The following is a 115343-nucleotide window of genomic DNA, read 5'->3' as shown; positions in this document are numbered from 1 at the left end:
GCTGGCAACAAATTATTTCAGAGATTAATGGAAGTGAATCTATGAATGCACAAAATCACTCTATATCGAACCATTTGATGATTATCCTTGGCCATGCATCCTGAGTCCAAATTTGCAAATATGAAAGGGCAGCTGATGGCTCTGTCAGAACCCAAAATAATGGGGATCATTAACCTGACGGCAGATTCATTTTATGATGGCGGCAAGATAAAATCGGACCGTGATCTGATGACCAAAGTGGAGAAAATGATTGCTGAGGGAGTCGACATCCTGGATGTAGGCGCCTACTCCAGTCGGCCGGGCGCCGAAGACATCCCGATGCGTGATGAGTGGGATGCCGCCATGTCGGGAATAGATACGATTCTGGGACACTTTCCGGACACGGTGATCTCTATCGATACCTTTCGAGCTACCGTGGCAGAGGGTGCATTGGAGCATGGTGCCGCACTGATCAACGACATCTCAGGTGGCGATCTGGATTCCAGGATGTTTGATGTGGTGGCGAAGGCTAGCGTACCATATATCATGATGCATATGAGAGGCAATCCGCGGACGATGTCGAATCTTACCGACTACGACGAGTTGGTTTCGGATATTATTGATTATTTTAATGCGAAGGTCGCAGTCTTGAAGAGTATGGGAGTCAATGACATCATTATCGATCCCGGATTTGGATTTTCAAAGACTAAAGCGCAGAATTATCAGTTATTAAATAAGTTGGAATTATTGCATATGACAGGTCTGCCGATGCTATGTGGAGTGTCTAGAAAATCCATGATTTTCAAGGAGCTGGGCATCACTCCGGATGATGCACTCAATGGATCTACGGTACTGAACATGGCATGCCTGATGAAGGGAGCATCCATCCTAAGAGTGCACGATGTGAAGGAAGCCAGGGAGACTATACAACTGTACTGCGCTATGAAAAATTATTAAAAAATGATATTAGGATTTCAAATAGGATTTTTAGAAATAGGCTGGGTCGATGTATTCGATATTTTGTTTGTAAGCTTTTTCCTCTATCACGTGTACAAACTGATGCGGGGAAGTGTAGCCATAAAGATTTTTCTTGGATTCTTATTTCTCTATATGATCTATCTAGTGGTAAAAGCCGCGGATATGGAGCTCCTCAGTATTATTCTCGGGCAGTTCATGGGAGTAGGGGTCATCGCGGTGATTGTATTGTTTCAGCAAGAGATCAGAAAGTTTCTCTTGTTGCTGGGTAAAACTACCGTATTCGAAGAAGGAAACATCCTAAAAAATGTGCAGCAATTTTGGCATGAAAAGTACGATAAAAACCATCTGGATGTATCTCCCATACTTGATGCTATTAAGAATATGGGCGGATCTAATACTGGTGCATTGATTGTGTTTTCCAGAGGTTCTGAGCTGAAGTTTTTTGCTGATTCTGGTGATCGTCTGGAGGCCAAAATTTCTAAAAGACTCATACTAGCCATATTCAATAAGCTGTCTCCCCTACATGATGGAGCCATTATCATCAACAACAATAGGATCGTCGCAGCACGATGTATTTTGCCAGTATCTGAGCGAGATGATATACCTGCTCAGTTTGGATTGAGGCATAGAGCGGCACTTGGAATGTCTGAAAATACTGACTCACTGGTACTTATTGTATCAGAAGAAACCGGCCAGCTTACCATCGCCAGAAGCGGGCAATTCGAACACAATCTATCCACTCAGGAAGTGCGGGCAAAGATCAATGAGTATCTAAGCAATCTTGATGAGTCAAAAAATGAAAGCCTGATGGCCAAGGCTATCAAACCAGATCAAAAAGAATCGCTTAGCGGTAATGAACAAGAGGTTGAAAAGAAAGAAATTTCTTTGGAGTAGTATTTAAAATCTAAAATTGGAACTGCGGATATTGAAGCGCAATTAGCTACTTTTGTGCAAATTTTAGTCCTATGATACAAAGAGTTCAATCCATATTTTTAGTACTGGTGGCGGCATGCATGATCGGTTTGATGTTTTTTCCAATTTGGAACAAAGTTGATCGTGAGAAAAACGAAAAGGTAGAATTGACCGCTTTCAGTTTTGAGCATACCAAATTGGATATCGAAACAAAAGAGATAAATGTACTATCGGAAGGGCAGACTTTCTATATAGCCATATTAGCTCTTATGGCTGCCGGACTGGCTCTATACTCTATCTCCAGATATGAAAATCGATTGCTTCAAATGAAGTTAGGAGCACTAAACTCTCTTTTTATGGGAGCAGTGATGGGATTAAGCGTGTATCATGTTTATCAAGCCGAGCGCATGATTGCCCCTCTCGAACAGGGCAACTATTTGATCTCATTTTATCTCGGTGTCTCTGCGCTTTTATTCAATCTGTTGTCCAACCGGTTTATCCGCAGAGATGAGAAACTGGTCAGATCCGCAGATAGAATTAGATAATAGCGCCGAGCGGCTAATCCCTGCCAACTATCACAGCCATTTTTAGGATTTCAATTTTAAGTAGATCAGAATATTGCACGTCACTTTCGGATGAAGTTCAGCAATAAGAGGAGCGATTTCCTGTCAAAAAATCCTTTTTCGCTGACATCATGTCATTAATTCCAGCTATTTCCCCGTTGGAATGGCATTTGATATGAGCCCTGTGCCGGGAAAACCGCGATCAAACTTTAATTCATTAAATAAAAAATAGATCATGCAAGAGAAAGGTAATATTTCGATTCACACCGAGAATATTTTTCCAATCATCAAGAAATTTCTTTATTCCGATCATGAGATCTTCTTGAGAGAATTAGTGTCCAACGCAGTAGATGCCACGCAAAAGCTCAAGCAGCTTACAGGTATCGGTGAGTACAAAGGAGAGTTAGGCGAACTAAGAGTTGAGGTGAGCTTCGACGAAAAGGCCAAAACCATTACTATATCTGATAAAGGTATCGGTATGACTGCCGAAGAAATTAAAAAATACATCAATCAGATTGCATTTTCAGGAGCCACAGAGTTTGTTGAGAAGTACAAGGACAAAGGCGATGAGCAGCAAATCATCGGACACTTTGGACTCGGGTTTTATTCTGCCTTTATGGTTGCCGATAAGGTTGAAATCAATTCTCTATCACACGCAGATGGATCGGAGCCTGCTAGTTGGATTTGTGACGGTAGCACAGAATTTGAAATTACAAAGGGTACCAGAACGGAGCGTGGTACTGATATCATACTGCATATCAACGAAGAGTCTGAAGAATTTTTGAATCAGGCTAGGCTACAGGGGATACTTACTAAGTACTGTAAGTTTTTGCCTATCGAAATCAAGTTTGGTCAGAAGGATGAAAGTGTACCAGATGGTGAGGACAAGGACGGTAAGCCTCAGTACAAAACGGTCAAAAAGGACAATATAATCAACAATCCTGCTCCGCTTTGGACCAAATCTCCATCTGAGCTCAAGGATGAAGATTATCTTGCTTTTTATAGAGAGCTCTATCCTTTCTCGGAAGAGCCCCTATTTTGGATTCACCTGAATGTGGATTATCCATTTAATTTGACTGGGATTCTATACTTCCCGAAAGTGAAGAACGAACTTGAACTTCAGAAGAACAAAATCCAACTGTATTCACGCCAGGTGTTTATCACTGATGATGTGAAGGACGTAGTTCCAGAATTTTTGATGCTGCTCCATGGTGTAATTGATTCACCAGATATTCCGCTCAACGTATCTCGTAGTTTTCTACAAGCTGACGGCGCAGTGAAAAAAATCAATAGCTATATCACTAAAAAGGTAGCAGACAAACTCGCTGAGCTGTACAAGAAAGACAGAAAAGTATTCGAGGAAAAATGGGAAAACATAGGCTTGTTTGTGAAGTACGGCATGCTGAGTGACGAAAAATTTTACGACAAAGCGAAGGATTTTGCCTTGCTACAAAACGTAGATGACGAATTTTTCACCTTCGATGAATACAAAGAAAAAACGTCAGCCCTACAAAAAGACAAGAGCGACAATCTCGTCTACTTATATTCTACCAATCCTGCTCAGCAGCATGCTTTTGTAGAATCAGTGAAGAATAAGTCGTACGATGTGCTCAAGTTTGATGGACCACTCGATAGTCATTTCATCGGAACGCTCGAGCACAAGTTGGAGAAAACACAGCTCAAACGTGTGGATGCTGATACAGTAGACAAGCTGATCGACAAAGACGAAAAAGTAGAATCTGTATTGTCAGATAAAGAAAAAGAGTCGGCCAAGGAGCTTTTCGAAAAGGCAATCAATGACAAAAACTCTACTGTAAATGTAGAATCGTTGGCAGCTGATGAGATGCCAGTGATTGTGACTATGCCAGAATTCATGAGGAGAATGAAAGACATGCAGAAACAAGGCGGAGGCGGTATGATGATGATGGGAGATATGCCTGACCAATATACGGTAGCTATCAACGCCAATCACCCTTTGATATCTAAAGTGCTGAAAGCAAAAAAAGCAGAGAACAAAGAGAAGCTGGCTCGTCAAGCGTATGACCTGGCACTTTTGTCGCAGGGATTGCTTCAGGGCGAAGCGTTGACCACATTTATCAAAAGATCCGTCGCGATTAGTGCTGAGTAAATTGAACTAAGATCTGGTCCTGGAATTCACTCCGGGACTAATAATATATAGTAAGACCTCTTTGCGATAGCGAAGAGGTTTTTTATTTCCACGCATCTTTATAGCTTTGATTTGACAATGACCTAGCTCACAAGACGTTTGACTTGTAAATGAAGATAATTATTAAAATTTCGCTGGCTTTACTTTTAGCCTTGATCGTGTCCAAATCCTATGCTCAGGACTACTCAAGCGACTCGGACTTTGAGACTCAGTATGAAAAACCTCTGACTGTTGATCTTGACGCTGTTGATGAGGAGGACATTGTCGAAATCAAAAAAAAGAAACCGAAGCGTAATGTCTTTTTCGGAAAGAAAACGCGTAAAGCGTTTACCCGTCAGGGCTTTGGAGGCAATACCGTGACTGAGCTGTTCACGGTACTCAAGGTGTATGAAGACCCCTTACCTTATGTCAGAGATATCTACTGGTATGATTTTAGGAAACGAAAAATCATAAAATCGCGAAAAATCGACAAGGGCAACGCTGGTATCCTCCACGGCCCTTACAAGAAAATGGTGGGAGATCAAGTGATCGAAGTAGGTATTTTCTATATGGGAACCAAGCATGGCCGATGGTCCACCTGGAATAAGCACAATATTCTCCAAACAAAAGAAAAGTACTACAAAGGGTGGCCCAAAGAGTCACTTGTAGCTTACCACAACAAGGAGAAAAAGCAGTTAGAAGAGATCATCCCCGTGCATTTCGGTGAAAAAGAAGGCAACTACTACGCATTTCACAAAAGTGGCAATCTGGCTGCCAGAGGTGAGTATCATTTCGACTATAAAATTGGTCTTTGGAGAGAATACTACGACATAAAAAACCGCCGCAAGCGAGAGATCATGTATCCGAAAGACCCATTTGACAAAGAATATAAACCCTACATAGTACGCGAATGGAATAAGCAAGGCAAGCTTATTTATGAAAAGAAGTGATTAGATTTATCTGACATATCAAAAATATAGCAAGATGAAAAAGCTTGTTACATGTTTTTTGCTTGGCAGCTTTATGTTTTACTCATGTGCAGAGGAGGATCAGCCGCCAGTCGATAATTTTGTTCCACTACCGTGGGACCACCCCCTGATTTTTGATTACGGATATACAGTGGACAGTTACCTTTTGCTGACCACTCATATGTATGTGTCCAATCCGTTCAAAGAGGTAAAAGACAGAACCCTCATTGTAGCTTTTGCCTCTACAGCAGGCACCTCCGACGATTTGGTCTATCAGCTTTCGCCTCTGGCCGACGAGTACGACGCTATTGTAGTATCGCCCCAAATTGATGTTTTTTTTGACAAGGGCTGGACCCCTTATGATCAATTGATCGACTCTTTGATTGCCAGTGAGGCTGTCAACGCTGATCAGGTGTATCTCTCAGGATACTCTTCCGGGGCTGGTTCTGCTTTTAGAAAAGGGATCGAATATGGTAAAGAAAAAATATTTGGACTGCTTCTACTAGCCACTGGCCGTGCCGTTGGTACCTTTGATGAGAAGCGTACCTGGAGCGAGCTGCCGAAACTCTGCCAGTGCACAGGCACGATTGATTTTACGTATGAGGCCAATAAGCTTTTGCATGAAAATCTATTGCAATATGGTGTGGATGCCGAGTTGATCGAGGTACCTAACTACGGGCATGGGGATATGCTCTCCAAAGATTATCTTGAACAACAGATCGAGTGCTTCGAATTTCTCAATAGTAACTAATGATTGAATGAGCATAAGCCTCAGGGAGTAGGAATGAACTCATCTAGTTATCTTACGTATTTCAAGATTGTTTCATTTGCTATTTAATTCAATCGACCATGTCTGAGTATATTATTCGACCAGCCAATCCACAGGATTTACCTACACTTTATTCCTTCGAGCAGGGAATAATATCAGCCGAACGTCCTTTTGATCCAACCTTGAGACCAGAACCCATCAACTACTATGATTTGAAAGCCCTGGTGGCATCGGATCAGTGTGAAGTGTTGGTCGCCGAGATTGATGGAGTAATCGTGGCTTCCGGATATGCCGACCTGCGCAAAGCGCAAGCTTTTCACAAACATGATCGATTTGCCTATTTAGGATTTATGTATGTAAGTCCGGATCATAGAGGTCAGGGGCTAATAGGGGAGGTGTTACAAAAACTCAAAGACTGGTGTATTTCAAGAGCTGTAACGGAAATCAGATTGGACGTCTATGCCGAGAACCAACCTGCCTTATCAGCTTATGAAAAAGCGGGTTTCAAAAAGCATATGGTAGAGATGCGTATGGAAATCAAGAAAGATTGATTTGGCAGACGATCTAGCTATGCTATATACCCTGAAAAAGCTGAAAACTTTCCAGATAGTCGGGGATGATTACATTTTTCCATCCTTTTTGCTTTTGGAGCTCTGAGGCCAGAGCCTGGGCACTTTCTAACTCACCATGAATTACAAAAGTCATTTTTGGAGCGCTCTTGAAGTGGTTTACCCATTGGAGCAATTCCTCCTGATCAGCATGTGCAGATAGGCCATGTATAGTGTCAATGGAGGCTTTTACGGGCACCTCCAGCCCAAAGATTCTTGAAGTAGGCTCACCCTCTACCAGCCTCCTGCCTCTAGAGCCGATGGCCTGAAATCCAACAAAAAGTACCGTATCCTTTTCTCTGGGCAAGCGATGATATAAATGATGTAAAATACGACCGCCAGTACACATGCCACTGGCAGAGATGATAATGGCGCCATGGTCTACCGCATTGAGATTGACGGATGATTCTTGTGACTTGTAGTAGTGAAAATGAGGATCGTCGAACACGGATTCATGTTCATTCTTGCCTATACTTAGCTTATGATCATGGCGGTGCTTTTTATGGATGGAGGTAGCGTTGATTGCCATTGGGCTGTCCACAAAAACTTTGCAGTCCGGTATCAAACTTCGCTTGATCAACTCATGGAAATAGTAGAGTAATAGCTGTGTCCTTCCGACAGCAAAAGAAGGAATGAGTAGGCAGCCACCTTTATCGAAGGCAGTATTGACCGCTTCAGCCATTTCGCTAAGAGTATCATTAGTCTTGTTGATACGGTTGCCATAAGTCGACTCTATGAATAACACATCCGCTTCTTCTATAGGCTTCGGATCATAAAGCAGCGGCTGGTCATATCTCCCAAGGTCTCCTGAGAACACAATTTTTTTCGTCTGGTTAGTTCCAGCCAACTCCAGGGCTATGATCGCAGACCCAAGAATGTGGCCGGCATCATGAAATGTAAAATTCAAATGATCATTGACTCCTACCACGGTTTGATAAGGATACGGCTTGAGTAAGCTCAGCGCCATTTCGGCATCTTTGATCCCAAAGAGAGGCTGTGGTGGACTGTGCTTTGAATAACCTTTTTTTCTAGCATATTCCGCTTCCTCCTCCTGCAGCTTGGCGGCATCCATGAGCATGATATTGAGCAAAGAAGCAGTAGCACTGGTGCAATAGACAGGCCCGGAAAACCCTTCGTTTACCAGCCGAGGTAGATATCCAGAGTGGTCTATGTGCGCATGGGTAAGAATTATCGCGTCGATTGTACTGGCATCCAAAGGAAAAGGATCCCAGTTTCGGAGCCTGAGCTCCTTTAGGCCTTGAAAAAGGCCACAATCAATCATGACCTTGTACGAATCGAATTCAAGTAAATATTTAGAACCAGTGACGGATTTTGCACCACCCAGAAATTTTATGCGGACGTTCATGTATCAAAGATGGTTTTTTGAATAATGACATGAGGTGATCTAGATCATTTATGAATTTGATGTCTATCATCAAGCACTGTTTAGCACGAAATCTACTAGATATTTGGAAGTTAGACTTAATTTTTTATCTTTACTTTGTAATTCAAAGTACTTTTATGAAAGAAGAACAATACCTAGAAGACCTAAAGGAAATCAAAGACATAATGAATCGATCTTCAAGATTCATTTCGCTGAGTGGCTGGTCAGGAGTTTTTGCCGGCCTTTTCGCTTTAGGCGGAGCCTATGCTGCCTATCATACGGTGTATACCAACCAGGATTACCTGGGTTTGAGATCTGCTGTCATTACTAAGGAAAGCCTTTTGACACTTCTTGCTATAGCACTTCTAACGCTGCTACTATCGATAGGTGCCGGAGTCTTTTTCACCACCAGAGAGGCTAAAAAGAAGCAGCAAAATATTTGGGACCATCAGACCAAAAGGCTTCTTTCTGCCCTTGCCATTCCATTGGTCACTGGCGGTATCTTATGTTTTATTTTACTGTCCAAAGGATATGTCGGCATTGTAGCTCCCCTCACTTTGGTATTTTATGGCCTGGCACTGGTGAATGCCAGCAAGTTTACCTTGTCGGAAATCAAAAGTCTGGGATTGATCGAGATAGCTATAGGGCTGTTAGCTCTGAATTATATTGGCTACGGTCTATTGTTTTGGTCAATCGGTTTCGGCATTTTGCATATCATTTATGGCGTTATGATGCAGATGAAATACAGATCGTGAAGAATATACTCAAAGATTTAAATAAGGCTTTTGAAAATAAGGTGAGACTCGGGATTATGTCCGCCTTGGTGGTGAATGACTATCTCGATTTCAATAGCCTCAAAGATTTACTGGAGGTCACAGATGGAAATTTGGCCAGCCATCTGAAATCGCTTGAAAAAAGTGAATACGTCTCATTCCAAAAGGAATTTTTAGGGCGTAAGCCAAATACCAAATATGCGGCAACCGATGAGGGGCGAAAAGCCTTCGTGAAGCATATCAAGGCTATCGAACAACTATTGAAATAATATTTTTTTAACCTATTACTTTGAAATAAAAAGTACTTTTAAAATAATTAAAATGAATACGGAAAACCCATTACCAAATAAGGCGCGAAGCTGGGCGAAAAACTCAGTAATGCTCAAGCTAGCCACAATCACTGTGCTGATGCTTCTATTGCTCATACCATCTTCGATGATAGATTCTATCATCAGAGAGCGAGAGTCTCTCAGCAATCAAACGATCCATGAAGTAAGCTCCAAATGGGCAGATAGCCAGCTACTAAATGGCCCTATACTTACTATACCACTGCGATATGAAGTCGAATATGAGGTGGAACGTGGAAAGGACAAGAAAAAGGAGATAGCAAAAAAGACGGTAACGAAGTATTGGTATATTCTGCCTGAGCATCTAAAAATAGATGGAAAAATAGTTCCCGAGACACTAAGGAGAGGAATTTATGAAGTGGTGGTATACAAGTCTGATCTGACCATCTCTGGTGACTTTATACTCAACCATCATTTGGATAAGACCAACCTGAAGGAGATACGTTATGATCAGGCCTTTTTGACGATGGGTGTCTCTGACCTTAGGGGAATAAAGAATCAAATAGATTTTAAGTGGGATAGCCAAAATTTGGAAGTCGAACCAGGCTCCAGAATTTCCAACATGATCTATTCTGGAATTACGGTAGAGTTGCCACCGATAGAGGCCCAAAATCAACCGCTCGCTTTTGAATTTACGCTGAAACTTCAAGGCAGTCGAAATCTATCCTTTGTCCCGCTTGGGAGTACCACGGACATACAGCTGATATCAGGGTGGAATGCCCCAAGTTTCAATGGAAATTTTCTCCCTGATTATCGTAAGGTAACGGCAGATGGGTTTGAAGCCAGGTGGAACATATTAAAGCTAAACAGAAACTTACCTGAGTCATGGATCAGCAAGAATCAAATTGAAAAGATGGAAGCGTCCAAATTCGGGGTTGATCTGATTTTACCACTTGATGACTATCAAAAATCTATGCGCTCCTCCAAGTATGGTGTCATGACCATTGCGCTCACCTTCTTGATCTTCTTTCTGGTAGAAATTCTCCACAAGCGCAAAATTCACCCCTTTCAATATATACTGGTTGGGCTCGCGTTATGTCTGTTCTATATATTATTGGTGTCGATCACCGAGCATTCCAATTTCAATGTGGCTTATGGAATCTCCACCTTCGGAATAGTAACCATGATCACACTATATGCACTTAGCATTTTCCAGGCGCATAAGCTCGTCATGGTTTTGGTATCTACACTGATCGGAATCTATGGATTTCTATTTGTGACTCTTCAGCTGGTCGACTATGCCTTGCTCATGGGCAGCCTTGGTCTGACACTTATCTTGGGAGCTACTATGTATTTCACTCGAAATATCAATTGGTACAACCTAAATAGTGACGAAGAATCTTGATGTAATGGCTGGTCATTTATGGATACATGAATGGCCGGTTTTTTAAAACCACTTAATTAGTATACTGACCACCCATTTTTTGAACCCGTTGAAAGGAGGGTAGAAGAGGAGCGCATTGGTAAGCCCAATTCTCTGATGCAACATTGACTTTTGATTCGAGAACTCCAGAAAACCAAATTGGCCATGAGATTTACCGATACCACTGTGATTTACACCACCGAAGGGTAGATTTGGATGGGCGTATTGAACTACCACATCATTGATAGCCATCGAACCAGAGGACGTAGATCTGGTGATTAGCTTTTTCATTTTTCTGCTCCTGGAAAACAGATACAGTGAAAGCGGTTTGTCATTATTGTTGATATGCTCGATTACTTCTTGGATATCACTATATACTTTCATTGGCATCACTGGTCCAAAAATCTCTTCCTTCCAAATTCTATTGGATTCATTTATGTTAGAAAGGAGTGTAGGCTCGATAAATTTCTCTTCCGCATTATAGTCACCACCGAATTCCACTTTCGCACCAGAAGACTTTGCTTCCTCCAGTATTTCTACCAGTCGTTTGGTGTGGTTCGTGTTGATGAGCCTGGAATAGTCGTCTGAATCCGCCATGCCCTGATTCTTGCTATCGAAAAGTTGTTTTACGTATTTTTTTGCAGACGCTACAAATTTTTCTTTTGCCTGTTCGCTGATGAAAATATAATCGGGAGCAATACAGGTCTGACCATTGTTGGTAAATCTGCCCCAGACGATCTTTTTAGCCGCATCGTCGACGTTAGCCGTATGATCAATAATCACAGGAGACTTACCGCCGAGTTCCAGCGTGACAGAGCTCAGGTTTTTGGCTGCAGCTCCCATCACTATTTTGCCCACATTGGTGCTGCCGGTAAAGAAGATATGATCAAAAGGTAATTCCAGTAGCGCCGTAGTTTCGGGTACGCTCCCCTCTACCACCGTGACCTCGTTTGGTTCGAACGTCTCTTCGACCATTTCCCTGATCAATTTCGATGTAGCCGGAGTGTGTTCCGAAGGTTTTAGAATGGCAGTATTGCCTGCCGCGAGGCAGGAGGCCAGCGGGCTACCAATCAAATTGAACGGAAAATTCCATGGAGCTATGATCAGACAGACCCCCTTGGGTTCGGGTTGGATCTTGGCAGTGGTTCCCAGATAAGTCATGCCTGGAGATACACGCCGCGGCCGAGCCCACTGATGCATATGTGCTAGTGCATCGTTGATTTCAGTGGTGACCGTAAATATCTCTGATATATCGGTATCGGTTGCTGATTTTTTCAAATCTGAAAGCAAAGCCTGTTGTATCCTATTTTTATTGTTGAGAATCCAGGATCTTAATGATTTGAGTCTGTCTCGTCTTCGGTCTATAGATTCGGTTCGAAGAATCAAGCTGTTTTTCTTTTGATTGTCAAATATGGACTGAAACTGATTGGACATAGTGTTGATTGTTTAATTGCAATTGAGAAAGATAATCAAGTGCAGTTAATAATAGTCTTATCTGTTTCTAAGTTAGGTACTTTTCATAGCCAATGATTTGTTTTTTTACCAAATAGCTCCTAAAAAACCTCTGGAAGTGGTTTTTAGCTAGTTTTTTTGTTAACAATTATGTAACATTGGAGTAACATTAAGAAAATCGAAAGATAACGTTGAACAAAATTCTTCTCATATTGATGGCAATTCTCCTGCAGGCAGCACCATTGTTGGCTACAGGTGATAGGTATTTGTCAGGGGAGACCAAACTCGGTTTGTTTATCCGATCTGAGTTTGATGATCTGAGTCCCGATGAAGTGAAAGCCTATGAGGAGAGCTATGAGGTATTGATTGGAAAGCTATCTGAAAAACGAAATTCTATTAAATCTGATGTTCTTTTCCTAAAGCATGTTTTTTATACGGTACATAGAAAAATGCTCGGGCAGTATGAGCAATATGTGACGTTTAGTGAAATTTTTAAAAAAGGGAAAAAATATGACTGCGTTACCGGTACTGCTCTTTATGCCTTGATACTTGACGACTTAGGTATTGAGTATGAAGTACGTGAGACAGATTATCATGTCTATTTGATTGCATCACTTGGTGGTAATAATTATCTATTTGAGTCTACTGATGCTTTGTATGGTTTTGCCTGGGACTCCAAAGAAATAGAGGAGCGGGTTGAATTTGTAAATCAAGAGTCAGTTAGAATTAACATGGAGCTTTCGATGTCTGGTCTGGCCAGTGATAATCCTACTATTCAAGCGAGTCAATACATTGACAATGTTGTGGATCTTCGTCAGTTAGCTGGCTTGCATTTTTACAATCAGGCCCTAAAACAATTTAATGAAACTTCTTATCGTGATGCTTATCGCATGATAATAATCGCTCAAGGGATCTACCCATCGCAAAGAATCAAAAATGCTAGTGCGTTGATGTTTTCGACGGCATTTGAAGATTAGTCCAATAGTCCAGCGATATCATCCTTAGACAGTGTCTTCACAAAACTCTCTTCCGTAGTAATCAAATCATCGGCTAGTTTCTGCTTGTTCTGCTGCAATTGCAAAATCTTCTCTTCCACCGTGTTTTTAGTGATAAATCTATAAGTAAAGACTTTGTTGGTTTGGCCTATTCTGTGTGCTCGATCTATTGCCTGAGCCTCGATGGCAGGATTCCACCAGGGATCAAGTAAGAATACATATTCCGCTTTGGTTAGGTTGAGCCCCAAGCCCCCTGCCTTCAACGAAATCAAAAAGACCTTTATGCTCTCATCCGACTGAAAATTTTCTACCTCTTTCTGTCTGTCCTTAGTGCTACCATCCAGATAGGAATATTTGATTTTATTCTCGTTGAGATATTCGGATACTATTTTCAAATGCTTTACGAATTGAGAAAATACGAGAATCTTGTGATTCTTGTTGATGGCGTTCTCCAGCATGTAGCTGATATCTTCTAGCTTTCCCGAATCCTGATTATAGGTATCGTCCGCCAAAAACGGATGGTTGGCTATCTGTCTCAATTTTGTTAGTCCTTGAAGAATCATAAACTGAGATTTTCCAATGCCGCCCATTTCTATTTCCTGCATAATCTTGTCACGATAGGCAGATTTCACTTTTTCGTAGGCCTCTTCCTGTGCTGGTGACATCGTACAGTATCTCACCGTTTCGATCTTTTCCGGTAAGTCCGTAGCCACCTGAGATTTGTGTCTTCTCAGGAGAAATGGTTTTATGATGGTATATAGTTTTCTGGTTTTCTCCTCATCGTTTTTTTTCTCAATCGGCAGCTGAAATTGATTTCTAAAGAAGGATTTACCTCCGAGAAGACCAGGATTCAAGAAGGTCATTTGAGACCAAAGATCCATAGTGGTATTCTCAATCGGAGTACCAGTCAGGATCAGTTTATAGGATGAATTCAGATCTCGAACGCACTTTGAAATATTCGATTCCGGATTTTTAATCACCTGAGATTCGTCCAGTATGATGTAATTGAAGTGATATTCGGCTAGCAGGTCAATATCCTGTCGAATCAGTCCATATGAGGTAATTACCAAATCATAATCAACAAACCGAGTGGGGTCTTTTACCCTTTTTACTCCAGTATAGTTTAAGATTTTCAGATCCGGGGTAAATTTTTCAGACTCTTTCTCCCAGTTGTATATAAGGGAGGTAGGCATGACTAAAAGGCTCGTACCACTATCTTTTTCCTGATGCACCGATTGTAGTAGCGCTAGTGTCTGAACCGTCTTACCCAGACCCATGTCATCTGCAAGGCACCCACCTAGTCTATATTCATTGAGAAATCTCATCCAGTTGAAACCTGCCCGCTGATAGGGCCTTAGTTCACCTTTAAAACCTGCGGGGATTTCGTAATCGTTTATCTCATCAAAACCTCTTAATCGTTCCAGCTTACGAGAAAGCTGCAGATTTGCCAGATTAGAATCGCTTAGATCTTTGACTAAAGAGATATGGTGTTTTTGAAGTTTGAGCAGTTCTTCCTCTCCCTGATCCGCAAAGGCCAACAGCTCGGAATACTGTGTAAACCACTCCTCAGGGATCACGGCGATTTCACCGTTTGGCAATTCTATTTCGTGTTTTTTCTTTAGAATATAATCACGAATGATCCTAAAGGGAATTTCGAATTCTCCAAATTTGATAATAGCATGAATATCAAACCAGTCAATATTTTCTTTAATCTCGATGGTCATTTCAGACTTGCCGAGAAAATACCTTTTCTCTCCTTTGCCATTCTGCATCAGGCTAATGCCGGAATCCTCAAGCAGTTTTTTAGTGCTTTGAATCCAGGAAAAGGCTTTGGACGTGTCCATAGTGTACCGCGCATGTTTCAAAGCAAGCCCTGTTTCACCGAGAAATGAAACAAACTTTTTTTCTTTTTCTAGGTTTCTTTTGATCCTTCTAAAGGTATACTCATCATCCTTTTTCTCCACGTGGACACTTACCTGCTTCATGTGCTCCGCACTGTAGTGGTGTTTACCATAATTGAATTTCAATTCGAAGAGAATTTTTGACTCATCACTGGCCGTAGCATTTCCATTGGCGTCGAAGAGATCCATAGAATTACCATTGGAGGCCAACTCCGAGAAATACAAGACGGGCTTTACTTCTTCATGCTCAGTTTTGATTTCGAATCCTTTGGCATAGACATCAAAGGAGGCGATGAGCGGAGCCACAAACTTGTGATAATAATTATCCTCTATTTTTCTCGGGACAGCTATAAATTTCTTATTAAGAAATGGCTTGATTTTATTGGCATCAACATTCTTTTCAAAACTGTACAACTTATTTTCCACCACGATGTAAGCCGGGTCGTTGCACAAAATATAGGCACCCTTATATTGAAAATCTATCTTTTCCTCTTCATGCTTTATGGTTGGGAAATAATGAGTGTTTTCTTCGTTTCTTCTGAAGTGGAACAGCACAGTAGCCTTCTTATCGAGCACTTCTATTTCTTTCCATGCAGGCTCTCCATCGTTACCCATTTCAAACAACCTCTTGCCATGCATTAGAGGCATTATTTTGGCCCTTCGGCGCTCCACGTAGTTTTTAATTTCCTGTTGCGCATGTTCGTCACCAGCTTGTTCATCAAAACACTTTAAGAAAAACGCATCTGGTTTACCTTTTTTTCGGTCATATTTTTTGGCCACCACATCAGGCTGCATCGAATCCATCAATTTGATCAGCTCGTAGTCATTTTCGTCTAGGCCATTATCAAATTCCTTTGCGTTCTTAGCGGAAATGTTTTGATGCGAAAAGGTAAGTCTGCCTTCCGCATCAAGTTGAATCACAAAAGATTCGAACAAATAGCCTAAGTACTGATGCTCAAACAGTGTATAAATGATTTTAAAAGGTTGACTTGGAGATACTTTCATTTCGTCTACTGCAAAAGGGCAGTTTATGGAGAATTCTAAATGGACTAAACTTCGCAAGTTAAGCGAATTGCCATAACTCAAAAGAGAAAAGGATGAAAAAAATCGATACCATATTTCTAAGATATTGTATGTAATTTAGGTAGCGGATTTCAATAGGATCATCCATGATAAATTAGACCCAAAAATACTGTACTTATGAAGTTTAGCGGATTGTCAAAATGTTGCTCTGGAACTCTGCTGCAAGCACCACTTGATATCGAAGTCCAGGGTTTGGCTTATGATTCACGCCAATTATCCATTCAATCTGGAGTTGTTTTTTTTGCAATTTCAGGACAAAACCATAATGGCCATCAGTTTATTAATGATGCCTACGACAAAGGCGTTCGCCTTTTTGTGGTTGAGAAAGAGGTCAAAATGAAACCTGACGCTTCGTATTTCATGGTTGAAGATTCTATTGCAGCCATGCAAGCACTGGCGCAGCTACATCGAAGTCAGTTCAACTATCCTGTCATTGGCATCACTGGTAGCAATGGGAAGACCATCGTGAAAGAGTGGCTGGCACAACTGTTGGATGATCAATTTGATATAGTAAAGAGCCCTAAAAGCTACAACTCACAACTCGGAGTGCCGCTTTCAGTATGGACTATGGAGGCGCATCACAACTTAGGCATCTTCGAAGCCGGTATTTCAGAAGCCAAAGAGATGGAAAAACTTGAAAAAGTGATTCAACCGACTTTTGGAATTTTCACTAACATAGGCGAAGCCCATAATGCAGGGTTTGAAAATCTTGCACACAAAGCGGAGGAAAAAGCCAAACTATTTGTACACGCTCAAAAAGTAGTATGCAGTCAACATCAAGAAATGGTATTGGCAACACTAAAAAGAGTCCTGCCTGCCACTACCGAGCTGATCGCATGGAAGATCACAGAACAAAAAGGTAAAAAGTATCAATTGGAAGTGCTTGGGAAATCTTTGGTGCTATATCTCAAAAACGATGATCCGGCATCAGTAGAAAACACCATGCATTGTGTGGCCGCCATGGTCGCATTTGGATATGAACAGGCATTTATTCAGCTAAGGCTCAATCGCCTCTCTTCGATCAAAATGAGGCTCGAGATGAAGCAAGCCATTAATCGGTCGTACCTAATCGATGATACATACAACAATGACTTGTATGGCCTCGAAGTAGCTCTGGATTTTTTGAGCCGCCAAAAGCAAAAGACAAAGAAAACAGTAATCCTTTCGGATTTGTATCAGACAGGATTGTCCAACGAGGTGCTCTATCAGCAAGTCAACGAGCTGTTGAAAAAAAACAACATACAAAAGTTTATAGGGATTGGCAGAGAAATCAAACAGTCCAGTGCACAAATTCACATCCCTGCAAAATTTCATGACTCCACAGAAGAATTTTTGGAAGCTGGATATATTCCCAACGATGAGATTGTACTGGTCAAAGGGGCTCGGGACTTTGGTTTTGAATCGATCGTCAACAGCCTGGAGCAAAAAGCACATGGCACTATTCTGGAGGTGAACCTAGAGCACTTGATTGACAATTTGAATTACTATCGAGCTAAGCTAAAACCAGAAACGAAAATAATGGTCATGGTCAAAGCTCTGGCCTACGGGGGTGGAAACTTTGAGATTGCCAATTTGCTACAATTTCATAAGGTTGACTACTTAGGTGTAGCCTATGCAGATGAGGCTGTCGAATTGAGAAAGAACGGGATCCACATACCTATTATGATCATGAATGTATCTCCGTCATCTTTTCGATTGCTAAAGGAATACAATCTTGAGCCCGAGATTTATAGCCTTGATCAATTAATAGACTTTCTGGACTACTATGAAAATATGCAAGATTTACCGGCGGTGCATATCAAATTGGAAACAGGAATGAATCGCCTGGGTTTTACTGAAGCCAATCTCAAGCGTCTGGTTGAACAACTGAAGCTACACAAGCACCTGAAGGTGAAGAGTATCTTTAGCCATCTGGCAGGAAGTGAGGATCCAAGACATGCAGATTTTACTCACCAGCAAGCCGAAAGATTTGACAGAATGAGTGCAGTGATTATGGATAGCCTTTGGTACAAACCCATGAGACACCTGGTAAACACTGGTGGTATAGCCAACTATCCTCACCTACACCATGACATGGTACGCCTGGGAATTGGGCTCCATGGATTCGACCCGACCTTAACTGAGCAAGGCCAATTGAAAACGGTAAGTGTCTTGAAATGTAATGTGTCGCAGGTCAAAAAGATCCCGGCCGGAGAGTCTATTGGCTATGGAAGGAGCGGTTTTGCAAAAAAAGACACCACCATTGGAATTGTACCTATTGGCTATGCGGATGGCTACGTTAGGGCATTCGGCAATGGTACTGGTAAAATGCTTATAAACAATCACTTGGTTCCAACCATTGGCAACATATGTATGGACATGACAATGGTAGATATAACTGACGTGCCCGTAAAGTCTGGTGATGAGGTAGTTATATTTGGAGAGAATCCCACCATCAGCGATCTGGCTGACTGGACCAAGACTATTCCCTATGAAATATTGACCAATATAAGTCAAAGAGTCAAGCGCGTATTTCTAAGCGAATAGCGCAAATTATTTTTAGGTGAATTTACTAATTGACCCAAAATAATCTATCCTCTAACTTGCTGGCATAAATTATTTAATCAAACCACAATTCTTTTTTATGTCAGCTATTGAAAGAATAAGAACTCAGATTATTAGAACTTATGTTCTTGTTTGGGCTGTTGGATTAGTCGCTTTTTTGATAGCGACTGTATAATTATCCACAGCCTAAAAATTTTTTGAAATCAACGTCCGGAATACCTTCCGGCGTTTGAGTTTTCTCATCCTTTGGCGGTTCTTGCTCAGTGGTTTCTTTTTTCGTTTTCTTCTTCGATTTATTCTTACTATTCTCCATCTTCGTCATTGAATCCAACAATGAATTTAATGAAATCCGAAGACAAAAAATACTTTCAAAATCATATGCCTGAGAATGTCTGCTTTGGCTGCGGCATACTTAACGATCAGGGACTACGCATCAAAAGCTTCTGGGAAGGTGATGAGTCTGTTTGTAGGTGGCAGTCAGAAGAGCATTATCACGGCTGGTCCGATCTCATGAACGGCGGTATAATGGCCACACTAATAGATTGTCATTGCATGGGTACAGCCATGGCACACGCTTACAAACAAGAGGACCGGGAGTTGGATACCATGCCCGAATATCGATATGCCACGGGTACGCTCAATGTCAAGTATTTGAAACCTACTTCCAACAAGCATGAGGTGGAACTTCGGGCCAAGGTGCTGGAGGTGAAAGGTCGGAAGACCGTTATGCATTGTGATTTCTATTGCCAGGGAGAAAAAACTGCTGAAGCAGAGGTGATTGGCATTCGAGTGTTTGACAGCAGTCAAAACGAAGGAGGTAATGTCTTTAAATCATAAAATCCCCCTTATATAAGGGGGATCATATTGTTGTTGTTTGAGTGCAAGAGAGTTTATTTTTTCTCTTGTTTGGCTGCTTCTTTTCTTTCTATGAAATAAGAAGCGAAGAGGCCGGCTCCTCCACATATCATTAAGAATGAGAAAACTGCTGCTTCCTCGTCTATGATTCTGGATTCAGCTACAATATTTCCAACTAAAATTCCGATACCGGCTCCAATCAAAAGTAAGCCATATCTTAAAGCGGGGAATGAATTGCCCCTTTTTGTGCTATTGAAAATATTGGCGTCCCCTCCTTTTTCTATAAGAGCGAGTCTTTCATCATTTTGAAATTTTCTAATAATGATTACTACAATGGCTATTGAAATAAAAAATACTATTGGGATTAAAAATTCTGGTCCTTGCATAATTTTAAATTTTTGATATGCCCATAGGACATCAGGTCTTCTGGACTGGTTACAAAAAAACTAAAAAAATTCTTTGTAACTTGAATTAAACTCACGGCGTCCAACCGACAGTGAAAGAGACCATTTCAGATATTATTTTATTGGAAAGAATCAAAGCTGGGGATATGTCCTGTTTTGAAGCCCTTGTAGATAGGCACAAAAACTTCGCATTTACTATAGCAGATCGTATTCTGCACAACGAAGAGGACGCAGAAGAAGTAGCCCATGATGCATTTGTCAAACTGCTAACCAGTATTGATAAATTCAAGGGTGATTCTAAGTTCACCACCTGGTTTTATAGAATAGTGATGAACATGGCTATCAGCCGAACACGCAAAAAGAGAGTGCAAACCGAAGATATTGACAACCGGCCCGCCGGAATTCCCGGTTACACAAGTTTCGAAGAATTTGGTGGGCTCAATCTTCAGGACCGAAGCTACTATCTAAACAAGGCCGTCGGTCAGTTGAAGGATGAGGAGCGAATGCTGATCACTTTGTATTATTTTGATGAACTCGATATGGACGAGATTGAAGATATAACGAAGATTGATAAGAGTAATCTGAAAGTTAAAATATTCAGAGCTAGAAAGAAGTTGGCGGAGAGCCTCAGGCGGCTGCTCCCTTCAGAACTGGAGAGTATCTTATAATCCAGTCGAATAGAACTATTAAATTTGAGACCATGGACCATAAGGAAAAGGACATAGAGAACTTTGATGCCCTCGAGGGTAGAGGGGATCTTTCAGGTGACCTGAAGGACATTGAAGATTTGGATCAGTGGATGAAATCTTTGCCGCTAAAAGAAGTAGGGACAAATTTTACTTCTACTGTAATAGCTTCGGCCCTGTTAGCCCAAAAACGACATGCTAATTTCAAAATATTGATTTGGATGATGGGTATTTTTGGATTACTCATACTGTCGTCTTACTTTCTGATGGGGAGTGGAGGCGAAGCCATGGAGTTTACCTATTTGGACCAGGTTCGTATAGAATCTCTTCAATTTCTAGAAATGTTAGCTGACCCAAAGCTTCGTCAATTGTTCCTTATTATAGAGGGAATCATCTGTTTGGTGGTGATAGAGAAGCTTGTAAGCAGCTTCAGAATTCTCAGACATTCAGTCTGAGAAAATAATGTTAAAATTTTTCGCGAAAGAGTTGATAAATTAAAGTCGCTATTTATCTTTGCAGTCCCTTAACCAGAGGGGATAGTGAAAAGCGAAAGTAGCTCAGCTGGTAGAGCGCCACCTTGCCAAGGTGGAGGTCGCGAGTTCGAACCTCGTCTTTCGCTCCAATTGAGTGTGAGAGTGTATGTGAGTGAGAAGGTGCATAAGCATCGCGCATACACTTTTTTTGTATCCAAATCACGCTAAAATGTCTACTGCCGGAATGGTGGAATTGGTAGACACGCAAGACTTAAAATCTTGTGACTTTCGAGTCGTGTGGGTTCAAGTCCCACTTCTGGCACATAAACCCTTGATAATTGATTGTCAGGGGTTTTTTTGTTTAAAAGGTGTCGATTTTAGTGTCGGATTTTTTTGAGTAAACGACTATTATCCCATTCCCCAACTTTCCAGACTGATCCCAAGAAATGAGAATTGCCTACTGATAGGTAGCCGTCGAGCACGAAAACAAAGAGATCCAACTGAGCCGTGAGGTGGGCTGGTCTTTCAAGGCACATCGATTTGAAAATAGCGATACTGAAAAGCAATTACTGGCAAGGAGCAGGTACCTGTTTTTTTAAGAGTGAACGCAACTGAACTGTATCTCAGGCACATCGTACTGAAATACTTTTTAACAATACCCGGCTTTAGAACAGGCCTATAAACTATCAAACCAGCAAGATCAAAGGGGAGGCATTTACACGGTTAGCCCTGTGGTATGACCAAGTAGAGAAAGCTGGATTTAAATCATTTCACACAGTGGCCTGAACAATTCAAAACCACTACATCTCGATCCGCAACTACTTCAACAACAGAAGCACCAATGCTTCAGCAGAATTTATCAATGCTAAAATCAAGGTTTTTAGATCTCAATTCAGAGGTGTTACGGTGTGGAGTTCTTCTTGTTTAGACTAGAAAAAATTTATGTATGAATTTTCAAATCCCCAAAAAATGCCGATTGATCTAGGGGTAGGGCTTTCATAAAAAAAGGCTGCCACTAGAGCAACCCTTTTAATCCACCTGTATTATCCCATTATCTTTAAGTCATTAAGCTGACTGTTTTTCTTCTCCAAGTACTTTTATCTCAGGTATTTCATGGAAGTTGAATTCCATATCGAAGAAACTGCACAAATCCTCTCCTGCTTCCATCATGTCTTCATCTCCTTCTTCAAAGTACCAATTGACTACAACTTTCTTTCCCATCTCATCGATCTTGGACAACTTCTTCATGAAAATGTAGAGACATTTTGATGAACTCGTATTGAAGTATTCGAATGCCAGATTAGCAACTAAGGCTGCTTCTCCGTTCTCGGCATATTTGTCCAAGCTTTCCAGGACATAATTAAAGAATGCCAGTGGGTTCTCCGGACTTGATTTCCCTCTCATATCAAAAATCCCTTTTGAGGGGTTGAAGTATATTGAAGGAGTCACACGTGACGATCTTATAAAATATCCTTTCATAGCTTTTTCGTTTAGAATAACTGTGTCAAATAAACGGTGACTGACTTGTATTACAATCAATCACAATTCAAAAGTAGCTGAGGTTTTGCTACTAAAAAATAGAGGTTTTGCTTAATTAAATTTTTAGGAGAATCAGGAGTTAAAATGTGCCTTAATAGCGATTTTAGTACCGTTCAATTGTACTATACCTATAATCAGTTGCATGAATACACGCCTAAAATATTCGACTGGTGCCCCGACTGACTAAGTGATAACATTAGTTGGTCTAGGGGTTAATTCTCAGTATTAGGGGATTCTCTTATAGTCCTAAGAAGTTCTCTTAACTTAATCTAATTCTATGATCTTTTCGCGTATAGCGTACTTCACCAGCTCGGCTGTACTCTTGAGTCCAAGCTTCTGCATGATGTGATTTCTATGTGCATCCACAGTTCGTATACTGATGAATAGCTTGTCGGCGATCTCTCTATTGGATAGGCCTGAGGCTATTTGTCTGAGCACTTCTACTTCTCGCTTGCTAAGATCCTTGTTTTCGTTGGCGACTCGTTCACCCTTGCTTTGATTGTAGAACCCTTTGAAAATTACCTGTGAAATTTTCTGTCCAAAATACTGCTCGCCTTGCATCACCTTTCTAATGGCTTCTGCGAGAATGTCTTTTTTGGTGTCCTTGGCTAGATATCCGGCGACTCCAGCTTTGATGGCTTCAGAGATATGATCCTGTGTGACCTCCATAGAAAGGATAATAATTTTTACCTCCTTATGGTCTTCGCCAATTTTTTTGGCGGTCTCTATGCCATTCATTCCGGGCATATTGATGTCCAGCAAGACGACATCTGGTGCCTGAGTGGCAATTTTTTGTAGCGCCTCTTCCCCGCTTTCGGCTTCTCCGATAATTTCAAAATCATCATAAATAGAGAGCATGGTGATTACACCTTCTCTTACCAAGGAGTGATCATCTACGACTAGTATACTTATATTCGACATGGCGATTTAATTGTTAATTGGAAACCAGGATTTTACTACCGTTCCTTTTTTCGGTATTGAAGTTATCTCAAAATGTCCGTTTTGCAAAGATGTTCTTTCTTTCATATTTTTTATACCATTCCATTTAATTTCTGTATCAAATCCTATCCCATCATCTTTAATCTCCAGAACGATGTTCTGATCAATGGGCTCGATACGCACAGATACGTTTTTGGCCTTGGCATATTTAATGATATTATTTATCGCCTCCTGGGCAATTCTATATATCGTATTGGATAGTTCAAGGTCATAGTCATCCGGAATGTCAATGACATGGTTTACATTAAACTCTCCCATGTTTTCTATCTCTTCGACCAGATAATGCATGGTCTTGCTAAGTCCAAACTCTTCCAGGTGTCGGTTGGAAAGGTTTCTTGACACGCGGCGCACCTCATCAATGGTGGTGGCTAAAAGATCTTCTACTTCATCTTTTTTGCGAGTCAACTCTTCTTCAGAATTTGCCTCTAACGAAGATAGCTTAAATTTTGCAGCCACAAGCATTTGACCTATTCCGTCATGTATATCACGTGCCATTCTACTCCGCTCAAACTGCTGTGCATTGAAAATAGACTTGCTGATTTCTCGTTGCTCGGTGATATCTTGTACCACTCCAAGTACAGAAAATATTTTGCCATCACTACGCGAAGTGATATTGCCGGTGTTTCTTACGATTTTGGTGGTGTCATCGGCTAACACGATTCGATGCTCTATGTCAAAGAAATTTTTGCTGCCCGCCAGCATCTCTCTAAAGTAGGGTTTGTCTTGCTCATGCATGGTCTCACGAATGAGTCGAAAAACTGACACTTCCTGATGCTCATCCAACTCAAATATTCTTCGAAATTCTGCAGAAATCACAAAGGTGTTGCCTTTGGCGTTCCACTCATAGCTCCCTACGTGCGCCACTGACTCTGCATTTTCCAATATAGACTGATTCTTTTTGAGCTGTTCCTCGTAGACTTTTTTCTCGGTGATATCCAGTAGCGTACCTGAGGCTCGTAGTGGCTCTCCTTTTAGCGACCGTCGAATGATTTTTCCCTTTGCAAGCACCCATTTGATCGCGCCAGTTTTGTTTCTCACTGCAAATTCCTGATCAAAGAACGCGACTTGGCCCTCTATATGCTCATTCATTGCGTCTACGACATACTGCTGAATCTCGGTGTCATATTTTTGGAAGTATTTAAAATCCTGAATAGCGTCTTCTGAATCGAAGCCAAGGATCTCTAAGCTCTTGTTGTTGTAGACAATGGCATTGGACATGAAATCTAGATCCCAGATGCCCAAATCTGTACCTTCCAGTGCCAGCTCGAGTCGTTCCTTGCTCAGAATCAATTCATGCTCAGCTGATTTCTTTTCTCGATTGACCTTCTGCTCATTGAGCGCTCTTTCTACTACAATAGGCAATCTGGATAAGCTGTCTTTGGAGACTAAATCTGTCACGCCCAGCTTCAACGCTTCTACTGCATTCTCCTCTCCGATGATGCCTGACACAATGATAAAGGGTAGATTGATCTCTTTGACCAGGTTGAAGGCATCGATGGCGTTGCATGCCGGAAGATTGTAGTCTGATAATACAACGTGAGGCAGAAAATCAAAAAGCTTGAACCTGAAATCCTTCAAATTGTCGACCCTGTGAAATTCGTAGGAAAAGCCTGCTCTTTTCAATTCATGGAGGGCTAATTCTGCGTCTTCAGCTACATCTTCAAGGATGAGTATATTTAGTTTAGTATCTCTCAAGTTTATATTTAAATAGAAGGTGTGGTATTTGTCACCAACCAATAAAAGCCTACTTCGGCTATGGCTTTGGCAAAATTTTCGAATTCTACAGGTTTTACGATATAACTGTTCACACCGAGATTGTAGGTCTTGACTACATCCTGTTCCTCTTTTGAGGAGGTCAATACCACCACAGGTATTTTGTTAATAGTATCACTGGCTCTGATCTCTTTCAGCACTTCCGTTCCATCTATTTTTGGTAGTTTTAGATCCAGAAAAATCACTTTGGGCATGTCTTTGATATTGCGGTCGGCATATTGGCCTTTGGCCAGAAGATAATCCAGGGCCTCTACGCCATCTTTTAACCACACTAGTTTGTTGGCTAAATGGTGCTTATTCAAAGAGCGTATGGTAATCTCTGCGTCATTGGGATTGTCCTCAACTAAAACAATGTCAGCACTCAAATCATCGGGCATGGGCGTAGTCATATGAAAGAACATTGAAGATAATCAACTAGGCATAAAACTACAATGTTTGACGTTTATTTGGGTATTGTGAAATAGAACGTGGTGCCTATTCCTTCGTGACTTTCTGCCCAGATCTTGCCATTGTGCTTGAGAATCACCTTCTGAACTATGGCGAGTCCTACCCCGGTACCGCTAAACTCTGACTCTGTATGCAGTCGCTGAAACACTCCAAAAATCTTATCATAATAGGCCATATTGAACCCCACGCCATTGTCGGCGACGAAGAACTCATAGTGCTCCTCTTTATCTGCATATCCGATTTGAACTTTGGGCTGCTCTTTCTTGCTACTAAACTTAATGGCATTGCCGATGAGATTGGCTAAGGCTTGCTTCATTAGGATCTTTTCTCCTTTGGCTTCAGGGAGCTGGTCTATTTCGAATATTTTCTCATCCAGCGCCTGCTCCTCTATGATATTTGAAATCAATAGATTGAAGTCTATGGGCTTAAACTCTGCCACCTTGCGTGTGATCCTGGAGAAGGTGAGCAGATCATCGATCAACGCAGCCATCTTGCCACTATTACTGATGATGACGTTGAGCAGCCTTTTACTCTCATCTGTAAATTCATCCTTGTGATCTTCAAGAATGATTTTTGAGAACCCATCTATTGCTCTCAAAGGTGCTCTCAGATCATGGGATACAGAGTAACTGAAAGATTCCAGCTCCTTGTTAGCTACTTCCATTTTGTCAACCTGGATTTCCAACTCTTGATTTAGACCATTGATTTTTTCCTCATTGGCCTTACGAGCCGTTATGTCATCCGCAATCATGACGGTAAATTTTACTTCATTATTTTCATCGCGAATGGTAGATACCGTCTTACTTATATAGATAGGGTTCCCTTCTTTGGTAGTTTTTCTTTTCTCTAAAATGTAATGGTCTATCTCTCCGAGAATGATTTGCTCGTACAGTTTGAGATCCTCGCTTAGCTGATCCAAATCCCCTGAGTCCGAGAGTGAATAGAAGGTGTGCATGCGCAATTCGTCCTCTGTAAATCCGAGCAACTTTTGTAGGGCTCGATTAGCCATCACAATCTTACCTTCCATATCACAGACGCAGATGCCCACATTGGCGTAGTCGTAGATGCTCTTGAATCTGCGATCACTCAGGAGCAATGCCTGATCGGTTTTGGCCTGAGCTTCTTCCCATTCTTGCATGCTAAAATGCTGGCTAATATTTAGCGCCATTAGCTCCATGAGTTCTACATCATAATCTTCGAATCTTTTGCGTAGTGAGTCGTGCGCACAAAAGAATAATACCCCATAGCTCTTATTGTTAGCGACCAGTGGTGTGCCAATGAAGTATCTGTGATTTTGTCCTTTCGCCACCCGTTTATCCAGATTGCTGGAGGCGCTGGCTCGATAAAAGGTACAAACTTGCTGCTCTATTTCCTGAATGATATTAAGGTTGGCCTGTAGAATATCGTTAGAGGTAGCTTCGGGCATATTGGATTTTCTCACCACCTGCACATTGTCTTTGGTTTCGAAGATTAACCCTACGTCCATATTGAACAGATTGACACCTGATTGTAAATAATCGGCTAGCACGTCTTCCTTATCTGCGCTGTGGCTCAGGTTTAGTCTATGCAGCTCCCGTAGTCCCAGGCTGAACTCCGCCATCTTTTCTTCTTTCTTGTCATAGTTCGATTTCAGCATCCATACGATCGACATATTGATAAATACGGCCATGAGATAAATCGTACGGGCGTTGGGATTGTCTCCCCAGATGGGCAAATCCTGCAGGTAAAAATCGGCAAGCACAAGCAGGGCCTGACAGGCAAACAGGAGAGCCACCATTATACGACTATGCTTTCGTGGCGTCACTATAATGGAGATCAGGATGAACGTGAAAAACACCAGTCCTCCACCATGTACTCCGCCTACTTTAAACCAGAAAAAGACACCAAATAATATCGAAAAGAAGATTGAGGGCAGAACGACTCGATTGAGATTTTTCCCTTTTTTGCTATACCTATAGATCCAGAGGCATATCGCGATTCCGATCAGGTAAAGACCGACGATAAGGTACTCCCCAGTATAGAGACGATAGACTGAGAAGACAGATAGCACGACTAAAAAGTAAAGTATGGCAGCGTTGAAAATCCGATATGAGAGAGAATCTTGATTCAATGATTGGGCAGTTGAAATGTGTGTATCTACCAAATTAATTATTTTATGTTAATAAATATGATGCTTCATGGATGAGACATTAGATTCTACTTGAAAATGATGTGGTATTGCTGTAGCTTCGCGCCGAAGGAATCCCTAAGGAGGGACACAAAAAACAAGGATATGAACATTCACGAATATCAAGCAAAGGAAATACTCAAAGGTTATGGAGTGACAATACAGGAAGGTATTGTTGCAGAAACTCCTGAAGAAGCGCAAGCAGCCGCTAAAAAACTAAATGCCGACACTGGTACAGAATGGTATGTGATCAAAGCACAGATCCACGCTGGTGGAAGAGGCAAGGGAAAGGTAAACGAAACCGGATCCAATGGTGTAGTATTGGCCAAAAACCTGGATGAGGTTCCTCAAAAAGCAGGTGATATTTTGAAAGGCACTTTGGTGACTCATCAGACCGGACCAGAGGGCAAGGTGGTCAACAAAGTATTGGTCGCTCAGGATGTATACTACCCAGGCGAATCTGAGCCTAGTGAATACTATCTCGGAATATTGCTCGACAGAGCCAAAGGATGTAACGTGATCATGGCTTCTACCGAAGGCGGTATGGACATCGAAACGGTAGCGGATGAGACTCCCGAAAAAATAATCAAGGAATGGATCGATCCTTCTGTAGGATTGCAAGCATTCCAAGCTAGAAAAGTAGCATTTGCTTTAGGCCTGGAAGGCGAAGCCTTCAAGGGTATGGTGAAGTTTATCTTCTCTTTGTACAAAGCATATGTGGCTACAGATTCTGCTATGTTTGAAATCAACCCTGTGTTGAAGACGTCAGACAACAAGATATTGGCAGTAGATGCAAAAGTAGACATCGACGACAACGCTTTGTACAGACACAAGGACATAGCCGAGCTGAGAGACTATTCAGAAGAAGATCCAGCAGAAGTAGAGGCGGCTAAATCAGGCTTGAACTATGTGAAGCTTGAAGGTAACGTAGGCTGTATGGTGAATGGTGCCGGACTCGCTATGGCGACGATGGACATCATCAAGTTGTCTGGTGGTGAGCCTGCTAACTTCCTCGATGTAGGAGGATCTGCCAACGCTCAAACTGTAGAGGCTGGTTTCAGAATCATCATGCAAGACCCTAACGTAAAAGCAATCCTGATCAACATCTTCGGTGGTATTGTAAGATGTGACAGAGTAGCTAGCGGAGTGGTAGAGGCTTACAAAAATATTGGTGAGATCAATATCCCAATTATTGTGAGACTACAGGGTACCAACGCTGAAGAAGGCGCTAAAATCATCGAAGAATCAGGCTTGAAGGTTTATTCAGCGATTGTATTGAAAGATGCCGCTAATAAAGTGAAAGAATTGATTTAAATATTTTTGATTTGGGATTTCAAATTGGCTATCCGATTTGAAATCTTGAATTACTGCACACGTAGTTCAACTGTTAATTCGCAGTCCAATGGTATGTCGCTCGAAAGATTATCGATTTTGGCACCTAGGTTTAAGAATTTACGTTAAAAGACAATTCGTGCAGAAGAAAGATTAAAATAACGCACACGTAGTTCAACTGGATACCTGCCTGTCGGCAGACAGGGAATATCGGATTTCGGCTTTGAATATTCAAATGGTATATTAATTTGTATTACGTTTATGTTTTAAGATGTAGCTTTAAAAGTTGGTTCTATGTTGGTCAAACCATGAATCTAAAGGGGCGGATCAAAGAGCATAATAATGGTAAAAGTCGATCCACTAAGGGTTATATTCCATTGGATTTGATTTATTTTGAAACTTTAGATTCTCGAAAGGAAGCTGTCCTCCGAGAAAAATATTTGAAATCTGGCGCTGGACGAGAATTTCTCTTTGAAGTCAAGGATTTAAAAAATGCACACGTAGTTCAACTGGATAGAATATCGGATTTCGGCTCCGAGGGTTGAGGGTTCGAATCCTTCCGTGTGCACAAAAAGACTGCTAGAAATGGTGGTCTTTTTTGTTATCAAGCATCTGTAAGTGTTGAGGGTTCATCGAGATGTCAGGCCGACTCTTCCGTGTGCACTTATCCAACCATTTAATTTGCTGTAAATCTGTTAGTTAGGTGTTTGTATTTTTTTATTTGTTCAGACTTCCTACCTAACCACTAGATTATCTGTTGTTTTAGTTATAAAAAAAATTACTTAAACGTCCAGCTAAAACTGGTGCGAGACGCAGTGTTATACTGGATTAAGATGTTTATTCTCGGTCAATATATTCTGCTCACTTATCATTTTAGCACTTTTTGGAAATGGCTATTTTATTTTCCCTCAGGTCGATTCATTCTCAGTTCGTATTTATGATGTTCAGATTTATATTGACATACTACAAGAGACAATTCGTCACCAACGTCATAGCTGGCATCTTCTTCGTTCATTTCACTCACATGTAATAATCCAACTTGTGAAGTTCCGTCAAGTTCACAGATTAGTCCGTAATCAAACACATTTACAATTTTAGCAGTGACTACTGTTTCTGGTTCAAATTCTCTGTGGTCAGATATGCCTAATGAACTTTTAAAATTAGAAATGACTCTTTTCATTTTGTCAAATTCAAGTGGGGGCGAATAATATCCTGAGGACAGAATGTCTTTCTGAGCTGAATAAAAATTATTGCAATAATCTTCCAAGTAGTTTATTAGGTCTTCACTATTGCTCATTGAAGTTTGCAATGAAAAGTGTGAAAAGTTTGCTTTGCCAGAGATCCTTTGTGTTATTGTTTCAGCAAGGTTTGCATCCCGATACCATACATCTTCGGCACAAGATGATAAATAATCAATATTGGTTAATAAGTCTAAATGAACAAGCCCAGGAGCATTTATTGAGATCAATTCGTCATTATCTAATTTTGTACTATCCTGAGACTCTGAAATAACTAAAGCGCTTTTTATTAAATTTAATAGTTCATTTTGAAGTCTCTCAATTGAATGCCCTAAGATATTTAATTCTTTGATTACTTGAGAAGCCTGATGAAACCCGATAATACCACTTGGTCCTCTCTTACGGTTATTTTCTTTTAACCACTTAAGTATTGCAGTCCTTGCAAAAGGATCAGGGAGTTGGTCACTTGGTTCTGAGTAGAAGAGGTTTCGCACTTTGGTTTCAGAATCTGAATAGTACAACCTATTACCACGAATAAAAACCCTACTAATTATGTGATTTGGAAGCGCAAATTTTCCGGCTGATTGCTTCATTTGAAAAATTTCCCTTTCACTTATATGACCACTTTTGCAAAAATCTAAAAAAACTTCAATTCCTTTTCGAATATCTCTTCCTGCGATGCCTGTTAATAGCTTTTTAAAGAAAGTGTTTTGAAATAGTGATTTTAAAATACTCTTCAAGTAGGATAATTCATCTTTCGATGGATAACTTACCTTAATGCCATTGGGAAGGAAGTAAAAATTATTTTTAGATTTTTCTGAAAGTCGTTTTGCATATTTTACCCTGTTATAAATAACTTTTTCCAATGAAGGAGGGTTAATTCGAAAAATCAAATCTTTAACAACAGTGTCTAGTGGCTTTTGATGACGATGATGATCAAATGTAGTCTCTCTTAGAGGCAAGAATACAATTGATTTTGTGTTTTCTTTCAGCCAATTGGCCACTTCAAACATTAAAAGTTGCTCCTCTAAATTTCGTTTATCGCAGTTATCTAAAACTATTATTAATTCTTTATTTTGATAATGCACAAAATGCCTGATATAAGCCTCTAATGTAACATCTTGGTCGGCTTTGAGTTCCTCAATTTTAGAAAATAACTTTTCCTTGTAAGAATCTGATTCTTCAGAAAAAAGTGCCAATGCAACCTTATTGAACTCATCAATTTCTTTTGAATATATTGATTTAATCGATTCTAAGGAGCGTGAGTCTGAATTTGAATCATTAGTTTCAAGACCTTCACAAATCTGTTTTTTGAGCCATCTATAGATTTCAGCGGAATTAACTGGTGCATCATTCAAATCCAATCTTACCCAGTTTAATTGAGAACTAATATCCTTATCTAAGGCAACTTCTTTTAAATATGTTGTGAAGGTAGATTTACCAGACCCAACACTCCCAACCAGAAGTAATACTTGATTATTATAATTCCTAGCCTCCCTCAGTTTGTTTACAATTTCTTCTGGCTCAATATTGTTCGAAATTTCAGTTGTGCCTTGAACTGATGGTCTTATTTTTTTTCGAATTAATCTATCAATAGGGCTTACATGTGACTGATGCTTTTGAACTTGAACATACGCATTAACCACAACATCCGTACGCTCAGCTTCAACAGTCGGATTGAAAAGATGTCTATATTGGATTGAAATAGTTTCACCGAAAGAGTTCTTGATATGCTGATTTTGAATATGTTTACCGCCAAGAAGAAGAACTGGTTTTTTATAGGAAACATCCGTTCTCAATTCTTTCCTTAGAAGGGAAGAATCCTTTTTTATTTTTCGCAAACCAAATGTTTCTGAAAATGCAGAGAAGTCTGAATTTGTTGACAACCAATCAGATACTTCAATATTAAATATCGGTTCAGTATTATCCCAAGTTCCAGCATAAATTTTTAGTCCATCCGTTGCTAATATCAATTTGCAGGGGTTAATGTCACTTTTATAGAGAGCGTTTGCCTCTAGTGCATATAACCTAGCTTCTCTAAATGCCTCGGCTAAGTCTTCACCCGGTTTCTTAGCTTCTATCACTATAAATGGCAAACCTTCCATTAGAATTAAGAAGTCTGGATAATACAGTTTTGAATTCGCTCTCTTTTTTATCGCGAGCTTATTAAGACTTAATTTGTTCTGAATGTGAGTACTATCATAACCAAGACCTTCAGGTGCTGAATTCATTAGTAAGGGCATTATTACTTTTTGCTCTACATCTCCCTCAGTTATCAAGTATTTCCTATCTAGTACGTATTCGCTCATCCTTATTTACCTCCATCAATTGCATAAACTCAATAGCGTTTATGCACATTTTATATTTCTATTTTAACTTTTCTCAATCTACCGACGGGACTATCGAGTACTTGTTCCAATAGCTATCCGAATATAGAAAGAGTTCTGCACATGGGCAACAAGAAGGCGCAGGAGAGCTAGCCATTTTCACCAAAAAAGGAGGTACCGTTTCTCATTGGCGTAAACATTGTATGACTGTGATAGATATTAAACAACTAGACTATAAGGTCATCAAACGCATTTTTATCCTTTGAATGACGGATTCACAAAATCGTAATCAAAAGATCTGTACTGTAAGCCTTCATCTAAAAAGTAATACATACATCTGTGAGTGTGGAGGGTCCGCTTAGTTTATTATTCTAAGACTTAATTAATAGACTGCATTCTAACCTTCTTTCGAATTGTCAGGGATTACACCTTCAAAAACCAATATTCTCGACATGGTCATAAACTTTCCCTTTGTTGCTACAACCCTTTGTGTTGCATCTAAATTTCTGGATTTGACCTGCTCCTATGGGAATGTCATCAAGGCCAAGGAGCGGACTTGAACCTGGCAATCTTGCAATTATATTGGTTGAGTTGAACAAACTCAATTCGTTTCGACATTTAGGGCATTTTCGATTTTCCGGCAATATTGGCATTTCCTGAGATGTTAGTTTTGTTAGGGCATTTACAATAATTTATTAAATAATCTAAGAAAATAATTTCCCACAGAGTAATACAACCAAATTACAATTGCCCAACCCAGCGAAATAAAAGGAGCAAGCAATATTACCAGCACGAAACCAACTGGCCCATAATATAGTTCATCATTGAAGTTCATAGGAACCACTCCGGCTAATACGAACAAACTGACAAACAGTACTATTGGGGCTAAGCAGAAGAGCATATTCCAGAATAATTTTCCAAATAAATTTTCTGGCTTTCTTTCAAATTGTTCCAAATACTTCATCCAACATTCGTTTTGTGAGAATCAATTAAACCGTTTCTTAAATCTCTCTTTTAAATACTTATATAATTTGCTTCTCCCATAAAAAATAAAAACCAATAAGAATACTACTCCAACGACTTCAAAGGCGTTTAATCCAGTATCAGTACTCGCAGGATAATTGTCTGACTTTACAAGGTCTTGTGATTCATTCATTTCATTCTTCCAATTTTTGTGACTATTTACGCTTGGCAAGCACGATCAATTGGTAATTCGTCTTTGACTTATGCCCTGATTCTTTGTCTTCAAACTCGTAAACAAATTGATTCTCAAAAATAGACCTGGCATGCGTTTCTTCAATAATTTGTAGCAAGGTTTTGACTTTTTTCCCACTATCCTGAATACAGACGACCAACTGAGCATTAGCCTTCATCCCGCCGATTATATTTTTAATCAGCTTGGTTTCTTTCGCTACATCCTTCTTGGCAAAATGGAACATACTGTCTAGGAGTACAAAATCGAAAGTCGTAAAATCGTTGAACCCGAATATATCTGCTACCTGGCCTTTCAAACTCAGGTTTTCTTTACTAGCAATCCTCATCATCTGATTTATTCCAATCTTGGAGTGGTCGACTCCTACTACATCAAACCCTAACCGAGCCAATGCGATCGCATCTCTTCCCTGTCCACAACCTAAGTCCAGCACCGTGCCTTTCACTTGATTGGCCATATAGCTTATCAACTCCGGATAGGGGCTACCAAAGAGGCTTTCAACTTCATAATATTTGTCGTATGCTATCATGCGTTTTGCGAGATGCTCTAGTCAATTAAACCAAACGGCGTAACGCTGCCTTCTCAGTTCTAAGGATAATTTTTCTTCCATCTTCAATGCCTCTGCTCTAGTACTCATAGGCTCTATGTGATTATATAGATTGGGGCGCAGGTAAGTCCCGTATTTCTGAACTATGCTAGATGATAACTTATGGCCTTTCTTACTTCGGGCACCTTTCTTATGCTGCTCAAATCTTTCTTTTGGAGTCTTACTGGTCATGCCGACATACAAGCATTCTAGCACGCCATTGAATTGTGGATTGGCTGCACGGAATTTTGAGTTTTCAGTAAACACCCGTTTGGATAATTCTATCACATATACTCGGTACATCAATCTAGACATAAAAGAAAAACATGATTACTTATTCGCTATGTGAATCTAAACGAATTCGTATTTTTCAATTCTGCTAATTTCTTTTTCAGCGTGGGCGTTTCTAAGATCATATTCTCTTTGAAGATTCATCCAAAATTCTTCATTTGTTCCAAAAAAATTAGAAAAACGAATCGCAGTATCAGCAGTAATCGATCTTTTTTCTTTAATTATCTGGCTAATTCGTGTTTGCTGAACACCGATTTCCTTTGCTAATTTATAAGCGGAAAGATTCATTGGTTTTAAGAATTCATCTTCTGGTATTTCCTCTGGATGTATGCTTGTTTTCAACATTAGTGATAATCTATTATTAGCCATAGTATTTATTATTCTACAAGATAATAAAATATTAAGCAGGTAATACAGAACTTCAAAGGATCATTTGATCCAACCGTCTTTTAACAAACCACCTTCATCAAACCCAATATCCAGCCGAATCGTCATTCATCTAGCTGCACAGAAAATGCACAAGAAACGATAGCTCTTACCCACTGTCAACGCTTTGCCTGAGTGTTTTTGTTTACAGACAAGGCATTGTGAAAAATGGCCACTGAGATGATTGTCATGGAGACAAACAGATAATAATTAATAGTGTCATTTGACGATTTCGCTAGTACAAATAACCCTACAGTTGCGATTAAAAAGAATATTGCTTTATACATGATATTAAACTTTTCTAGTGTTGTTTCTAATAAATTGATCAAAAAACTGATTTGCAGAAATCAGCGGTAGCGCATAAATGGGCACCTCCAATTGGAGTCTTTTTTCCACAAATTCGGTCAATACGCTAAACAGCAAAGCCTTGGTTTGCAAGGTGATGACGACGTGCTCTATCTTCCGAACCTTCTCATCGATGAGCTCAAAGTAGTTGTTGTCGACATTCACTGAGGCACTGGCCCCGAGTTTTTCATTGACTAGCTCTCTGGCGAGTTCTTCCGCCTGCTCCTTGTCATTCATATAGATTAATACATTGATCATAGGTCTCGGGGTTTCGATGATCGCCAAGTCCCCTTGGCGGATTGATTTAGGTAATAGGTGCTGTTTTAGATTTCATTCTTGTCGGTATTATACCAGAATTAATTCTTCTTCAGGTTCCACCTCAGCTAGACTCAATGTCTCCCAATTGAGGTTTCGAGAATATCGTTTGCCAATTTTACCGTCCTCTGTCAAGTGCAGCAGGTTGATCCATGAATTATCACATAGATCCTTTATCCCCGGATTTTTAGCCAATATGCTATTGATCGCTTCTATCGGTGCTTCGATGATCACATTAAGGCGCTGCGGCAGATGCTGATAGTTTTTACCATCATGCAGTGACTGTAGCGGCAAGCCGATTCTTAGGTCACCTCCGGAGCCTTCCAGTACACCGATACCCCCCGTTACATTGTGCAGGGTTTTGTTGCCCGCCCCAAAGTGAACGTTGTCGGTAGTGCTGGCGTAATATTGCAGATTGATCCAGCTGGTGACTACCATGGGAGCAGACATGATGCTCTCCAAAATTTTGAAGCCCTCGTCGGACTGCCAGCGGTAGGAGTGCAAAAATGCTTTGCCTCCGAGATCCATCCCCACGGTGCGCTTTCTCGGTGCTATCACAAAAGAACTACATCCGGCTAGTCCCCACTCAGGACGCACCTGCGACCAGTCTCTACTTCTTTTGAGAATCGAAGCCTTGATGTCGGTGTCATTGATATTGAGCCTACGCGCTCGTTCTTGTCGCGCCAGTTCGCTAGCCTGACTCAGTGATTCTTCAATACCGCTAAGCGCCTCCTTATGTGCTGCTGGCACGTTTGAAGCGCCAATGATGTGCAGCTGATCTGTGGTGGTGTCGTGTAAGCAGGCGATGAAATGGGTGTCGTCCGGGATTTCTATCCCTTGCTCCAGTAGTCCCTGGCGCACTTGGGGATCGTTGAGAATACGCTCGGCAGTCATCGCATTGATTTCACCCGAATGTCCTCCACAGGCACCGCAGTCTAGCCCGGTGGCATGTGGATTGTTGACAGACGTAGACCCGTGACCGGTTATGAGGATCAATGGCGCCATATGATCTTTGAGTCCCATGGCTGTAAGCGCGGAGGCGGCCATCGAGATTTTATCCTCCAAGCCAATATGAGAGAGGTCCAGCTCTCTTCCTTTCTTTAGCCATTTGCCCAGTCCGTCTTCCTTGGGATCAGAGGTCGGTCGTGTCCACCCGAAAGAGTCGCTGATCAGTTTTGGGAAATAAGTCAGTCCGACAGGACTCACATACCCGAAGGAGGAAATTGCTCCGGACTTAAATTTTTTCCATGTTTTCTCTACCTGATGCTTTACTACCCGGCTTTTTCTAGCAGCTTCTACCTGACTGCTTTCCCCTAAGGTCTCTTTGACTAAAGGTCCCGAAGGGATCAGCACAGGGCACTGATTTTTTCCATGGCTATGAGCTAAGGGCACATAGTTTACAGGAAACCCAAAGAAGCCGGCGAATCCCAGTGTCTCTATCTCTGTGTCGACCGTCTCGAGGCTTCTTCTGTACACTTCTGACCGAACGTCGATACAGAATACCGCCTGAGCTTTAGGTCTTTTGTCCTTCTCCTGTGGTACAAAATGATGATCAAACTGGGCTTTTAGCTGACGTTGGCTGGCAAAGTCAAACGCATCCTGAAGAATCAATTTGGTCTCGAGGTACTCGTTAGTATAGCCCATGGACTCGTGTGACTGTATTTTTCTTTTGTGCTTGTCCCAAATCGGTTGAATGTTTTCGGATTGGTATTGCTCGTATAAGCAATACTCCCAGGTCAGAAGGATACTCAGGAAAGACTGTAAGTTGTTGGCCTCACCGCCGTAGAGTGTATTGTTCCAATCTTTGCCAGAGATATAGGACGACCACCCGTTCAGTTTTAGCAGTAGGCTGTGCAGGTAGACTTCATGAAGATCGGCAGGGACTTCAAGTTTTTGAAGAATCAGGGCGGTGGCTTCGGCTGCATCCTCTGGCATTTGAGCTACTGTAGATCGGAAATTTTTCAACCCCATCAGTCCTGGCGAAAGGTCTACGGCTGCATCAGCCTTCCATGATTGATATAGATTTTCCTTTGTTTCTGTCGTGTTCCATGCGGCTTGATATTCATCGAAATACGAAGAGGCCCAGGACGATATTTTATCTACCATAAAATCACTCCATTGCTTGTATGAGATCTCCTCCGCTATATCCAATAGGGTAAGTACTCTAAAACCTTCGCCGTCGCTATTGCTATCAGCAAGAAATCTGGTCTCCTTTACAAATTCTTCAGGGCTCAGGTAATAGTTGTGATTTTTGTTTAGCGCAGCGCTTATGTCTGCGTGTATGATCTGTCCTCTATCCAGCTGATCGAGATAAAATGGGATAGGCATAGTCATGCTAATACTCGATCTTTCGGAAAGTATCTTAGCCGCTCTACCAAATGGCATATTGGTAAGTCCGAGGTAAGGATTCACAGCTACAAAATTTTTCAACGGCCAGGCAGGAGCTATTTTCTTGCAGGCTTCGGTAATCGTTTGTGTTAGATTTTGATTCTTCATTTTGATCTGATTATTCCGTATTGATTTTATACTAATTAGATTTTATAATTCTTACTCAGGAGTGATTTTATCGTCCGATCTATGATCAGATGAGCATAAAACCCATTCCGTGCGTGTACACCAAAATTCTTGAAGGCATTTCCTTTTTGTAGCACCGGTGAGAGCGTCTGAATCAGCACGGTGAAGAAAAACAGCAAGAGCGTGGCTCCGGAGAGATACATCATGAATGGCGTCGGTACGGACAACTCCGGTATTTGATTGCCGAGGTAGCTGTGCATGAATTGTTCCAGGCAGAAAAATGACATCAGCACGCCGACAGTGCTGACCAGGATGATCAGCGTAGAAAATTTGTAATTCGACGAATCGATGGCATTGATCAACAAGCTTATGATCCCGGTAAAAATGATTCCACCTATGATGAGCACCTGATACTCAGTGTTGGCGTTGATCTTCCAAAATTGAGCGATAGTGATGTACAAAGATATGGCAATCCCAAATCCTAGTATGATTCTCCAGATGCTTCCTTTTCTTTTGAAGTTGGATGCCTGCTTGGTTTGCACCTGATCTACTATACTACCCGAGGATAGAAATGCATGTGCTTTATAAAATGAATGAGCGACGAGATGCAGTAGGGAGGCACTGTATACACCGAGACCACAGACCATGAGGGTAAATCCCATATGTGCAACACTTGAGTAAGCCAGCGCCGTCTTGATCGTGGGCTGAGTAGTGAATACCAAGGCACCATAAAAGGCAGTCGCTGCTCCTATGGCGAATAGCATGATGGGCGCTATACTCACCACATCCAGCAGGTAGGCAAACCGGATCATTAGAAACGGGCCTGCATTGATGAGGCCAGCGTGCAATAACGCAGATACAGGTGTAGGTGCCTCCATGACATCGAGTAGCCAACTATGAAATGGAATCTGTGCTGATTTTAATCCGGCCGTTATGACCAATAAGAAGGCCGCCAGCTCCAGTTGGACAGGAATATCCTGAGTGTTCAGATTTTTGAGCTCGACAAAAATGGACTCCAGATGCCCGGTGTGGAAAACACTATAGACCAGACATATGGCAATGAGAAACGCTGTATCTCCTATTCGGGCTACGATAAATTTTTTGATAGCGGCTAGCTTAGCCTTCTTGCGCTCAGGATAGAAGGTGAGTAGTCGATGGAGCGCCATACTGGTGGCCACCCACGATACCCAGAGCAGAAAAACATTGCCTGAGAGCACAAGCAACTGTACCAACGCTACGGTAAGCGACAATCTCCCCAAGAATTTTATGTGTTGAGCGTCTCCATCAAGATAGTTGTGACTAAACCGCAAGATGACCAGTGCGATGATGGAAACCATACCGTACATGATCAGACTAAGTTGATCAAATCTCAAAGAGAGCCCCAATCCATACTGACTGATACCACTGCTCTCTACCATACCTTGGTCGAATACCCAAAAGGCACCTATGACCGCACTGAATAATCCAATCGACGGAGCAATTTTGGTCAGTCGCATGATTAATGATAAACGTGATTTGAAACTAGCCAATATCCCGATGAAAAATAAGGTGATGATCGGGAGTAGAAATGCACTTGTGAAAACTGATTGAACCATGTCTTTTCTGATTTTTATTTCAACAAAGTAAAGCTCAATTATTCATAAATAAATATTTAATATAATAATATAATACATAAATATAGTTTATGTATTATATTACAATTATGCTACCTATGATTCGTATGTCACTGGTAATCAACGCTATGTGTGGATGCTCCAAGAAATTGGAAAAGGTGCAACAGGCCTCCATTTTGAAGCTAAAAGAATTCACAAACAGTGAATATTTCTCTTGACTAAAGCCCAAAACTCAGGGATAGCCGCACGGATATTAGCTTATGACTGAAAATAGGGGTAAAAAAAGGCTGAGCGAATTGCGTCATGATATTCGCTTCTAATGAATAATGAACTGTAGGAAGCATTGGATATAAATGGCAGGATTTTAAATAAAAATGGCAAACGTTGAAAACTCAAAGGGGATAATCTTGCTTATAAACTAATCAATTCAGCTATGATTGCTTCTATTATTATTCTTACCTTTTTGATGAGCCTTTACATCGGCGCGATGAAATACAACCATGATCAGGAGACCAAAAGCGATTTGCCAGGCAATACTCCCTATCGATCGTATTGATATCCACAGGCTGTTCTTACCAGCAGACAAGTTGCATGACTAATGCCATTTTTTCTGCGTCTTCCTTCATGACATCATAGCTAGATGGCTTAGTGTTGCCCTTAGTCGATTCTACCTGTGTACTGATGTTGGCTTGAGGTTTTTGATTCTTCTTCATTTCGATATTGGTTTGCCTTCTCAAGAGAATAAATAATCTGGTATCGACAAACCAGAAGTAAATGAAGCCGTCAATTTCAGGAGTGAACCGGCAAATGACCGGATAAAAATTATTTGTTAAGCCAATTTTTGAAGTCCGATGAGCGGTCTGTGCTCACGATGGTTTCTTTTCTAGGAGTAGGATCGAGCTCTATTTTCAATCTGCCTTTGCTATAAGCGATCATTTCTTTGATGGCGCATATCTGAATGATAAACTGTCGGTTGATTCTAAAAAACTGTTCTGGCTCTAGCTTAGATTGAAGTTTGTCGAGAGTATAGTCTATCAGATATTCTACTCCATCCATATTCACCAGATATACATATTTGCCTTCAGCAAAAAAATAGGCGACTTCTGCCGTGTTTATGGTTTTTACCTTGTCTCCTTTATATACCATAAATCGCTTCTGGCTGGTGGGTTCCATGGTAGATTGAAGACTTTCGACAAGTAGTCGGTAATCGACCGAGCTCACTTGTCTGTTTTCTTGAAACTTGTCAAGCGCTTCTTTCAACTCTGATTTATTGATGGGTTTTAGTAAATAATCGACGCTATTCAGTTTGAAGGCCTGAATGGCATATTGATCATAGGCCGTGGTAAAAATGATTGGGGTTTTGACTTTTGTCTCTTTGAAGATATTGAAGCTAAGATCATCTCCCAGATGGATATCCAAAAATATCAGATCTACTTCATTAGTATTGAGAAAATCCACTGCACCGGAGACAGTATCCAACACCGACACGATTTCCATTGCCGGGTCCACCTCGCCTAGCTGGCGAATCAACTTTTGTGCGGCCAGATTCTCGTCCTCGACAATTACCACTCTAGTCATCGATCATTTCTTTGATTAGTGGCAATTTGGCCACGTACTCCTTATCTGTTTTTATAAATACGGGTGCCAGGTTAGCCAACATTTCATATCGTGCATTGAGATTGTTGATCCCGATACCGGTGGAGTCCAGGCTTTTGGCTCGTAATCTTAAAGTATTTTTCACCACCAAAAAATCATCTTCTATGTCGATAGCCACCTCCAAAGGATGCTCTTTTGTGATTTGATTATGCTTGATGGCATTTTCTACGAGCAGTTGGAGTGACAACATAGGAATCATAAACGGCAGCTTGTCAGCCTCGACATCTATGCTCGAGCTTAGACTGTCACCAAACCGTATCTGCTGCAGAGATAAATAGGACTTTACAAACTTCAACTCGTCTTCGAGCGAATGCAGGTTCTTATCCTGATTCTCAAGCAGGAAACGATAAATTTTTGAGAATTCGTCGATGAATTCTTCGGCTTTATGTGGGTCTTCATGGATCAGGGAAGACACCGTGTTCAAGCTATTGAAAAGAAAATGAGGGTTGATCTGATTTTTGAGAGCTTCGTAGCGCGATGTAATGTTTTCTTTTTCGAGCTGCTCATTTTTGATCAGAGAAGCCTTCCATAGATTGAAAAAATAATACCCCTCGTACGCACCGACGAGAATAAGATCCATAATTAGCGCCGTCAGCACCTGATTGATCATGTGCTCTCTCAAATAGTTGTTTTTAAAATCCAGTCCGCTCACAAAAGTCAAATAGGCCAGTGGGGTGATGGCTATCATCGCTACGAGCGGAGTGATGAAGAAATCAAGTGCAAATCTTATGATGGCATTGCGGTGCCATGGGAAATGCTGGTCTATTTTAATCAAAGTATACATGACGGGTATGGCTACCAATACTGTCATCAAATAACTCAATCCTGCATTGAAGAAGAAATTGCCGCAGATATACAGGAAGCTGCCCTCAAATTCATGGTTGATCAGCTTCAGGATAGTGAAGAAGACCGTAGGCAGAATCCCGGAAATTCCTATGTACAGAATGATTTTTAGACTGAACTTCATCGTTGTAAAGAAAGAAAATTTTGGCATAGAAAGCTCACAGAATAGTATGAACTGGAATAAATGGGGAATGAATCTGCCCTTTTGCAGTTTTGAGTATTACTTTATCCCATGCTTTGAAATTGTGCCAAAAAACGCATTACAATTCAACAGAGGCGCATTACAATTCACCCGATTATTAGTAAAGCTCACCGGTTTTTGCTTTCCACACCTGCAAAACCCCGTTAATCTTGTCCTGTAATTAATTGTTCACAATAAACGATACTTCTATGAAAGCTAGTTTAAATTTATTCTTGGTCGTGGCATTCACGACAATTGCAAATGTAGCTTTGGCCAATGTGGACAGAGCAAATGACGTAAAGTCAACCGAAATCGTGGCGCAGATCTATCCTATGAAAGGTGATATGATCTATGTACAGCTGGAAAAAGCTGGTAAGGGCAAGGTATATATTCAGATCTCAGATTTGAATGGCCATGTACTACATTCAGAGTCGATGAAAGATGACATCAGGATACTGAAAAGATTCGACATCTCTAATCTACCTTCCGGTTCGTATATCTATGAAGTTTCAACCGATAGATACAGTCTGAAGAAAAGAATCGAGAAGGAGTAAATACCTGGAAAACAGGTTCCGATCAAAATATTTAAATCAACAGAGGTTCCAGCGTATCCGTTGGAGTCTCTTTTTTGTTTAGAAGTAGCGTATTTCTACTCTTCTATTTTTGGCATCAGCCTCTGCAGAATCGGTAGTGTCGATCAGCTTGGTCTCCCCATATCCTACGACCGTGGCTCTTTCTTTTCCCAGTCCATGGGTAAAAAGATAGTCTGCGACTACATTAGACCGTCGTAAAGAAAGTCGCTGATTGTAGCTTTGACTTCCTTTTGGGTCTGTATGACCACTGATCTCGACCTGATATTCACCGTCTTTTAGTAAATCTTTATACAGTTCGTCCAATACATTTTTTACTGATGCACTTAGCTCAGCACTGTTAAACTCCAGATATACGGTCACCATACCAGGTCCGGGAGGTGCGTTGGCAATCCGCACCTGCTCATAATAATTTTTAAGACTGTCAGACCAGCTTGAGATCTCATCTTTTGCAATTGACTTAATATAAGGTTTGTCCTCAAAGTCGTTTTTCATTTCTACATGAATCAGCTGGGATCCTGTAGCCGTGACAGGAACGGTACTGCCACCAGGAACTGCACCTGCATTTGGAATTTCGAAATCAAATGTAAGATCGTCCGATTCTCTAAAAAATACGTCCAGAAAGTACTCTCCCTGAGAGATTTGTTTTGTACCGTCCAGGACAGTTATTTTCATATCCTTATTCACTGGGACAAACATTTCATAGTTTCCCTCCTTGTCGGTATAGGTCCTGAAGTATAGAGAATCGTAAGCTATTTCGATTTGAGCATTTGGTACTGGATCTTTGGTCTGCTCCTCTATCACAGTCCCACGGATCATAATCTCATTGAATAGTAGAATCCTATATAAATCCAATGACCCATATCCTCCTGTTCTGGTCGAACTGATAAACCCTACTTTACCGTAAGTGGAGAAATAAATATCCTCAGAAACCGTATTTATTGGGTAATCAAGATTGACAGGCTTCCCCCATCTCTTTTTCTTTTTATCATAGGTTGATTTAAAAACATCATAGCCACCAAGCGAATTATGCCCTCTCGAACTGAAATATAATGTACTGTCTCCAGCTAGAAACGGCGAATCCTCATCAAAATCCGTGTTTAGTTCTGTAAGCGGCTGGGGCTCGCCCCATGTATTATCCTCCTTTTTGTATGATACAAAAAGATCAAGATCATGTCCAAATGACTTGAAATCAGAAGCGAAGATGATGCTAGACTCATCATCTGCAATATGGCAGTGTGTATCTGTCGCCTCCACCTCGTGCAGTTTGAGCGGCCCATCTTCTTCCCAGGCGTTGTCCACCAGATGAGACTTGAACAGGCGGCCATTGTGAAAGGTGATCAGTTTGGTGTGATTTCTATAAACTTGAACCGTAGCGTCATGTCTCTTTTCATGTGTAGTATGAAATTCAAAGGGATCAGCCACATGCCATTGGTTCAGACTATCAATAGAAGTATCGTGTATCGCTTCGAATGCCAGTCCATCGTGAGCGGTAAACTCACTAGAATCATTTCGTGTGGTAAATAGCAATTCTTTGAATCCGTCATACATGACCGGTGCATATTCACGGTAGCTTGTGTTTACCTCTGGCCCAAAATTCTGTATTACATATCCCTGTGCATCATGGTAGTGTTCTACGGCATATTTGATCCGTTTGTACATGTCATCCACATGAAAGGAGGCGGTATCGGTAACAAGCGCGAGCTCTTCTTTGGCCTTGTCAAAGTCTTCTAAATAGTAATATGAAATGGCAAGCAGGTAATCCAGGTCTTGATCTCTTTTTTCAGACAATAGAATTACATCCTTGGCCGCATGAGGCTCATGGAGCTCCAAATGGACCTGTGCCTGATAGGTGATCAGCTCATTGTCTCGATAGCCCGAATCCAGCAATTGCTGAAACTGCTCTTCTGCATTTACAAAGTTGCCATTCTTAAATAGTCTGGCTCCTTTTTTAAAGGCTTTGTGATCGGTGGCAAGATCTTGATCCTCTTGGGACTGCGCATGGCAGATTCCAGAAATGAGCAAGAAGAGTAAAAAGGAATAATGGGAAACGAACCTTTTCATTTTCAAGTGGGATGGATTGACAGTAATTCAGTCTGCGAAGATAAATTCAATAAATGAATCTCGAAACATTTGATTGGAAAATAAGAAGAAACAATTGATTTATTTTTAGAATCATGCCTTTGATTGGCTAATTCTCAGATTTTTCCGCCTGATAACTTCACATTATTCGAGTGAGGTGATTGCGACAAGTCCTGCCGCTACAGAATTATTCGCCAGGGTCAACTCAGCATTTTTCAAAACTAGTGATTCTCAATTACAGTGCTGATTTTCTGCCATTTCGCAGATTCCGTTATCGGCTTTCACAGGAAGGGGAATTTAGGTTTAAAAACAGCTTTTAGTTGAGCAAATAGAAACTAAATTTCACCCATGTTTTAGTGAAACTCACCGATTTGAGCTTTCCCAAATCAGTACCACAGGCTAATCTTGCTACATAAATAATTAGTCACAAAAACCATATAAGGATGAACTCTTTAAAAGTATTAGTAATCGCTATCATTGCCTTGAGCACATCAGCATTCACTTTTGTAGACGATGCAAAACCAGCAGAAAGTGAAATCAAAGCAGAAATTTTTTCCCATACGAATGATATGGTTTTTATCCAACTCCAAAAGCCTACGGAGGGCAGGTTGAAAATTTCTATTGTTGATGAAAAAGGAGAGTTGTTGTATACCGAGACCGTGAAAAAAGGTTTAACCACCCTCAAGAGATTTGATATTTCTAAGTTGCCATCAGGCAATTATTTATACAAAGTCTCAAGCCAGTCCTACTCGGTGGCCAAAAAAATTGAGAAAATTTAATAACACCCATCAGCACGGTGTGTTGGTAAAGAAAATCGTTAAGTAGTTTTGTTTTTGTATCATGCTAAGGATTCTGGACTGGCCTCCAGAATCCTTTTTATATTTTAATATGATTCGAATTTCCCGGATGTCCAAAAGCAATGTAAATATCCCGAGGTTCTATCTCAAGTCTCCTATCAACTGGTGGCGATGGTCTAGTATAGTAATCATGGGTTTGGGTACGCAGCTGTTCATAGATTTTATTTATGGCCTATTCTACCAGGCAAGCAAGCCTCGGTTTCAACCACTGGATTACCTCATTGCTCTGATCATATCTTTTATTATTTTAGAAGGCGTACGATGGATCAATCGACAGCTGGAAAGAAAGCTACCATGGGTAGAAAACATTTCGAGACGGTTTTTGGCGCAGCTCATCTCAAATACGCTCTTCGTTGTACTCACCGTTGCAGGGTTAAAATTCATCTTTGATAATATACTCGGAAAAGCTAACGTCCGACCGATGTTCGATGATGCTGTGGTCATCACGACCACCTTCTCGATTACAGTCTTAGTGGTATCTATCGAGATGGGTATCTATTTTCTACATCGTTGGAGAAAATCGATGATCGAACTTGAACGTTTCAAAAAATCCAGCCTGGAGTTTAGACACGAAATGCTCAAGACGCAGGTCAATCCGCACTTCCTATTCAATAGCCTCAATACCCTTTCATCGCTGGTGCACTCGGATCCTGAAACCGCCTATCAGTTTATCCGGCAGCTGGCCAGCGTCTATCGCAATGTGCTGGAGCATCGCAACAAGGGATTGGTCACGTTGGCCGAAGAACTGAAAGCCACGACTTCATATGTCGATCTGATGCGATTGCGCTTTGGTGACAAACTGCACTTGCATTTCTATATTTCGGCGGAAAAGAATCTTCATCAAGTACCGCCGTTAATGTTGCAACTGCTGATCGAAAACGCTATCAAACACAACGTCGTATCAGAGAAATACCCACTCTCTATGTGGATCGGGCTTGAGCAGGACAATATTGTAATTAAGAATAGCCTAAGATTAAAAACCTCCAAGGGGTATTCTTCAAAAATAGGACTGGACAACATATGTAGTCATTACGACATAGTCACCGACAAGAAGGTGGTCATAGAACAAACAGAAAAATATTTTACGGTTAAAATTCCACTACTGGAACCAGATTATGAAGGTATTGATTATTGAAGATGAAAGATACGCTCAGGAGGAACTCAGGCGATTTTTGAAGCGTGTAGAAGATGCAGCAATCGATGTGGTGGCTTGTCTTGAGTCCGTAGAAGATTCGATAGAATGGCTGAATCAAAACCAAGAGCCTGATTTAATATTTATGGACATTCAGCTGTCGGATGGGTTGAGCTTTGAAATATTCAATTCTACAAACCTTACCTGCCCCATCATTTTTACAACAGCCTTTGAGAATTATGCCATACGGGCCTTCAAGGTCAATAGCATTGATTATTTGCTCAAGCCGATCGAGTTTTCTCAACTAAAATCGGCTTTGGATAAGTATGATCGACTTCAACATCAAATTACAAAAAACGACCAGTCTACACTAAGTAGCCATCAGGTGGAAAAGTTGCTCAATCTTAGCCTGGAAGCTGTCGAATACAAAAAAAGGTTTATTATCAAAACCGGTGATAAACTACGCCATGTATCTGTAGAGGACATAGCCTATTTCTATTCTGAAAACGACTACACCTATCTGGTGGCAAAAGAAAATGCTAAGTTTATTATTGATTACAAGCTTGATGAGCTGAGTAAGCTGCTAGATCCTACTACTTTTTTTAGGCTCTCGAGAAAGTATATTACCAACATCCACTCTATAAAAGTGGTCAACAAGTATTTCAATAGTCGACTGGAAGTCAAACTGGAACCAGAGCCCAAAGACCAAATCCTAATCAGCCGCGTACGAGTCCCCGATTTTCTAGGCTGGTTAGAAAGATAACATACCAATAACAAGATGAGGCGGTATTTCGAACGTTTCGTGTTAATTTTGCGTCACCAAAAAGTGAACGACATGAAACGAGCAAAAATTATCTCCCTCCTCCTATTCGCAGTTTTCTTGACACCTGGCATAGGTCAAGCACAGACAGATGATACTATTTATTCGTTGGCAGATCAGCAGCCAAGCTACCCAGGAGGCATGTCTGCGTTTTTCAAATATGTCCAGACCAGCATGCAATATCCTGATAATGCAAAAGCACAGAATATAGAAGGTCGCGTATTTGTAGAGTACGTAGTCGAAAAAGATGGCTCCATTTCAAATGCAAGAGTGCTAAAAAGCCTTCACGCTGATTGTGACAAAGAAGCAGTAAGGTTGGTCATGAACTCTGCTGCATGGACTCCCGGCCAAATCGACGGGAAAGTGGTCAGAGTGAAAATGGCCCTTCCACTGAATTTCAAACTGCCCAAGTAAGGCTAGCTTTTTCCTTTCAAAATATTCTTAATCTCATTCAGTTTGAGGAGTGCCTCGACAGGAGAGATGGTATTGACGTCCAGCTTGTTGAGTAACCCAAGCACCTCTTCAAAGTGTGGATCACTTTCAAACATGCTCAATTGAAAATTGTTTTTGGGGAGAGACTCTATTTTCTCACTGTGCTGCTCTTTGATTTTGTCCTTTTCGAGATGTGATAGAATTTCGTTGGCACGAATCACTACCTCATTAGGCATCCCGGCCATTTGGGCCACATGGATACCAAAGCTGTGCTCACTGCCGCCTTCCTTAAGCTTCCGCATGAAAATCACCCGGTTGTCAAGTTCCTTCACAGAGACGTTGAAATTTTTCACCCGAGGAAAGTCAGTCGCGATCTGATTCAACTCATGATAGTGGGTGGCAAACATGGTCTTCGCATGATACTTTGGATGATTATGCAGATGTTCTACTATAGACCATGCGATAGATACGCCATCGTAGGTGCTGGTACCACGACCTATCTCATCCATCAACACCAGACTATTTTCACTTAGATTGTTTAGAATGCTCGCAGTCTCCGTCATCTCCACCATAAAAGTAGATTCGCCTTTGGACAAATTGTCTGAAGCACCTACTCTGGTAAATACCTTATCTATAATTCCAATTTTGGCATAAGCCGCCGGTACATAGGCTCCCATTTGTGCCATCAGCACAATCAAGGCCGTCTGACGCAACAAGGCCGACTTACCCGCCATATTGGGGCCTGTGATAATCATTATCTGCTGTGATAGATCATCCAAAAAAACGGAGTTAGAGATATAATCCTCCCCAGCTGGCAACTGAGTCTCAATCACAGGATGGCGTCCCTCTTTGATGTCAATCGCCCTTTCGTTATTCACAGACGGACGACAATAGTTATGTTTGACCGCCACCTGAGCAAAAGACAGCAAGCAATCTATCTGAGCAATGCTGCGAGCGTTGTTTTGAATTTCAGAAACATAATCAGCGGTAAAGGCCACCAGTGCATTAAATAGCCGTAGCTCTATACTGCTCAATTTGTCTTCGGCAGTCAGAATCTTCTCCTCGTAGGTCTTGAGCTCTTCGGTAATGTATCTCTCTGCATTGACAAGCGTCTGCTTTCTAATCCATTCTTCGGGCACCTTATCCTTGTGTGCATTAGAAACCTCCAGATAGTACCCAAAGACCTTATTATAGGCGATCTTCAAAGACGAGATCCCTGTTCTTTCTTTTTCACGCTCCTGAATTTGTAGTAGATAGTCCTTGCCGGAAAACGCGATTTTCCTTAGCTCATCAAGTTCGCTATCGATGCCATCCTGGATGATATTTCCCTGAGTAGCATTGAGCGGTAATTCTTCTTTCAGATTTAGATCAATTTTTTCAATCAATTGAGCACAAGGGTTCAGCTTATCGCCAAATTTTTTGAGGCTTTCATCTTTGGTACCGGCAAGAATGCTTTTGATCGGAGCAATATTTTTTAGTGCTTTCTTTAGATGTAGCAGCTCTCTGGGATTGATTCGCAGTGCTGCCACCTTAGACACCAGTCGCTCTACATCTCCTATTTGTTGTAAATGAGATAAAACTTCCTGAGTAGTGGTGGTATCATTGATCAAAGCCTCCACCACGTTGAGTCGTCCTTCGATTTCCTCCTTTTCTTTCAGTGGCAATACCATCCATTTTTTTAGGAGCCTGGCACCCATGGGCGTTTGCGTATCATCCAACACAGCAAGTAATGGCACGCCATCAGACTGCTGCGCATACACCAACTCAAGGTTTCGAATGGTAAACTTATCCAGCCATACATATCGTTCTGTATCGATTCTGGATACCGAGGATACATGGCTGATCTCTTTGTGCTCCGTCTCTTCAAGATAAAACAAGATGGCTCCAGCAGCACATATCCCTTCTTTTGAATCCTCTATGCCAAACCCTTTGAGATTCTTAGTGTTGAAATGAGTGTTGAGCTTTTCGTAGCCATATTCATATCCAAAAATCCACTCTTCCAAACAGAAGGTATTGAAGTCTTCACCAAATTGGCCTTCATACTGATCGCGATTTTTTTTGCAGTAGATCACCTCAGATGGATTGAAGCCTTGTACCATCTTATCTATATAGGAGAGATCTCCAGACGAAATCATAAACTCACCCGTACTTAGGTCTAAGAATGCAATGCCGTGCGTGTCTTTCCCAAAACTAATAGACGCCAGATAATTGTTCTTCTTTTGATCCAGGACGCTGTCATTCAGCGTCAGGCCTGGTGTGACCAGCTCTGTCACGCCACGCTTCACAATGCCTTTGACCGACTTAGGATCTTCTAGCTGATCGCAAATAGCCACCCTGTTTCCGGCGCGCACCAGCTTAGGCAAATAGGTGTCTAATGAGTGATGAGGAAATCCTGCAAGCTCGATGTGTGAAGCAGATCCATTGGCTCTTTTGGTAAGTACAATATCCAGGATTTTACTGGCCTTCACCGCATCAGACCCAAAAGTCTCGTAGAAATCTCCAACCCTAAACAACAACAACGCATCAGGGTGCTTAGCCTTGATCGCATTGTATTGCTTCATTAGTGGAGTCTCTTTCTTTTCTTTAGCCATTATTTGTTCCTGAATCAAAACACGAATTTAATAACTCGTAGAAAGTATTAGGACATCACCAGCCAGAAATTCTTCGAATCATTTTTATTTGCAGCCAGGCTTACCAAAAGAGAGAGTATCCATGCGAAAATTAAAGAACGAAGAGTTGAATCGACACAGCGCCGAAGACTACAAAAAAGTCAAGAAAAATGACGTCATCTTAATACTTGACAATATTCGCAGCCTAAACAATGTCGGGTCGGCCTTTCGGACCTCTGACGCGTTCAATATCAAAAAAATCTATTTGTGCGGAATTACTGGTAAGCCTCCTCACAGAGACATAAACAAAACTGCTCTAGGAGCCACGGATACTGTAGAATGGGAACATGTGACCAGCACGATAGAAGTCATCAAGGATTTGAAAAAAGATCAATGGCAGGTTTTCGCTGTAGAACAAGCTGAAGGAAGCCTCATGCTCAACGCGTTTGAGCCTTCGGCTGAAGGAAAGTACGCATTTATCTTCGGCAACGAAGTATTCGGTGTGGAGCAGGAGGTGGTCTCCGCCGCTGACCATTGCCTGGAAATACCACAATTCGGCACCAAACATTCGCTTAATATATCAGTAACCATCGGTGTGGTCTTGTGGCACTACATTTCTAAAATTACAACCTAGTCATCTTTAAAAAAGACAAAGATTACTCATTATCTTTGTACCAGTATTGCAAACAATATATCATGGATTATAGAATCGAAAAAGACACTATGGGGGAGGTAAAAGTCCCTGCAGAAAAATACTGGGGCGCACAAACCCAACGCTCTAAGATGAATTTCAAAATTGGCGGAGAGCATATGAAGATGCCGATGGAGATCATAAGAGCCTTTGCTATCCTAAAAAAATCTGCAGCAGAAACAAATGCGGCACTCGGTGTGATGGACAAAAGCAAGTCAGATCTCATCGGTCAGGTCTGTGATGAAATACTGGAAGGCAAATTAGATGATCAGTTTCCGTTGGTCGTCTGGCAAACCGGGTCTGGTACGCAGTCCAACATGAACTCCAACGAAGTCATAGCTAATAGAGCCCATGTAATCAATGGCGGCTCCCTCTCCGATGAGTCGAAAACTATTCATCCAAATGATGACGTAAACAAGTCTCAATCATCCAACGATACCTTTCCTACAGCCATGCATATAGCTGGCTATAAGATGCTAGTGGAAAATACCATTCCAAAAGTTGAAAAACTGCGGGACACGTTGGCAAAGAAAGTTGAAGCATTCAAGGATGTGGTCAAAATTGGAAGAACCCACTTTATGGATGCTACTCCCCTGACCCTGGGACACGAATTCTCAGGATACGTAGCACAGCTCAATTTCGGTCTAAAAGCATTACAAAATACTTTGCCACACCTATCAGAGTTAGCACTGGGAGGTACTGCCGTTGGCACGGGGCTAAACACCCCGGAAGGATATGCCGAATTGGTAGCTGAGAAAATTGCAGGACACGCTGGATTACCCCTGGTCACTGCCGAGAATAAATTTGAAGCGCTAGCAGCTCATGACGCGATTGTAGAATCCAGTGGGGCTTTGAAGCAGCTCGCAGTAAGCTTGATGAAAATAGGAAATGACATTCGAATGTTGTCCTCAGGACCTAGAAGCGGCATTGGAGAGATTACTATTCCTGAAAACGAACCTGGCTCATCAATCATGCCCGGTAAAGTCAACCCTACCCAATGTGAGGCACTCACTATGGTCTGCGCTCAGGTGATAGGTAACGACGTGGCCATTTCCACAGGTGGAATGACCGGACACTTCGAATTGAATGTCTTTAAACCTATGATGATCTATAATTTGCTTAATTCTGCAAGGTTGATTGGTGATGCCTGTGAGTCATTCAATGACAATTGTGCCGTCGGAATAGAGCCAAATCATCCGGTAATCGAAGATAAATTGGAGAAATCTTTGATGCTTGTCACGGCCTTGAATACTCATATTGGATATGAAAATGCCGCTAAAATCGCTAAAAAGGCACACAAAGAGGGCAAGACCTTGCGTGAGGCCGCACTAGAATTGGAACTATTGACCAATGAACAATTTGATGAATGGGTCGTGCCTGCCAATATGGTAGGTTCAATGAAAAAATAATCAAACATTTCAAAAACTTGAAAAAGTACAATTATTGACTAAATTGATCTATATTTAGGCGAATTTTTTTGTACATTAGACACTATAAGTAGGATTAAATCATAAAATCATGAAGAATATACTAGCAATTTTTTCACTTCTGACTTTCGTTGCCTTTACTCAATCGGCGAACGCACAGATGTCGAAGCAGGAAACAAAAGAATGGAAAAAAAGAATCAAAGCGCTTAGTCCAGAGCAATACAAAGCACTTTTGGAGGAAAACAAATCTCTTAAAGGTCAACTAAGTAGCTTGAAGAAAGAAGTAGCTGGCGTAGATGATCGCATCAAAGAAAAGGACGATCAGATCGCAGACTATCAAGATCAGGTATCCAGCCTAAGAAGAGAGCTTGCGGATGCTAAGAAGAAGGCGGTTGAAAACCTTGGAAGTGGTGCGACTGCCGGTAATACACGTTCTTTAGGAGCTGGCGGAGGAGCCAATGAAAAAGGTGTTCTTTTTAAAGTTCAAATTGGAGCCTTCAAAAAGAAAGACCTTTCTGATTTCTCTAAGAACAACCCTTCATTTCAGTTTGATGAGAAAGATGGTGTAATGAAATATACCATTGGTCAGTTTAAAGATTACTGGGAAGCAGATACTTTCAAAAAGTATCTTAGAGAAATGGGCGTAAAAGACGCTTGGATCGTGGCTTTCAAGGATGGCAAGAGAGTGCCAATCAAGCAAGTGCTTGAAGGTGTGATCTAAACATCCTAAACCTAAGATTTTAAAAACCCGTCCCGATTGCTATCGGGACGGGTTTTTTTGTGTAAATCATATACTTTTGCACTCCAATTATGAGAACAGAATGATTAAATACAAGACCAGAGAAGAAATAGAGCTCATCCGTGAAAGTGCAATTATTGTATCTAAGACACTTGGGCTCATGGCCTCTAAAATAAAGCCTGGAATTACCCCGCTTCAACTTGATGCCTGGGCCGAAGAATTTATCCGTGATCAAGGAGCTGTACCCGGATTTCTTGGACTCTATGACTACCCCAACGCGATTATCACCTCCGTAAACGAGCAGGTCGTACACGGCATTCCAACAGACCGTCCACTAGAAGAAGGTGATATAGTCGGAGTGGATATAGGCGCCCTCAAAAATGGATATTATGGCGACCACGCCTATACTTTTGAAGTCGGTGAAGTCGAGCCTAAAACAAAGAAATTACTTGAGGTCACCAAGGAATGCCTTGATTTGGGAATAGCGCAGGTCAAAAAAGGAAATCGAATGGGAGACTTGAGCTATGCCATTCAAAACCATGCAGAAAGCAACGGATACGGCGTAGTAAGAGAATTGGTAGGACATGGTCTGGGCAAAGACATGCACGAATCTCCAGAGGTTCCCAATTTTGGGAAGCGTGGTCGCGGCCCAATGTTTAGAGAGGGTTTGGTCATAGCTATAGAACCCATGATCAACATGGGTACGAGAAATGTAAAGCAGCTCGCAGATGGGTGGACTATCGTGACAGCCGACAAAAAACCTTCTGCACATTTCGAGCACAATGTGGCCGTAATAGACGGAAAAGCAGAAGTCTTGTCCACATTTGATTATGTAGACCAAGAACTGTCGAAAGCTAAGGCTTGAGGCACAGGGAGTTGATCATCATATTTTTAAATAGTTGAGTTCAAGTCCTATTTTTTTTCTTATCTTTAAAATGTGAATAATTATAGTTTTAAAATAATATTATGAATCAACCCGATGCGTCTTTAGTTGAGATGTTGCACTACGCTCAATATCTCGCTGAGTTTATAGCACTGATACTCGTTAGCGGATCACTTATAGGATACTTGTTTTACTTCGGTGTAATGCAGGTGATATCTGGAAGATCTACTAAATATAGATTTAGAGCAAAAAACGAGATCAATGTCCTCTGGACTGCTTCTCTTGGCTTGGTGGCTGCTGGAGCTATTTTCATTTCAGCTATTCTAATTAAGGATAGAGACTTGGCTAATACTTTGGCTCTTGTTATGAAGCTAGTTTTACCTCTTGGATTTGCATTCCTTGTGGGATCCGCAATCAACACCTATTTGCGAGTCTACTACCCGTCTATTTTGGAAGATAAATTAGCCAAAATTCGATTTAAAGAAAGAAAGTCTCCACATGATGGTACTCCAATGCGATTGCTCAACGAAGAAGAGGAGGATGCTTACCTGACTAAGGAAATGATTCATGAAGAAGAACTGAATCATTTTGATTACGATGTGTGGTTAGACGAGGCTACTAAAGTGACTGTAATCGAAAAGTATGTAGGTAATCCTAACAAGCTTTGCCCTAGTTGTAAGTTTAGAACTCTGAGACTGGAAAGTGAAGAGGACGAAGGAAGCTACACTACTCAAAAGTATAAGTGTACGTACTGTGGTAACAAAGAGACTGAGACCGTAGAAAACGATTAAAAAGTCAAGTGAAGGACATAAAAAAAGGGTTCGGAATCAAATTCCAAACCCTTTTTTTATGTTCAATTGGCAACTAGACATTCAAGCTTTTGAGGCAAGCTATTGCTTCTGAACTTGGGATTCTTATATTTGCTGAACAACGTATAACTCATGCTGCAGGCCAAGAATATCGTTAAGTCTTATGGAGAATTACAAGTACTCAAAGGCATAGACCTAAGAGTAGAAACTGGCGAGGTTATATCTGTAGTCGGTGCATCCGGTGCAGGCAAAAGTACGCTGCTCCAAATCCTAGGCACCCTGGATCAACCAGACGGAGGTACGGTAGAGATCAATGGCCAGAATGTCTTCGGCCTCAATTCTAAGTCGTTGGCCGCATTTCGCAACCAGGAAATAGGTTTTGTATTTCAATTTCACAACCTATTGCCTGAGTTCACACTTATGGAGAATATTTGCATTCCTGCATATATCAACGGTAAAAATGGCAAAGCCCTATCCGAATATGCTAATCAGCTGATGAAGCTACTTCATATTGAGCATCGTCGAGATCACAAGCCTTCAGAGCTATCAGGCGGAGAGTTGCAAAGAGGGGCAGTGGCTAGAGCGCTTATTAATAAGCCTTCACTGATATTTGCCGATGAGCCTAGTGGCAATCTGGATTCAGTAAACGCTGATGAATTGCACCACTTGTTTTTCCAATTACAAAAAGAGCTCAATCAGACTTTTATCATCGTCACTCACAATCAGGACTTGGCCGAAATGACGGATCGCAAGATTGTGATTCAGGACGGCAAGATCATCAGCTAAACTATCCGAAGCATGAAGTTTTCTAAGGGAGCTCAGTTCATGATCATCTCCACCTTCACTTTTGCATTGATGAAAGTATGTGTGAAAAAGATTTCACATATTCCAGCTATTGAAATAATACTCTTTCGGTCGATTATCTCAATTGTGATTTGCGTCTTCTTTTTTCTTAAGGACAATATCTCTCCTTGGGGAAACAACAAAAAAATATTGATTCTACGGGGTGTTGTTGGTTCTATAGCACTAGCCTCCTATTTTTATATACTGCAGCGAATACCCTTGGCAGCAGCTGCCAGCATGCAATATTTGGCCCCCATTTTTACTACCATTTTAGGTGTGTTTATTGTAAAAGAGAAAGTAGGATTCAAGCAGTACCTATTCTTTCTGGTCTCTTTTCTTGGGATAGTGATCATCCAGGGATTCGACACTCGGATTTCACTTATTCATTTCATTATAGGAGTGGGTGGAGCACTATTTACCGGATTGGCTTACAACTGCATTCGCATCTTAAAGACCTCAGAACATCCGCTGGTAATCATATTCTATTTTCCATTGGTGTCTCTACCACTCGCAGGTATCATTTCTATTTTCAATTGGGTCACCCCATTAGGGTGGGATTGGATGTATCTTTTATTGGTTGGACTATTTACTCAAATTGCCCAATATTTCATGACTCGATCCTACCAGTCTGAGGAGCTATCCAAGGTTTCAATTATCAACTATATGGGAATCATTTATTCTCTTGCCTTTGGATTCGTCATTTTCGGTGAGACTTATGCTTGGATGAGTTATGCAGGTATGATGTTAGTCATTCTTGGAATTATCCTCAATCTGAAATACAAGAAGACTTGATCCTTCAACTTGAATTTGTAATTTTGAATCGTGAACTCTGAACCTTGAATTTCTAATAATTATGTCAGGACATAGTAAGTGGTCGACCATCAAACGAAAGAAAGGCGCAGCTGATGCCAAACGAGGTAAGATATTTTCTCGATTGAGTAAAGAAATAACGGTCGCTGTAAAAGAAGGTGGCGGAGGTGATCCAGAGGGTAATCCTCGACTTCGCATGGCCATTCAAAATGCCAAAGGCGTGAATATGCCTAAGGACAACATAGAACGAGCGATTAAGAAAGGTATTGGCGGCGAGGCTAGCTCCTACATCGAGCAGACCTTCGAAGGGTATGGCCCATCTGGTATTGCTGTATTTGTAGAATGTCTTACGGACAACCAAAACCGTACTGTACAGGAAGTTAGAGCGGCCTATAGCAAGTATGAAGGCAACATGGGTACTAATGGCTCACTAGAGTTTATCTTCGATCGAAAAGGAGTATTTACACTGCCAATCACTGAGGATATGGATATAGAATCTCTTGAACTTGAACTGATTGACGGTGGAGCTGATGACTTCACCGTCGAAGAGGGATATTTGACGGTCATGTGTGCTTTGGAAGACTTTGGGAATCTCAATAAAAAATTCGAAGAGCTAGAAATTGAACCAGAAAATGCAGAATTGCAGCGAATCCCAAACAACACAAAAGTAATGGATGATGAAGAGTTTAAGAAAGTAATGAAACTTATCGACGTCCTGGAGGACAATGACGATGTGCAGCAAGTCTGGCACAATCTTGAGGTGGGCGAAGGACAGGAAGAGTTACTCAACTAGTCAACCTGAAATATCTAATCTATGGAAATCCAGATGGGAGAAGTATTGAAAATTTTGATTTTTATCCTCTTGGCTATTTTGCTAATTATCAATTCAATATTGAGTGCAAAGAAGACACAAGCCGCATGCAAATTGGACTATTTGAATAATGTCCTCAATGATAAAAATCTTTCAACTTATGTTTTGGTAAAGAAGTTTTTGTTCGCCACGAAGCCTAAACCTTTCCCAGTATTTAAAGAAGAAAACGTGAGTAATTTCTCCTATCGCATGGCGTTGAAGGAAGTGGATGAAGCGGATAAAAATATGAATAGAGCTAATTTCACGCTTGGAATAATAATTTTTACTCTTGCCTGTATTTTAGGCATAGCCTATCCAGAGACGGTTCAGGAGATATTTAGAAGCACTTCTAGCTGATAATTTGGCCACTCTATCGGATCTCGATAGGGCATAGACACAAAAAAACCTCGACCAGAGGCCGAGGTTTCAATTTCATTAAACGCGAATTTGAAATTATCCAATTTTAGCGATCAAGTCGGCCGCTCTATTTGAGTAACCCGCTTCGTTGTCGTACCAAGAAGCCACTTTTACCATTTTGCCATTGGCAGATGTGATGCCGGCATCGAAAATAGAAGAGTGCGGGTCACCAACTATGTCAGAAGATACAATCGGATCTTCAGTGTATTTCAAAATACCTTTCATTGGCCCTTCAGCGGCAGCTTTCATTGCAGCGTTTACTTCCTCTACAGTTACCTCTCTTGATAGCGTAGCAACCAAATCAGTAATAGATCCAGTAGGAGTAGGTACTCTCATAGAGTTGCCATCCAGTTTACCGTTCAATTCAGGTAATACCAACCCAACAGCCTTGGCAGCTCCTGTTGAAGTAGGTACCATATTGATAGCAGCAGCTCGTGATCTTCTCAAGTCAGCATGAGGGCCGTCCTGTAGATTTTGATCCGCAGTGTATGCATGAATAGTAGTGATAAATCCTTGCTCTAGTCCGAAGCTATCGTGCAAAACCTTAGCGATAGGAGCCAGGCAGTTGGTAGTACAGGAAGCGTTAGACATAATAGTCTCATCGCCCGTTAGAATATCTTCATTTACACCCAACACTACAGTTGGGATGTTACCTTTTGCAGGAGCAGATATAACTACTTTTCTAGCACCAGCGGTCAAGTGTTGGCTAGCCCCAGCTTCGTCTACGAATCTACCTGTAGATTCCAATACCACGTCGATACCTAAAGCCTTCCATGGCAAGTCAGCAGGAACTCTTTCAGCTGTGATGCTGATCTTCTTTCCATTTACAATGATTCCATCTGCAGCCGCCTCAACGGTTCCGTCAAATTTACCCTGAGTAGAATCATACTTTAGCAAGTGTGCCAACGTCTTAGTATCAGTCAGATCGTTGATTGCAACGACTTCTACATTTTCCTTTTTCAATAATGCTTTGAACGCAAGTCTCCCGATTCGTCCAAATCCGTTGATAGCAACTTTAATCATTGATTAATAATTTAGTGTGTGTTAAAAATTTTCGCAAAACTAATAGGTTGAACGACTAATTCAAATTATTGGTTCGTAAAGAAATGAAGAGTTAATTGGATGTTTGTTAATTTATCAACAGATAATATTAAGATATCATAATTATTATAGACTTTCGTTGAATTGATCGCAAAAAAAGCCATAGAAATAGGAGTAAACTGGTTCCATTCGAAAAATTGGAAGGTTTATAAATTCCAAAAAGAAATGTGGCAGTCTTTTTTTAATCTGCCCAACGGACTACTCAATGCGCCTACTGGCAGTGGTAAAACCTTTGCACTTTGGATTCCTGCTGCAGTCAATGCCTATCATCATAAATCCGAAAGAAAGAAAATTAAAGTGATTTGGCTCACGCCATTAAAGGCACTGGCCAATGATATCAAGCTCGCTCTAGAAGAATTCAATGATGATAATGATCTAAAGCTAAAAGTGGCCATTAGGACTGGAGATACCAGTACCACTGAGAGAAAGAAAATTACAGACTCGGCACCCGATGCCCTTATCATCACTCCAGAGAGCCTGCATCTGATGCTTACTCAAAAAAACGCCCCTAACTATTTTAGTGATTTACAATGCGTAATTGTCGATGAATGGCACGAACTCCTGGGTAGCAAACGTGGAGTTCAAGTCGAACTGGCACTCTCCAAACTTAGAGCCTGGTCAGATGTCGGACTGAAGACCTGGGGCATATCTGCGACTGTTGGCAATATGGACGAGGCCTTGTCTGCACTTATAGGCCCTCATGGCCAAGGTGAAATCATTCGATCCAACATAAAGAAGAAGATCTTGATCAAATCCGTGATCCCGAAAAAAGTAGAGAACTATCCTTGGGCAGGACATTTGGGTATTCGCCTCATGAAGGAGGTCATGGACATTGTGAAACAGAATAATACTACACTGCTATTCACTAACACCCGGTCCCAAACAGAGTTGTGGTATCAGGGGATCGTGGATAAATATCCCGAGATGATTGGCCTCATGGCGATGCACCATGGATCAATCGACAACGACATCCGACGATGGGTCGAAGATGCATTGAATATGGGTAAGCTTAAGCTCGTTATCTGTACCTCTAGTCTCGATCTTGGTGTGGATTTCAGGCCAGTGGATATGGTGATTCAAGTCGGTAGTCCCAAAGGAGTTTCCAGATTTTTTCAGCGAGCAGGGCGAAGCGGTCATGGGCCAGGCGAGACCAGTAGAATGCACTTTGTACCCACACATGCCCTCGAACTCATGGAAGCTGCCGCGCTAAGAGCCGCCATAGATGATGATCTATTTGAGCCAAGAAAACCACTGACCAAATGCATAGACGTACTGGTACAATATCTTGTCACTCTGGCTGTAGGAGATGGATTCTATCCAGATCAGGTATTCGAAGAGATCAGATCAACTAATTGTTTCAAGGCATTGTCACCTGAAGAATGGCAGTGGTGCCTTACGTTTATCACTACAGGAGGAGAGAGTTTATCACAATATGATGAATTCTCTAAAGTCGAAATCCTAAATGGTGTCTACAAAGTCAATCGTCAGAAGGTGGCCATGAGACATCGCCTGGGCATGGGTACCATTGTGGGTGACCCTGCCCTCAAAGTAAGATTTCTCACAGGCGGGTATATAGGTACCGTAGAAGAGAGTTTTGTCTCACGTCTCAATGCCGGTGATGTGTTTTGGTTTGCCGGACAAACCCTGGAATTCGTAAGAATCAAAGACCTGACTGTTATTGTCAAAAAAGGCAGAAAGAAGAAAGGGATTGTACCCCGTTGGGGTGGGGGCCGGATACCATTGTCCTCCCAGCTATCCCAGCTGCTCAGGCAGAAATTTGAGTCAGCGGCCAAAGGGATCTATGACTCGATAGAAATGAAAAGGCTTAAGCCCCTGTTAGATCTTCAAGCCAAACTTTCTATTATTCCCGACAGCCAAACTCTGCTTATAGAAAAAACTCAAACCAAAGAAGGATATCACGTTTTTGTATTTCCGTTTGAAGGGAGAGCCGTGCACGAAGTGCTGGCCGGAGTCGTCGCCTTTCGAATTGCTCAATCGGTGCCTATTACATTTTCTATCTCAATGAACGATTATGGATTTGAGTTGCTTTCCGATCAAGAAATACCAATCGAAGATGCACTTGAGCAAGACTTATTTACTACAAAGGATATTTTCTTCGATATTTCCTCCTCCATCAATCGGTCCGAAATGGCCAGAAGAAGATTTAGAGACATTGCCTCTATCGCAGGGCTTGTCTTTCAAGGATACCCAGGGCAGCCCATAAGAGGAAAGCATTTACAAATGAATTCGGGCATTATTTACAGAGCACTAGCCGATTATGATCAGGACAACCTGTTGCTAAAACAAGCCGAAGAAGAAGTGCTTTCTCTCCAGCTAGAGCAAGAGCGGTTTCTGGAGTCTATGGAGCGCATCAACAAGCAAGAAATAAAAATGGTGAAGACAACACAACCAACTCCATTTTCATTTCCTATTTTAGTAGATGGTATGCGAGAGCGGATCAGCTCAGAGACACTTTCAGATCGCATAGCCAGAATGCAATTGAATATGGAATAGTCATTAAACATTAAAACGGATGAAAATTTTAAGTTTCCTCTTGGCCTTTGCCTTTTCACTGAACCTTGCTGCCCAGAATGACATAGTCGGAAAATGGAAGACCATTGATGACGAATCTGGAAAGCCAAGATCTGTGGTCGAAATTTATAAAAAAGATAATCTCTACTATGGGAAAATTACCGACATGTTTCTCGAGCCTCACGAGGACCCTGACCCGGTTTGTGATGAGTGTGACGAAGAAGATGAGCGCTACATGAAAAAAGTGCGAGGCATGGAAATCCTAAAGGCCTTGCGTCGGGATGGTGATGAATACGTAGACGGCAAAATTCTGGATCCTGAAAATGGTAAAGTATATACTTGCAAACTGTGGCTTGAGAATGGAAATCTCAAACTTAGAGGGTACGTTGCGATCTTCTATCGAACGCAGACCTGGCTGAAGTATGAATGAATCGTCTGATACCATCTACAATGATTTGTGGAAAGCGGCACAGCACCAATTTAGTCAAGGGACTCACTCTATTGATCCCTATCTGGATACAAAAGAAGATCTGAGGAGAGGAGTTACCCTCCTGGCACGCCCTGACGACAACATTATTACCAGAATTCAAGACTTTCAAGATCGACTACGCGAGTTGGAACCAAATCAATATTACTACCCTGCTCCCGACGTGCATCTCACAGTTTTATCGATTATTTCATGCCACAAGGGCTTCTTGCCAAATAAATTTGACGCGTCAGGACACATTGAGCTGATCCAATCATGCTTGTCCGACCCCATCGAAGTTATGCTGCGCGGCGTTACCGCAAGCCCGTCTGGAGTATTGGTTCAAGGGTTTTCGGATAAAAATGAATTGAATAGTCTCAGGGATAGACTTAGAACTGCCTTTAGAAGTAGTCATCTTGAAAACACCATTGATAAGCGCTACAAAATCAATACCGCTCATCTTACGGTCATGCGTTTCAGAAAGCCAATGACCAATCCTCAAAAGGTTCTCAATTTGCTGAATATCATGAGAGGCGATTCGTTTGGGAAAATGAAAATTCATGATCTCCATCTGGTTTCCAATGACTGGTACCAAAGCGCAAAAAAAGTGAACGAACTGAATACCTTTAAGCTTGGTTAGAAAAAGGAGTATGGGAAACTACAAGTTTACTATTGAAGGACAGTCACTTTACCTTTTGCCAGATAAAGTAATTTTCTGGAGTCAACAAAAAGCATTGATTTTGTCAGACCTACACATTGGTAAGGCCAGTCATTTTAGAAAGGCAGGAGTGCCTATCTCCTCCCGAGTCCATATCAATGAGTTTTTTATTCTGGATGCCCTCATAGCGGAATTCAATCCTGCGAAAATCTTGTTTGTTGGAGATCTTTTTCATAGTGATTTCAATCAGGAATGGGATTTATTTTATACCTGGTCTCACAACTATGCGAATATTGAAATGATTCTAATCAGAGGAAATCACGATATACTTCCCGACTCTGTATACCAAAACTCCAGACTTAGAGTCCTAGAACAGTTAGTCATTGATAACCTGGAATTTACTCATGAAAGAAATGAAAACTCTGACTGGTACAACATCTCAGGACACCTACATCCCGCAGTCTCTCTGGTTGGACATGGAAAGCAATCATTGAAATTGCCATGCTTCATGTTCAGGCCGGATCATGCATTTCTTCCTGCCTTTGGACACTTTACAGGCTTGGCTAAAATCAAGCCCAACAAAAAAGATAATATCTTTGTAGTAGCAGAAAACGAAATTATTCACGTTAGCTAGTGTGAGTATTTGTCGTAAATCAGCTAAATTGGAAGACTGATGACATTATTCTAGCCCTAAGGGTTACAATTAGTTAGATTGTAGTATTTAAACTAGAGCGAGAGCTTTTAAGTCATGAAAGATCATGAAGTCTTAGAAAGAGTAAGTAGAGGGGATGAGGTAGCATTGGACTACTTGTACAAGAAGCATTACAAAATGATGACTCGGATTGTACTTAATAATAATGGGTCCGAAGATGAGGCTAAAGATATTTTTCAAGACGCGCTCTTGGTATTTTGGCAGAAGGCCGTATCTGGTAAGCTGGTATTGACTTCGAAGATTAGCACATACATATATAGCATATGTCTTAATCTATGGAGAAAAGAACTTGATCGAAAAGGGCGTTTGTCCTCAGAAGAAGTAGATCAATCCATCTATCAGGAACATGAGAAAAACGAGAAAATAAAAATAATAACTGAGTGTATTAATCAACTCGGTGATACATGTAGAAGAATATTAACGTATCATTATTTTGATGGATTGTCTATGACTGACATTGCTGAAAAGCTCAATTTTGCAAACACAGACACAGCCAAAACAAAAAAATACAAATGCAAGAAAAAGCTGGATATGATGGTTAAAAGAAACTATTCTTCTCAAGATGTACTAGACTAAGAAAAATGGGTATTAATAAATACAGCAGAGATTTTGAAGCATATTTTAGTGGGTCCATGTCTGAGACCGACCGTATACTGTTTGAAGGTAGAGTCGAGAGTGATCCATTGCTAAAGTCTGAGTTTGAAAGACAAAATGATATTGTCGAAGGGTTGAAAGCACACCGGACCGCAGAGCTTAAAACAAGACTAAATAATATTTCAGTTGAGCCTACATTGATAGGTACCCTGATGCAGGGTTCAATGATGAAGACGCTGACTTATGGCGTGACATCATTAATGATCGCTTCTGGAGCCTATTTCTTTTACAACAAAGAAGCAGCTATCAAATACCATATCGATGCACTCGACTCCAAGAATGATTACACCTTAGGCAGTCAAATGTCACCCGCTGTTTATGGCAAACTAGATTATCGATATGAAGGCAATATGCAAATGCTCGATTATGTAGAGGCATCACCAGTATTAAAGAAGAGAGACTTTAAAGAAGCGCGATTAGATAATACCCAAAATATCACATTTAGTGTTCCAGAAGTCAATCCTAGCCACGAAGAAACCTTTGATGGTATGGGAGTGGACATTAACGCACTGGATAGAATAGAGCAAGTAACAGGCATATCGGAATTCGACAAAGTCAATATCCAGACCATCAATTCCAGAAAATACAACTTTCACTACCGCCTGGAAGAAAACCGATTATTCCTTTATGGCAAGTTCAGCGAATCTCCATATGAGATTATCGAAATCAGCACACCGGGCAACAAGAAGCTGTTTTTCTACTATCAAGGTGATTTTTATCAGTTGAGAAAAAATGCGTCTTCCATTACTCCGTTGTCCAAAATAGAAAACCGTGAGCTCATAGATGAGTTGGGTGCTCTAAAGGTCAAAGGATAATCACATTAGACTAATTTATTTTTATCTCTCAACTATTTCCCTAATTGGATTATTTTTGACCTTAGCATTATGGCAAAGGACAAAAAATTCAGAAAAAAGAAACGCCTGGGAAGTTATCCCTTCCTTAGTGTAGTATTCAGCATCACTCTTGCACTATTTGTCATGGGGCTATTTGGATTGCTCCTCTTGATGACAAAAAACCTAAGCACTATCATTCAGGAAAATGTGGAGATGCAAGTTTTCCTAAATAAAAACCTCAGTCAGAACGAAATCACAAAAATCACAAAAACCCTTTCTGCTAAAGATTATGTAATCAAAAAGGAAGGTGTGGCTCAAATTCAATATCTCACTAAGGAAGAAGCTGCCAAAGATTTCTATGAAGAAGCTGGTCAGGATTTTGTAGAATTTCTTGGAGACAATCCGCTGAGAGATGTGGTAGTCATAAAGATCAACCCAGATTTTCATGCGTCTCAGAATCTATCAGAAATAAAAAAAGAAATTGGATTTATTAGAGGAGTGTATGAGGTTACTTATATGGAAACAGTGGTCAACAGCATTCGCCAAAATGTGCAAAAGGTCAGCTTCGTCCTTATTGGGTTTACTATCATTTTACTGATAGTAGTAGTGATATTGATCAACAATACAATCAAACTGGCTTTATTTTCTCAACGCTTTCTGATTCGTAGTATGCAGCTGGTAGGCGCTACAACCAGATTTATTAGAAAACCGTTTTTGATCCGAGCCTCTTTCTTCGGATTTGTGTCTGGTGTGCTCGCAATAGGAATGCTCGCTTCACTGATGAGGTATATGGATACCGAAGTCGACGGTCTCATAGATTTGCTTCGAATAGATCAGGTAGTTATGTTGAGTTCAGGAATTGTGCTTGTGGGAATTTTTGTAGGTTTTATGAGTACATTTGTGGCTATCAGAAAGTATATGAGAATGTCATTAGACGAACTTTATTAGATTATGAGCGATAAGAATAAACTGGCTTTTCAAAAAATAAATTACATGATCATGCTTGCCGGCATCGTTGTGTTAATTCTCGGCTTTTTTATCATGACATTGGATACAGAACCTTATGGATTTGGATTCCTCGGTTTGACATTAGGCCCTATCGTGGTCCTCCTTGGCTTTGCCATAGAATTTGTAGCCATACTTTACAAGCCAAAGGACAATAAATGAGTTTTATCGAAGCCTTGATCCTTGGAGTTATTCAGGGATTGACTGAATTTCTCCCGGTGAGTAGTAGCGGTCATTTGGAGCTCGGTACCTATTTTCTTGGTGTCCAGTCTGAAGACAATCTGCTTTTTTCCATCATCCTACATGGCGCTACTGCCTGTAGTACTATAGTGATCTTCAGAAACGAGATACTTGAGATAATAAAAGGAATATTCAAATTTGAATGGAATCAGTCCACTCAATTTGCAGCTATGATTGTACTTTCTATGATTCCCGTCGGTATCGTAGGTGTATTCTTTGAAGACCAAATCGAATCGCTGTTTGGAGGCAACATTTTACTCGTGGGTACGATGCTACTTGTAACCGCCGCCCTCCTTTCCATCACCTATTTCAGCAAAAAGAATGAGGGAGAAGTGACATTCAAAAGCTCATTTATAATTGGATTAGCCCAAGCCATAGCTATCATGCCAGGCATATCCAGATCTGGTGCTACCATTTCCATGGCTTTGATGCTTGGGGTCGACAAACAAAAGGCCGCCAAATTTTCGTTTCTTATGGTTCTGCCCCCAATTTTGGGAGCTATGCTTTTGAAAACAAAAGACTTTTTGGAGCAACCAGAATTCGTTTCTAATATTTCAGGAATGAATCTGACAGTTGGATTTCTAGCCGCCTTTTTCTCTGGATTGCTCGCCTGTCAATGGATGATTTCAATCGTGCAAAAAGGTAAACTTATCTATTTCGCCGCCTATTGTGCAGTGGTTGGGCTACTGGCTGTGGCTGGAGGCCTATTATGGTAGCTCCCATTCACATATCGGATATGGATTTCGAAGAAGGTGAAGTGTTTCTCATTGACAAACCTTTGGAGTGGACATCCTTTGATGTAGTGAAAAAAATTCGCGGTCGCCTTAAAATCAAAAAAGTAGGGCATGCTGGTACACTTGATCCACTAGCTACAGGTCTATTGATAGTTTGCGCTGGCAAGGCCACCAAAAAAATTAATGAATATCAGGATTTAGGCAAAACCTATACTGGGACATTGGTGCTAGGAAAGACCACTCCTTCAGTGGACCTGGAAACAGAATTCGACAGCGAAGCGCCCTACGATCACATTACCGCAGAGGCGATTAAGAAGGCAGCGGCTCAATGGACAGGAGATATCATGCAAGTACCACCCATATATAGTGCGATCAAGATCGATGGAGAGCGTGCCTACAAAATGGCTAGAAGAAAAGAAGAAATAAAGCTTAAGCCAAGACCTGTTCAAATTGAATTGTTTGAAGTGAATGCTGAGCAGTTGCCCGAAGTAAAATTCAAAATCAAGTGCTCGAAAGGTACCTACATTAGGAGCCTTGTGAGGGATGTAGGAGAAGTTCTGGGTTGTGGAGCTTATATGTCAGAATTGCGCCGTACCGCCATAGGTGACTTTGAAGTTGACGACGCTTTCGTATTAGAAGACTTTATTTCCCGACTGCAAAGAGATTAGTTTTGTTAGTAATATTTTCACACAGATGGTCATAATCGACGCAAATCAAGCAATTCCTAATATTCCTAACGCGGTGGTGACCAGCGGTACCTTTGATGGTGTTCATTTCGGACATAAGAAGATCCTAAAAAAGATTGTAAAGACCGCGAAGAAAATTCAAGGCAAAAGTGTGGTGCTTACCTTTTGGCCGCATCCAAGATTTGTACTCTTTCCAGAAGAAAAAACGCTAAAGCTCCTTACCACCTTTGAAGAAAAAGCAGAACTTCTCGAAGAGGTAGGAATTGACTATCTGATCAAAGTCAATTTCACAAAGGAATTTTCGCAGCTGTCATCTGAGAACTTCATTCAAAAAATGCTTGTGGATGCACTAAAGACAAATAAACTCATCATTGGGTATGATCACCGCTTCGGAAAGAATCGTACTGGCAGCTTTGAATATCTCAAAGAAAATAGCATGAGATTCGGGTTTGAGGTAGAAGAAATCCCTCGTCAGGACATAGATGATGTGGGAGTCAGCTCAACCAAAATTCGTCAAGCGCTTTTTCATGGAGAAGTGGATCATGCTGCAGAATTATTAGGACGCAGGTATAGTCTGACAGGCACAGTTGTGCAAGGTAAAAGGGTTGGGACTGAGCTTGGATTTCCTACCGCCAATATCGCGGTAAAGGAAGATTTTAAGCTAATACCAAAGGATGGATCCTATGCAGCCAAAATTCAGATCGGCCAGGTGTGGCACAAGGCCATGGTAAATATTGGTGTTCGACCAACCGTCGACGGATTAAATAAAGTAATTGAAGCCCATATATTCGATTTCAACGAAGATATTTATTCTCAAACCGTCAAGATTGAATTTGTACAATTTCTTCGGGAGGAGAAAAAATTTGATTCTTTAGAGGACCTAAAGAGCCAGCTTGAAAAGGATAAAACGTCGTCCCTGCTTCTGCTAAAAGAATAATCTCTCAGATGCATCGAATTTCATAAGACTGAAAGCGTCAAAAACGTTAAGTTTGTGTTGAAGCAAAGTACACTAAACAACATTACCCCACATGAACAAACTTGTAGCTGATGCCCAAGAAGCCATTAGAGATATTCAAGATGGCATGACCCTGATGCTTGGAGGATTTGGCCTCTGTGGCATTCCCGAAAATTGTATCTCCGCCCTCAACGATAAAGGAATTTCAAATCTTACTTGTATCTCCAATAATGCTGGAGTAGATGACTTTGGACTAGGATTACTACTTCAAAAAAAGCAAATCAAGAAAATGATATCTTCGTACGTAGGAGAGAATGACGAATTTGAAAGGCAGATGCTAAGTGGTGAGCTAGAAGTTGATTTGATTCCACAAGGCTCCCTTGCAGAAAGGTGCAGAGCGGGAGGGGCAGGGATTCCGGCCTTTTTTACTCCAGCTGGATTTGGTACCGAAGTGGCAGAAGGAAAAGAAGTCAGAGAATTTAATGGTAAACCGCATATTCTCGAATCAGCGCTTACGGCTGATTTTGCAATAGTCAAAGCGTGGAAAGGGGATAAATTCGGAAATTTGATATACAAAGGTACGGCACGTAATTTTAACCCACCTATGGCTATGGCTGGCAGAATTACTATTGCTGAAGTAGATGAACTTGTAGAGCCGGGAGAATTAGATCCTAATTTTATTCACACACCAGGGATTTTTGTTCAGCGTATTTTTCAGGGAAAAGACTACGAGAAGCGTATAGAACAAAGAACTGTACGTTCAAGAAATTAATATATCAACACAAATTCAAGACTTATGTTAGACAAAACCGGAATAGCTAAGCGTATCGCACAAGAATTGCAGAATGGTTGGTATGTAAATTTGGGTATAGGTATTCCTACCTTGGTAGCCAACTATATACCTGAAGGGATCGAGGTTGAATTCCAGTCTGAAAATGGAATATTGGGGATGGGCCCATTTCCTTATGAAGGAGAGGAAGACGCAGATATGATCAATGCAGGGAAGCAAACCGTAACACTATTGAAAGGAGCTTCCATCTTTGATTCGGCGACCAGTTTTGCCATGATCAGGGGACAGCATGTACAATTGACCGTGCTTGGTGCTATGGAAGTATCTGAGACCGGCGATATTGCAAATTGGAAAATTCCTGGTCGGATGGTCAAGGGTATGGGAGGAGCAATGGACCTTGTGGCTTCGGCCGAAAATATCATTGTAGCCATGATGCATACAAATAAGGCAGGAGAATCTAAAATATTGAAAAAATGCACGCTTCCGCTGACCGGAGTAGGCTGTGTTAAAAAAATAGTCACCAATCTGGCAGTTCTGGATGTGACCACCCAAGGATTCAAACTGATAGAAAGAGCACCTGGGGTATCAGTTGAGCAAATCAAAGAAGCCACCGAAGGCACTTTGATCGTAGAAGGAGATATACCAGAGATGAAACTCTGATTAATTGGCTAAAGAAAACTACCTAAAGCAGGAAGACTTTTATGTCCTCCTGCTTTTTTGTTTCTTTGCGCCTCACTTATCAAGGCAGGTATCAAACACAAGCAAATGAAAAAATCTAAAATCAATATCGAGGTTACACTAGACGAACAAAATGTACCCGAAAATATCCTATGGTCAGCCGAAGATGCTGGCGCCGAAAAGCAGAACACTAAGTCTATTTCAATAGGAATATGGGATGAAAAAAAACGCGATACACTGATGCTCGATCTATGGACCAAAGAAATGAATGTTGATGAAATGAAACAGTTTCATGTCAATCTTTTAGGAAGCTCAGCAAGTACAATTTTATCCGCAACTGGTGATGAATTTATGTCATCCGAAATCTCCAACTTGTGTGAGAAATTGGTCCAATATTTAAGTGAAAAATAGTATGCACGCATAATTTTTCTCAAAAATCACTATTAGGCAATCAATAAAGGCTGTTTTTATTAATTTTTCTTTAATATTAGAGAGTCGAAATCTTTTTTTCGAGACGTAATGATCAGCAAAACACTTAATAATGATGAATATGAGTAAACTTTTTACTAAACGATTTTATCTGAGTTTTGTACTCGTAGCACTGACCATTTTTGGTGCACAGGCACAAACCAGTATATCAGGAAGTGTTGTAGACAGCAACACGAAGGATCCCTTACTAGGCGTAAGCATTTTGGTTAAGGGTAAGGTAGTCGGTACGATATCCGATACCGACGGAAATTTCTCACTAAACGTATCGTCAGCACCTCCACTGACTTTAATCTTTTCAATGGTCGGTTTTAATGCCACCGAGATTGAAATTAGTGATTCAAATGTTCAAGGATTAGAGGTTAGCCTTGAGGAGTCAACTATTATGGGCCAGGAAGTAGTTGTATCCGCCTCTCGTGTGGAGGAATCAGTGATGCAATCACCAGTTTCTATTGAGAAAATGGATGTACTCGCCATAAAGAATACAGCTTCGGTCAGTTTTTATGATGCCCTGGCAGGATTCAAAGGTGTGGACATGAGTGCTCAGAGTTTGACTTTTAAATCAGTGAATGCTCGAGGGTTTGGTGCAAACGGTAACACGCGTTTCGTTCAGTTGATTGACGGGATAGATAACCAAGCACCTGGTTTGAACTTTGCCGTAGGGAATATCGTCGGAATCAATGACCTGGATTTGGAAAGTGCTGAAATGATTCCTGGAGCTGCATCTGCTCTCTATGGACCAAATGCACTGAATGGTATTTTGCTATTGAATAGTAAAAGCCCATTCGAATACCAAGGACTAAGTGCATATGCAAAAGTTGGTGTAAACCATGTAGACGGAGAGGATCACGACCCAGCTATGTACAACGATTACGGTATTAGATACGCAAAGGCTTTCAATAATAAATTTGCATTCAAAGTAACTGCCTCCTATGTAGGAGCGCAAGATTTTATTGGAGTGGACAACAGAGACCAAAGCACTGATACCAATGGAGTAGAGCACGGTGGATCTGTAGAAACTACGGGCAGAACAAGAGCCAATAACCGAACTTATGACGGTACAAATACCTATGGAGACTTTGGCTTTAGCCTCGGTCTAATTCCTTTGTTGGATCCTGCGTTTTCCGCAGTTTCAGGACAGCTTCCTAGCGGGGCAGACGGAGCATTTACTCCTACTGGATTCTCTGAAAGCTCATATGTTGATAATACAACAGAAAGTATCAAATTCGGTGGCGCTCTACACTATAGAGTGACTGATAATATTGAAACCTTCGTTCAGTTCAACTGGGGCTCTGGTAGCACAGTGTATACTGCCAACGACAGATTCGTACTAGACAATTTCTCTATCTGGACAGGAAAACTTGAAGTTAGAGGTTCAAATTTCTACTTGAGAGGGTATACTACCCGTGAGGATTCAGGAGATACTTATGCTGCCAACACGTTGGCCTCGCTCATGAACCAACAAAGTTATATTCCTGATTACGCACTAGGATTTTTAGGAGCGAGAGGTCAGGGAGCAAACATCACACAAGCTCATGCAGCAGCTAGAGCTTATGCCGATGGATTGCAACAGGCCTATGCACCGGGTACTACAGAATGGGATACTCGAACTGCAGCGCTACGTGAAACATCAATATTTGAAGGTGGAGCGAAATTCAAAGATGCATCTAGCATGAACCACGTGGAGGGAAGTTACAATTTCTCAGAGATGGTTGATTTTGCAGATATCGTCGTAGGTGGTAACTGGAGACAATACAATCTTGATTCCGAAGGGACACTTTTTGCTTTGAATGATGATGGAAGTGAACAGTCGTTTAGCGAATATGGAGCTTATGCTCAAGTTTCAAAGGCGTTGCTCGAAGACAAATTGAAAGTTCAAGTGTCTGGTAGATATGACAAAAACGAAAACTTTGACGGTCAGTTCTCACCAAGAGTTTCTGTTGTAGGTACTATCGCAGGAAGTCACAACTTGAGAGGTTCGTTCCAAAAAGGCTTTAGAATCCCTACCACCCAGGATCAATTCATTGATCTGGATGTTCAGACTCGCCGACTCATTGGTAGCAACAAATTCCTGGTTGATAGATACAACTTTAGAACCAATACTGTGTATACAGAAGCTAGTATTGCTGCAGCCAGAACCGCTGCTGCTTCAGGAAATGCCAATGCAAGAGACCTTCTGGTAACTCCAGATAAAGTCAATGATGATTTCAAGACAGAGAAAATCAAGACTTTTGAAATTGGTTACCGTGGACTGTTCTTAGAAGATCGATTGATGATAGATGCTTACTACTATCACAGTACCTATCAGGACTTCATCGCTGAAATCACTTTTGGTCAGGCAGTGGATGCTACAGACAACACCAACGTGGATGGGTTTGACCCAGTGACTGGATTTGATCCAAATTCGGACGCTGGTAAAGATGCTATCATTGGGAATGCAGTTCCTGGTGGACGTATCCAGAATTATGGATTTGACACCAACGCCGATGGAGATATCAAATCTCATGGTTGGGGCTTACAAGCAGATTACTCACTGGGCGGAGGATATACTGCTAGTGGTAACGTAGCTTTCAATGAGCTGTTGGATGATGATGAGCTAGTGGCTCAAGGGTTTAGATCTGCTTACAATACACCAAAGTACAGAGCAAATCTATCGTTGTCAAATAGAAATGTTGTTGAGAATGTTGGATTTAACGTGGCCTGGAGATGGCAGCAAGCTTTCTTCTGGGAGTCTTCATTTGGTGCAGGTGTAATTCCTGCTTTTGGCACATTGGATGCGCAGGTGAGCTACAAAGTACCAAGCATCAAATCTGTGGTGAAACTTGGAGGTAGCAATGTACTGAATAGAAGATATACTACTTCTTTTGGAAACCCACGAATGGGAGCTATCTACTACGTGTCTATCACGTTTGACCAATTCTTAAACTAATAAAGAGACTAAGATGAAAAATTTAAAAATATATACATTATTACTTGTCTCTGCTGTCATTGCATTCTCTTGCGATGAGGAGGATAAGTTGATTACAGACATTCTTGTTGAGAATCCATTACCAGCTGATGAAGTGGTGACTGGATCCTCTGGGGATGATTTGGATCTTTCGGTGTACGTAGCCTTAGGAAATTCGTTGACCGCCGGATTTCAAGATGGAGCGCTATACACAGATGGGCAAATAAACAGTTTTACAGGCCTTCTCGCGCAGCAGTTTCAAGTGGAAGGCGTTGGAGGTGGATCTTATGTTTTCCCAAATATTAATTCTGCCAATGGATATTATTTAGAAGCCGGAGGAGCCGTATTGGGTAAATTGTTTTTGGATCTGGATGCCAATAATGATGGTGTTTTAGGTGATGCTGAAATCGTACCATCTGCAGGGGACAACAATATCGGAACCAGAGCTACAGATGATGAGATCACAAACTTGACGAATTTTGGAGTACCAGGAATCAATATCACTGATTTGGATGATCCAAATCTTGGAAATCCTACTAGTGATGATTTCAACCCTTATTACTTCCGATTTTCAAGCGACCCAGTGACGTTTACTTCAACTGTGCTTGATGATGCTATAGCAAGAAACCCTACCTTCATTTCACTTTGGATTGGAGCTAATGACTATCTTGGCTATGCTAGAGCTGGAGCTGCCTCCGGTTCTGTAACAAGCGCAGCGGATTTTCAGACGCAATTGACGGCACACCTCACCAAACTGGTAAGTAGTCCGAGCTCAGCTGGAGCCAAGGGAGTTATTCTAAACTTGCCTCCAGTGACAATATTACCTTACTTCCGAGCTGTACCATATAATGCAGTACCGCTGACTTCACAAGATGATGTAGATGATCTAAATGCAGCAACCGCTTTTGGCGGTTACAACGCGGCGCTAGATGGTCTGGCTGCAGCAGATCCTTCGTTTTCTCAGGATGACGCTGATGCCAGAAAGGTTACCTACGCATTGGGAGCTAATCCGGTGTTGATCAAGGATACAGACCTTACTGATTTGACAGCCGCACTTTCTGGAATCAATCCAGCATTAGCGCTTTACGGACAAGTAAGACAAGCAAACTCGACAGATCTGATGTTGTTGCCTGCAGCTACAGTGATTGGTACTGATGCAGAGGGATTGCCTGATGTGCCAATAGGAATAGCCAATCCACTAGGCGACGAGTATGTATTGACGCTTTCAGAACAAGGAGAAGTAGGTCTTGCGAGAGGCACCTATAATGCTATAATTGATGGCGTATTAGCCAATCCAGCATTTGCCAATTATACTGTAGTTGATCTTCACCCTTTTTTTGCAGATGCCTTTGGGTTGAGTAGTGGTCAAGCAGAGGCACTAGGTCTGACAGCTGCCGGAATTGATGCCGCAGATGGCGAAATAGGAATTGTATATCAGGGCTACGATTACCAGCCTGATTTCTCTCCTAATGGATTGTTTTCTAACGACGCTATCCATCCAAACCCAAGAGGACATGCGATTGTGACTAACGTAATTATTGAGACGCTAAACGACACCTATGGATCTTCCATTCCAATGGTTCAGATCAATCAATTGAGATCTTCCCCTTTCCAGCAATAGGGAAAGATTTTCATGTAAATGAATTTAAAACCTCTGCCAGTGGCGGAGGTTTTTTTATGCAATTTCTTATTTTGGTCTGGTCAAATAATACTTAGCTTATTATACCTATACAAAGAATCGGTTTATAAGATCGAAGCGTCATTGATTTGGCATCAAACACAACGAAATATTATGCATGCATACTAAATTTATTAAAATCTTCACTATTTTAGTGATATGGAATTCAGTTCGAATCTGGTATTAAAAAGTAAAGAGCACATCTCGAGTGGAGTATTAGGAGGGCATAAAAAAAGGGTCTCTGAATCAGAAACCCTTTCGCTGTTATGTGGTGATGAGTGGGCTCGAACCACCGACTCACGGATTTTCAGTCCGATGCTCTACCAACTGAGCTACATCACCGCGTTAACGAGGCACAAAAGTAAAAATAATTGTTAATGCTACAAACATTTTAATAGATATTTGAAATAAAAAACAAAGGACAATATGACTTGGATTTTACAGGCAGTTTTTGTGGTAGTAGTGGCTGTCCCCATCTTCTTTTTGGTGCGGAGAATAAAGCAGATCAAGCGTAATATTCAACTTGGTAAAACGGAGGACCGAAGTGACAGAGCTGGGGACCGATGGAAAGCTATGATCCTGATCGCTTTCGGCCAAAAGAAAATGTTTAAGAAGCCGATTCCGGCCTTTCTTCATATGTTGATTTATGTTGGGTTCCTTGTAATCAATCTTGAAGTGCTTGAGTTCCTCATAGACGGATTGCTAGGCACGCACAGAATTTTTGCACCATATCTTGGGTCATTTTACAATATAGCCATGAACTTCTTTGAATTCTTAGCGCTTGGCGTTTTGATTTCCTGCATCGCTTTCCTCATTAGAAGAAATATAATCCGCGTTCCAAGGTTCAACAAGCCTGAAATGAAAGGTTGGCCTGCACTTGATGGCAATCTAATTCTGATAATCGAGTGCATTCTCATGCTTGCCATATTAAAAATGAACGCTGCGGACCAGATACTACAGAGCAGAGGTGTAGCTGGATATGTAGATACTGGATCGCTGATGATCTCTAGCATGCTTATTCCTATTATGAAAGGATTTTCTGATAGTATGTTGATAATCGTAGAGCGTGGCGCCTGGTGGTTTCATATCATCGGTATTTTTTCTTTCGCTGTCTATGTAACTTATTCTAAGCACCTTCATATCTTTTTGGCTTTCCCAAACACTTACTACTCCAATTTAGAGCCTAAGGGTAAAATTCATAATATGAATGCCGTAACTACTGAAGTGAAGTCCATGCTAGGTATGCCAGTTGAAAACGCAGGAGATCCACCCCAGGAGGTTGGAACCTTCGGAGCCAAGGATGCTACTGATCTAAGTTGGAAGAGCTTGATGGAGGCCTATTCATGTACCGAGTGCGGTAGATGTACCTCCGAATGCCCAGCCAATCAGACAGGAAAGAAGCTATCCCCAAGAAAAATAATGATGGATACTCGGGATAGAATAGAAGAGATTGGTGCTGGAAAAGGCGAAGGCAAATCTTTGCTCAATGATTTTATTACTAAGGAAGAAATCAATGCTTGTACCAGCTGTAACGCTTGTACAGAGGCCTGTCCTATCAATATTGATCCCTTGTCTATTATTCTGGAAATGAAAAGATATGTAGCAATGGAAGAATCAGGTTCTCCTGCCTCATGGAACTCTATGTTCTCAAATATTGAGACAAATTTTGCTCCATGGAAATTTTCACCAACGGACAGATTTAATTGGGCACAAGATTTAAATGACAAAAACTAAGCAGATGAGCGAGACTATAAAAGCACCAACGGTAGCTGAACTACAGGCTAAAGGAGAAACTCCAGAGATTTTATTTTGGGTGGGATGTGCAGGTTCTTTTGATGATAGATACAAAAGAGTGACAATTGCTTTTACGAAGATTCTTAACAAGTTGAACGTAAACTTTGCAGTACTTGGACCGGAAGAATCATGTACGGGCGATCCGGCGAGGCGTGCTGGCAACGAGTTTCTCTTTCAGATGCAGGCAATGGCGAATATTCAGCTATTGGATATGTATCAGGTGAAGAAAATTGTGACGGCCTGCCCGCACTGCTTCAATACTCTCAAAAACGAATATCCTGATTTAGGTGGGCATTATGATGTAGTCCATCATACTACTTTTTTGCAGGGGCTGCTCGACGAGGGTAAGCTGACGGTAAGTGGTGGGGCGTTTAAAGGTCAAAAAATTACTTATCATGACTCTTGTTATCTGGGAAGAGCCAACGATATCTATGAAGCGCCAAGAGAAGTATTGAAAGCCCTGGATGCTGATTTGGTTGAGATGAAGCGCTGCAAAACTAAAGGCTTGTGCTGTGGAGCAGGCGGTGGCCAAATGTTTAAAGATGCAGAAGCCGGTGACAAAGAAATCAATATAGAACGAACGGAAGAAGCAATTGACACGGGTGCTAAGGTCATCGCAGCCGGATGCCCATTTTGCATGACAATGCTCTCCGATGGAGTAAAGAACAAAGAGAAAGAATCAGAGGTCCAGGTCAAGGATATAGCAGAACTGATCGACGAAGCGATGGATCAGGACTTACAGAGCTGATCCAGAAGGGCTTGAGCCAGTGTGAGTCCAGTGTCTAATGCGGCTTGCCAGTCTTTGCACGCAGCGTCTGAGTTACCCAAGTCGTATTGTACCGAACCACGATTGAGATAGGCTTCTCCATAATCAGGACTTAATTTGAGGGCTTGGTTAAAATCTACCAATGCGGCCTCGCTATTGCCAATGGAGAAATAGGCAAACCCTCGCTGATAATAAGTATTCGAATTGTCTTTTTCAAGTTCGATCGAGCGGTTCAGGTCTAGAATGGCCTTGTTATTGTCGCCCAGCTCAGATTGACATGACCCTCTCAAGAAGTAGAATTCGGCATTTGATTTGTTCTTAATCTCCAATTCATCGAACATACTCAACGCTTCTTCTAAGTTTCCATCGAGGAGTAACTCATGAGCTTTGTCAATAGATGTGGGCTGTGCGATGGTACTAGAACAAAGGCATATTGCAAGCAGGAAAGGGATCATTTTTTTCATCAATTGTCTTTTTCTCAGAGTTAAGTGAGTGTAATTTCTGTGAAAAAATGTTTATTACCAATTAACTTGCTTTCATATAAGGCCAAAGTCGAAATGAGGAAAATGATACGAAGTATTTTAATTGTTTGTGCCCTACTGACTGGATCATATGCTGCGCAGGCGCAAAACCTGGATAAAATTTTAAAAGCACATTTTGAGGCGATAGGGCAGGAACAGATTATCTCATTGAGGTCAATTTTTCTGGAGGTACGGGAAGTGGACGGTTTTGGTGGTGGAAGGAAGTATCAAATCACTAAAAAGTCACCCAACAAAATCCGTATTGAAGGTGAATGGCAAGGACAAAAGTATATTCATGCATTCGATGGAAAGCAAGCCTGGACGATTGCGCCCTGGACGGGTGTGCATAGTGCTCAACTGATGACTCAGCGTGAGAAAGACTTGATATTGATGCAGGCGGGGATTGGGTCTCCTCTATATGACTACCCAGGGCTAAACAACCAACTGGAACTGATTGGTACAGAAGTGATCCAGGGAGATCATCATTATATCATTCGATCCATCATGCCTTCTGGTTTTTTTGTTGATTACCTCGTTGATAAGAAGGATTACAAAATTCATTTGGCTAGGATTTACAAGGAGGAAAACACCTCAGAGGTGGAGAAAGAAGTGATTTTCAAGAACTACAAAAACCTTGGAGCCTTTTCTGTTCCGTTTGGCTATGAAAATCGTGAAGGACGGTCAGGCTCGGATGTCATCATTGATGACATTGTTTTTGGGCAAGGCGCACCTGCAAGTTTGTTTGAAAAGCCGGGTTCCTAATTTTGTCTAACTCAGCATCTTTTCATGCAATTCTAATACTTGCGGAATCAGTAGTGATTGGCCGTCGTTGTTGACGACTAAGTCGGATAATTCCATTCTTTTTTCTTCACTGACCTGCTTGTCTATTATGGCTTTTATTTCGCTCATTGAGCGTTGCGGGTCTCTTTTCTGAATGCGTTGAATTCGGATTGCCATAGAGGCCGTGACCGTTATAAGCTTGTCCAGCTGCTTGTATGATCCCGATTCTATCATCAATGCCGCTTCCTTGATCACATATGGTGCTCTTTGTACGCTTACCCAAGATTGAAAATCTTTACTCACAGCAGGGTGTACCAATGCATTGATTTTAGCTGTTTGATTTGGATCGGAGAAAACCATTTTCGCCAGGTAGGGCCGATTGAGCTGTGATTCAATGTAAGATTCTGCTCCAAACGCTGCAGTTATTTGTGAGACTAAGTTTGGATCGTTTTGCATTAGAAACTTTGCTCGGTCATCGGCTTGGTAGACCGGTATACCCAAAATTTTGAAGATTTCGCAGACAGTAGTTTTACCTGAACCTATACCGCCGGTTATTCCTACCGTTTTCATGGTGTGTCTGCATAATTCAACTTGATTTTATCTGACGCCAATACGATGTCCAATGCTTTTTCATGTGCGTACATAAGAATTGGGCTGACAGTAGAATCCTTCATGTTGCGCATTGAATAATCGACGGTCACGCTAAAATCTGTTGAGGATACCTCGTCTTCATGCTCCTCTTTTATAGTATAGTACAGCGTGATTTCGTTGTTGGCCAGGTAAGCAGACGAATCCTCAGGAAAATCAAGCAACTCTATCGGTACACTCATTTCTCTGGCCAGATACTTAGCCACCTGAAAAGATACAGTGGCTTCTGGCGGTGTGACTACTACATGCTCACCTACAAAAAATCCCAGCTCATCTTCAAAGTTGCCGTCAATACTCATATTGCTGAAGTCCACCTGTACGTACGAGGTCATTTGATCCATGGTTGATTTTGGGCCAGAAACAATCGCACTGTCGAGGTTGCAAGTGATTGGACTTACCATGCGATAGGATTGTGACAGAGGGATAGATATGCTGTCAATATAAACAGGTAGTTTTTTGGTTATTTTTTTTTCTATGTTAAAAAAAATAGTGTCGGTTACGACATAAATGAGTTTGAGTCCATCCAGCTGATCTGAGATCATAGGTATCAGGCTGGATCTGGTTAAAAATTTTATTTCAGTAGGGTTGTCTAGTGGAATATTTATTGGAGTGGCATTGATTCGTAGCGTCTTTCTAATGAGATTCCAACCTCCACTAGTGACATCAATTTTAATTTGCTTGGCGAGTGGTTTGGTAACCACCACGCTATCTTCTTCGAAAGAATAGGACAAAGGGTAGTCCACTCTTGTATCATACGACTTATTCATCGCATTAAAAAACCAAAAGGTAGCTGCCCCTAATATTGAGAGCACAACTACCTTCCAGTTATCTTTTAATCCAGGTAATAAAAACCTAAATATTCCCATTCAGTTTATTAATTCATCTAAACAATCAGCTCTCCAGACGTTTGGAAGCTTCCATAGAGATAGAAGATTTTTCAACCTTCATCTTAGCACCTTTATCGATTTCTAAAGTTACAGTAGTGTCGTCTACAGACAAAACTTTGCCATGGATTCCTCCGATCGTCACAACAGTTTCTCCCTTGGATACACCCTCTGAAAAGCTCTTTTGGTCTTTCTGCTTTTTTTGTTGAGGTCTAATGAAGAAAAAATAGAAAATGACGACCATGACACCGATCATGACCAGGTTTGAATAGCCACCACCGCCAGCTAATTGTAATAGAATGAAGTTTAACATGCTTCGTTAATTGTTATAAATGGATGTATATATTAAGACGGTGAATCAGCATCTTTTGGTGCTGGGGTCACGTTTGCCTTGATTTTGATTCTTTTCTGCTTTGGAAATGTATTTGAAGTGATTGTTACTGTTTTGTTCTGAACACCAGGTTTTTTTCTACTGTTGAACTTCACTTTGATCTCTCCTTTTTCACCTACTCCGATTGGTTCTTTTGGCCATTCTGGGACTGTACACCCACATGATCCTGCCGCACTTGAAATGATCAGTGGTGCGTCTCCGGTATTAGTAAATTCAAATACATGTTCTACCACATCTCCTTCATTGATGGTGCCAAAGTCATGAGACTCTTCGCTAAAGGCAAATACCGGTAGAGGACCTTCGGGCTTAGTTTCTGGGGTGTTAGCCACGGCGGGCTTTGCGGTGCTGGAAGATCTCGCAGATGCTGTGCCGGAGCCTTCCAATTCAGCTACTCTTCCTTCGAGCCTTGCTATTCTGCTTTCCGTGTCAGCGTTAGAGCAGCCGGTTAAGATCATTGCCATGACGGCTACAATTGCTGGAATAATTTTTATACTTTTCATAACTAGTATGTTTGATTTGAAAATGGTTCTAAAAAAATAAATAGAAGTAAATTTAGCTAAGGAGGGTCGTTTGATCCACGGTATTGCTTTCCTTAACAACAATTTAACAATTGGGGCTTAGCGCTAGGAGTCTTCCCCTTTGATTTTGGTAATCAATCCATTGACATCGTCTAGTAGACGCTCGGCCTTTTCCTTTGCATCACTTACGATTTTCTCTCCCTCTGATTTGGCCTCATTGCTGGCCATTTCTTTTCCATCAATAAACTCCTTTACCAATTCATCCAGCTTTTTGCTGTATTTGTCTAATTGATAGGAAAGTTTGTCTCTTGTATTTTCTCCTTTGTCCGGCGCATAGAGTATGCCAAGTATGGCGCCTGTAGCTGCACCGGTCAAGAATGCTAAAAAAGAATTCGAATTTTTACTCATATTATTTGTTGTCTAGCAGTCCTCGTCCACTTTTTTTGATTTGCCCTTCTTTCTGTAGGTCTTCAGACAGCACATCCAGAAGGCCGTTTACAAACTGTTTACTCTTTGGAGTACTATAAAGTTTGGATAACTCAATATATTCATTAATTGTCACTTTGACAGGTATAGACGTGAAATGAGTCATCTCAGCAATGGCCATTTCAAGTATTACCTTGTCGGTAAGTGCTACTCTATCGATTTCCCAATTATTGGATTTTTGATCGATCATTGCTTCGTATTCTGCTTCGCGATCAATAGCTAAATCGTATAGCTCCTTCAAAAATAGTAAATCCTCGTCCCAGTTTTTAGAAAGTTCCATCAATAATGGCTCACTAGCTTCAGTTTCAATGGATTTAATAGTCTTCAAAACCATACTCTTCAATATGGGTTTATTTTCACTCCAACCGATGTCTAGAGTTTCGAAGTAGTCATTGACGTTGTCATGCTTGAAAATGATTGATTTGTAAATGGTTTGCACCAATTCTTGATCATCCTCCAAGGTGGCTTTCGCCAAGTTGTCGTATTCTACAAAAAACTCCTGCGGCTTGATATACTCTTTGTACCAAGCTTTGATCAGATCAGTATCCCAAGCCACTTTTTTCCTGATGCGCTCTTCTTCCAGCGCCTCATTGTTTTTGAGCTTGTTGATCACCACATTCTTCACGAAGTTATTGTGGGTGTTATTCTTTTTCCGCTTTTCTACCTCAATCAGCTGTTCGATTTCAACGATTATGTAGAGGAATTTGATATAGTCGTCATAGATAGAAGTAATCCCCGAAAGCATTCTTTTTTTGAGGTAATCTCTGTTAGAAGCGAGTCTATTGAGATAGCTCTGCTGTGCTTCCTTGATCACTTTCATGATGTCGCTTGAAATATCCTCCGGTAGCTGATCCGTACCTTTATGAATCAATATTTCGAACCCTTTTGCTGTTAATTCTCGTTTTTTTGCCAGCTCGTCCTTATCCTGGACCTCCATAGAGTTGAGATCGGGTATAAACTGTTCCTGAGCCTCCTGTTTACAAATATTGTATTCGGCTTCTCGGGCGGTGTGGTAGGCAAAAATGGCCTGCATACCTTTAATACGTAAAGAACGTCTGTTTAGCATTAAATATCAGTTGCGAGTAATTAAATCACTCAGGTAATTTATAGCGGCAATTTGTTATTTCCAATTGCTGCAATTCTATTTTCGGCGATTTGTATTGCCGCTGACTGCGGTGTTGAGCCTGATTGAGTACAAAGATCAAAAACCTCAAGCGTAGTGTCATATATACGTTCTGTTTGACTCATCACTCGGTCCCTGTTGTAATTGCCTTCATATTCATAATAAACATTGGTGATTCCTCCACCATTGATTAGGAAATCCGGAGCATATAAGATGCCCTTATTTACCAGCGCCTTTCCGTGTGTCTCTTCTTCAAGTAGTTGATTGTTAGCCCCTCCTGCTACAATGTCGCAATTTAGTTTGTCTATGGTCTCATCGTTGAGCGTACCTCCGAGCGCACATGGAGCATAGATGTCGTAGTTGGTATCGAATACTGCATCCGCTGCTACTACTTCTACGGAAAACCTATCCGTCACCTTTTTAACTTTATCCTCAAATATGTCAGAGATCATAATCTGAGCTTTTTCTTTGATAAGATTTTCAATCAAATAGGTGCCAACATTTCCAGTGCCTTGTACAAGTACTTTTTTACCTTCTAGTTTTTCGGATCCATAAGCTTTTTTGGCCGCTGCCTTCATGCCCATGTATACCCCATATGCGGTAACCGGAGATGGGTCTCCAGATCCTCCCATGAAATCAGGCAGTCCGGTCACATATGGTGTTTCCATCCTAACATATTCCATGTCCTTCGTGGTCATATTGACATCTTCGGCAGTCCAGTATTTTCCGCCAAGGCTATTAACGAACTTTCCAAATCGTCTCATCAAAGCCTCATTTTTAAATTTCCTGGCATCTCCGATAATGACAGCTTTACCGCCACCAATATTAAGACCTGCAATAGAATTTTTTAGCGTCATGCCGCGAGACAGCCTAAGTGCATCTGTCAGTGCCTCTTGATCTGTTGCATATTGCCACATTCTGGTGCCTCCCATAGCCGGGCCAAGTACTGTATTGTGAATGGCGATAATGGCTTTTAGACCTGTTGCCTTATCATGACAAAGCACCACTTGCTCATGATTCATTTCTTCAATGCCTGAGAATATGGACACTTCTTCTTTATTCACTGGTTCGTTCACCTCTATCATAGTTTTGGGTTTATGACCGATCGAATCGGGTATTGAAAATAAGCGCAAAGTTAGGATAAATTTCAACAGATAAAGAGATTCACTCTTGAATAATTCTTAATTCTGAAGCTTCGGTTTGAAGCCATTTATTGGAACATATTGCCAACTTTCAAAATACAATGCCGTTTGAAGTTTGTATTATTGCATTTTTTGATAATCATACCGTTTGCCACTCTGAATGAAGGACCTTGCACATCTGAATAAGTACTTATTCAAATATAAGTATCACGTAATCTTAGGGACGGTTTTCATCATTATTTCAAATCTATTCGGGATCATTCCAGCCGTGGTCGTTCGTCATTCATTCGATCTGATACAGGAGAGTTTTCGAGTCTATAATGGATTCAATGGTTTTGAACTCCAGAGTGGTACTTATGATTTATTTGCTTCTAGTATACTGATATTTGGACTTGTTATACTTGTTTCTGCTATTCTCAAAGGCATTTTTATGTTTTTTATGCGGCAGACAATTATTGTCATGTCCAGGTTGATAGAATTTGATTTGAAGAATGAAATTTATGAACATTACCAAACACTCTCGCTGAGTTTTTATAGGCAAAACAATACGGGAGATTTGATGAACCGGATTTCTGAAGATGTGAGCCGTGTGAGAATGTATGTAGGCCCGGCGATCATGTATGGTATCAATTTGTTCACCATGTTTTTGATCGTCATCCCCTTCATGTTGTCAATCAATGTCGAGCTTACACTATACTCTTTGCTGCCTTTACCCTTCCTTTCGTTCAGTATCTACTATGTTAATAATATAATCAATAAGCGATCTGAAGAGATTCAGGAAAGCCTCTCGGATCTCTCCACCTTTGTGCAGGAGGCTTTTTCTGGTATCCGAGTTATCAAAGCATTTGTTCGAGAGCAAGATTACAATCAAAAATTTGAGGTTGCTAGTAATGATTACAAGCAAAAGTCTCTTCGTTTGGCTTTTGTTCAATCCCTCTTCTTTCCGTTGATCATGAGTTTGATAGGTCTTAGTGTAATTCTTACTGTCTATGTAGGATCGGTGGGGATATTACAGGGAGAATTGAGCACTGGTAACATTGCCGAATTTATCATTTATGTAAATATGCTCACCTGGCCTGTAACGGCACTTGGGTGGATTACAAGTATAATTCAGCGTGCGGCGGCTTCACAAAAAAGGGTAAATGAATTTCTGCATACCAAAAATGATATTGTTTCAGAAAAGAATATTACGCGTGAAATATCAGGTCAGCTGACACTTGATAAGGTAAACTTTGTCTACCCTGATTCAGGAATTGTAGCTCTAAAAGACGTGTCTTTTAATGTTGAACCAGGCGAGTCCCTTGCTATCATCGGCACTACGGGTTCGGGTAAAAGCACCATAGCGAACCTTCTCTGCAGAATGTATGACGCCACAGAAGGAGAGGTCAAAATTGATGGAATCTCAATCAAAGATTATTCATTATCCACCGTCAGAGGCAATATTGGCTATGTGCCGCAGGATGTTTTCCTTTTTTCTGAGACAATTGCTGACAATATCGCTTTTGGCAATCGAAACATGACGGATGAGCAGGTGCGGATAGCTGCCGACCATGCCGACCTGACCGAAAATATCGATCGTTTTCCTGAAGGCTTTCAGACGATGCTAGGCGAGCGAGGCATTACCCTGTCCGGAGGGCAAAAGCAACGAGTGTCAATCGCCAGGGCAATTGCTAGGGAGCCAAAAATACTAATCATGGATGATTGCCTTTCAGCAGTAGATACAAAAACGGAGAACAGCATATTGAACAGCATGAAAAAGATCATGGTGGGTCGAACAACGGTTATCATTTCTCACCGCGTCTCCTCTGCACAGCTGGCCGATAAAATCATTGTGTTGGACGATGGCCAAATTGTAGAGCAAGGCTCTCATCAGGATCTCATCCACTTGGAAGGTACTTACAAATCTTTGTATGACAAGCAAATTCATGGTGAAGAATTAGCCAATACAGTAGACTAGTTGATATTTTGATGGTAGCCCATGATTGATTATTCTTACAGCTAAACTCCATCCCTATGTCAAAATTTTATACACTTCTCTTAGTTTTCACAGTTTGTGCTGCACAAGCTCAGCAAACTATCGTTCATTGTGGAATGCTCATTGACGGGTTTTCGGACAAGCCTTTGCGTGAGCAATCAATAATTATAGAAGGTGATAGAATAGTGGCTGTGAAGAAAGGCTATATAGAATCAGGTGCAAAAGACGAGTTGATAGATCTAAAAGCATATACGATCATGCCAGGCCTGATCGACATGCATGTGCATATAGAGAGCGAAACCGGCAAGAACAAATACATGAACAAGTTTACTCAGAATCCTGAGGATAAAGCCTTCGAGTCTGTAGTTTATGCCCAACGCACCCTAATGGCAGGTTTTACTACGGTGCGAGATCTAGGAGGGAGTGGAGTGAATATCTCACTGAGAAATGCAATTGCCAAGGGACTGATTGATGGCCCTAGAATCTATACTGCTGGGAAAGCACTGGGAGTCACTGGTGGTCATGCAGATCCGACCAATGGATTTAGCAATAAACTGATGGGCAACCCCGGACCCGAAGATGGGGTGGTGAATGGACAGGCAGACGCTCGCAAGGCGGTCAGACAACAGTACAAAAATGGTGCAGATTTAATCAAAATCACGGCTACCGGCGGAGTGCTGAGTCTTGCGAAAAACGGAGTAGGACCACACTTTCAAGAAGATGAAATCAGGGTCATCGTGGAGACTGCCAACGACTATGGTTTTCATGTGGCGGCTCATGCCCATGGTGATGAAGGGATGCAGCGCGCAGTACGCGCAGGAGTGACTACGATAGAACACGGCACCTATATGAGTGATGAGACCATGCAAATGATGAAGGAGAGAAATACATATTTTATTCCAACGCTACTTGCAGGCGCTTTTGTAGCTGAAAAAGCAGCCGAGCAAGGATATTATCCTGACATCATCGTACCTAAGGCTGCGATGGTTGGACCTCAAATATTTGAAACCTACAAACGGGCGGTTAAGCTCGGAGTGCCCATTGGGTTCGGTACTGATGCGGGCGTATTTTTGCATGGTGACAACGGGCGGGAGTTTGAATTGATGGTAAAGGGAGGTATGTCTCCGCTGCAGGCGATCAAGTGCGCAACTACTGTAAACGCCTCGATTTTAAAAGAAACCGAAAATATTGGAGCTATCAAATCAGGCCTTTATGCGGATCTTGTTGCTGTTAAAGGAAATCCTTTGAATGACATCAAGTTGATGCAATCGGTTGAATTCGTAATGAAAGGCGGAGTAATCTATAAATCAGTGAAATAGCTATTTGGCAAACATTTCCACAATCACTGAATTGTCCTGATACAGTTTTTCGAGCGTGTAGTTTTTCAGAGCCAAACCTCTTTCATCAGCAAGCACTTTGAGTTTTGATTCTACTTTTCTGGTATTAGGCATGACCAGTGGGTGCATAGTTAAGGCGGCTTGAAAGGTAGTCTCACCTTCGATTTCTAATATTTCCAAACCAGCAGGTATCATAGAGACTTCGTCGTCCAGCAGTATGCCAACGAATCTGTGGACCTCATAATTATCGAGAGTGTCATTGTTGTAGTTGACAATGGCCAAAGTGCCATTGAGTGAACCATCTGCTATTAGATTCTTCATTTCTTCAAACAGGAAATGCTCTTCTTTGGAGCTTAATTTGCCAAATACTTCTTTTCCTGCCAGACTATAGCTGTTGTTTTTTGAGACTGCAGTTTCAATTTCCTCTAAGCCACCTAAACTAAAATATATGGTGAGTAAAATGACGAATAAGGCTGTAAACGATGCAAACCAATAAAAATACTTTTTTGTCTGAGTGCTACTTGGCATATATATGAGATTAAAAACTCAAAGCTAAGTAATAATAAGGTTTGTGGATTGTCGCTAAATTTATTTTTTGATCCTTGCTGATTTCTGAGAAAATACAAAAGATTTATGCTTAGTTCAAATTGAGATTGAAGGACGAATGCCACTTAACAGGAAGAACTCCTTCATTATTAAGAAGGCACATAGCACTTCGAATTGCCTAATTGATACTGATCAATTCAATATCAAAAATCAATACTGAATTTGGGCCAATCTTTGGGCCTGCACCACGAGCTCCATAGGCCAATTCTGATGGAATAAAGAGTTTCCATTTTGAACCCACAGGCATGATTTGCAAGGCTTCTGTCCAGCCAGGTATCACTCCATTGATCGGGAACGTAGCTGGCTCTCCTCGCTCTACAGAGGAGTCAAATACTTCTCCGCTGATGGTAGTGCCTGTATAGTGAGTGGTGACCTGATCTGAAGCAGAGGGGATAGCACCGGTACCGGATTCAATTATTTTGTATTGGAGGCCACTAGCTGTTGTAATCACCCCTTCATTGGATTTATTTTTTTCTAAAAAGGTTCTTCCCATTTCGAGGTTTTTCTCCCCGACTTTAGCAGTTAGGCTTTGAAAATATTCGGTAAGTAGACGGTTGGCATTCTCTTCTGTCACCAACAGTGAATCTTCTGCAAATACATCTCTAAAAGCTTTGGATAATGCGTTCTGACTGAGGGAGTCTATTCCTTGACTTTTTACTCCCAATGCCACGCTCATTCCGAGAGAATAGCTTACAGAATCTAATTCATTGGTCAGACTAAAGGACTTGGTGCTAACTTGTTCTGTTTTGCAACTAACCAGGCATATGAATAAACAAAATGTAACTGTGCTATAAAAATAGGAATGAATTGTTCTCATGATATTGTCAAATGGTTTATGAATAAAGTAGGCAAGGTTAGGTCAAGCAAAACTGCGGCTAAAAAGGAGCTCAAATCGGACAAATCCGAGCTTAAAATGGACGGTTTGCGTCAAAATTGCTCGATAATTCTTCTGAAGATGAAACGTTATGCGATAAGCTTGTCCTTTGATTTTTTGTGAAATGGAATTCTGAATCGGATACTTTCTCAAGCATACTTCGGATTCGAATAACTAGCTTCCAACGAGTATTTCTAATCATTCAACCGGCGAAATCTTCGATTAGTAGAGTTTTAGTGCGAACCAATGTGAAAAACTATATTTTTAGCGATTATTCTAAGATTTGAGTTTAGCACTAGATAATGATTGTACCCATCCATCCTAGAAATGAGAAGAAAAGGCTTAGAACTTTACATCGCACCGAGATATTAGATTCTTTGCCCGAGGATGAGTATGACCGAATCACTCAGCTAGCAGCTAACATATGTCAGGTTTCCATATCTTGTATTAGCTTCATCGACAATGACAGAGTATGGTTCAAATCCCATCTTGGGCTGAATGCATCCGAAATTCCTCGAGATATTTCTTTTTGTGGCCATACCATCAATAATGTGGGGGACTTGATGCAAGTCTCTGATGCATCTGTAGACAAAAAATTCCGCGATAATCCTTTAGTTACTGAAGAGCCTCATGTCAGATTCTATGCTGGCGTATGCATCAAAGGTGAGGATCAAGTTCCAATAGGAACGCTGTGCGTCCTAGGAGATGAGCCCAAAGAGCTGAACAGTACTCAGAGAGAATCGCTGAAGCTCCTGTCGTTGCAAGTGGAATCTCTGCTCAAAATTCATGATAAAAATCGATTGCTAAATAGGACAGGAACTCAAATTTTGGATGGCCATGATAAGCTTAATGGTCTGCTTGAGCGAGTTGGAGATATGATTTTCGAACTCAATGGAAAAGGTCAATTTTCTTATGTCAACTCCACTATGATCAAGGTTACCGGGTATAGCCATGAGGAGTTGCACGAAAAATATTTTTGGGATATTGTAGCACCTAATCATAAAGACAAAGTCATATCGCATTATCTCAGCTTAATCAAAAAGAAGACCCAGTCAGACTACTTTGAGTTTCAAGCGCTAACAAAAGATGGAATCAGATGGGTCGGGCAAAGTGTAGAAATTGACTATAAGAAGGATCTAGTAGAGCATGCCTATGTCGTAACCAGAGATATTAATGAACTTTTTGAAGCTCGAGAAAAACTGAGCAAGAGCGAAAAACAGTATCGTTTGATTTCGGAAAACTCGCGAGACTTTATTTCCTTGGTGGATACTGAGTCCAACTACCTTTATGTTTCATCTTCTGTAAAAGATCTACTCGGCTATGAAGTCAGTGAACTATTAGGTGTAAATACCTTTGATATTACACATCCAACGGATGCCACCAGACTCTTAGAACATAGAAGAATTGAAAATGATGAGCAACAAAACCTAAGATTCGCCACTTCTAGATTAAGGAAGAAAAATGGGGATTTTTTGTGGATGGAATCTATTATCAAGGCTATTAGGGATGAAAATGATGTAATAACTAGCTTTCAAATCACTGCTCGAGATATCTCGGATCGAAAAAGAAAAGATGCAGAATTAGCTAAAAAGCAAGCCAAATTAGAGTCTCTTATTCAAAACTCTAAACATGCAGTATGTATACTTGATATTGACGGTGTGCATATGAGCTTCAATAAAGTGTACTCCATTGGAATGAATAAATTCACAGGATTCAATCCAAAAATAGGCGAGAAGATTGATTTTAATGTTATCAATGAATTCTATCCTGATATTGAGAAGGCAATTGAGAAGGCATATAAGAAAAAAGTTTCGAAAATCTTGTCTCTAAGTAGGAATGGAGAATCTTATGAGCTACTAGGCTATTGCAGTCCGATCCGTGATGGTATGAATAAAGTAGTAGGATTGATGATTGAATTGCGAGATATCACCAATAAAATCAAGGAAAAGCGAAAGTCTGAGCAACACAAAATAGGCTTACAGAAGCTAAACGAAATCATAACCAACAATACGCTCAACGTTAAAGAACAGTTGCGGTTAGCCTTAGACCTAACACTGAACTATTTAGAACTTGATATTGGAATAATTAGTACGATAGAAGGAGACGATTATGTCATATTTGATGTATTGACAAAATTACCTGAGTTCGATATCAAAAAAGGAGATACGCTCAATTTGAAAGATACCTATTGCAATACGGTATACAATCAGGAGGGGACGCTGACAATAGACAATTCGAATGAAGAGAAATTTCATAAGCATCCTTGTTATGCTCAATTGGGTCTAAAATCATTTGCGGGTACAACATATTACGTCGGTGGTGTGAAAAGAGGCACAGTCAACTTTTCTTCACCGTCTAAGAGAATTACTTCATTTTCTACACATGAGATAGAATTTGTCAATCTATTTTCAAGGTGGGTTGGTTTTTTGATTGAACGAGATGAGTTCAGGGAGCAGTTGCTTTCTGAAAGAACGGTATTAAAGGCATTTGTATTTTCGGCCCCTGCGGCTATTGCCATGCTAAACGAAAATCTGGAGTACCTGGCGGTGAGTGCACAATGGATAGACCATTATCAGCTTGGAAAATCGAATGTTTTGGGCCAACCTCTAGGCGCTCTCTCACCTGAATTGATAAAACAGTGGGAGCCAAGACTTCTGAAATGTTTGACCGGAAGTGTAGATAAAAGTCAGGGTGAAAAAATAAAACTAGACGGTAAGTCCGAACAATGGTTGAAGTGGGAAATTAGGCCATGGATGAAATCAAAAGGAGAAGTCGGTGGCATTATTATGTTTACTGAGGACATTACCGAACAGAAGGTTCAGGCTGAGGAATTAATTCAAGCAAAAGATCTGGCAGAACAGGCCTCAAAAGCAAAGGAGCAGTTTCTAGCCACGATGAGCCATGAAATACGGACACCCATGAATGCGATTATAGGTGCGGCGGATCTACTCCTTCGGTCAGACCCAAGAAGGAACCAAATAGAGAATCTCAATCTTCTAAAATTTTCGAGTGAAAACTTGCTCTCTCTATTAAACGAAATTCTCGATTTCAGCAAAATAGGAGCAGGTAAAATCGCCCTAGAATCAATTGACTTTAATCTAAAGGACATTCTAGTCGATATCAAAAAATCACAGCAACTCAAATCTGAGGAACGTGGAATTGATCTGGTCTTGAGCTACGATAAAGTGCTACCAGAGGTGTTTATTGGCGATGCGATGAGGATATCTCAAGTTATTCTCAATTTGGTCAATAACGCAATTAAGTTCACCTATTCCGGATATGTCAAAGTAGGTGTGACACAGCTCTCTAAAAGCAACGACACTTGTGCTATTAGAATGTATGTAGAAGATTCTGGTATAGGTATTGAGCGAGATAAATTAAACGAAATCTTTAGCGAGTTTGAACAGGCAGGGACCGAAGTAGCAAGAAAATATGGAGGCTCCGGACTTGGACTGGCTATATCCAAAAGGTTGGTAGAGCTCATGGGTAGTCAAATTTATGTAGAAAGTTATGTCAATCAAGGATCAGTTTTCAGTTTTGATCTTCAGCTACCATACAAGGAACAAAAAGAGTCAAGCCGGAAAACAGCGTCAAATGGGGAAGTATCCAAAAAAATGGAGCAAATAAACTGCCGTGTTCTTGCTGCCGAGGACAATGTTGGAAATCGCATTATTTTGAAGAAAATTCTTGAATCCTGGGGTGTGCAAGTAGACTTTGCGTTTGATGGCCAAATAGCCATAGAGATGATAAAAAAGAAATCGTATGACATAGTATTCATGGACATTCAGATGCCAGAAGTGGATGGATATACAGCAGCCAAAACCATTCGAAATATGGAAGACCCATATTTTCAAAATGTCCCCATACTCGCGTTTTCAGCATTTACCTCATCAGACGTCCTCGAAAAAGTCACCGCATCTGGCATGAATGATTTTCTCGGAAAGCCCCTCAAAATGGAAGATTTATACAATTCAATTGTCAAATACACTAAAAACCTACAGGAATTAGAACTATCGAATGTGCCATTAGGACCTAGCAATCAATTGCAGCGCATGTTTCCATATTTGTATCAGATTACAGACGGAAAACAAGATGAGGTGCTTGATCTCATAGAGACCATTACGAAAACGGTCCCTTATGAACTAAATAACTTAAGTAGCCAACTAGAACAAGATCGATTCGTGAAATTGGCAGAAACTCTTCATAAAATCAAGCCTAATCTGGAGAGCCTCGAACTGGACGCATTGGTAGAGCAGTCCTCTAAATTGGAGGATGCAGCGCTGGATGAAAAAAAGGAACTGTTAGCCAAAGAACTTCCTGCCTTCATCGAACTGATCAGAGAAAAACTATTACATATAGAAATTGATCACATCAAATTCATTGATAATCAATCCTTACCTTAAAATAGGTATTTTTTTGCCCCCCTCCAGAGGGTGATTATTACCCATAATGAGAATATTTTATTATTTTGAAAGGAAAAAATTAACGTCTCATATAGATGTATGCAGCAGCGAGAAAAATTAATTGTCATACACTATAAGGACATAAACAACAGCTAGAAAATACGTAACTATGTCTAATAAACTATCGTGTATCGCAATAGACGACGAACCTGTCGCGCTCAAAATTGTCGCTTCACTTATTAATAAAACTGAATGCCTGGATCTGATAGGCACATTTCAGGACTCTGAAAAGGGGGTGAGTTTTATGGTAGAGCATGAGCCCGACATTGTATTTTTAGATGTCCAGATGCCCCGGCTTTCGGGGATGGATATCATCAAGTCGCTTGCCAAGAAGCCACAGATCATTCTTGTTACCTCTAATAGTAAATATGCCACAGAGGCGTTTGATTTTCAAGTGACAGATTTTCTTCTGAAGCCCATCAAAGACTATGCAAGATTTATGCAGGCTGTTCAAATTGCAAAATCAAACCTAAAGAAAGAGCCTACTCCTACTCAAAAGAGTCAAAGTATTTTTCTGAAAATTGATTCAGAACTATCCAACATTTTTTATGCAGATATCCTTTTCGTCGAAGCTTATGGAGATTACATAAAAGTACATACCAACACACGTACTCATGTGGTCTATTGCTCCTTGAGTAGCATTGAGAAAAAACTTCCTGATTGTACATTTATGAGGATACACCGATCTTATATCATCAATAGGAAGCTTATTCAAAAAATAAGTAAAAGTGAGGTCCAAATAGGAGAAGAGAGAATACCCGTCAGTCCGAAATACAAAAATGAATTGTTTGCCGGGATTGAGACCTTATAATCGACATGCTCAACCTCAATTTCAACAGGTGACTTTATGGATTCAACGAGTATAATTTGTCCGCTATGGAAGAGCGGATGAATTGACTGATATTTGGTTATGAGTCACAAATTTTTAGAGTACACATCGTTGCAAGCCAATTGAAGAATCAAATAAGCTATGAATGGAAATCAATTTATCACAGCTAATAGTGAAGAAAAGATAGGACAAATTAATAGTGGATTACGAGATGCCGCATTTTCACTACAGCTAGTGCTAAACACCCCAATTACATTCAGAAGCCACTATTTTAATACTGAGGAACAGAACCACAATCCACAGTATTGCTCAAAAAAAGGAAAGCACACCCATTTGATAAAAACAAAAATAAATGGAGGCTTAAAAGGTACGTGCTATTTAACATTTGACAGCAGTGAACTCAACCGACTATGTGATATCTGTTTATCCAACGAACTGTTCGAAGGACATACTTGCGATAACTGTCATATTAAAAATGATTTCATAGCCGAGTTGGATAATTTAATAGCGTCTACTATCATCTCTCAAATGGATAACAGCTGGGATCAAAAAACGCTAAGTAAAACACCAACAATGTATGTCCTAAATGGGGAAGAAATAAACAAGCATATACTGGTAGACTCTATAGGGTTAAACTGCAAAATGCCACTTAAAACCACTTTTTACGCTCATGAAATTGGAGTAGCTCTCGAATTCATTTTCTTGTTTCAGAATTTTCAAACCAACGAAAATTCCAAAAAAAGTTTGTTTAAGACGCTGACTCGTTGAATCCCAGAAATATGTCACAGTCAAAAAAGAGTAGTCTATGACCACAGACAATTCATTAGGAAAAAAGGTATTGATCGTCGATGATTCCATGTACATGAGGTTATTGATAAAAAAGAATCTAACCAAAGCAGGTTTTGAAGTCATAGGAGAAGCGGCCGATGGAGAATCTGCAGTAAGTCTGGCATTGAAAATTTCCCCTGACCTGATTACATTGGATAATATCTTGCCAGATATGTATGGAACAGATATACTAAAGCTACTAGCCAGTAAGGGAGTAAAATCTAAAATAATAATGATCAGCGCAGTGGGACAGCACTCTATTATAAGTGAGAGCCTTAGCCTGGGAGCCGTTTATTATGTGGTCAAACCATTTACATCAGAGGTATTGGTACAAACTGCGATAGATGCGCTCGGATCAAAAGAATACTAATTGCCTGTACTCCATTACATCAATTCGATCCAATAGGGTTAAAATTTCAACGGACTAATCTTAAGGTTCAACTAGCATAACTGTAATCTCAGCGAGTATACTTTGCTCTGCTTCTATATCAAGATCATTTATTCAATCTTTGAAATCACGAATTATAACAAGCAAGATCAATCAACCAGTGAATGATAGGCTTTTATGAGCGTTGAAGAATCTGTGGCTCAGGACTTTTCCTCTGAGCCTTCTGTTTCTTCAAAGAAAACCAGATATAAAGATCGGATAATAAAAAAAATAGCAATGGAGACAAAAGCACCATCCAAAGATTCTAAAAATGGCCAGTCAGTGAGTGACTTGAATCAAACCATCAAGGAATTAGAAGCAGCATTGAACGATGCCAACCAAATCCGCTCAGCAGTCGATACTGGCTGGGCATCCATAGAATTTCAACCGGACGGTATCATATTGGATACTAACGAAAATTGGGAGAAAACCCTGGGGTACGAAAAAACTGATATGGTAGGTCAACATCATCGCATGTTTTGTGATGATGAGTATGCCTCATCAGCGGAGTATAAAAAGTTTTGGAAAGACCTGGCTAAAGGAGTAGTACAATCAGGCGAATTTCAACGATTGAAAAATGGTGGAGAAGAGTTTTGGATTAATGCCAGCTATACACCAATTATTGATGACAAGGGGAAGGTGTCCAAAGTAATTAAAATAGCGACAGATATTACCCAAATGGTAAGCGACAGAGTGCAAGGTGAGGCAATAAAAGCAGCCGTGGATGCTGGGTGGGCTTCTATCGAATTTGAACCGGACGGAACGATCCTGGATGTCAATGAAAACTGGATCAATACGCTCGGGTATGACAAATCAGAAATGGTGGGCCAGCATCACCGTATATTTTGCGATAAAGCCTATGCGTCATCAGCCGAGTACAAGCAATTCTGGAAAGATTTGGCTAATGGCAAGGTGAAGTCCGGAGAATTTCAACGATTCAAGAACGGCGGAGAAGAACTCTGGATCAATGCAAGTTATGCACCAGTAAAAGATGCTGAAGGACAAGTATTCAAAGTGGTAAAAATAGCTGCGGACATTACAGATATCAAAGTACCAATCCTTAGAGTGAAAGACATCATTACGAATATGGCAGAGGGCGACCTAACCCATCGATTTGATTTACAATCAGAGGGATATGTCGGAGAGATGGGCGACGCATTAAACGTGGCCTTGGACAATATGAATAACCTACTAGGCGATATCAACGAAAGCAGTACCCTGATAGCCACCAGCTCTGAGCAGATGCTAACCAAAAGTGATCAGATGCAAGGAACAACCCAAGAGGTGGCATCTGCCATTGGCCAAATGGCCGAAGGTGTACAAGATCAGGCACGACAAATAGATGACTCATCCAAATTGATAGATGAGGTACGTACCTCAGCTGAGAAAATGGGAGAGCAATCACAAACCATAAATGACGCAGCCAAAAAAGGACAGGTAAATGCCAAAAAGGGTCTGGACACAGTCAAAAAAGTAGTCGATAGTATGAGCCAGATTCAGGACGCTGCAAATGTCACCTCAGAATCTATAGAAGTATTGACCGAGCGGTCCGAAGAAATAGCCAGGACACTCAATGTAATTACCGATATAGCAGGTCAGACCAACTTATTGGCACTAAATGCGGCTATAGAAGCAGCAAGAGCTGGAGATGCAGGGCGAGGATTTGCCGTGGTAGCGGAGGAGATCAGAAAATTGGCAGAAGATTCCCGTACCTCAGCAGGCGATATAGAGAAGGTGATCAAGGCTGTAGAAAAAGACATTTCTCAAGCTGGTAAGGCCATAGATGAAATGGGTAATAGTGTGAAAGCAGGAAACGGAGCTTCTAAGGAAGCAGAAACGGTATTCATTGAAATTGATGAGTCAATTATTGAAACCCTTGGCTTATCAGAAGAAGTACTGAAAGCCACTGAAGTGCAAAAGATGAGCATGGATGAAACAGTCAAAAACATTGAAAAAATCGTGACTGTATCAGAAGAGACATCCTCAGGAACAGAAGAAATAGCTACCTCATCGAAAGACCTTAGCGATGGTATGAATGAATTCAACTCATCCAGTAAAGGCTTGGCAGACATTGCCAACCAGTTGCAAGAAGGAGTATCCAAGTTCAAACTAAGAACTGTCTAGGTAAGAACGATCAAAAGCGAACAAAGAGATATGGAACCAGATAATCAACAGGAGGTACTAGAGGAAATCGAAGAGCAAGAGCAAATCGAAGAAGGAACACGAGAGCAATTGATAGTCTTCAAACTCGGAGAAGGAGAATATGCTCTGCCTATAGCCCAGATCAAAGAAGTCGTACTCACTCCACGTATTTCGACCATGCCGCAAACACCCGATTATGTAAAGGGCATTGCTAACATTCGGGGAAATGTGATTTCAATCATGGACTTTGAAGAGAAATTCGGGCTGAATGGCCGATCTAAAAAGGCCTCTAATGGCCATGGAATAAACTACACTTTGGTAATTGAAAGCGAGGAATATCATGTCGGAATATTGGTCAAAGAAGTTCCTAATACACTCACCGTATTGTCATCCAAAATTGACAGCTCGGCCAATATCATGCAACATTCCACCTTGGACGAATCTGTTATTAAAGGTATCGTCAAGATCAAAGGCCGAATGATCATTTTGATAGATGTGCTGCTGATGATGCAGAGTGGAGAGATTAAAACCAAGTTGTGAGTCCATTTTTCCTTGAACTAAAGTAAGTAGATGACCTCACCTCAGATAAGAGTACTTATTGCCGATGATTCGGGCTTTATGCAATTATTGATCAAAGATATACTAAGCGCAGACAAGACCATAAAAGTGATAGCTACAGCAGAAAACGGAAAACAGGCGTTGGAGAAAACCAAATATCATCATCCCGATGTGGTTTTGATGGATATGCTAATGCCAAAATATGATGGACTCTATGGAGTAGAGATGATCATGCAGGAGTGTCCGGTGCCAGTGGTGATTCTTAGTACAGTCGGTAATAATAATATTGGCCCCATTCTCTCGGCCCTAAACCTTGGTGCTTTTGACTATCTAAATAAACCTGAAGGAAATACGGCTAAGCTCAGGACAATAGACTCCGAAATCATAAAAAAAGTACGGCAGGCGGCGAAAGTGGATGTAAATAAATTGGTTTCCGGACGGTCGGAAATCAATCATTTGAAGCACACTTTCAGCGCACAACGCGAATACGATGTCGTCGTCATAGGCTCGTCTACCGGAGGACCTAATGCGCTGGAGAAAGTAATAACGAAATTTCCACGAAACCTGATTGTACCTGTCCTTATTGCTCAGCACATGCCTGCAAATTTTGTAAACTCATTTGCAAAAAGATTGAATTTGCTTGTGCCACAGGAAGTACGTGTAGCAGAAAAGAGAATGCCTATCGAGGACGGGATAATCTATATCGCTCCAGGAGATAGAAATATGATTATCAGAAAAAATAAAGCATCTGGAAAAGTCGTGGTGGATTTTGTGGATGAAGTCTTTGAAGAATACAACAATCCATCGATCAATTCACTGATGCTATCAGTAGCAGATGTTTATGGCGGAAAGGCCATAGGCACGATACTAACAGGCATGGGAAGAGATGGTACCAAAGGATTGAAAGCGATCAAGGCAAAAGGAGGTTTTGCCATAGCGCAAGACCGTGATACCTCCGTAGTTTTTGGAATGCCAAAAGAAGCGATAGCCAGTGGGTGTGTGGATCGAGTAGTCCCCATTCATGAAATGGGAGAATTTATTATTAGTTGTTTGTCTTAAATATAAGAGAAAATGGATCTTTCGATGAGTGCACAAGAAGAGGAAGAATTGTTGGAAATGTTTTCCTTCGAAGCTCAGGAAATGCACCAACAGCTCAATGAGCTACTTACATCATTCGAAGCCAATCCCGACAATGATGATATCATAGACGAGATATTTCGAATCACTCATACACTAAAAGGAAGTGCGATGGGAATGGGATTCAGTGGCATTGCGGATGTATCCCATGTCACCGAAGATATCTTCATGGCCATCAAAGCAGGAGAACTCGAGACAAGCAAATCTTTATTTACCAGTCTATATAAGGCAAGCGATAAGTTGGGAGAACTAATTGCCAATATAAGAACGAAGGAAAAAATCAGCCACAAAGGAATCAAAACCAAACTTGAGGTCATATTGAGAAAGGCTCGTGCTAGCGATGAAAAGACTCCGAATTCTAGTGAAAATGGAGATACTGTTGCTGAGGAGGTAGTAGTAAATCAGTCCGAATCAGAAAAGCCCAAGTCAGCACGTGAGGAGGAGTACATGGCTAACACTGAAACCATCGACCTTGTCCAAGACTATGAAAGCCAGGAACATTTAGAGGTAGAAGAAGATAGTTTATGGGGAAAATGGTGGAAAAAAGTAAAAGGAATTTTCCAAAATAATCCTGATCAGTCTGAAGATAATTACGATACAGTAGCAGAAGAGGAGGTTCAGCAAATCGAGAACGAAGTACCAGCTGAACCCGTAGAGCTAGTGCTCGGACAAGAAACAAGTGAACCAGAATCCCAGAATCCCCCAGATGATCTAGGCGAGGACAGTCAATCACGACCTTCGCTTACTGAAAACGATGAAAAATCTGTGTTGGATCTGCTGGATAGTATGAGTCCGGAATCAAGCGAGGAAAATGCTGACCTCTTGAAAAATCTTCAAGACAAGGTGGCAATTACAGACTTAGTACAAGTGCCTATCAGGAAGCTGGATACACTGATGAACCAGGTAGGTCAGTTGATTATTGAACGGGATCGCCTGATGGCAATCAATGCTGTGAATGGTCAAAGAAATACCGAGTACGCAGGTCTTCAGAGGATTACATCAGATTTGCAATACAGTGTGATGGACGTTCGTCTGGTTCAGATAGGAACACTCTTCAATAAATTTCACCGAATCGCTCGTGACGTAGCCGCCATTGAAAATAAAAACGTGCAGCTCAAGGTAAAGGGAACTGAGGTTGAAATCGATCGCAATATTCTCAAGATTATGAGCGATTCTATGGTTCATCTGATTCGAAATGCTGTAAGTCATGGCATTGAAAGCCCCGAGGAGAGAGAACGCCTCAATAAGCTGGAAGAAGCCACTATCACTTTGTCCGCCAGAAGTGAAAAGGACAATGTAATAGTAGAAGTCACCGACGACGGAAAAGGGATAGACGCAAGTGCCATTCGGAAAAAAGTACTGGAAAAGGGGATGGCTACCCCTGAGTATCTGGATCAGCTGTCAAGTGATGAAATAATCATGTTCATTTTTGAACCTGGATTTTCCAATGCAGAAGAGGTCAGTGAAATATCAGGTCGAGGTGTTGGTATGGACGTGGTCAAAAACTCTACCGAATCTATTGGTGGACAAATCATGATCAATACAGAAGTAGGAGTAGGCACAACAGTGAGCCTGAAACTACCCTCTTCCATGGCTGTCAAAGGTGTCCTTCTTTTTCAAATGGGAGAGCAAGAATTTGCCTTTGCTTTGGCTTACACAGAAGCTGTAATATCCCTTCACAAGAAAGATATCCATAAGGCTGGCATCGGGCTCATGTCTAGTTACTTGAAGCAAACGATTTCGATTGTATTTTTTAGTGACTTATTCAATATGAAGGATTTTTCCGATGTCTATGAGCCAGGGACTTTTCATAAAACATTTGATGCTTGTGGTGACGACGAAAAATTTGACGTAATCGTGGTGTCACATGGCAATAAATACATTGGAATTGTAGTAGATAAACTTCTGCAACAAAAAGAGATAATAGAAAAAACAATTCCAAAGCCGTTGGACACTAACAAACTAATGAGCGGAACCACTATTCTAGGTAACGGAAATGTTTGTCTGGTAGTAGATGTGGTAGCCATCGCAGACATCCTCTATAAATCCAAACTCAAAGTTCAAGAATCTAAAAGCGCCTCATGACCACGAGTAGGGAGATCACCACAAACGAGGAATACAAAGCCCGATACATCCTGGAATACGGAGTAGAAAAAACGGCACAGGCGCTTACTACGATGCTAGGCCATGAGGTCAGCCCTGTTCGAGTCAATTTGGAGAAGTATGAAACTTGGCTGGCACAAGGGCTTGGGCATAAGCGAGACATCAAAGATCACGTGGTAATGCTAAAAACCGAACTGGTTGGAGGTGTCACAGGCATCAATTATTTTCTTCTTACCAAAGAAGAAATGAAACTCATTGGGTCGGAGTGCCTGACAGATGAAATGACCGATGGAAATCGCGCGATTCTTATTGAATTTCTGAAAGAAATAGAAAACGTATTGGCCGCTGCCACCATTTCTGAAATGGCTGATAAACTCCGTGTCGATTTGTATGGAGACGTGCCAAAAATTCAAGCAGTATATGCCACTGAAGTGGAACAGGTTATTAGCAGAGAAGCCGCCCTGCTAAATCCAATACTAGTTCTTCACTGCCAAATGCATATACCAAAACTGGGCATGTCACCAGATTTTTTGTGGCTTTTTAATAGCTCACTATTTGAGGTATTGGAGCAAATAGAAGAATTTGAAATTTTAGAAAATGCGCCAGTAGAAAAATGATATCAGAAGAAGAAGTAAAAGCCCTGATGCTGGCAATGAAAAAAAGATATGGATTGGATTTTACCAACTATGAGGTAAAGTCTCTTAACCGGGGAATTACCCGATTGATGACCAAGCATAAAATGAAAGGAATGATCGACCTGTGGGGCAAAATTCTTAAGGATGATGATTTTTTCACGAGCAGTATTGATGATCTATTGGTCAACCTTACAGAGCTATTTAGAAATCCGGATGCGTGGGCGATGATAAGGGACGAAATTCTTCCCACCTTCAGTAAGGCCAATGAGATAGACATCTGGCATGCGGGCTGCTCCACAGGCGAAGAAATTTATACTATGGCTATTGTATTGGAAGAATCCAATATGCTATTCAAATCTAATATGCTAGCTACAGACCTTAGCCAGACAGCGCTCGATAAGGCAAAAAAAGGAGTCTATTCGAAAGCAGCTTTGAAGAACTATCTAAGGCCTTTCTTGAAATTTTTTCCTGATAAGTCTCTTGAAGATTATTTCGAGTTCAATGATACAAATGCCAACATCAAGAAGCGATATACCAGGAAAGTGACCTATAAGCGCCATAATTTGGTGGAGCTCAAAATGGATAAAAAATTTGATATGATTTTCTGTAGAAATGTGATGATTTATTTCGACTCAGAATTGAAAAGTAGGATTCTGAATTTTCTTAATAATTGTCTGAAAGACGGTGGATATCTGGTGCTAGGATACTACGACACCATGCCCAACGAGAGTATAGACATATTTGACGTTCACAACAATTCAACCAGAATTTATAAAAAAAGACTAACACCAATCAGAGAAAGATATGAACAAGAAAGTGTTAATAGTTGATGATTCGGGATATACGCGCAAGGTTATAAACCGTGCGCTTACCAAAGCTGGATATGAGGTAATCGGAGAGGCCGAAACAGGAGAAGCTGCCATAGATATGGCCATTGAGAAAAACCCTGATGTGATAACTCTGGATAACATTTTGCCTGACATGTTGGGCTTGGATATCCTAAAAGTTATCAGAGAGGAGGGGATAGACGCAGTGGTGATTATGATCAGCGCCGTGGGTCAGCAGTCTACCATTTCCGACGTACTGGAATTAGGCGCTTCCAAGTACATTGTTAAACCGTTTACCCCAAGCGACGTCGTAAAGGCTGTCAATGAGTTTGCGAACTAGGTAATAATTGAAATGAATCAAAGTAAGAAAACCGTAATTGTAATTGACGATTCGGGATACATGAGATCCCTGATCAAAACCGCGTTAGAAAAAGCAGGGTATCAAATAGTAGGGGAAGCAGGTAGCGGAGAATTGGCGATAGATCTGTGCATCAAACTCAAGCCCGATTTGATCACCCTGGACAATATTTTGCCTGACATGCATGGCATGGACATCCTAAAAGCCATTCGGGAGGAAGGCGTCACCTCCGAGGTGCTCATGGTCAGCGGATTAGGGCAGTCGAGTATCGTGGAAGAAGCAAAAACAATGGGCGCTACCGACTATGTGGTCAAGCCATTCGATTCACATCATTTGGTAGAGGTAGCCAACCAAATATTTCGGAATACCGAAAGTTAACCACTCCTAAGGGCCACTTCAAGATTCGCTGTTCTTTGATTGTCATCACTTGGACAAATCATTTCAAAGAGCAAAAAATGTGATTCAACTACCAAAAATGTTGGATGATCGAGTATCCTCAATTTCACTACAAATTGGGTTAAAATTAAAAGATATTTGAATAGATGATTACTCTGACGAGCCACCGGGGTATCAATTGGAAAATATTGAGCAACTAAGCAAAATTACTATGAAACGAGTATTGATAATTGACGATTCGGGATACATGAGACACTTGATCAGACGTACGTTGGAAAAAGCGGGATATGAAGTAGTCGGTGAGGCTGGAAATGGAGAAATGGCCATTGATTTGTGTTATGGATTGGAGCCTGATTTGATAACACTCGACAATATCCTTCCTGATATGCATGGTCTGGACATACTTCAAGCCATTCGCGAAGATGGAATTGAATGTAAGGTGGTGATGGTCAGTGCACTTGGTCAAGCCAGTATCGTAGACGAGGCCAGAGCCCTAGGCGCAGTTAATTATGTAGTTAAACCTTTTGAACCTGAGAATTTGATCAAGGTCGTCGATGGGATGTTTGAGACTGCAACTGCCTAAATTCAAGTTATTTAACATTAGCATTTCAAGCATAGGAAGCTCTAATTTGTAATTTCATCTTAACACAATTCAAATCGACCGCCAAAATCTGGAGAAGGTCATTTACCCATCAAGCCCGCATCTGACGTTGAGGACAAGACCTCTCAAGGCCATAGGACAATTTCTATCGTAGAACTCAGACGCAAAGAGCAGTTATAAAATATACCCTCATGTTGCAGTATTAGGGAAGAACAAAATAAGCAACCCTATAGATCAGATGATGCCATACGGTATATAAGTGTACTTTTGTATACTTACTGAATTGTTGTAGCCAATCGAAATGAATGATATATATAGAAATATAGCAGTTATAATTGAGATAGGGAATTCTATTAAATATCTTAGAAATGGACTTGCTGAGATTCAAAAAATAAGTGCGGTTAATGATTTCTATGACCCTGTATTAATTTTTTTATCTGGAGGTTTAGAGAGACTTTTTAAATCAATGTTATGTTTAAATTTCAAAGAACTTAATAATAGATTACCTAATCCTGGTGAGATTTGGAATTACAAACAAGGACATGATATAGAATTTCTAAAGAGTAAGATTGAAAATATTTGTATCCCAATAAATCGTCCTTTCGCGCAAGATGACTATGATATAATAACAAGAGATGGAACCATTATTGCAATTTGCAAAGCATTATCTAAGTATGGACAGAAAGCCCGTTACTTTAATCTTGATGCAATACTTGGAACTGAGCAAGAATTTGACTCTAAAAAAGAATGGGAGTTAATAGAATCAGAGGTGTTGAAAGACTATTATGGAGAAAAAGAGTTTTATGAAATGTTAGGTGACCCAAAGAAATTGGATGAGATTTATTTAAAATCGAATCACCTGCTTGTTTCAAAAATAGAAGTATTTCTAAGAGCAATAACTAGACAATTTATTTTTGGGGATTTTTCCAGTGATTCAAAAAGATTCGTGTTTGAAATTGAATCTTTTACAAAAATAGAAGATAATCAAATAGGTACAATCGATTACAGAAGGTTCGAAAACCATGAAAGGATAAAAAGATAATAATGCTCAGAAAAGACTTCAAATACGGGTTTATAATTTTGATATTGACATTATCAATAATTTCATGTAGCCAGACAAAATTTGATTCTGAAAAATGGAAAAAATGGACTGAAACAGAATCAACCATGACTCTTCGTTGGGATATGAGAAAAGACCTGATTAGAAAACATAAACTTGTTGGTTTGACTGCTTACGAGGTTATTAATTTACTGGGTGAACCAGAAAAGAAGTCTGAAAAAGAGTTTTGATATTATCTTGGTATGGCAAGAAAAGGAATTGATACTGGTTCTTTAATCTTAACGATTGAAAACAGGAAAGTGATAGATTATAGATTTCGGAATGGATGAACAACAACTGGCTACAACAATGTGTATAGTGCATGCGGGTTTTGGCGGTATTCAAGCGTTTGTGGCTCGTAAAAAAATCGGTGTAAACTGATAGGAAATCGCTTCGTAATCCCGCACGACACCATACACTAATCGTTAGGTTTCAGTGACGTAGAAAACCCACCGCACCTTTAAGCACATTTGGTTTTTGCCATGGCAACACCAACCCAGAAAAACCTAAAGAACTAAAACCTCCCTACGCTCCGTAGTGATTAATTTATACTCTTCCCGATTAAAAACGCGACTAGTTATGCTGCCGATTTAAAGACATCCTCAGTCTACTATGGGTGTTCCTAACTGCTTTAATAGTTGGACTGATTTTGTAGTTATTTGGCTTTTTCGCTAAAGCTCATCTATATGTCCAAATTCTTTAGGAAAACCTCCTATTTAGGCCATTTTCATTGAATCTCACCCGTTTTTTGTCCTATTTCTACCCCTCCGATGCCCATTTTGGGTGATTTTTTGGCCGATTTATCACGTTTGCAACCCACACCTTTGTCTCATAAATTTTTATAGAAACCAAAAATGCATTCACATGAAAAATTCAATAATCACTTTTCTCATTGCCTGGTTAGCATTTGGTGCAGTTCACGGCCAAGGTATAGAAACAAACAAAAAATCAAATAGCTCGAAGGAAGAAGTGATCCATGTGCGTGAGCACGTAATGGTGGTCATGAAAGACGGTACTCAGGTAGAGGCCGTAGTGTTGGGTCGCTACTCAAACAACAAATATTGGGTAAGGGCAATAGGGACTGATAAGCAGGGGGCGGTGCACAAAAAGTATTTAATTCCAATATCCAGCCAGGTGTCGATCAAAGAGAACAAAGGCGGATCAAGCAAGAAATAATTTTATAACACTCTAAATAATATCATTATGAATTCACGAACAAAAGATACAATCAAAGCAGGATTGTCAGTAGTACATGTTGCGCTAATTGCTTATGTAATAGTCTTGGCGATAACAGCTCTAAATTCAATGATTTAGCGAAAAGCGAGTCATCAATCAGCCGTGTCTACCAGCGCACGTCTGATTTAGAAAACAAATTTATCAATTAAAAAAAATTCATTCGCCATGAAAAATACAATGTCAATAAAAATGATCAATTATCATCTGTCACCAGATATGATGATAAAAAAAATAGTAGCCACCTTATGTTTCATATCGTTTGGTGTGGCGGCATTGGCACAAGCTTCCTCTTACGACAACGGACAGATAAATGTTGAAGTCGACGAAGTGATTAGGATAGAAAAGTATGGTTGGGAAAACTTGGAATTGTCTTATCAGCTAACTAATGGATCTGATCGTCAATTGAAACGGATAGATTTCAAAGTAATACTATTGGACAAAGACCAGAAGAGTGTAGGAGAAATTGATGTGCATGATTTTAATATTCCTGAGAATTCAAAAATCACATATAAATATATTGAAATGAACCCTGATTTTGTAAATGCCAGGATTGATGAAATTAAACTTGTCGAAGGAAGTATTGCTGTCCAATACAATGGAAGCAATCAACAGACTGATAGTGGCGGCAAAAAAGATACTGCGACGATACGGTTAAAGTAGCTTTCAAGTTCATTATTCTACCAGACACTATAAAGCTAAGCGCAATTGTCAAAAATATTATATGGTAATTTTGAGTTGTTTAAGAGACTGCATGAGGGCGCAGTCTCTTTTTATTCGCAGTATTCACTAATCTCATTCTAATGCGGGCGACGGAGTTTGGCGAATGACTCCTCGATGCCCTGGGCTGCATTTGGATGCAGCCCATTTTTTTTGATCCAGAAAAACTATCTCGAAATGATCGGCCAGTACTCTTTTCGATTTCAATCACGTTACATTTCCTTTCAACGAAGTAACCTTCATGCATCTTAATCCACTTTTTCATTAGGGGTTGTACATATTTGTTGTTGTGATTATATTTCATGTCAGTAAAAACAAATCTTGTGAACAGCTACAGATGCATTCTTTTCTTGTTTCTTTTCACCTATCCTACTCTTTCATTCTCACAGAGAGATAAGATTGACAGTCTTCTGAGTCGTTCGAAAACCCAGCAAGGCGAGGAGCTGGTTGATACGTATAATCTGCTGGTGACGGCCTATCTGAAGTCTAGTTTGGATAGCTCAGAGTTCTATGCCAAACAAGCACTTTCATTAAGTGAGAAATTGAATTATCAAAAAGGACTGGCCAGGTCAAATATGAGTATAGCTGAGTGGCTTGACGCTGGTGGCAATTATGATCAGGCCATTGAATATGGGCTAAAATCTCTGGATCAATTCCATAAATTGTCCGACGACGAGGGCATTGCTGATATTTATTATGTACTTGGTGGTATTTACAGTGGACAGTTCAGGTTTGATGAGGCGCATTCCTACCTCAATCGGGCACTAGATATTCGCCTTGAGCTAAATGACCTTGAAGGCCAAGCCTATGTGTACAAGTCTATCGGTAACATACACGTGTATAAGGGAAATTTGCATGAAGCAATAAAATTTTATAAAAAGGGGGGAGCAATCAGCGAACAGATGGGAGACGATCAACTCTCATCAAGTTTTTATACAAATATCGGCGTTGGACATCAGCGACTTGAAGATTTCGAACAAGCACTCAAATACTATCTAAAGAGCATAGCGCTAAAGCAAAAATTTGATGATAAATATGGCATGTCTAGCATCTACAACAACATGGGTCTGATCAATAATGATCAGGGCAATTATGACAAAGCCAGGGCATTTCATGAGAAAAGCCTAAAGCTGGATCAGGAGACCGGAAGGAAGGCTGAAGTTGCCATGGACTACAATAATATTGGCAATGTGTGTGTGTCACAGGGAAAATTGGACAGTGCTTTATTCTTTTTTAATAAAAGTCTGAAAATAAGGCAGGATTTGGGAAGCCAGAGAAACGTTGCCCATTCGTTGGATAACATTGGGAATATCTATCGAATCAAAGGAGATTATCAGATGGCAGAAACGTACTGCCTGCGATCGCTGAAGATCAATGAGCAGCTGGGAGACAAGAAAAGACTTTCGCTGAATTACATCCATCTTGGTGAAATTTTGACTCAGGTGGGAAAGTATGATGAAGCAGAACGGCATCTGATGAAAGCACTCGAAATGCGAAAGAGTGATGGTGACTATTTTGGCACTAGAGTAGCATTGAGTGCGCTTAGTATGCTATTTGAAGCGACTGGTGAATTCGAGAAATCATTGTCATTTTATAAGCAGTACACTGCAGTCAACGATAGCCTGTCTCGACAGACAGAAAATAAGCAGATTCGTGAGATCCAGACCAAATATGAAACGGACATCAAAGAGCAGGAGCTATTCTCAAAGAGTCAGGAAATAAGCATCCTTCAGAAGCAAAAACAGATAGATGTTTTTTGGCGAGTGTTTTTGATCATCAGTGTCATGATTATTTTGGGCACTGCTATCCTAGTTTATATTTCGCTGAAACGAAGGGCTAGCTTTAGACAGAAAATGCTTGAGTCTCAAAGATCACAGACACATCAGCTCCAAGAGTTGAACAAAATGAAGTCGCGGTTCTTTGCCAATATCTCGCATGAGTTTAGAACTCCACTATCCCTCATTTTGAGTCCAATAGAGAGCCTATTTGGCGAAGTATCTACAAGCCAAGGTACTCAAAAGCTTAATATGGTTCAGCGCAACGCCCAGCGGTTGCTCAAGCTGGTCAATCAGCTCATGGAGCTCTCTAAAATCGAGGCGGGAAAAGCCTCACTAAAAGCTTCATTTGAAAACATTGTTCCGCTTATTCGTGGGTTGTTTTATTCTTTTCAATCTCTGGTTGAAAAGAAAAACATTTCACTAGAATATATATGTGAAGAGGATGAAATATCGCTTTATTATGAAGCGGAAAAAATGGAACATGTTCTAATCAACCTGCTGTCCAATGCGGTTAAATTCACACCTGAAAACGGCACAATTACACTGGAACTAAAGCGCCTCAAACAGCAAGAGCCGGAGCGACTCGAAATCATTGTAAAAGATACTGGTCCTGGTATTCCGTCGGATAAAGTACCCTACATTTTCGACAGATTTTTTCAGGCGGATAGTTCGGAGACCCGAGAGTATGAAGGAACCGGCATTGGCCTTGCCATAGCCAAAGAATTCGTAGAATTACACCACGGGGAGATATTTGCAGATAGCGAAACAGATCAGGGAGCGGTCTTCCATATTGTGCTCCCTATGGGAAAATCTCACTTGTCGGATGAAGAAGTGGTCGGAATCGCTACCAGCGTCCATAAAAGCCGAGGACATCAGATCGTAGAAGACCAAGCCCTGGAGTCCGCTCATTACAACGATGAAAAGTCTGACAAGCCAATAATCCTTATCGTAGAAGATAATTCAGATCTTCGCGAATACATAAAAGGAACATTCGAAGACAAATATCAAATACAATTGGCTGTGAACGGTGAGGAAGGCCTCGAAAAAGCTCTTAATCTTATTCCCGACCTGATCATCAGTGACATCATGATGCCCAAAATGGATGGAACAGCTTTGTGTAAAAAACTAAAAACAGACCCAAGAACCAGTCATATTCCAGTGATTCTGCTGACGGCTAAATCAGATGAAGAGGACAAACTTGAGGGCCTCGAAAATCAGGCGGATGATTATTTAGTAAAACCTTTTAATACTCGTGAACTGGTTGTCAGGACCAACAATTTAATTGCCATCAGAAAGAAACTGCAAGAGAAGTACAAAACATCGATGTTGCTCGAACCCAAGGATATAGAGGTGAATTCGATGGAGCAGGATTTTCTCAAAAAAATGACAGAAGCCGTAGAAAGGAATCTGGGCAACGAAAATTTTGGAGTAGAAGAACTCAGCGAAGAGATGGGAATGAGCAGAGTACACTTACATAGAAAACTTCAGGCTCTGATCGGCCTGGCTCCCAGTCTATTCATTAGAAATTTTCGATTGCGCAGAGCCAGGACTTTGTTGCAAAAAAAGGCGGCCACCATTTCAGAGATTGCATATCAGGTCGGATTCTCAAGTCCCGCCTATTTCAGCAAGTGTTTTAATGATGAATTTGGCTATTCTCCCAAAGACGAAAAAGTTTCCGATGACTCATTCATCGACTAATTACCAAGAACAGAAATTACATCCGATAATACGCAACCTCAGTAGAAAGTTAGAGGCATGTTACCATTCTGTAGGTTTTCGTAACGACGTTGATAGTCGAAAATCACTCCTGAATCTACCTTAGCGCTGCTTATTTAGTCTACATGTCACCATTCATAAGATGAAAGTGACGGTTTTGGAAATAAGAGAGGCGGTGCTAATAATAATCTAGCCATAAGCGCCACCTGTGTACGATTATTAGTTATGAGAAATCGCTTTGAAGCAATTAAACCAAAAGGAGGGTATGCATAACGAAAATGCCAGGAGTTTATATGAGAGAATAGGAGGAGCTAAATCACTGGATATTGCTATTGATATTTTTTATCGCAAAGTGCTTGCAGACAGAGCGCTTGAACAGTATTTCAAAGGAGTTGATATGCAATCATTACAGTCCAGACACAAGGCATATTTAATGGAAGCCTTTGGAGGACCAGTAAGGACTGAGAGCCAGGACTTGGAAAACCTAAACTCAACTGAAATTTCTAAAGGCATTCATAACGTCCATCTGGACTGTATGTCTGGCTATCTGATTAGTACCATGGAGAATATGGGAATAGGAGGTAGAGAAATGGCTGAAGTCAGGAGAATCGTCGAAAACACTAATATAGAATTTCAAAGCAGTTGAAATATAAACTTGGCAAATGGCCATATCTCAACTGAAGAAGTAAAGTCTAAACCAACCTGTGCAAGATGCACGATGATGACATCAATAATGTCATCATGAACCCAGCTAAAAAGGAAAGAAAAAATGAAAAGGTTATTGAAAAACTATGGCTTGGTGGCTGTCATGCTGCTATTGTCTGGCATCTGGCAAAAGGCAGATGCACAAACCATCCAAATCACGAATATAGAATTTGATCAGAATCAGGTTCATTTGACCTATAATCTGGAAGACTCTATTGTCGGCCGCTATTACACTATCAGACTCTACTCATCCGAAGACAATTTTCTAAATCCGCTTGAGAAGGTCAGCAAGGAAGTAGGCATGGAGATCAAACCGGGATATGGTAAAGAACTTATCTGGGATGCCGGCAAGGAATTTGGCTCTTCCTTCAATGGAAAAGTAGCACTCGAGATCAGAGGCCGGGTATTTATCCCATTTATCAACATGGAAGGATTTGAAGACATTCAGATTCTAAAACGGAGGAGAGATTATAACATTATCTGGACCGGAGGCCGGCCACAGAATATTCTCAACTTCAATCTCTATAAGGGAGATAAAAAGGTGCAGACGTTTCCTAACATAGCAAATGTAGGACACTACAAACTCCACCTTCCTGCGCATACGAAACCAGGTAAAGATTACCGCTTTGTGATAGCTGATACCAAAAATACAGATGAAGTAGTGCGCACAAGTCAGTTTCGTGTAAAACGAAAGGTGCCATTGGTACTCAAATTCGTACCAGTTGCCATTTTAGGAGGGGCGGTTGCCTACTTTCTGGGCAAGTCGCCTTCTTCCAATTCCACGTCTGAGTTTTCTATACCAGATCCTATAAGTCCAAACTAAAAACCAGAGCTATGAAATACATGATCAAATCACTCGCATTTGTTGCTTTTTTCGTTTCAATATCTATTCAAGTCCTTGCCTCATGTCCGGGGTTGGGGGCGTTTAGCATCAATTCTATTTCGGCAAGTAACATTACTGAATCGACTATTTATTTGACCTGGACCTCTTCTGCTAATGCTGACAACTATAAAGTCTTCTATAGAATCGGTACGGGAGATTGGGTTCAGTCTCCGGGTACGATAGTCGCGGGATCTACGCGTGAGCATACGATTTCAGGTCTGTTCGGTGGTGTTACTTACGGAATCATAGTCACTGCTTTTGACTTCTGTGAAGATGGCGATGGCGGTGGAGGAGGAGGTGGTGGTGGTGAAATACCCTTTGCTCCCCTCTCTTTGATTAGAGATAGAAGCACCTCGGTCAGAACGGTCCTTACCGAACCAGTCAAACCAAGCACCAGATCAGCTGATGATCAAGCCGTTAGTTCATTTTTGGCGAGGTGGCATAGTACCAATACTGCCACCAGTTATCGACTGGATGTGTCTACTTCAAGTTCCTTTTCATCATTTGTGAGTGGATACAATAATAAGAATGTCGGATCTGTGACAGAGGCCTCGGTGACAGGTCTGCAATCTGCAACAAAATATTATTACAGAATCAGAGCAGTCAATGGAAGCGGTACATCTGTGTCTTCCAATGGACGAAACGCATATACCATACCGAATACACCTTCCTTGAACAACGCCAGTAACCAAGAGCAAAATTCATTTGAGGCCAGCTGGGGAGCAGTCACGCGAGCGGATAGCTATAGACTGGATGTATCCACCTCATCCTCATTTAGCTCTTATGTCAGTGGCTATAATAATCGCTCTGTCCTTGGAACCTCTCAAACAGTCACTGGTCTAAATCCTGGAACTACTTATTATTTTCGCGTCAGAGCATACGATACGTCTGGCACTACCACCTCAAGTAGCTCAGCCAGCAAGAGTACAATTACGATTCCTGATGAGCCCAATACTTCAGCACCCAGTCATTTGAACCAAACTTCCTTCAGAGCCAATTGGGTAGCAGAAACAGGTGCTTCCAGTTATCGATTGGATGTATCCGAAGTGAGTGATTTTTCGAGTGTGGTGGATGGGTATGATAATAAATTTTCATCTGGTACCTCTGAGACTGTCATTGGACTTGACGGAGGAAAAACATACTATTACCGCGTACAGGCGGTGAATTCATCAGGATTTTCTGACCCTTCACCTGTGCATGGAACAGTACTGCTCAAACCTGCAAATCCATCCGCTGAGTCTGCTTCGAATCCTGAACCGCACCAGTTTACCGCCAACTGGCAGGACAATACCATCTCTCCTGATAGCTATTTGGTAGAAATCGCAGATAACGACGATTTTATCAACCCTTTGGCAGGTTATGATGATCCCATTACAGGCACTTCAATAGATATTATTGGCCTGGATGGTGGTACTACTTATTACTATAGGTTGAAAGCCATCAATAATTCCGGGGAATCCAATTATTCTAATGTGATTGAAATAATCACTGTTCCTGGTCAGCCACAAACCACAACACCATCAGATTTTTCAGAGACATCCTTTAGTGCTAATTGGGAGGCCGAGGGTGGATCATCGGCCTATTATTTGGATGTTTCTGAATCTGATGATTTTTCTAGTTTTTTACCTGGATACAATAATTTGTTTGTTAATGGTACTACCCAAGAAATCTCAGACTTAGCCAGGGGCAGTAGCTATTATTATAGAGTGAAAGCAGCCAATTCTTCTGGTATATCGATTAGTTCGACAGGTGAGCCTGCGCTCACGATTTCTCAAGCACCCACTCCCCAATCCGCCACTGATTATACTCAGGCTGAGTTTGTCACCCATTGGGAGGCGGTGAGTGGAGCGGACAGCTATCTTCTTGACGTTTCGGAATCGGATAATTTCTCCAGTTTTGTCTCGGGCTATCAGAATTTGGCTGTGG

The 115343-nt window shown here is 41.0% G+C and carries 107 protein-coding genes, 4 tRNA genes and 1 pseudogene; 77 read left to right on the top strand and 35 right to left on the bottom strand.

The window, feature by feature from the left end:
* Positions 1–120: 120 nt before the first annotated feature.
* The 7 genes from folP to ABJF11_RS05135 all read left to right on the top strand — a co-directional run bounded on the left by folP (position 121) and on the right by ABJF11_RS05135 (position 6866).
* A complete protein-coding gene (gene folP / locus ABJF11_RS05165) occupies positions 121–936 on the top strand; it encodes a dihydropteroate synthase (RefSeq protein ID WP_348118552.1) in 816 nt (271 codons plus the stop codon).
* A 3-nt stretch (positions 937–939) separates the two neighbouring features.
* Positions 940–1851 carry a diadenylate cyclase CdaA gene (gene cdaA / locus ABJF11_RS05160; RefSeq protein WP_348118550.1) on the top strand — a complete coding sequence of 304 codons (912 nt, stop codon included), beginning with the start codon at positions 940–942 and terminating at the stop codon, positions 1849–1851.
* 71 nt (positions 1852–1922) lie between these two features.
* On the top strand, positions 1923–2414 hold the full coding sequence (locus ABJF11_RS05155) for a DUF4293 domain-containing protein (RefSeq protein ID WP_348118549.1): 492 nt from the start codon (positions 1923–1925) through the stop codon (positions 2412–2414).
* 253 nt (positions 2415–2667) lie between these two features.
* Positions 2668–4560 (top strand): molecular chaperone HtpG, encoded by a 1893-nt coding sequence (htpG, locus tag ABJF11_RS05150; RefSeq protein WP_348118548.1) that lies wholly within the window; start codon positions 2668–2670, stop codon positions 4558–4560.
* A gap of 149 nt (positions 4561–4709) precedes the next feature.
* Positions 4710–5528: a hypothetical protein gene (locus ABJF11_RS05145; RefSeq protein ID WP_348118546.1), complete on the top strand. Its 819-nt coding sequence runs from the start codon at positions 4710–4712 to the stop codon at positions 5526–5528.
* 34 nt (positions 5529–5562) lie between these two features.
* The gene (locus tag ABJF11_RS05140; RefSeq protein ID WP_348118545.1) at positions 5563–6297 is read left to right on the top strand and encodes a hypothetical protein; all 735 of its coding nucleotides are present in this window, start codon (positions 5563–5565) and stop codon (positions 6295–6297) included.
* A gap of 98 nt (positions 6298–6395) precedes the next feature.
* Positions 6396–6866 (top strand): GNAT family N-acetyltransferase, encoded by a 471-nt coding sequence (locus ABJF11_RS05135; RefSeq protein WP_348118544.1) that lies wholly within the window; start codon positions 6396–6398, stop codon positions 6864–6866.
* 22 nt (positions 6867–6888) lie between these two features.
* On the opposite strand, the gene ABJF11_RS05130 is transcribed toward ABJF11_RS05135, so the two are convergent.
* Positions 6889–8289: an MBL fold metallo-hydrolase gene (locus tag ABJF11_RS05130; protein ID WP_348118543.1), complete on the bottom strand. Its 1401-nt coding sequence runs from the start codon at positions 8287–8289 to the stop codon at positions 6889–6891.
* A 155-nt stretch (positions 8290–8444) separates the two neighbouring features.
* Here ABJF11_RS05130 and ABJF11_RS05125 point away from each other — a divergent pair, with 155 nt between their 5' ends.
* From ABJF11_RS05125 to creD, 3 genes are read left to right on the top strand one after another with little or no spacing between them, the layout of a single operon-like run.
* On the top strand, positions 8445–9062 hold the full coding sequence (locus tag ABJF11_RS05125) for a hypothetical protein (protein WP_348118542.1): 618 nt from the start codon (positions 8445–8447) through the stop codon (positions 9060–9062).
* Positions 9059–9349 carry a transcriptional regulator gene (locus ABJF11_RS05120; protein ID WP_348118541.1) on the top strand — a complete coding sequence of 97 codons (291 nt, stop codon included), beginning with the start codon at positions 9059–9061 and terminating at the stop codon, positions 9347–9349. The genes ABJF11_RS05125 and ABJF11_RS05120 overlap by 4 nt, the downstream gene beginning before the upstream one ends.
* Positions 9350–9401: 52 nt before the next feature.
* Positions 9402–10772, top strand: coding sequence for a cell envelope integrity protein CreD (gene creD, locus ABJF11_RS05115; RefSeq protein ID WP_348118539.1), 1371 nt, complete (start codon positions 9402–9404; stop codon positions 10770–10772).
* 42 nt (positions 10773–10814) lie between these two features.
* Here creD and ABJF11_RS05110 read toward each other — a convergent pair whose 3' ends face one another.
* Positions 10815–12224 (bottom strand): aldehyde dehydrogenase family protein, encoded by a 1410-nt coding sequence (locus tag ABJF11_RS05110; protein WP_348118538.1) that lies wholly within the window; start codon positions 12222–12224, stop codon positions 10815–10817.
* Between the two features lie 233 nt (positions 12225–12457).
* Between ABJF11_RS05110 and ABJF11_RS05105 the strand changes: the two genes are divergently transcribed.
* Complete coding sequence (locus tag ABJF11_RS05105; RefSeq protein WP_348118536.1) at positions 12458–13219, top strand: hypothetical protein; 762 nt, start codon at positions 12458–12460, stop codon at positions 13217–13219.
* Here ABJF11_RS05105 and ABJF11_RS05100 read toward each other — a convergent pair.
* Positions 13216–16143 (bottom strand): SNF2-related protein, encoded by a 2928-nt coding sequence (locus ABJF11_RS05100; RefSeq protein WP_348118534.1) that lies wholly within the window; start codon positions 16141–16143, stop codon positions 13216–13218. The genes ABJF11_RS05105 and ABJF11_RS05100 overlap by 4 nt on opposite strands.
* Before the next feature lie 195 nt (positions 16144–16338).
* On the opposite strand from ABJF11_RS05100, the gene ABJF11_RS05095 reads away from it, so the two are divergent.
* Positions 16339–18747, top strand: coding sequence for a bifunctional UDP-N-acetylmuramoyl-tripeptide:D-alanyl-D-alanine ligase/alanine racemase (locus tag ABJF11_RS05095; protein ID WP_348118533.1), 2409 nt, complete (start codon positions 16339–16341; stop codon positions 18745–18747).
* Between the two features lie 193 nt (positions 18748–18940).
* On the opposite strand, the gene ABJF11_RS05090 is transcribed toward ABJF11_RS05095, so the two are convergent.
* Entirely contained in the window at positions 18941–19078 is a 138-nt protein-coding gene (locus ABJF11_RS05090) for a hypothetical protein (protein WP_348118531.1), read from the bottom strand.
* 29 nt (positions 19079–19107) lie between these two features.
* Here ABJF11_RS05090 and ABJF11_RS05085 point away from each other — a divergent pair, with 29 nt between their 5' ends.
* Positions 19108–19602, top strand: coding sequence for a PaaI family thioesterase (locus ABJF11_RS05085; protein ID WP_348118530.1), 495 nt, complete (start codon positions 19108–19110; stop codon positions 19600–19602).
* A gap of 53 nt (positions 19603–19655) precedes the next feature.
* Here the strand turns inward: ABJF11_RS05085 and ABJF11_RS05080 are convergent, their stop codons facing one another.
* Positions 19656–20006, bottom strand: a complete 351-nt coding sequence (locus ABJF11_RS05080; RefSeq protein WP_348118528.1) for a DUF6249 domain-containing protein — start codon at positions 20004–20006, stop codon at positions 19656–19658.
* Between the two features lie 140 nt (positions 20007–20146).
* Here ABJF11_RS05080 and ABJF11_RS05075 point away from each other — a divergent pair, with 140 nt between their 5' ends.
* The 4 genes from ABJF11_RS05075 to ABJF11_RS05060 all read left to right on the top strand — a co-directional run bounded on the left by ABJF11_RS05075 (position 20147) and on the right by ABJF11_RS05060 (position 21505).
* A complete protein-coding gene (locus tag ABJF11_RS05075) occupies positions 20147–20692 on the top strand; it encodes a sigma-70 family RNA polymerase sigma factor (RefSeq protein WP_348118526.1) in 546 nt (181 codons plus the stop codon).
* 32 nt (positions 20693–20724) lie between these two features.
* Positions 20725–21165 carry a hypothetical protein gene (locus tag ABJF11_RS05070; RefSeq protein WP_348118524.1) on the top strand — a complete coding sequence of 147 codons (441 nt, stop codon included), beginning with the start codon at positions 20725–20727 and terminating at the stop codon, positions 21163–21165.
* Between the two features lie 91 nt (positions 21166–21256).
* Positions 21257–21332 (top strand) — tRNA-Gly (locus ABJF11_RS05065).
* 89 nt (positions 21333–21421) lie between these two features.
* Positions 21422–21505: transfer RNA gene (locus tag ABJF11_RS05060), tRNA-Leu, on the top strand.
* Between the two features lie 743 nt (positions 21506–22248).
* Here ABJF11_RS05060 and ABJF11_RS05055 read toward each other — a convergent pair.
* The 5 genes from ABJF11_RS05055 to ABJF11_RS05035 all read right to left on the bottom strand — a co-directional run bounded on the left by ABJF11_RS05055 (position 22249) and on the right by ABJF11_RS05035 (position 28051).
* Positions 22249–22662: a DUF1987 domain-containing protein gene (locus tag ABJF11_RS05055; protein WP_348118521.1), complete on the bottom strand. Its 414-nt coding sequence runs from the start codon at positions 22660–22662 to the stop codon at positions 22249–22251.
* Between the two features lie 324 nt (positions 22663–22986).
* Positions 22987–23643, bottom strand: coding sequence for a response regulator transcription factor (locus ABJF11_RS05050; RefSeq protein WP_348118519.1), 657 nt, complete (start codon positions 23641–23643; stop codon positions 22987–22989).
* Between the two features lie 6 nt (positions 23644–23649).
* Positions 23650–25416 carry a PAS domain-containing protein gene (locus tag ABJF11_RS05045; RefSeq protein ID WP_348118518.1) on the bottom strand — a complete coding sequence of 589 codons (1767 nt, stop codon included), beginning with the start codon at positions 25414–25416 and terminating at the stop codon, positions 23650–23652.
* A gap of 8 nt (positions 25417–25424) precedes the next feature.
* Positions 25425–25883 carry a response regulator gene (locus tag ABJF11_RS05040; RefSeq protein WP_348118515.1) on the bottom strand — a complete coding sequence of 153 codons (459 nt, stop codon included), beginning with the start codon at positions 25881–25883 and terminating at the stop codon, positions 25425–25427.
* Between the two features lie 53 nt (positions 25884–25936).
* The gene (locus ABJF11_RS05035) at positions 25937–28051 is read right to left on the bottom strand and encodes an ATP-binding protein (RefSeq protein ID WP_348118514.1); all 2115 of its coding nucleotides are present in this window, start codon (positions 28049–28051) and stop codon (positions 25937–25939) included.
* Positions 28052–28213: 162 nt separating this feature from the next.
* On the opposite strand from ABJF11_RS05035, the gene sucC reads away from it, so the two are divergent.
* The 3 genes and pseudogenes from sucC (at position 28214) to ABJF11_RS05020 (ending at position 30008) form a co-directional block, all read left to right on the top strand.
* A complete protein-coding gene (gene sucC, locus ABJF11_RS05030; protein ID WP_348118512.1) occupies positions 28214–29422 on the top strand; it encodes an ADP-forming succinate--CoA ligase subunit beta in 1209 nt (402 codons plus the stop codon).
* Between the two features lie 266 nt (positions 29423–29688).
* Positions 29689–29877 (top strand): annotated as a pseudogene (locus ABJF11_RS05025) (GIY-YIG nuclease family protein); the annotation flags it as partial.
* Between the two features lie 57 nt (positions 29878–29934).
* Positions 29935–30008: transfer RNA gene (locus ABJF11_RS05020), tRNA-Arg, on the top strand.
* Positions 30009–30338: 330 nt separating this feature from the next.
* Here ABJF11_RS05020 and ABJF11_RS05015 read toward each other — a convergent pair.
* The 8 genes from ABJF11_RS05015 to ABJF11_RS04980 all read right to left on the bottom strand — a co-directional run bounded on the left by ABJF11_RS05015 (position 30339) and on the right by ABJF11_RS04980 (position 40290).
* Complete coding sequence (locus ABJF11_RS05015) at positions 30339–32987, bottom strand: type I restriction endonuclease (protein ID WP_348118511.1); 2649 nt, start codon at positions 32985–32987, stop codon at positions 30339–30341.
* 700 nt (positions 32988–33687) lie between these two features.
* Positions 33688–33969, bottom strand: coding sequence for a hypothetical protein (locus ABJF11_RS05010; protein WP_348118509.1), 282 nt, complete (start codon positions 33967–33969; stop codon positions 33688–33690).
* A gap of 214 nt (positions 33970–34183) precedes the next feature.
* Positions 34184–34747: a methyltransferase domain-containing protein gene (locus ABJF11_RS05005; protein WP_348118508.1), complete on the bottom strand. Its 564-nt coding sequence runs from the start codon at positions 34745–34747 to the stop codon at positions 34184–34186.
* Positions 34748–34768: 21 nt separating this feature from the next.
* The gene (locus tag ABJF11_RS05000; RefSeq protein ID WP_348118507.1) at positions 34769–35107 is read right to left on the bottom strand and encodes a GIY-YIG nuclease family protein; all 339 of its coding nucleotides are present in this window, start codon (positions 35105–35107) and stop codon (positions 34769–34771) included.
* 48 nt (positions 35108–35155) lie between these two features.
* Entirely contained in the window at positions 35156–35464 is a 309-nt protein-coding gene (locus ABJF11_RS04995) for a HigA family addiction module antitoxin (RefSeq protein ID WP_348118505.1), read from the bottom strand.
* Positions 35465–35812: 348 nt separating this feature from the next.
* Positions 35813–36124, bottom strand: coding sequence for a divalent cation tolerance protein CutA (gene cutA, locus ABJF11_RS04990; RefSeq protein WP_348118504.1), 312 nt, complete (start codon positions 36122–36124; stop codon positions 35813–35815).
* Positions 36125–36211: 87 nt separating this feature from the next.
* Positions 36212–38677, bottom strand: a complete 2466-nt coding sequence (locus ABJF11_RS04985; RefSeq protein WP_348118502.1) for a DUF2309 domain-containing protein — start codon at positions 38675–38677, stop codon at positions 36212–36214.
* A gap of 35 nt (positions 38678–38712) precedes the next feature.
* Positions 38713–40290 (bottom strand): proton-conducting transporter membrane subunit, encoded by a 1578-nt coding sequence (locus ABJF11_RS04980; RefSeq protein ID WP_348118501.1) that lies wholly within the window; start codon positions 40288–40290, stop codon positions 38713–38715.
* A gap of 451 nt (positions 40291–40741) precedes the next feature.
* On the opposite strand from ABJF11_RS04980, the gene ABJF11_RS04975 reads away from it, so the two are divergent.
* Positions 40742–40864, top strand: a complete 123-nt coding sequence (locus tag ABJF11_RS04975) for a hypothetical protein (RefSeq protein WP_348118499.1) — start codon at positions 40742–40744, stop codon at positions 40862–40864.
* A 16-nt stretch (positions 40865–40880) separates the two neighbouring features.
* On the opposite strand, the gene ABJF11_RS04970 is transcribed toward ABJF11_RS04975, so the two are convergent.
* The 3 genes from ABJF11_RS04970 to ABJF11_RS04960 form a co-directional block, all read right to left on the bottom strand.
* Positions 40881–41021, bottom strand: coding sequence for a hypothetical protein (locus ABJF11_RS04970; protein WP_348118498.1), 141 nt, complete (start codon positions 41019–41021; stop codon positions 40881–40883).
* Positions 41022–41130: 109 nt separating this feature from the next.
* A complete protein-coding gene (locus ABJF11_RS04965; protein WP_348118497.1) occupies positions 41131–41886 on the bottom strand; it encodes a LytTR family DNA-binding domain-containing protein in 756 nt (251 codons plus the stop codon).
* Positions 41879–42931 carry a histidine kinase gene (locus ABJF11_RS04960; RefSeq protein WP_348118496.1) on the bottom strand — a complete coding sequence of 351 codons (1053 nt, stop codon included), beginning with the start codon at positions 42929–42931 and terminating at the stop codon, positions 41879–41881. The genes ABJF11_RS04965 and ABJF11_RS04960 overlap by 8 nt, the downstream gene beginning before the upstream one ends.
* 266 nt (positions 42932–43197) lie before the next feature.
* Between ABJF11_RS04960 and ABJF11_RS04955 the strand changes: the two genes are divergently transcribed.
* Positions 43198–43542: a T9SS type A sorting domain-containing protein gene (locus ABJF11_RS04955; RefSeq protein WP_348118495.1), complete on the top strand. Its 345-nt coding sequence runs from the start codon at positions 43198–43200 to the stop codon at positions 43540–43542.
* Positions 43543–43620: 78 nt separating this feature from the next.
* Here the strand turns inward: ABJF11_RS04955 and ABJF11_RS04950 are convergent, their stop codons facing one another.
* The gene (locus ABJF11_RS04950; RefSeq protein ID WP_348118494.1) at positions 43621–45642 is read right to left on the bottom strand and encodes an OmpA family protein; all 2022 of its coding nucleotides are present in this window, start codon (positions 45640–45642) and stop codon (positions 43621–43623) included.
* 461 nt (positions 45643–46103) lie between these two features.
* Between ABJF11_RS04950 and ABJF11_RS04945 the strand changes: the two genes are divergently transcribed.
* From ABJF11_RS04945 to ABJF11_RS04930, 4 genes are all read left to right on the top strand, one after another.
* A complete protein-coding gene (locus ABJF11_RS04945; protein ID WP_348118493.1) occupies positions 46104–46439 on the top strand; it encodes a T9SS type A sorting domain-containing protein in 336 nt (111 codons plus the stop codon).
* 109 nt (positions 46440–46548) lie between these two features.
* Positions 46549–47652: a histidine kinase gene (locus ABJF11_RS04940; RefSeq protein ID WP_348118491.1), complete on the top strand. Its 1104-nt coding sequence runs from the start codon at positions 46549–46551 to the stop codon at positions 47650–47652.
* Entirely contained in the window at positions 47633–48412 is a 780-nt protein-coding gene (locus tag ABJF11_RS04935) for a LytTR family DNA-binding domain-containing protein (protein WP_348118490.1), read from the top strand. The genes ABJF11_RS04940 and ABJF11_RS04935 overlap by 20 nt, the downstream gene beginning before the upstream one ends.
* Positions 48413–48484: 72 nt before the next feature.
* Positions 48485–48883, top strand: coding sequence for an energy transducer TonB (locus ABJF11_RS04930; RefSeq protein WP_348118489.1), 399 nt, complete (start codon positions 48485–48487; stop codon positions 48881–48883).
* Between the two features lie 2 nt (positions 48884–48885).
* Here ABJF11_RS04930 and mutS read toward each other — a convergent pair whose 3' ends face one another.
* Positions 48886–51492: a DNA mismatch repair protein MutS gene (mutS, locus tag ABJF11_RS04925; protein ID WP_348118488.1), complete on the bottom strand. Its 2607-nt coding sequence runs from the start codon at positions 51490–51492 to the stop codon at positions 48886–48888.
* A gap of 121 nt (positions 51493–51613) precedes the next feature.
* On the opposite strand from mutS, the gene ABJF11_RS04920 reads away from it, so the two are divergent.
* From ABJF11_RS04920 to ABJF11_RS04880, 9 genes are all read left to right on the top strand, one after another.
* Positions 51614–52144, top strand: a complete 531-nt coding sequence (locus ABJF11_RS04920) for an RNA methyltransferase (RefSeq protein ID WP_348118486.1) — start codon at positions 51614–51616, stop codon at positions 52142–52144.
* 62 nt (positions 52145–52206) lie between these two features.
* Positions 52207–53610, top strand: coding sequence for a class II fumarate hydratase (fumC, locus tag ABJF11_RS04915; RefSeq protein ID WP_348118484.1), 1404 nt, complete (start codon positions 52207–52209; stop codon positions 53608–53610).
* A gap of 109 nt (positions 53611–53719) precedes the next feature.
* Positions 53720–54349 (top strand): Ezrin/radixin/moesin family protein, encoded by a 630-nt coding sequence (locus tag ABJF11_RS04910; protein ID WP_348118482.1) that lies wholly within the window; start codon positions 53720–53722, stop codon positions 54347–54349.
* 100 nt (positions 54350–54449) lie between these two features.
* Positions 54450–55232 carry a type I methionyl aminopeptidase gene (gene map, locus ABJF11_RS04905; protein WP_348118480.1) on the top strand — a complete coding sequence of 261 codons (783 nt, stop codon included), beginning with the start codon at positions 54450–54452 and terminating at the stop codon, positions 55230–55232.
* A gap of 101 nt (positions 55233–55333) precedes the next feature.
* Positions 55334–56041 carry a hypothetical protein gene (locus ABJF11_RS04900; RefSeq protein ID WP_348118479.1) on the top strand — a complete coding sequence of 236 codons (708 nt, stop codon included), beginning with the start codon at positions 55334–55336 and terminating at the stop codon, positions 56039–56041.
* A gap of 150 nt (positions 56042–56191) precedes the next feature.
* Positions 56192–56845 (top strand): ABC transporter ATP-binding protein, encoded by a 654-nt coding sequence (locus tag ABJF11_RS04895; RefSeq protein WP_348118477.1) that lies wholly within the window; start codon positions 56192–56194, stop codon positions 56843–56845.
* Between the two features lie 12 nt (positions 56846–56857).
* The gene (locus ABJF11_RS04890) at positions 56858–57694 is read left to right on the top strand and encodes a DMT family transporter (RefSeq protein ID WP_348118475.1); all 837 of its coding nucleotides are present in this window, start codon (positions 56858–56860) and stop codon (positions 57692–57694) included.
* 61 nt (positions 57695–57755) lie between these two features.
* Positions 57756–58505 (top strand): YebC/PmpR family DNA-binding transcriptional regulator, encoded by a 750-nt coding sequence (locus ABJF11_RS04885; protein WP_348118474.1) that lies wholly within the window; start codon positions 57756–57758, stop codon positions 58503–58505.
* A 21-nt stretch (positions 58506–58526) separates the two neighbouring features.
* Positions 58527–58919, top strand: a complete 393-nt coding sequence (locus ABJF11_RS04880) for a hypothetical protein (protein ID WP_348118472.1) — start codon at positions 58527–58529, stop codon at positions 58917–58919.
* A gap of 96 nt (positions 58920–59015) precedes the next feature.
* On the opposite strand, the gene gap is transcribed toward ABJF11_RS04880, so the two are convergent.
* Positions 59016–60002 carry a type I glyceraldehyde-3-phosphate dehydrogenase gene (gap, locus tag ABJF11_RS04875; RefSeq protein WP_348118471.1) on the bottom strand — a complete coding sequence of 329 codons (987 nt, stop codon included), beginning with the start codon at positions 60000–60002 and terminating at the stop codon, positions 59016–59018.
* Positions 60003–60164: 162 nt separating this feature from the next.
* On the opposite strand from gap, the gene ABJF11_RS04870 reads away from it, so the two are divergent.
* The 16 genes from ABJF11_RS04870 to ABJF11_RS04795 all read left to right on the top strand — a co-directional run bounded on the left by ABJF11_RS04870 (position 60165) and on the right by ABJF11_RS04795 (position 76077).
* Positions 60165–62594, top strand: coding sequence for a ligase-associated DNA damage response DEXH box helicase (locus ABJF11_RS04870; protein ID WP_348118469.1), 2430 nt, complete (start codon positions 60165–60167; stop codon positions 62592–62594).
* A 19-nt stretch (positions 62595–62613) separates the two neighbouring features.
* Complete coding sequence (locus tag ABJF11_RS04865; protein WP_348118468.1) at positions 62614–63042, top strand: DUF2147 domain-containing protein; 429 nt, start codon at positions 62614–62616, stop codon at positions 63040–63042.
* The gene (locus ABJF11_RS04860) at positions 63035–63718 is read left to right on the top strand and encodes a 2'-5' RNA ligase family protein (protein ID WP_348118467.1); all 684 of its coding nucleotides are present in this window, start codon (positions 63035–63037) and stop codon (positions 63716–63718) included. The genes ABJF11_RS04865 and ABJF11_RS04860 overlap by 8 nt, the downstream gene beginning before the upstream one ends.
* A 10-nt stretch (positions 63719–63728) precedes the next feature.
* The gene (pdeM, locus tag ABJF11_RS04855; RefSeq protein ID WP_348118466.1) at positions 63729–64370 is read left to right on the top strand and encodes a ligase-associated DNA damage response endonuclease PdeM; all 642 of its coding nucleotides are present in this window, start codon (positions 63729–63731) and stop codon (positions 64368–64370) included.
* 114 nt (positions 64371–64484) lie between these two features.
* The gene (locus ABJF11_RS04850; RefSeq protein ID WP_348118464.1) at positions 64485–65024 is read left to right on the top strand and encodes a sigma-70 family RNA polymerase sigma factor; all 540 of its coding nucleotides are present in this window, start codon (positions 64485–64487) and stop codon (positions 65022–65024) included.
* A gap of 5 nt (positions 65025–65029) precedes the next feature.
* Entirely contained in the window at positions 65030–65917 is an 888-nt protein-coding gene (locus tag ABJF11_RS04845; RefSeq protein ID WP_348118462.1) for a hypothetical protein, read from the top strand.
* 69 nt (positions 65918–65986) lie between these two features.
* Positions 65987–66883 (top strand): permease-like cell division protein FtsX, encoded by an 897-nt coding sequence (locus ABJF11_RS04840; protein WP_348118460.1) that lies wholly within the window; start codon positions 65987–65989, stop codon positions 66881–66883.
* 3 nt (positions 66884–66886) lie between these two features.
* Positions 66887–67102, top strand: a complete 216-nt coding sequence (locus ABJF11_RS04835) for a DUF3098 domain-containing protein (RefSeq protein ID WP_348118458.1) — start codon at positions 66887–66889, stop codon at positions 67100–67102.
* Positions 67099–67896: an undecaprenyl-diphosphate phosphatase gene (locus tag ABJF11_RS04830; protein ID WP_348118456.1), complete on the top strand. Its 798-nt coding sequence runs from the start codon at positions 67099–67101 to the stop codon at positions 67894–67896. Before ABJF11_RS04835 ends, ABJF11_RS04830 begins: the two co-directional genes overlap by 4 nt.
* Before the next feature lie 20 nt (positions 67897–67916).
* Entirely contained in the window at positions 67917–68582 is a 666-nt protein-coding gene (gene truB / locus ABJF11_RS04825; RefSeq protein WP_348118455.1) for a tRNA pseudouridine(55) synthase TruB, read from the top strand.
* A gap of 25 nt (positions 68583–68607) precedes the next feature.
* Positions 68608–69537 (top strand): bifunctional riboflavin kinase/FAD synthetase, encoded by a 930-nt coding sequence (locus ABJF11_RS04820; RefSeq protein ID WP_348118452.1) that lies wholly within the window; start codon positions 68608–68610, stop codon positions 69535–69537.
* Positions 69538–69628: 91 nt separating this feature from the next.
* Positions 69629–70327, top strand: a complete 699-nt coding sequence (locus ABJF11_RS04815; protein WP_348118451.1) for a CoA transferase subunit A — start codon at positions 69629–69631, stop codon at positions 70325–70327.
* Positions 70328–70351: 24 nt separating this feature from the next.
* A complete protein-coding gene (locus tag ABJF11_RS04810; RefSeq protein ID WP_348118450.1) occupies positions 70352–71005 on the top strand; it encodes a CoA transferase subunit B in 654 nt (217 codons plus the stop codon).
* A 105-nt stretch (positions 71006–71110) separates the two neighbouring features.
* Positions 71111–71434 carry a gliding motility protein GldC gene (gldC, locus tag ABJF11_RS04805; protein WP_348118449.1) on the top strand — a complete coding sequence of 108 codons (324 nt, stop codon included), beginning with the start codon at positions 71111–71113 and terminating at the stop codon, positions 71432–71434.
* Positions 71435–71573: 139 nt separating this feature from the next.
* Entirely contained in the window at positions 71574–74438 is a 2865-nt protein-coding gene (locus tag ABJF11_RS04800) for a TonB-dependent receptor (RefSeq protein ID WP_348118447.1), read from the top strand.
* A gap of 13 nt (positions 74439–74451) precedes the next feature.
* Complete coding sequence (locus tag ABJF11_RS04795; protein WP_348118446.1) at positions 74452–76077, top strand: hypothetical protein; 1626 nt, start codon at positions 74452–74454, stop codon at positions 76075–76077.
* A 326-nt stretch (positions 76078–76403) separates the two neighbouring features.
* Here the strand turns inward: ABJF11_RS04795 and ABJF11_RS04790 are convergent.
* A tRNA-Phe gene (locus ABJF11_RS04790) sits at positions 76404–76476 on the bottom strand.
* 84 nt (positions 76477–76560) lie between these two features.
* Between ABJF11_RS04790 and ABJF11_RS04785 the strand changes: the two genes are divergently transcribed.
* Entirely contained in the window at positions 76561–77868 is a 1308-nt protein-coding gene (locus tag ABJF11_RS04785) for a (Fe-S)-binding protein (protein WP_348118445.1), read from the top strand.
* A 4-nt stretch (positions 77869–77872) separates the two neighbouring features.
* Positions 77873–78676: a (Fe-S)-binding protein gene (locus ABJF11_RS04780; RefSeq protein ID WP_348118443.1), complete on the top strand. Its 804-nt coding sequence runs from the start codon at positions 77873–77875 to the stop codon at positions 78674–78676.
* Here the strand turns inward: ABJF11_RS04780 and ABJF11_RS04775 are convergent.
* Entirely contained in the window at positions 78658–79158 is a 501-nt protein-coding gene (locus tag ABJF11_RS04775) for a tetratricopeptide repeat protein (RefSeq protein WP_348118442.1), read from the bottom strand. The two genes, ABJF11_RS04780 and ABJF11_RS04775, sit on opposite strands and share 19 nt — an antisense overlap.
* Before the next feature lie 102 nt (positions 79159–79260).
* Here ABJF11_RS04775 and ABJF11_RS04770 point away from each other — a divergent pair, with 102 nt between their 5' ends.
* The gene (locus ABJF11_RS04770) at positions 79261–79977 is read left to right on the top strand and encodes a hypothetical protein (RefSeq protein ID WP_348118441.1); all 717 of its coding nucleotides are present in this window, start codon (positions 79261–79263) and stop codon (positions 79975–79977) included.
* 6 nt (positions 79978–79983) lie between these two features.
* Here ABJF11_RS04770 and coaE read toward each other — a convergent pair whose 3' ends face one another.
* The 7 genes from coaE to ABJF11_RS04735 all read right to left on the bottom strand — a co-directional run bounded on the left by coaE (position 79984) and on the right by ABJF11_RS04735 (position 85130).
* Positions 79984–80565 (bottom strand): dephospho-CoA kinase, encoded by a 582-nt coding sequence (gene coaE, locus ABJF11_RS04765; RefSeq protein ID WP_348118440.1) that lies wholly within the window; start codon positions 80563–80565, stop codon positions 79984–79986.
* Positions 80562–81509, bottom strand: coding sequence for a hypothetical protein (locus ABJF11_RS04760; protein WP_348118439.1), 948 nt, complete (start codon positions 81507–81509; stop codon positions 80562–80564). The genes coaE and ABJF11_RS04760 overlap by 4 nt, the downstream gene beginning before the upstream one ends.
* Positions 81510–81534: 25 nt before the next feature.
* Entirely contained in the window at positions 81535–81840 is a 306-nt protein-coding gene (yajC, locus tag ABJF11_RS04755) for a preprotein translocase subunit YajC (RefSeq protein ID WP_348118438.1), read from the bottom strand.
* 32 nt (positions 81841–81872) lie between these two features.
* Complete coding sequence (locus ABJF11_RS04750; protein WP_348118437.1) at positions 81873–82418, bottom strand: DUF1573 domain-containing protein; 546 nt, start codon at positions 82416–82418, stop codon at positions 81873–81875.
* Between the two features lie 123 nt (positions 82419–82541).
* On the bottom strand, positions 82542–82844 hold the full coding sequence (locus ABJF11_RS04745; RefSeq protein WP_348118435.1) for a YtxH domain-containing protein: 303 nt from the start codon (positions 82842–82844) through the stop codon (positions 82542–82544).
* Between the two features lies 1 nt (position 82845).
* The gene (nusB, locus tag ABJF11_RS04740; protein WP_348118434.1) at positions 82846–83988 is read right to left on the bottom strand and encodes a transcription antitermination factor NusB; all 1143 of its coding nucleotides are present in this window, start codon (positions 83986–83988) and stop codon (positions 82846–82848) included.
* A gap of 38 nt (positions 83989–84026) precedes the next feature.
* Positions 84027–85130, bottom strand: coding sequence for a Glu/Leu/Phe/Val dehydrogenase dimerization domain-containing protein (locus ABJF11_RS04735; RefSeq protein ID WP_348118432.1), 1104 nt, complete (start codon positions 85128–85130; stop codon positions 84027–84029).
* Between the two features lie 217 nt (positions 85131–85347).
* Here ABJF11_RS04735 and ABJF11_RS04730 point away from each other — a divergent pair, with 217 nt between their 5' ends.
* Entirely contained in the window at positions 85348–87144 is a 1797-nt protein-coding gene (locus ABJF11_RS04730) for an ABC transporter ATP-binding protein (protein ID WP_348118430.1), read from the top strand.
* Between the two features lie 56 nt (positions 87145–87200).
* Entirely contained in the window at positions 87201–88481 is a 1281-nt protein-coding gene (locus ABJF11_RS04725) for an amidohydrolase family protein (protein ID WP_348118428.1), read from the top strand.
* Here ABJF11_RS04725 and ABJF11_RS04720 read toward each other — a convergent pair whose 3' ends face one another.
* Positions 88482–89027, bottom strand: a complete 546-nt coding sequence (locus ABJF11_RS04720; RefSeq protein WP_348118426.1) for a hypothetical protein — start codon at positions 89025–89027, stop codon at positions 88482–88484. It lies immediately after the preceding gene.
* Positions 89028–89223: 196 nt separating this feature from the next.
* Positions 89224–89922 carry an FKBP-type peptidyl-prolyl cis-trans isomerase gene (locus tag ABJF11_RS04715; RefSeq protein ID WP_348118425.1) on the bottom strand — a complete coding sequence of 233 codons (699 nt, stop codon included), beginning with the start codon at positions 89920–89922 and terminating at the stop codon, positions 89224–89226.
* A 359-nt stretch (positions 89923–90281) separates the two neighbouring features.
* Here ABJF11_RS04715 and ABJF11_RS04710 point away from each other — a divergent pair, with 359 nt between their 5' ends.
* From ABJF11_RS04710 to ABJF11_RS04610, 21 genes are all read left to right on the top strand, one after another.
* On the top strand, positions 90282–94382 hold the full coding sequence (locus ABJF11_RS04710; protein WP_348118423.1) for a PAS domain S-box protein: 4101 nt from the start codon (positions 90282–90284) through the stop codon (positions 94380–94382).
* A gap of 169 nt (positions 94383–94551) precedes the next feature.
* Entirely contained in the window at positions 94552–95253 is a 702-nt protein-coding gene (locus ABJF11_RS04705; protein WP_348118421.1) for a LytTR family DNA-binding domain-containing protein, read from the top strand.
* 159 nt (positions 95254–95412) lie between these two features.
* The gene (locus ABJF11_RS04700) at positions 95413–96039 is read left to right on the top strand and encodes a hypothetical protein (RefSeq protein WP_348118420.1); all 627 of its coding nucleotides are present in this window, start codon (positions 95413–95415) and stop codon (positions 96037–96039) included.
* A 37-nt stretch (positions 96040–96076) separates the two neighbouring features.
* Positions 96077–96469 (top strand): response regulator, encoded by a 393-nt coding sequence (locus ABJF11_RS04695; RefSeq protein WP_348118419.1) that lies wholly within the window; start codon positions 96077–96079, stop codon positions 96467–96469.
* A 195-nt stretch (positions 96470–96664) separates the two neighbouring features.
* Entirely contained in the window at positions 96665–98650 is a 1986-nt protein-coding gene (locus tag ABJF11_RS04690; protein ID WP_348118418.1) for a methyl-accepting chemotaxis protein, read from the top strand.
* Positions 98651–98680: 30 nt separating this feature from the next.
* The gene (locus ABJF11_RS04685; protein WP_348118416.1) at positions 98681–99208 is read left to right on the top strand and encodes a chemotaxis protein CheW; all 528 of its coding nucleotides are present in this window, start codon (positions 98681–98683) and stop codon (positions 99206–99208) included.
* 30 nt (positions 99209–99238) lie between these two features.
* A complete protein-coding gene (gene cheB, locus ABJF11_RS04680) occupies positions 99239–100285 on the top strand; it encodes a chemotaxis-specific protein-glutamate methyltransferase CheB (RefSeq protein ID WP_348118413.1) in 1047 nt (348 codons plus the stop codon).
* A 12-nt stretch (positions 100286–100297) separates the two neighbouring features.
* Positions 100298–102448 carry a chemotaxis protein CheA gene (locus ABJF11_RS04675; RefSeq protein ID WP_348118412.1) on the top strand — a complete coding sequence of 717 codons (2151 nt, stop codon included), beginning with the start codon at positions 100298–100300 and terminating at the stop codon, positions 102446–102448.
* Positions 102445–103083 (top strand): hypothetical protein, encoded by a 639-nt coding sequence (locus ABJF11_RS04670; RefSeq protein ID WP_348118410.1) that lies wholly within the window; start codon positions 102445–102447, stop codon positions 103081–103083. The genes ABJF11_RS04675 and ABJF11_RS04670 overlap by 4 nt, the downstream gene beginning before the upstream one ends.
* Positions 103080–103931, top strand: a complete 852-nt coding sequence (locus ABJF11_RS04665; RefSeq protein WP_348118408.1) for a protein-glutamate O-methyltransferase CheR — start codon at positions 103080–103082, stop codon at positions 103929–103931. Before ABJF11_RS04670 ends, ABJF11_RS04665 begins: the two co-directional genes overlap by 4 nt.
* Positions 103906–104268: a response regulator gene (locus ABJF11_RS04660; protein ID WP_348118406.1), complete on the top strand. Its 363-nt coding sequence runs from the start codon at positions 103906–103908 to the stop codon at positions 104266–104268. Before ABJF11_RS04665 ends, ABJF11_RS04660 begins: the two co-directional genes overlap by 26 nt.
* A 12-nt stretch (positions 104269–104280) precedes the next feature.
* Entirely contained in the window at positions 104281–104664 is a 384-nt protein-coding gene (locus ABJF11_RS04655; protein ID WP_348118405.1) for a response regulator, read from the top strand.
* A gap of 229 nt (positions 104665–104893) precedes the next feature.
* Positions 104894–105265, top strand: coding sequence for a response regulator (locus ABJF11_RS04650; protein WP_348118402.1), 372 nt, complete (start codon positions 104894–104896; stop codon positions 105263–105265).
* Positions 105266–105584: 319 nt separating this feature from the next.
* Positions 105585–106325 carry a hypothetical protein gene (locus ABJF11_RS04645; RefSeq protein ID WP_348118399.1) on the top strand — a complete coding sequence of 247 codons (741 nt, stop codon included), beginning with the start codon at positions 105585–105587 and terminating at the stop codon, positions 106323–106325.
* Positions 106326–106327: 2 nt separating this feature from the next.
* Positions 106328–106573, top strand: a complete 246-nt coding sequence (locus ABJF11_RS04640; RefSeq protein WP_348118398.1) for a hypothetical protein — start codon at positions 106328–106330, stop codon at positions 106571–106573.
* Positions 106574–107246: 673 nt separating this feature from the next.
* Complete coding sequence (locus ABJF11_RS04635) at positions 107247–107558, top strand: hypothetical protein (RefSeq protein WP_348118396.1); 312 nt, start codon at positions 107247–107249, stop codon at positions 107556–107558.
* A gap of 225 nt (positions 107559–107783) precedes the next feature.
* Entirely contained in the window at positions 107784–108278 is a 495-nt protein-coding gene (locus tag ABJF11_RS04630; RefSeq protein WP_348118394.1) for a hypothetical protein, read from the top strand.
* 359 nt (positions 108279–108637) lie between these two features.
* Positions 108638–111811, top strand: a complete 3174-nt coding sequence (locus ABJF11_RS04625; protein WP_348118392.1) for a tetratricopeptide repeat protein — start codon at positions 108638–108640, stop codon at positions 111809–111811.
* A gap of 283 nt (positions 111812–112094) precedes the next feature.
* Entirely contained in the window at positions 112095–112475 is a 381-nt protein-coding gene (locus tag ABJF11_RS04620) for a group 1 truncated hemoglobin (RefSeq protein ID WP_348118390.1), read from the top strand.
* A gap of 123 nt (positions 112476–112598) precedes the next feature.
* Positions 112599–113357 (top strand): hypothetical protein, encoded by a 759-nt coding sequence (locus ABJF11_RS04615; RefSeq protein WP_348118389.1) that lies wholly within the window; start codon positions 112599–112601, stop codon positions 113355–113357.
* Between the two features lie 11 nt (positions 113358–113368).
* On the top strand, positions 113369–115343 hold a 1975-nt coding region (locus ABJF11_RS04610), incomplete at its 3' end, for a fibronectin type III domain-containing protein (protein WP_348118386.1).

The organism is Reichenbachiella sp. (assembly GCF_039941815.1).
Lineage (GTDB): Bacteria > Bacteroidota > Bacteroidia > Cytophagales > Cyclobacteriaceae > Reichenbachiella.
The sequence above is the reverse complement of the archived record's forward strand: the minus strand, read 5'-3'. Positions and strand labels throughout refer to the sequence as shown.

Coding starts and splice junctions, on each gene's coding strand:
- folP (WP_348118552.1), top strand. CDS start 121: ATGAAAGGGCAGCTGATGGCTCTGTCAGAACCCAAAATAATGGGGATC.
- cdaA (WP_348118550.1), top strand. CDS start 940: ATGATATTAGGATTTCAAATAGGATTTTTAGAAATAGGCTGGGTCGAT.
- ABJF11_RS05155 (WP_348118549.1), top strand. CDS start 1,923: ATGATACAAAGAGTTCAATCCATATTTTTAGTACTGGTGGCGGCATGC.
- htpG (WP_348118548.1), top strand. CDS start 2,668: ATGCAAGAGAAAGGTAATATTTCGATTCACACCGAGAATATTTTTCCA.
- ABJF11_RS05145 (WP_348118546.1), top strand. CDS start 4,710: ATGAAGATAATTATTAAAATTTCGCTGGCTTTACTTTTAGCCTTGATC.
- ABJF11_RS05140 (WP_348118545.1), top strand. CDS start 5,563: ATGAAAAAGCTTGTTACATGTTTTTTGCTTGGCAGCTTTATGTTTTAC.
- ABJF11_RS05135 (WP_348118544.1), top strand. CDS start 6,396: ATGTCTGAGTATATTATTCGACCAGCCAATCCACAGGATTTACCTACA.
- ABJF11_RS05130 (WP_348118543.1), bottom strand. CDS start 8,289: ATGAACGTCCGCATAAAATTTCTGGGTGGTGCAAAATCCGTCACTGGT.
- ABJF11_RS05125 (WP_348118542.1), top strand. CDS start 8,445: ATGAAAGAAGAACAATACCTAGAAGACCTAAAGGAAATCAAAGACATA.
- creD (WP_348118539.1), top strand. CDS start 9,402: ATGAATACGGAAAACCCATTACCAAATAAGGCGCGAAGCTGGGCGAAA.
- ABJF11_RS05110 (WP_348118538.1), bottom strand. CDS start 12,224: ATGTCCAATCAGTTTCAGTCCATATTTGACAATCAAAAGAAAAACAGC.
- ABJF11_RS05105 (WP_348118536.1), top strand. CDS start 12,458: ATGGCAATTCTCCTGCAGGCAGCACCATTGTTGGCTACAGGTGATAGG.
- ABJF11_RS05100 (WP_348118534.1), bottom strand. CDS start 16,143: ATGAAAGTATCTCCAAGTCAACCTTTTAAAATCATTTATACACTGTTT.
- ABJF11_RS05095 (WP_348118533.1), top strand. CDS start 16,339: ATGAAGTTTAGCGGATTGTCAAAATGTTGCTCTGGAACTCTGCTGCAA.
- ABJF11_RS05090 (WP_348118531.1), bottom strand. CDS start 19,078: ATGGAGAATAGTAAGAATAAATCGAAGAAGAAAACGAAAAAAGAAACC.
- ABJF11_RS05085 (WP_348118530.1), top strand. CDS start 19,108: ATGAAATCCGAAGACAAAAAATACTTTCAAAATCATATGCCTGAGAAT.
- ABJF11_RS05080 (WP_348118528.1), bottom strand. CDS start 20,006: ATGCAAGGACCAGAATTTTTAATCCCAATAGTATTTTTTATTTCAATA.
- ABJF11_RS05070 (WP_348118524.1), top strand. CDS start 20,725: ATGGACCATAAGGAAAAGGACATAGAGAACTTTGATGCCCTCGAGGGT.
- ABJF11_RS05055 (WP_348118521.1), bottom strand. CDS start 22,662: ATGAAAGGATATTTTATAAGATCGTCACGTGTGACTCCTTCAATATAC.
- ABJF11_RS05050 (WP_348118519.1), bottom strand. CDS start 23,643: ATGTCGAATATAAGTATACTAGTCGTAGATGATCACTCCTTGGTAAGA.
- ABJF11_RS05040 (WP_348118515.1), bottom strand. CDS start 25,883: ATGACTACGCCCATGCCCGATGATTTGAGTGCTGACATTGTTTTAGTT.
- sucC (WP_348118512.1), top strand. CDS start 28,214: ATGAACATTCACGAATATCAAGCAAAGGAAATACTCAAAGGTTATGGA.
- ABJF11_RS05015 (WP_348118511.1), bottom strand. CDS start 32,987: ATGAGCGAATACGTACTAGATAGGAAATACTTGATAACTGAGGGAGAT.
- ABJF11_RS05010 (WP_348118509.1), bottom strand. CDS start 33,969: ATGAAGTATTTGGAACAATTTGAAAGAAAGCCAGAAAATTTATTTGGA.
- ABJF11_RS05005 (WP_348118508.1), bottom strand. CDS start 34,747: ATGATAGCATACGACAAATATTATGAAGTTGAAAGCCTCTTTGGTAGC.
- ABJF11_RS05000 (WP_348118507.1), bottom strand. CDS start 35,107: ATGTACCGAGTATATGTGATAGAATTATCCAAACGGGTGTTTACTGAA.
- ABJF11_RS04995 (WP_348118505.1), bottom strand. CDS start 35,464: ATGGCTAATAATAGATTATCACTAATGTTGAAAACAAGCATACATCCA.
- cutA (WP_348118504.1), bottom strand. CDS start 36,124: ATGATCAATGTATTAATCTATATGAATGACAAGGAGCAGGCGGAAGAA.
- ABJF11_RS04985 (WP_348118502.1), bottom strand. CDS start 38,677: ATGAAGAATCAAAATCTAACACAAACGATTACCGAAGCCTGCAAGAAA.
- ABJF11_RS04980 (WP_348118501.1), bottom strand. CDS start 40,290: ATGGTTCAATCAGTTTTCACAAGTGCATTTCTACTCCCGATCATCACC.
- ABJF11_RS04975 (WP_348118499.1), top strand. CDS start 40,742: ATGATTGCTTCTATTATTATTCTTACCTTTTTGATGAGCCTTTACATC.
- ABJF11_RS04970 (WP_348118498.1), bottom strand. CDS start 41,021: ATGAAGAAGAATCAAAAACCTCAAGCCAACATCAGTACACAGGTAGAA.
- ABJF11_RS04965 (WP_348118497.1), bottom strand. CDS start 41,886: ATGACTAGAGTGGTAATTGTCGAGGACGAGAATCTGGCCGCACAAAAG.
- ABJF11_RS04960 (WP_348118496.1), bottom strand. CDS start 42,931: ATGAAGTTCAGTCTAAAAATCATTCTGTACATAGGAATTTCCGGGATT.
- ABJF11_RS04955 (WP_348118495.1), top strand. CDS start 43,198: ATGAAAGCTAGTTTAAATTTATTCTTGGTCGTGGCATTCACGACAATT.
- ABJF11_RS04950 (WP_348118494.1), bottom strand. CDS start 45,642: ATGAAAAGGTTCGTTTCCCATTATTCCTTTTTACTCTTCTTGCTCATT.
- ABJF11_RS04945 (WP_348118493.1), top strand. CDS start 46,104: ATGAACTCTTTAAAAGTATTAGTAATCGCTATCATTGCCTTGAGCACA.
- ABJF11_RS04940 (WP_348118491.1), top strand. CDS start 46,549: ATGATTCGAATTTCCCGGATGTCCAAAAGCAATGTAAATATCCCGAGG.
- ABJF11_RS04935 (WP_348118490.1), top strand. CDS start 47,633: ATGAAGGTATTGATTATTGAAGATGAAAGATACGCTCAGGAGGAACTC.
- ABJF11_RS04930 (WP_348118489.1), top strand. CDS start 48,485: ATGAAACGAGCAAAAATTATCTCCCTCCTCCTATTCGCAGTTTTCTTG.
- mutS (WP_348118488.1), bottom strand. CDS start 51,492: ATGGCTAAAGAAAAGAAAGAGACTCCACTAATGAAGCAATACAATGCG.
- ABJF11_RS04920 (WP_348118486.1), top strand. CDS start 51,614: ATGCGAAAATTAAAGAACGAAGAGTTGAATCGACACAGCGCCGAAGAC.
- fumC (WP_348118484.1), top strand. CDS start 52,207: ATGGATTATAGAATCGAAAAAGACACTATGGGGGAGGTAAAAGTCCCT.
- ABJF11_RS04910 (WP_348118482.1), top strand. CDS start 53,720: ATGAAGAATATACTAGCAATTTTTTCACTTCTGACTTTCGTTGCCTTT.
- map (WP_348118480.1), top strand. CDS start 54,450: ATGATTAAATACAAGACCAGAGAAGAAATAGAGCTCATCCGTGAAAGT.
- ABJF11_RS04900 (WP_348118479.1), top strand. CDS start 55,334: ATGAATCAACCCGATGCGTCTTTAGTTGAGATGTTGCACTACGCTCAA.
- ABJF11_RS04895 (WP_348118477.1), top strand. CDS start 56,192: ATGCTGCAGGCCAAGAATATCGTTAAGTCTTATGGAGAATTACAAGTA.
- ABJF11_RS04890 (WP_348118475.1), top strand. CDS start 56,858: ATGAAGTTTTCTAAGGGAGCTCAGTTCATGATCATCTCCACCTTCACT.
- ABJF11_RS04885 (WP_348118474.1), top strand. CDS start 57,756: ATGTCAGGACATAGTAAGTGGTCGACCATCAAACGAAAGAAAGGCGCA.
- ABJF11_RS04880 (WP_348118472.1), top strand. CDS start 58,527: ATGGAAATCCAGATGGGAGAAGTATTGAAAATTTTGATTTTTATCCTC.
- gap (WP_348118471.1), bottom strand. CDS start 60,002: ATGATTAAAGTTGCTATCAACGGATTTGGACGAATCGGGAGACTTGCG.
- ABJF11_RS04865 (WP_348118468.1), top strand. CDS start 62,614: ATGAAAATTTTAAGTTTCCTCTTGGCCTTTGCCTTTTCACTGAACCTT.
- ABJF11_RS04860 (WP_348118467.1), top strand. CDS start 63,035: ATGAATGAATCGTCTGATACCATCTACAATGATTTGTGGAAAGCGGCA.
- pdeM (WP_348118466.1), top strand. CDS start 63,729: ATGGGAAACTACAAGTTTACTATTGAAGGACAGTCACTTTACCTTTTG.
- ABJF11_RS04850 (WP_348118464.1), top strand. CDS start 64,485: ATGAAAGATCATGAAGTCTTAGAAAGAGTAAGTAGAGGGGATGAGGTA.
- ABJF11_RS04845 (WP_348118462.1), top strand. CDS start 65,030: ATGGGTATTAATAAATACAGCAGAGATTTTGAAGCATATTTTAGTGGG.
- ABJF11_RS04840 (WP_348118460.1), top strand. CDS start 65,987: ATGGCAAAGGACAAAAAATTCAGAAAAAAGAAACGCCTGGGAAGTTAT.
- ABJF11_RS04835 (WP_348118458.1), top strand. CDS start 66,887: ATGAGCGATAAGAATAAACTGGCTTTTCAAAAAATAAATTACATGATC.
- ABJF11_RS04830 (WP_348118456.1), top strand. CDS start 67,099: ATGAGTTTTATCGAAGCCTTGATCCTTGGAGTTATTCAGGGATTGACT.
- truB (WP_348118455.1), top strand. CDS start 67,917: ATGGATTTCGAAGAAGGTGAAGTGTTTCTCATTGACAAACCTTTGGAG.
- ABJF11_RS04820 (WP_348118452.1), top strand. CDS start 68,608: ATGGTCATAATCGACGCAAATCAAGCAATTCCTAATATTCCTAACGCG.
- ABJF11_RS04815 (WP_348118451.1), top strand. CDS start 69,629: ATGAACAAACTTGTAGCTGATGCCCAAGAAGCCATTAGAGATATTCAA.
- ABJF11_RS04810 (WP_348118450.1), top strand. CDS start 70,352: ATGTTAGACAAAACCGGAATAGCTAAGCGTATCGCACAAGAATTGCAG.
- gldC (WP_348118449.1), top strand. CDS start 71,111: ATGAAAAAATCTAAAATCAATATCGAGGTTACACTAGACGAACAAAAT.
- ABJF11_RS04800 (WP_348118447.1), top strand. CDS start 71,574: ATGAGTAAACTTTTTACTAAACGATTTTATCTGAGTTTTGTACTCGTA.
- ABJF11_RS04795 (WP_348118446.1), top strand. CDS start 74,452: ATGAAAAATTTAAAAATATATACATTATTACTTGTCTCTGCTGTCATT.
- ABJF11_RS04785 (WP_348118445.1), top strand. CDS start 76,561: ATGACTTGGATTTTACAGGCAGTTTTTGTGGTAGTAGTGGCTGTCCCC.
- ABJF11_RS04780 (WP_348118443.1), top strand. CDS start 77,873: ATGAGCGAGACTATAAAAGCACCAACGGTAGCTGAACTACAGGCTAAA.
- ABJF11_RS04775 (WP_348118442.1), bottom strand. CDS start 79,158: ATGAAAAAAATGATCCCTTTCCTGCTTGCAATATGCCTTTGTTCTAGT.
- ABJF11_RS04770 (WP_348118441.1), top strand. CDS start 79,261: ATGATACGAAGTATTTTAATTGTTTGTGCCCTACTGACTGGATCATAT.
- coaE (WP_348118440.1), bottom strand. CDS start 80,565: ATGAAAACGGTAGGAATAACCGGCGGTATAGGTTCAGGTAAAACTACT.
- ABJF11_RS04760 (WP_348118439.1), bottom strand. CDS start 81,509: ATGGGAATATTTAGGTTTTTATTACCTGGATTAAAAGATAACTGGAAG.
- yajC (WP_348118438.1), bottom strand. CDS start 81,840: ATGTTAAACTTCATTCTATTACAATTAGCTGGCGGTGGTGGCTATTCA.
- ABJF11_RS04750 (WP_348118437.1), bottom strand. CDS start 82,418: ATGAAAAGTATAAAAATTATTCCAGCAATTGTAGCCGTCATGGCAATG.
- ABJF11_RS04745 (WP_348118435.1), bottom strand. CDS start 82,844: ATGAGTAAAAATTCGAATTCTTTTTTAGCATTCTTGACCGGTGCAGCT.
- nusB (WP_348118434.1), bottom strand. CDS start 83,988: ATGCTAAACAGACGTTCTTTACGTATTAAAGGTATGCAGGCCATTTTT.
- ABJF11_RS04735 (WP_348118432.1), bottom strand. CDS start 85,130: ATGATAGAGGTGAACGAACCAGTGAATAAAGAAGAAGTGTCCATATTC.
- ABJF11_RS04730 (WP_348118430.1), top strand. CDS start 85,348: ATGAAGGACCTTGCACATCTGAATAAGTACTTATTCAAATATAAGTAT.
- ABJF11_RS04725 (WP_348118428.1), top strand. CDS start 87,201: ATGTCAAAATTTTATACACTTCTCTTAGTTTTCACAGTTTGTGCTGCA.
- ABJF11_RS04720 (WP_348118426.1), bottom strand. CDS start 89,027: ATGCCAAGTAGCACTCAGACAAAAAAGTATTTTTATTGGTTTGCATCG.
- ABJF11_RS04715 (WP_348118425.1), bottom strand. CDS start 89,922: ATGAGAACAATTCATTCCTATTTTTATAGCACAGTTACATTTTGTTTA.
- ABJF11_RS04710 (WP_348118423.1), top strand. CDS start 90,282: ATGATTGTACCCATCCATCCTAGAAATGAGAAGAAAAGGCTTAGAACT.
- ABJF11_RS04705 (WP_348118421.1), top strand. CDS start 94,552: ATGTCTAATAAACTATCGTGTATCGCAATAGACGACGAACCTGTCGCG.
- ABJF11_RS04700 (WP_348118420.1), top strand. CDS start 95,413: ATGAATGGAAATCAATTTATCACAGCTAATAGTGAAGAAAAGATAGGA.
- ABJF11_RS04695 (WP_348118419.1), top strand. CDS start 96,077: ATGACCACAGACAATTCATTAGGAAAAAAGGTATTGATCGTCGATGAT.
- ABJF11_RS04690 (WP_348118418.1), top strand. CDS start 96,665: ATGAGCGTTGAAGAATCTGTGGCTCAGGACTTTTCCTCTGAGCCTTCT.
- ABJF11_RS04685 (WP_348118416.1), top strand. CDS start 98,681: ATGGAACCAGATAATCAACAGGAGGTACTAGAGGAAATCGAAGAGCAA.
- cheB (WP_348118413.1), top strand. CDS start 99,239: ATGACCTCACCTCAGATAAGAGTACTTATTGCCGATGATTCGGGCTTT.
- ABJF11_RS04675 (WP_348118412.1), top strand. CDS start 100,298: ATGGATCTTTCGATGAGTGCACAAGAAGAGGAAGAATTGTTGGAAATG.
- ABJF11_RS04670 (WP_348118410.1), top strand. CDS start 102,445: ATGACCACGAGTAGGGAGATCACCACAAACGAGGAATACAAAGCCCGA.
- ABJF11_RS04665 (WP_348118408.1), top strand. CDS start 103,080: ATGATATCAGAAGAAGAAGTAAAAGCCCTGATGCTGGCAATGAAAAAA.
- ABJF11_RS04660 (WP_348118406.1), top strand. CDS start 103,906: ATGAACAAGAAAGTGTTAATAGTTGATGATTCGGGATATACGCGCAAG.
- ABJF11_RS04655 (WP_348118405.1), top strand. CDS start 104,281: ATGAATCAAAGTAAGAAAACCGTAATTGTAATTGACGATTCGGGATAC.
- ABJF11_RS04650 (WP_348118402.1), top strand. CDS start 104,894: ATGAAACGAGTATTGATAATTGACGATTCGGGATACATGAGACACTTG.
- ABJF11_RS04645 (WP_348118399.1), top strand. CDS start 105,585: ATGAATGATATATATAGAAATATAGCAGTTATAATTGAGATAGGGAAT.
- ABJF11_RS04640 (WP_348118398.1), top strand. CDS start 106,328: ATGCTCAGAAAAGACTTCAAATACGGGTTTATAATTTTGATATTGACA.
- ABJF11_RS04635 (WP_348118396.1), top strand. CDS start 107,247: ATGAAAAATTCAATAATCACTTTTCTCATTGCCTGGTTAGCATTTGGT.
- ABJF11_RS04630 (WP_348118394.1), top strand. CDS start 107,784: ATGAAAAATACAATGTCAATAAAAATGATCAATTATCATCTGTCACCA.
- ABJF11_RS04625 (WP_348118392.1), top strand. CDS start 108,638: ATGTCAGTAAAAACAAATCTTGTGAACAGCTACAGATGCATTCTTTTC.
- ABJF11_RS04620 (WP_348118390.1), top strand. CDS start 112,095: ATGCATAACGAAAATGCCAGGAGTTTATATGAGAGAATAGGAGGAGCT.
- ABJF11_RS04615 (WP_348118389.1), top strand. CDS start 112,599: ATGAAAAGGTTATTGAAAAACTATGGCTTGGTGGCTGTCATGCTGCTA.